The sequence below is a fragment of the Aquabacterium sp. genome (genome assembly GCF_016195855.1).
Taxonomy (GTDB): Bacteria; Pseudomonadota; Gammaproteobacteria; order Burkholderiales; family Burkholderiaceae_C; genus Aquabacterium.
The window spans coordinates 1-115,343 of sequence record NZ_JACPYU010000014.1 but is presented as its reverse complement, the minus strand read 5'-3'; the positions used below and the strand labels follow the sequence as shown (position 1 = coordinate 115,343).

General features: G+C 63.3%; 103 protein-coding genes and 1 tRNA gene. 73 read left to right on the top strand and 31 right to left on the bottom strand.

What is annotated here, in order from left to right; all coding sequences use genetic code 11:
* Positions 1–164 precede the first annotated feature (164 nt).
* Together HY019_RS12220 and HY019_RS12215 are read left to right on the top strand one after the other, a co-directional pair.
* Positions 165–1,139 (top strand): right-handed parallel beta-helix repeat-containing protein, encoded by a 975-nt coding sequence (locus tag HY019_RS12220; protein ID WP_290692436.1) that lies wholly within the window; start codon positions 165–167, stop codon positions 1,137–1,139.
* On the top strand, positions 1,051–1,395 hold the full coding sequence (locus HY019_RS12215) for a hypothetical protein (RefSeq protein WP_290692435.1): 345 nt from the start codon (positions 1,051–1,053) through the stop codon (positions 1,393–1,395). The genes HY019_RS12220 and HY019_RS12215 overlap by 89 nt, the downstream gene beginning before the upstream one ends.
* A 217-nt stretch (positions 1,396–1,612) precedes the next feature.
* Here HY019_RS12215 and HY019_RS12210 read toward each other — a convergent pair whose 3' ends face one another.
* From HY019_RS12210 to HY019_RS12180, 7 genes are all read right to left on the bottom strand, one after another.
* Positions 1,613–3,187 (bottom strand): glycosyltransferase family 39 protein, encoded by a 1,575-nt coding sequence (locus HY019_RS12210; RefSeq protein ID WP_290692434.1) that lies wholly within the window; start codon positions 3,185–3,187, stop codon positions 1,613–1,615.
* Positions 3,184–4,134: a glycosyltransferase gene (locus tag HY019_RS12205; protein WP_290692433.1), complete on the bottom strand. Its 951-nt coding sequence runs from the start codon at positions 4,132–4,134 to the stop codon at positions 3,184–3,186. Before HY019_RS12205 ends, HY019_RS12210 begins: the two co-directional genes overlap by 4 nt.
* Positions 4,135–4,380: 246 nt before the next feature.
* The gene (locus HY019_RS12200) at positions 4,381–5,580 is read right to left on the bottom strand and encodes a glycosyltransferase family 4 protein (protein ID WP_290692432.1); all 1,200 of its coding nucleotides are present in this window, start codon (positions 5,578–5,580) and stop codon (positions 4,381–4,383) included.
* Between the two features lie 35 nt (positions 5,581–5,615).
* Positions 5,616–6,800: a glycosyltransferase family 2 protein gene (locus HY019_RS12195; RefSeq protein WP_290692430.1), complete on the bottom strand. Its 1,185-nt coding sequence runs from the start codon at positions 6,798–6,800 to the stop codon at positions 5,616–5,618.
* On the bottom strand, positions 6,800–7,972 hold the full coding sequence (locus tag HY019_RS12190; RefSeq protein WP_290692428.1) for a hypothetical protein: 1,173 nt from the start codon (positions 7,970–7,972) through the stop codon (positions 6,800–6,802). The genes HY019_RS12195 and HY019_RS12190 overlap by 1 nt, the downstream gene beginning before the upstream one ends.
* 145 nt (positions 7,973–8,117) lie before the next feature.
* Positions 8,118–9,488 carry an O-antigen ligase family protein gene (locus HY019_RS12185; protein ID WP_290692490.1) on the bottom strand — a complete coding sequence of 457 codons (1,371 nt, stop codon included), beginning with the start codon at positions 9,486–9,488 and terminating at the stop codon, positions 8,118–8,120.
* Positions 9,481–10,506 (bottom strand): acyltransferase, encoded by a 1,026-nt coding sequence (locus tag HY019_RS12180; protein WP_290692426.1) that lies wholly within the window; start codon positions 10,504–10,506, stop codon positions 9,481–9,483. Before HY019_RS12180 ends, HY019_RS12185 begins: the two co-directional genes overlap by 8 nt.
* A 102-nt stretch (positions 10,507–10,608) precedes the next feature.
* Between HY019_RS12180 and HY019_RS12175 the strand changes: the two genes are divergently transcribed.
* The 15 genes from HY019_RS12175 (at position 10,609) to HY019_RS12105 (ending at position 29,198) form a co-directional block, all read left to right on the top strand.
* A complete protein-coding gene (locus tag HY019_RS12175) occupies positions 10,609–12,159 on the top strand; it encodes an oligosaccharide flippase family protein (RefSeq protein WP_290692424.1) in 1,551 nt (516 codons plus the stop codon).
* 142 nt (positions 12,160–12,301) lie between these two features.
* Positions 12,302–12,934, top strand: a complete 633-nt coding sequence (locus HY019_RS12170) for an XrtA/PEP-CTERM system exopolysaccharide export protein (RefSeq protein ID WP_290692422.1) — start codon at positions 12,302–12,304, stop codon at positions 12,932–12,934.
* Between the two features lie 17 nt (positions 12,935–12,951).
* On the top strand, positions 12,952–14,502 hold the full coding sequence (locus tag HY019_RS12165; protein WP_290692420.1) for an XrtA system polysaccharide chain length determinant: 1,551 nt from the start codon (positions 12,952–12,954) through the stop codon (positions 14,500–14,502).
* A gap of 11 nt (positions 14,503–14,513) precedes the next feature.
* On the top strand, positions 14,514–15,467 hold the full coding sequence (locus HY019_RS12160; protein WP_290692418.1) for an XrtA-associated tyrosine autokinase: 954 nt from the start codon (positions 14,514–14,516) through the stop codon (positions 15,465–15,467).
* Entirely contained in the window at positions 15,448–16,893 is a 1,446-nt protein-coding gene (locus HY019_RS12155) for a hypothetical protein (protein WP_290692416.1), read from the top strand. The genes HY019_RS12160 and HY019_RS12155 overlap by 20 nt, the downstream gene beginning before the upstream one ends.
* Before the next feature lie 13 nt (positions 16,894–16,906).
* On the top strand, positions 16,907–19,045 hold the full coding sequence (locus HY019_RS12150; protein WP_290692415.1) for an XrtA/PEP-CTERM system-associated ATPase: 2,139 nt from the start codon (positions 16,907–16,909) through the stop codon (positions 19,043–19,045).
* A 77-nt stretch (positions 19,046–19,122) separates the two neighbouring features.
* On the top strand, positions 19,123–20,208 hold the full coding sequence (locus HY019_RS12145; protein ID WP_290692413.1) for a glycosyltransferase family 4 protein: 1,086 nt from the start codon (positions 19,123–19,125) through the stop codon (positions 20,206–20,208).
* Between the two features lie 283 nt (positions 20,209–20,491).
* Positions 20,492–21,901 (top strand): TIGR03013 family XrtA/PEP-CTERM system glycosyltransferase, encoded by a 1,410-nt coding sequence (locus HY019_RS12140; RefSeq protein ID WP_290692411.1) that lies wholly within the window; start codon positions 20,492–20,494, stop codon positions 21,899–21,901.
* 127 nt (positions 21,902–22,028) lie between these two features.
* Positions 22,029–23,063 (top strand): lysylphosphatidylglycerol synthase transmembrane domain-containing protein, encoded by a 1,035-nt coding sequence (locus HY019_RS12135; RefSeq protein WP_290692409.1) that lies wholly within the window; start codon positions 22,029–22,031, stop codon positions 23,061–23,063.
* Positions 23,064–23,097: 34 nt separating this feature from the next.
* Positions 23,098–24,129 carry a glycosyltransferase family 2 protein gene (locus tag HY019_RS12130; RefSeq protein ID WP_290692407.1) on the top strand — a complete coding sequence of 344 codons (1,032 nt, stop codon included), beginning with the start codon at positions 23,098–23,100 and terminating at the stop codon, positions 24,127–24,129.
* Positions 24,130–24,259: 130 nt separating this feature from the next.
* Positions 24,260–25,954 carry a glycosyltransferase family 39 protein gene (locus tag HY019_RS12125; RefSeq protein ID WP_290692405.1) on the top strand — a complete coding sequence of 565 codons (1,695 nt, stop codon included), beginning with the start codon at positions 24,260–24,262 and terminating at the stop codon, positions 25,952–25,954.
* On the top strand, positions 25,944–26,705 hold the full coding sequence (locus HY019_RS12120; RefSeq protein WP_290692403.1) for a phosphatase PAP2 family protein: 762 nt from the start codon (positions 25,944–25,946) through the stop codon (positions 26,703–26,705). The genes HY019_RS12125 and HY019_RS12120 overlap by 11 nt, the downstream gene beginning before the upstream one ends.
* On the top strand, positions 26,702–27,823 hold the full coding sequence (gene nadA, locus HY019_RS12115) for a quinolinate synthase NadA (RefSeq protein ID WP_290692401.1): 1,122 nt from the start codon (positions 26,702–26,704) through the stop codon (positions 27,821–27,823). The genes HY019_RS12120 and nadA overlap by 4 nt, the downstream gene beginning before the upstream one ends.
* Positions 27,824–27,880: 57 nt before the next feature.
* Positions 27,881–28,789, top strand: coding sequence for a carboxylating nicotinate-nucleotide diphosphorylase (gene nadC, locus HY019_RS12110; protein ID WP_290692398.1), 909 nt, complete (start codon positions 27,881–27,883; stop codon positions 28,787–28,789).
* A gap of 124 nt (positions 28,790–28,913) precedes the next feature.
* On the top strand, positions 28,914–29,198 hold the full coding sequence (locus HY019_RS12105) for a late competence development ComFB family protein (RefSeq protein WP_290692396.1): 285 nt from the start codon (positions 28,914–28,916) through the stop codon (positions 29,196–29,198).
* A gap of 99 nt (positions 29,199–29,297) precedes the next feature.
* On the opposite strand, the gene nadB is transcribed toward HY019_RS12105, so the two are convergent.
* Positions 29,298–30,932 (bottom strand): L-aspartate oxidase, encoded by a 1,635-nt coding sequence (gene nadB, locus HY019_RS12100; protein ID WP_290692395.1) that lies wholly within the window; start codon positions 30,930–30,932, stop codon positions 29,298–29,300.
* A 207-nt stretch (positions 30,933–31,139) separates the two neighbouring features.
* On the opposite strand from nadB, the gene HY019_RS12095 reads away from it, so the two are divergent.
* Entirely contained in the window at positions 31,140–33,611 is a 2,472-nt protein-coding gene (locus tag HY019_RS12095; protein WP_290692393.1) for an ATP-binding protein, read from the top strand.
* Here HY019_RS12095 and HY019_RS12090 read toward each other — a convergent pair.
* Entirely contained in the window at positions 33,608–35,113 is a 1,506-nt protein-coding gene (locus HY019_RS12090) for a glycosyltransferase family 39 protein (protein ID WP_290692391.1), read from the bottom strand. The genes HY019_RS12095 and HY019_RS12090 overlap by 4 nt on opposite strands.
* Positions 35,114–35,256: 143 nt before the next feature.
* Here HY019_RS12090 and HY019_RS12085 point away from each other — a divergent pair, with 143 nt between their 5' ends.
* The 4 genes from HY019_RS12085 to HY019_RS12070 are packed head-to-tail and all read left to right on the top strand — an operon-like array spanning position 35,257 to position 38,666.
* The gene (locus tag HY019_RS12085) at positions 35,257–36,141 is read left to right on the top strand and encodes a neutral zinc metallopeptidase (protein WP_290692389.1); all 885 of its coding nucleotides are present in this window, start codon (positions 35,257–35,259) and stop codon (positions 36,139–36,141) included.
* 32 nt (positions 36,142–36,173) lie between these two features.
* The gene (locus HY019_RS12080) at positions 36,174–37,151 is read left to right on the top strand and encodes an NADPH:quinone oxidoreductase family protein (RefSeq protein WP_290692387.1); all 978 of its coding nucleotides are present in this window, start codon (positions 36,174–36,176) and stop codon (positions 37,149–37,151) included.
* 31 nt (positions 37,152–37,182) lie between these two features.
* Positions 37,183–38,037, top strand: coding sequence for a glutathione-dependent disulfide-bond oxidoreductase (gene yghU / locus HY019_RS12075; RefSeq protein ID WP_290692385.1), 855 nt, complete (start codon positions 37,183–37,185; stop codon positions 38,035–38,037).
* Positions 38,034–38,666: a glutathione S-transferase gene (locus tag HY019_RS12070; protein WP_290692382.1), complete on the top strand. Its 633-nt coding sequence runs from the start codon at positions 38,034–38,036 to the stop codon at positions 38,664–38,666. Before yghU ends, HY019_RS12070 begins: the two co-directional genes overlap by 4 nt.
* A gap of 18 nt (positions 38,667–38,684) precedes the next feature.
* Here HY019_RS12070 and HY019_RS12065 read toward each other — a convergent pair whose 3' ends face one another.
* A complete protein-coding gene (locus tag HY019_RS12065; protein WP_290692380.1) occupies positions 38,685–40,430 on the bottom strand; it encodes a hypothetical protein in 1,746 nt (581 codons plus the stop codon).
* Between the two features lie 282 nt (positions 40,431–40,712).
* Between HY019_RS12065 and HY019_RS12060 the strand changes: the two genes are divergently transcribed.
* Positions 40,713–41,090 carry a hypothetical protein gene (locus tag HY019_RS12060; protein ID WP_290692378.1) on the top strand — a complete coding sequence of 126 codons (378 nt, stop codon included), beginning with the start codon at positions 40,713–40,715 and terminating at the stop codon, positions 41,088–41,090.
* Between the two features lie 87 nt (positions 41,091–41,177).
* Here the strand turns inward: HY019_RS12060 and HY019_RS12055 are convergent, their stop codons facing one another.
* The 4 genes from HY019_RS12055 to HY019_RS12040 all read right to left on the bottom strand — a co-directional run bounded on the left by HY019_RS12055 (position 41,178) and on the right by HY019_RS12040 (position 45,331).
* On the bottom strand, positions 41,178–41,438 hold the full coding sequence (locus HY019_RS12055) for a DUF1488 family protein (protein WP_290692376.1): 261 nt from the start codon (positions 41,436–41,438) through the stop codon (positions 41,178–41,180).
* A 99-nt stretch (positions 41,439–41,537) separates the two neighbouring features.
* Positions 41,538–42,602 (bottom strand): XdhC family protein, encoded by a 1,065-nt coding sequence (locus HY019_RS12050; RefSeq protein ID WP_290692374.1) that lies wholly within the window; start codon positions 42,600–42,602, stop codon positions 41,538–41,540.
* A gap of 4 nt (positions 42,603–42,606) precedes the next feature.
* The gene (locus HY019_RS12045; RefSeq protein WP_290692372.1) at positions 42,607–44,847 is read right to left on the bottom strand and encodes a xanthine dehydrogenase family protein molybdopterin-binding subunit; all 2,241 of its coding nucleotides are present in this window, start codon (positions 44,845–44,847) and stop codon (positions 42,607–42,609) included.
* A gap of 10 nt (positions 44,848–44,857) precedes the next feature.
* On the bottom strand, positions 44,858–45,331 hold the full coding sequence (locus tag HY019_RS12040; RefSeq protein ID WP_290692370.1) for a (2Fe-2S)-binding protein: 474 nt from the start codon (positions 45,329–45,331) through the stop codon (positions 44,858–44,860).
* Between the two features lie 221 nt (positions 45,332–45,552).
* Here HY019_RS12040 and HY019_RS12035 point away from each other — a divergent pair, with 221 nt between their 5' ends.
* Positions 45,553–46,449: an AraC family transcriptional regulator gene (locus HY019_RS12035; RefSeq protein WP_290692368.1), complete on the top strand. Its 897-nt coding sequence runs from the start codon at positions 45,553–45,555 to the stop codon at positions 46,447–46,449.
* 24 nt (positions 46,450–46,473) lie between these two features.
* Here the strand turns inward: HY019_RS12035 and HY019_RS12030 are convergent, their stop codons facing one another.
* Positions 46,474–47,355, bottom strand: a complete 882-nt coding sequence (locus HY019_RS12030; RefSeq protein ID WP_290692366.1) for a LysR family transcriptional regulator — start codon at positions 47,353–47,355, stop codon at positions 46,474–46,476.
* A 100-nt stretch (positions 47,356–47,455) separates the two neighbouring features.
* Here HY019_RS12030 and HY019_RS12025 point away from each other — a divergent pair, with 100 nt between their 5' ends.
* The 12 genes from HY019_RS12025 to HY019_RS11970 all read left to right on the top strand — a co-directional run bounded on the left by HY019_RS12025 (position 47,456) and on the right by HY019_RS11970 (position 58,588).
* Positions 47,456–48,661, top strand: coding sequence for an MFS transporter (locus HY019_RS12025; protein WP_290692364.1), 1,206 nt, complete (start codon positions 47,456–47,458; stop codon positions 48,659–48,661).
* Between the two features lie 110 nt (positions 48,662–48,771).
* Entirely contained in the window at positions 48,772–50,109 is a 1,338-nt protein-coding gene (locus HY019_RS12020) for a lytic murein transglycosylase (RefSeq protein ID WP_290692362.1), read from the top strand.
* A gap of 172 nt (positions 50,110–50,281) precedes the next feature.
* Positions 50,282–51,505: a DUF6801 domain-containing protein gene (locus HY019_RS12015; protein WP_290692360.1), complete on the top strand. Its 1,224-nt coding sequence runs from the start codon at positions 50,282–50,284 to the stop codon at positions 51,503–51,505.
* Positions 51,506–51,645: 140 nt separating this feature from the next.
* Positions 51,646–51,969, top strand: coding sequence for a helix-turn-helix domain-containing protein (locus tag HY019_RS12010; protein ID WP_290692487.1), 324 nt, complete (start codon positions 51,646–51,648; stop codon positions 51,967–51,969).
* On the top strand, positions 51,956–52,435 hold the full coding sequence (locus HY019_RS12005) for an SRPBCC family protein (protein ID WP_290692358.1): 480 nt from the start codon (positions 51,956–51,958) through the stop codon (positions 52,433–52,435). The genes HY019_RS12010 and HY019_RS12005 overlap by 14 nt, the downstream gene beginning before the upstream one ends.
* Positions 52,436–52,494: 59 nt before the next feature.
* The gene (locus HY019_RS12000; RefSeq protein ID WP_290692356.1) at positions 52,495–53,391 is read left to right on the top strand and encodes a hypothetical protein; all 897 of its coding nucleotides are present in this window, start codon (positions 52,495–52,497) and stop codon (positions 53,389–53,391) included.
* Between the two features lie 178 nt (positions 53,392–53,569).
* On the top strand, positions 53,570–55,426 hold the full coding sequence (locus tag HY019_RS11995; RefSeq protein ID WP_290692354.1) for a hypothetical protein: 1,857 nt from the start codon (positions 53,570–53,572) through the stop codon (positions 55,424–55,426).
* A 49-nt stretch (positions 55,427–55,475) separates the two neighbouring features.
* Positions 55,476–55,841 (top strand): YciI family protein, encoded by a 366-nt coding sequence (locus HY019_RS11990; RefSeq protein WP_290692352.1) that lies wholly within the window; start codon positions 55,476–55,478, stop codon positions 55,839–55,841.
* A 130-nt stretch (positions 55,842–55,971) separates the two neighbouring features.
* The gene (locus tag HY019_RS11985; protein WP_290692350.1) at positions 55,972–56,397 is read left to right on the top strand and encodes a VOC family protein; all 426 of its coding nucleotides are present in this window, start codon (positions 55,972–55,974) and stop codon (positions 56,395–56,397) included.
* A gap of 12 nt (positions 56,398–56,409) precedes the next feature.
* On the top strand, positions 56,410–56,847 hold the full coding sequence (locus tag HY019_RS11980) for a YciI family protein (RefSeq protein ID WP_290692348.1): 438 nt from the start codon (positions 56,410–56,412) through the stop codon (positions 56,845–56,847).
* A gap of 28 nt (positions 56,848–56,875) precedes the next feature.
* Entirely contained in the window at positions 56,876–57,286 is a 411-nt protein-coding gene (locus HY019_RS11975; RefSeq protein ID WP_290692346.1) for a VOC family protein, read from the top strand.
* Between the two features lie 33 nt (positions 57,287–57,319).
* Positions 57,320–58,588, top strand: a complete 1,269-nt coding sequence (locus HY019_RS11970; RefSeq protein ID WP_290692344.1) for an RNA polymerase sigma factor — start codon at positions 57,320–57,322, stop codon at positions 58,586–58,588.
* A 12-nt stretch (positions 58,589–58,600) separates the two neighbouring features.
* Here HY019_RS11970 and queG read toward each other — a convergent pair whose 3' ends face one another.
* Positions 58,601–59,692 carry a tRNA epoxyqueuosine(34) reductase QueG gene (gene queG, locus HY019_RS11965; protein ID WP_290692342.1) on the bottom strand — a complete coding sequence of 364 codons (1,092 nt, stop codon included), beginning with the start codon at positions 59,690–59,692 and terminating at the stop codon, positions 58,601–58,603.
* 78 nt (positions 59,693–59,770) lie between these two features.
* Here queG and tsaE point away from each other — a divergent pair, with 78 nt between their 5' ends.
* Together tsaE and HY019_RS11955 are read left to right on the top strand one after the other, a co-directional pair.
* Positions 59,771–60,376, top strand: a complete 606-nt coding sequence (gene tsaE, locus HY019_RS11960) for a tRNA (adenosine(37)-N6)-threonylcarbamoyltransferase complex ATPase subunit type 1 TsaE (protein WP_290692340.1) — start codon at positions 59,771–59,773, stop codon at positions 60,374–60,376.
* Entirely contained in the window at positions 60,369–61,934 is a 1,566-nt protein-coding gene (locus HY019_RS11955) for an N-acetylmuramoyl-L-alanine amidase (RefSeq protein ID WP_290692338.1), read from the top strand. The genes tsaE and HY019_RS11955 overlap by 8 nt, the downstream gene beginning before the upstream one ends.
* Positions 61,935–61,987: 53 nt before the next feature.
* Here HY019_RS11955 and HY019_RS11950 read toward each other — a convergent pair whose 3' ends face one another.
* Positions 61,988–62,641, bottom strand: a complete 654-nt coding sequence (locus HY019_RS11950) for a VTT domain-containing protein (protein ID WP_290692336.1) — start codon at positions 62,639–62,641, stop codon at positions 61,988–61,990.
* A 70-nt stretch (positions 62,642–62,711) separates the two neighbouring features.
* Between HY019_RS11950 and mutL the strand changes: the two genes are divergently transcribed.
* The 5 genes from mutL to HY019_RS11925 all read left to right on the top strand — a co-directional run bounded on the left by mutL (position 62,712) and on the right by HY019_RS11925 (position 69,387).
* Positions 62,712–64,808, top strand: a complete 2,097-nt coding sequence (gene mutL / locus HY019_RS11945; RefSeq protein WP_290692334.1) for a DNA mismatch repair endonuclease MutL — start codon at positions 62,712–62,714, stop codon at positions 64,806–64,808.
* Between the two features lie 29 nt (positions 64,809–64,837).
* A complete protein-coding gene (locus tag HY019_RS11940; RefSeq protein WP_290692332.1) occupies positions 64,838–66,229 on the top strand; it encodes a pseudouridine synthase in 1,392 nt (463 codons plus the stop codon).
* Positions 66,216–67,511 (top strand): multidrug effflux MFS transporter, encoded by a 1,296-nt coding sequence (locus tag HY019_RS11935; RefSeq protein ID WP_290692330.1) that lies wholly within the window; start codon positions 66,216–66,218, stop codon positions 67,509–67,511. The genes HY019_RS11940 and HY019_RS11935 overlap by 14 nt, the downstream gene beginning before the upstream one ends.
* Positions 67,508–68,464, top strand: a complete 957-nt coding sequence (gene miaA / locus HY019_RS11930) for a tRNA (adenosine(37)-N6)-dimethylallyltransferase MiaA (protein WP_290692328.1) — start codon at positions 67,508–67,510, stop codon at positions 68,462–68,464. The genes HY019_RS11935 and miaA overlap by 4 nt, the downstream gene beginning before the upstream one ends.
* A gap of 152 nt (positions 68,465–68,616) precedes the next feature.
* A complete protein-coding gene (locus HY019_RS11925) occupies positions 68,617–69,387 on the top strand; it encodes an MBL fold metallo-hydrolase (protein ID WP_290692326.1) in 771 nt (256 codons plus the stop codon).
* Positions 69,388–69,408: 21 nt separating this feature from the next.
* Here the strand turns inward: HY019_RS11925 and HY019_RS11920 are convergent, their stop codons facing one another.
* From HY019_RS11920 to HY019_RS11905, 4 genes are read right to left on the bottom strand one after another with little or no spacing between them, the layout of a single operon-like run.
* Positions 69,409–70,962, bottom strand: a complete 1,554-nt coding sequence (locus HY019_RS11920) for a DHA2 family efflux MFS transporter permease subunit (protein ID WP_290692324.1) — start codon at positions 70,960–70,962, stop codon at positions 69,409–69,411.
* A gap of 1 nt (position 70,963) precedes the next feature.
* Positions 70,964–72,217, bottom strand: a complete 1,254-nt coding sequence (locus HY019_RS11915) for an efflux RND transporter periplasmic adaptor subunit (RefSeq protein WP_290692322.1) — start codon at positions 72,215–72,217, stop codon at positions 70,964–70,966.
* On the bottom strand, positions 72,214–73,707 hold the full coding sequence (locus tag HY019_RS11910) for an efflux transporter outer membrane subunit (RefSeq protein ID WP_290692320.1): 1,494 nt from the start codon (positions 73,705–73,707) through the stop codon (positions 72,214–72,216). Before HY019_RS11910 ends, HY019_RS11915 begins: the two co-directional genes overlap by 4 nt.
* A 32-nt stretch (positions 73,708–73,739) precedes the next feature.
* On the bottom strand, positions 73,740–74,282 hold the full coding sequence (locus HY019_RS11905; RefSeq protein WP_290692318.1) for a MarR family transcriptional regulator: 543 nt from the start codon (positions 74,280–74,282) through the stop codon (positions 73,740–73,742).
* Positions 74,283–74,355: 73 nt separating this feature from the next.
* On the opposite strand from HY019_RS11905, the gene HY019_RS11900 reads away from it, so the two are divergent.
* From HY019_RS11900 to HY019_RS11880, 5 genes are all read left to right on the top strand, one after another.
* Positions 74,356–76,203, top strand: a complete 1,848-nt coding sequence (locus HY019_RS11900) for an ABC transporter transmembrane domain-containing protein (protein WP_290692316.1) — start codon at positions 74,356–74,358, stop codon at positions 76,201–76,203.
* A 117-nt stretch (positions 76,204–76,320) separates the two neighbouring features.
* Positions 76,321–76,959: an OmpA family protein gene (locus tag HY019_RS11895; RefSeq protein WP_290692485.1), complete on the top strand. Its 639-nt coding sequence runs from the start codon at positions 76,321–76,323 to the stop codon at positions 76,957–76,959.
* A 76-nt stretch (positions 76,960–77,035) separates the two neighbouring features.
* Positions 77,036–77,866, top strand: coding sequence for a thymidylate synthase (locus tag HY019_RS11890; RefSeq protein WP_290692314.1), 831 nt, complete (start codon positions 77,036–77,038; stop codon positions 77,864–77,866).
* A gap of 15 nt (positions 77,867–77,881) precedes the next feature.
* The gene (locus tag HY019_RS11885) at positions 77,882–78,364 is read left to right on the top strand and encodes a dihydrofolate reductase (RefSeq protein WP_290692312.1); all 483 of its coding nucleotides are present in this window, start codon (positions 77,882–77,884) and stop codon (positions 78,362–78,364) included.
* Between the two features lie 128 nt (positions 78,365–78,492).
* Positions 78,493–79,254, top strand: coding sequence for a TerC family protein (locus tag HY019_RS11880; RefSeq protein ID WP_290692310.1), 762 nt, complete (start codon positions 78,493–78,495; stop codon positions 79,252–79,254).
* Between the two features lie 24 nt (positions 79,255–79,278).
* On the opposite strand, the gene HY019_RS11875 is transcribed toward HY019_RS11880, so the two are convergent.
* A complete protein-coding gene (locus HY019_RS11875) occupies positions 79,279–80,157 on the bottom strand; it encodes a pirin family protein (protein ID WP_290692308.1) in 879 nt (292 codons plus the stop codon).
* Positions 80,158–80,248: 91 nt separating this feature from the next.
* Positions 80,249–80,866: an NAD(P)H-dependent oxidoreductase gene (locus tag HY019_RS11870; protein WP_290692306.1), complete on the bottom strand. Its 618-nt coding sequence runs from the start codon at positions 80,864–80,866 to the stop codon at positions 80,249–80,251.
* Between the two features lie 128 nt (positions 80,867–80,994).
* On the opposite strand from HY019_RS11870, the gene HY019_RS11865 reads away from it, so the two are divergent.
* The 3 genes from HY019_RS11865 to xth all read left to right on the top strand — a co-directional run bounded on the left by HY019_RS11865 (position 80,995) and on the right by xth (position 83,960).
* Positions 80,995–81,981 carry a LysR family transcriptional regulator gene (locus HY019_RS11865; RefSeq protein WP_290692304.1) on the top strand — a complete coding sequence of 329 codons (987 nt, stop codon included), beginning with the start codon at positions 80,995–80,997 and terminating at the stop codon, positions 81,979–81,981.
* An 89-nt stretch (positions 81,982–82,070) separates the two neighbouring features.
* On the top strand, positions 82,071–83,114 hold the full coding sequence (locus HY019_RS11860; RefSeq protein ID WP_290692302.1) for an acyltransferase: 1,044 nt from the start codon (positions 82,071–82,073) through the stop codon (positions 83,112–83,114).
* A gap of 66 nt (positions 83,115–83,180) precedes the next feature.
* Positions 83,181–83,960, top strand: coding sequence for an exodeoxyribonuclease III (gene xth, locus HY019_RS11855; RefSeq protein WP_290692300.1), 780 nt, complete (start codon positions 83,181–83,183; stop codon positions 83,958–83,960).
* Positions 83,961–83,963: 3 nt separating this feature from the next.
* Here the strand turns inward: xth and mutY are convergent, their stop codons facing one another.
* From mutY to mutM, 3 genes are all read right to left on the bottom strand, one after another.
* The gene (gene mutY / locus HY019_RS11850; protein WP_290692298.1) at positions 83,964–85,061 is read right to left on the bottom strand and encodes an A/G-specific adenine glycosylase; all 1,098 of its coding nucleotides are present in this window, start codon (positions 85,059–85,061) and stop codon (positions 83,964–83,966) included.
* Positions 85,058–87,085, bottom strand: coding sequence for a dynamin family protein (locus HY019_RS11845; protein ID WP_290692296.1), 2,028 nt, complete (start codon positions 87,083–87,085; stop codon positions 85,058–85,060). Before HY019_RS11845 ends, mutY begins: the two co-directional genes overlap by 4 nt.
* A 98-nt stretch (positions 87,086–87,183) precedes the next feature.
* Positions 87,184–88,014 carry a bifunctional DNA-formamidopyrimidine glycosylase/DNA-(apurinic or apyrimidinic site) lyase gene (gene mutM, locus HY019_RS11840; RefSeq protein ID WP_290692294.1) on the bottom strand — a complete coding sequence of 277 codons (831 nt, stop codon included), beginning with the start codon at positions 88,012–88,014 and terminating at the stop codon, positions 87,184–87,186.
* Between the two features lie 90 nt (positions 88,015–88,104).
* Here mutM and HY019_RS11835 point away from each other — a divergent pair, with 90 nt between their 5' ends.
* The 8 genes from HY019_RS11835 (at position 88,105) to HY019_RS11800 (ending at position 94,926) form a co-directional block, all read left to right on the top strand.
* The gene (locus HY019_RS11835) at positions 88,105–89,976 is read left to right on the top strand and encodes a tetratricopeptide repeat protein (RefSeq protein ID WP_290692292.1); all 1,872 of its coding nucleotides are present in this window, start codon (positions 88,105–88,107) and stop codon (positions 89,974–89,976) included.
* On the top strand, positions 89,973–90,662 hold the full coding sequence (locus tag HY019_RS11830; RefSeq protein WP_290692290.1) for a lipoprotein insertase outer membrane protein LolB: 690 nt from the start codon (positions 89,973–89,975) through the stop codon (positions 90,660–90,662). The genes HY019_RS11835 and HY019_RS11830 overlap by 4 nt, the downstream gene beginning before the upstream one ends.
* Positions 90,663–90,680: 18 nt before the next feature.
* Positions 90,681–91,571, top strand: a complete 891-nt coding sequence (gene ispE / locus HY019_RS11825; RefSeq protein WP_290692288.1) for a 4-(cytidine 5'-diphospho)-2-C-methyl-D-erythritol kinase — start codon at positions 90,681–90,683, stop codon at positions 91,569–91,571.
* A gap of 145 nt (positions 91,572–91,716) precedes the next feature.
* Positions 91,717–91,793, top strand: a tRNA-Gln gene (locus HY019_RS11820).
* A gap of 151 nt (positions 91,794–91,944) precedes the next feature.
* Positions 91,945–92,907: a ribose-phosphate pyrophosphokinase gene (locus HY019_RS11815; RefSeq protein ID WP_290692286.1), complete on the top strand. Its 963-nt coding sequence runs from the start codon at positions 91,945–91,947 to the stop codon at positions 92,905–92,907.
* Positions 92,908–92,990: 83 nt separating this feature from the next.
* Entirely contained in the window at positions 92,991–93,614 is a 624-nt protein-coding gene (locus HY019_RS11810; protein WP_290692284.1) for a 50S ribosomal protein L25/general stress protein Ctc, read from the top strand.
* Positions 93,615–93,706: 92 nt separating this feature from the next.
* A complete protein-coding gene (gene pth / locus HY019_RS11805; protein WP_290692282.1) occupies positions 93,707–94,360 on the top strand; it encodes an aminoacyl-tRNA hydrolase in 654 nt (217 codons plus the stop codon).
* A 53-nt stretch (positions 94,361–94,413) separates the two neighbouring features.
* Positions 94,414–94,926 carry a hypothetical protein gene (locus tag HY019_RS11800; RefSeq protein WP_290692280.1) on the top strand — a complete coding sequence of 171 codons (513 nt, stop codon included), beginning with the start codon at positions 94,414–94,416 and terminating at the stop codon, positions 94,924–94,926.
* A gap of 35 nt (positions 94,927–94,961) precedes the next feature.
* On the opposite strand, the gene HY019_RS11795 is transcribed toward HY019_RS11800, so the two are convergent.
* The 3 genes from HY019_RS11795 to rsmD all read right to left on the bottom strand — a co-directional run bounded on the left by HY019_RS11795 (position 94,962) and on the right by rsmD (position 96,496).
* Complete coding sequence (locus tag HY019_RS11795; RefSeq protein ID WP_290692278.1) at positions 94,962–95,216, bottom strand: YfhL family 4Fe-4S dicluster ferredoxin; 255 nt, start codon at positions 95,214–95,216, stop codon at positions 94,962–94,964.
* A 30-nt stretch (positions 95,217–95,246) separates the two neighbouring features.
* Positions 95,247–95,747 carry a pantetheine-phosphate adenylyltransferase gene (coaD, locus tag HY019_RS11790; protein ID WP_290692276.1) on the bottom strand — a complete coding sequence of 167 codons (501 nt, stop codon included), beginning with the start codon at positions 95,745–95,747 and terminating at the stop codon, positions 95,247–95,249.
* An 83-nt stretch (positions 95,748–95,830) separates the two neighbouring features.
* Entirely contained in the window at positions 95,831–96,496 is a 666-nt protein-coding gene (gene rsmD, locus HY019_RS11785) for a 16S rRNA (guanine(966)-N(2))-methyltransferase RsmD (RefSeq protein WP_290692274.1), read from the bottom strand.
* Positions 96,497–96,554: 58 nt separating this feature from the next.
* Between rsmD and ftsY the strand changes: the two genes are divergently transcribed.
* A complete protein-coding gene (ftsY, locus tag HY019_RS11780; RefSeq protein WP_363302769.1) occupies positions 96,555–97,721 on the top strand; it encodes a signal recognition particle-docking protein FtsY in 1,167 nt (388 codons plus the stop codon).
* A 70-nt stretch (positions 97,722–97,791) separates the two neighbouring features.
* Here ftsY and HY019_RS11775 read toward each other — a convergent pair whose 3' ends face one another.
* Both HY019_RS11775 and ffh read right to left on the bottom strand, forming a co-directional pair.
* A complete protein-coding gene (locus HY019_RS11775) occupies positions 97,792–98,655 on the bottom strand; it encodes a DUF2726 domain-containing protein (protein WP_290692272.1) in 864 nt (287 codons plus the stop codon).
* A gap of 189 nt (positions 98,656–98,844) precedes the next feature.
* Entirely contained in the window at positions 98,845–100,224 is a 1,380-nt protein-coding gene (gene ffh / locus HY019_RS11770; RefSeq protein WP_290692270.1) for a signal recognition particle protein, read from the bottom strand.
* 32 nt (positions 100,225–100,256) lie between these two features.
* Here ffh and ccsA point away from each other — a divergent pair, with 32 nt between their 5' ends.
* The 13 genes from ccsA to HY019_RS11705 form a co-directional block, all read left to right on the top strand.
* Positions 100,257–101,117 carry a cytochrome c biogenesis protein CcsA gene (gene ccsA / locus HY019_RS11765; RefSeq protein WP_290692268.1) on the top strand — a complete coding sequence of 287 codons (861 nt, stop codon included), beginning with the start codon at positions 100,257–100,259 and terminating at the stop codon, positions 101,115–101,117.
* 18 nt (positions 101,118–101,135) lie between these two features.
* On the top strand, positions 101,136–101,372 hold the full coding sequence (locus tag HY019_RS11760; RefSeq protein WP_290692265.1) for a PP0621 family protein: 237 nt from the start codon (positions 101,136–101,138) through the stop codon (positions 101,370–101,372).
* 11 nt (positions 101,373–101,383) lie between these two features.
* Positions 101,384–103,249: an ATP-binding protein gene (locus HY019_RS11755; RefSeq protein ID WP_290692263.1), complete on the top strand. Its 1,866-nt coding sequence runs from the start codon at positions 101,384–101,386 to the stop codon at positions 103,247–103,249.
* Positions 103,246–104,763, top strand: a complete 1,518-nt coding sequence (locus HY019_RS11750) for a sigma-54 dependent transcriptional regulator (RefSeq protein WP_290692261.1) — start codon at positions 103,246–103,248, stop codon at positions 104,761–104,763. Before HY019_RS11755 ends, HY019_RS11750 begins: the two co-directional genes overlap by 4 nt.
* A gap of 6 nt (positions 104,764–104,769) precedes the next feature.
* Positions 104,770–105,381, top strand: coding sequence for a 1,6-anhydro-N-acetylmuramyl-L-alanine amidase AmpD (ampD, locus tag HY019_RS11745; RefSeq protein WP_290692259.1), 612 nt, complete (start codon positions 104,770–104,772; stop codon positions 105,379–105,381).
* Between the two features lie 275 nt (positions 105,382–105,656).
* Complete coding sequence (locus HY019_RS11740; protein WP_290692481.1) at positions 105,657–108,536, top strand: ribonucleoside-diphosphate reductase subunit alpha; 2,880 nt, start codon at positions 105,657–105,659, stop codon at positions 108,534–108,536.
* 235 nt (positions 108,537–108,771) lie between these two features.
* On the top strand, positions 108,772–109,986 hold the full coding sequence (locus HY019_RS11735; RefSeq protein ID WP_290692257.1) for a ribonucleotide-diphosphate reductase subunit beta: 1,215 nt from the start codon (positions 108,772–108,774) through the stop codon (positions 109,984–109,986).
* A 171-nt stretch (positions 109,987–110,157) separates the two neighbouring features.
* Positions 110,158–110,622, top strand: coding sequence for a histone H1-like DNA-binding protein (locus HY019_RS11730; RefSeq protein WP_290692255.1), 465 nt, complete (start codon positions 110,158–110,160; stop codon positions 110,620–110,622).
* Positions 110,623–110,716: 94 nt separating this feature from the next.
* The gene (locus tag HY019_RS11725) at positions 110,717–111,064 is read left to right on the top strand and encodes a DUF167 domain-containing protein (RefSeq protein ID WP_290692253.1); all 348 of its coding nucleotides are present in this window, start codon (positions 110,717–110,719) and stop codon (positions 111,062–111,064) included.
* A 146-nt stretch (positions 111,065–111,210) separates the two neighbouring features.
* Entirely contained in the window at positions 111,211–111,402 is a 192-nt protein-coding gene (locus HY019_RS11720) for a hypothetical protein (protein ID WP_290692251.1), read from the top strand.
* Positions 111,403–111,512: 110 nt separating this feature from the next.
* On the top strand, positions 111,513–113,177 hold the full coding sequence (gene ettA / locus HY019_RS11715) for an energy-dependent translational throttle protein EttA (RefSeq protein WP_290692248.1): 1,665 nt from the start codon (positions 111,513–111,515) through the stop codon (positions 113,175–113,177).
* Positions 113,178–113,501: 324 nt separating this feature from the next.
* A complete protein-coding gene (locus HY019_RS11710) occupies positions 113,502–114,527 on the top strand; it encodes a hypothetical protein (protein ID WP_290692246.1) in 1,026 nt (341 codons plus the stop codon).
* Between the two features lie 213 nt (positions 114,528–114,740).
* A partial coding sequence (locus HY019_RS11705) for a putative solute-binding protein (protein ID WP_290692244.1) occupies positions 114,741–115,343 on the top strand: 603 nt, incomplete at its 3' end.

Below are 115,343 nucleotides of genomic sequence, written 5' to 3'. Positions count from 1 at the left end.
CAGCCCCTGCTCCCGCACCGGCCCCTGCTCCTGCACCGGCCCCTGCTCCCGCACCAGCCAGCGTCGTTGGCGCTTGCCAGCCCTCGGGCAAGGGCACCGACTATCAAGTCGGCCCCGGCACCGGGCAACTCGCATCACTTGCGCTCGTCCCGTGGGAGAAGCTGGTGGCCGGTGACACCGTGCGCATCTTCTACAGCGCCACGCCTTACCGCGGCCACATCCTGCTGGCAGCCAATGGCACTGCATCGGCCCCCGTCCGTGTTTGCGGCGTCAAGGGCACCAATGGCGAACGCCCCATCATCGATGGTCAAAACGCCGTGGCTCGCAAGGGCCTGGCCTACACCGGCGCCAGCTCCGGCAACATCCAGGAAACGCGTGCGCTCATCATGGTGGACCGCCTGAACACGCAAAGCTGGTCTGCCGCCTACCCCACCTACATCCAGATCGACGGCCTGGAGTTGCGTAACGCCAAGCCTGGCTACACCTTCACCAACTCGCTGGGTGGCGTTCAAGCCTATGACAGTTTTGGCGCATGCCTCTGGGTAGAGCGCGGCGCGAACATCACGATCGCCGACAACGTGATCCATGATTGCACCAACGGCATTTACACCCGCTCTGTTGACGTCGGCGCCGGCATGTCCACCATCACCCAGGACATCCGCATCGCTGGCAACTACATCTACAGCAACGGTGCCGCCAACGACATGTTCCTGCATAACATCTATGCGGAAAGCCTGCGCATCACCTACGAGTTCAACCGCCTTGGCCCCCTGGTCCCCACCTCTCAAGGTATCGGCATCAAGGACCGCTCGCTGGGCACCGTGATCCGCTACAACCACATCACCGAAGGCGCTCACTCCATGGATCTGGTCGAGCCGGAAGACTGGTCTGCCACCGCAGCCACCTTCTCGCAATACGCCCCGACCTATGTGTACGGCAACGTCATTGTCAAGAACGGCGATACGGGCTCTCCCATCCACTACGGTGGTGACCACATGGGCAGCGAAGCCTCCGATCACCAGCGCCGCCGGCGTGGACATCTGGCTGCGTATGCCCAGCGACGTGGCTCCTGGCTGGACAACGGGTGGCACCATCAACCTGGGCAAGAACTTCATCCGTTCGACCTGGGGCCTGGATGATCCTTACCACCCCGTGCCCGGCATCCTGACCGGCAAGGCCAACGTGGTGACCAGCACCGTCAGCCCTGTGAGCTCATCCACCTTCACCCCGGTGAGCGGCACGTCGATCGTCAACACCGCTCAGGCCAACCTGACTGCCGTGGCAGCCTACCCGGTGCTGTACCAACCTGCCACGACCTTCTCGAAGCCAACCTTCGGCCCGATCGCCCGCCCCGTCAACGGCACGGCAGCAGACATGGGCGCCATCGAGTTCTGATCAGGTTCCAGGCGCGAACAGCGCCACTTGCTCAGCTCAACAAAAAGGCTGAACTCCGAAAGGGGTTCAGCCTTTTTTCTTGCTGACGCCACATCGCAAAGCAGACGACGCGACTTCAGCAGGATGGCCGGAATGCGTTCATCCAGAACCAGAAGCGCAATGCGCGCCACGTTCTGTGGCGCCCCGCCAGGCTTGGTGCGCTGATTGTTTGCAGGACTCAGGGCACCAGGGGATTCGGGATGAGCTTGATCCCTTGTGCATCAGGCGTGGCGCGCAGCACTGCCATCTCAACGCCAAAACGAACCACTTCCTGAACCTTCACTGGCGTTGCCAACTCGACCGTTTCGTCGTAGTTCATGCGATCAATGATCCACACGTTGACGGGTCGCTCGGTGTGCCCGGTCGCGTTCACCCCCGTCACATACCGAACGCCGTTGGAGAGCAGGTAATCAGTCTTGGGCACAAGCCCCAGGCGCTGCGTCCAGACAGGACCAAGCTTTGCCAACAATCTGGCCCATGCCGCATTCGGGTTCAGCGGCATGACCTCCAGCGGAGCCCCCCACTCAGGAGCAACGGCATAGCGAGCCACCCCCCAAAAAACGCTGTAATGGGGGACAACCACCACGTCGCCAGGCTTCGCATGTTGCTTGACGTACAAGGCTGCCGGCTTGTAGTTCTCCTCCAGATGAGGCACCCGGGCGGACCACATCGACCAGCAAGCCATTGCCACGACGATTGCACCGACGCCTAACCTGACAGCCAAAGAAGTGGCACGCGAAACACCTGCGCCCACCCCCATCGCCATGAAGGGCAAGATATTGGCCATGTAGACAGGCGCCTTGAACATGGGTTTGCCCAGCATGCCAAAAGTGATGCAGGCAAGGAGCACGCCAATGCACATGACCGCGGTGGAGATGCGGGAGCGCACGTGAGCGACACCCAAAAGCACCAACACCCAATACGCTGCACCAGCAATGAACGCGAGGGGGCCTGCCAGTTGCCAATCCCACGCCCAGATCAACTGAACTGGGTAGGCCAGCATCCCAGTCAGATCAGGCGCAGCCAAGCGCTCGGTTCCGCGAACCAGAGAGTTCCCCAAAACCGGCAACACGGCCAAGGCAAAAACAAACTGAACGATCAACCAGCGTTGAAAATTTTGACGCGGCGTCGCGCGATAGTCGTCAATGAGTGCCGCCAGGGCAATGAAGGCACAAAAGAAGAAGCCGATGGCGTGCGTGTAGGCATGCGCCAACTGCACGAACAACATGAACGCCGCAGACTTCCACGAACCCTCGCCCAACATGGATCTGTTCGCAACCCAACAAAGCAAGGCTGTGGCAGGCATCAACGCATACATCCGCAAATTGGATGCGGCCCACGGGAAATAGGGCAGCGAGCACAGCACCGCGACGCTCCAAAGCGCGGCCGTCGTCCCGTGATACCTGGCCACCGTCTTGTACAAAACAAAAGTGCTGAACAGCAAGCAGACGATAGAGCTGGCCAAGGCCCACTGATCAGAACCTCTGTTGAACGCAGTCCACCCCTTGAGCAGCAAAAAATACAAGAAGGGATGAATATCGTTGCGAAGCACCTCGATCGGCAAGCTCCAGGCAGGTTGCAGGCCATGCGTGATCGCGATGAGCTCGTCCTCCCACAGGGAGGACCGCAAGGACCAGGCCTCGAACACACCGAAACAGGCCATCGCCAGTAGCACACCAAAACCAGCCAACCAGGCCAGGCCTGGTCGCGAATCAGTCACCCGAGCATCAGGCGCACGCTCCGACGCACTCATTTCAAGGCTCCCGAGCTCAAGTACCACATCCGCTTTTGCTCCAGGCGCCCTCGCGCCACGCTATCCAGAACAAGGCCGCAAACGGTTGAAATACCCGCCAGGATCATCAAACCCGTCGCCAGGATGGCCGTCGGGTATCGGGGAACCAGGCCTGTCTGATAGTAGGTAATCAGCAAAGGCAGGGCCAACAATATCGCCACAAGCGACAAACCAATGGCTGTCACACCGAAAAATCTGGCTGGCCTGATCTCTTTGAACAGAATCAGGAAAGTAAAGAGAATGCGAAACGCATCCCGAAAAGTTCTCAACTTGCTGACAGACCCCTCCTGGCGTGCTCCATATGGGGTCTGGATCTCTGCAATGCGCATGCGCAACTGACAGGCATGGACCGACATTTCGGTTTCAGTTTCGAAGCCACTTGAAATAGCGGGGAAACTCTTGACGAACCGCCTCGAGAAAATTCGGTATCCCGAAAATATATCGGTAAAAAGCGGGCCGAACAAGTTTCTGTACATGCCATTGAACAGGCGATTACCCAAGCCATGCCCGGCACGGTGCGCGTTATCGTAGACACCCATCCGCGTACCGACAACCATGTCCAACTGATCGTCCAGCAAGCGCTGAATCATCTTGGGGGCGGCTGTGTGGTCGTATGTCCCGTCGCCATCTGCCATGACATACACATCGGCATCGACATCCGAGAACATTCGACGCACCACATTACCCTTACCCGGCCACGGCTCCTTGTGCACCTCGGCCCCTGCGGCCAATGCCTCGGACGAGGTATTGTCTGTCGAACAATTGTCAAATACGTAGATTTTAGCCGTTGGCAGCGTCTCGCGAAATTGCGCGACAACCTTGCGAATGGACAAGCCTTCGTTAAAACAAGGCAGCAAAACGGCGATTCGCACTGAACCAAAATCTGTGGTGGTGGCCGTAGGTGTCAAGTCAACTCTCCATGCTCAATTCGAATGCTTGTATATACGCTAGCTTGCGAACCAGGCATTCATATCGTGAATATCGAGCAGGATTTAAATGATTCCCCGCCCGAAAACACCGACAAGTTTGACGCCAAGCTTCACCGCTAAAAGCTTGGCGAATCATAGCAGCGGCCTACCTGATCGAGGGAGACCCCATTTGAGTGACCAACCTCAAAATGTCCCTCAAGCCAAACGACCTGAATCACCGCAGCATCAACGCCCTTGCAGGCCCTTCACGAACTCGACCAGTTGCACCACGTTATGGCGCCACTGCCTCTCCGCCGCGATATACGCGCGTGCCGCCACACCGACGCTTTGGAGCGCGTGCGTGTCCACGCTCTTGGACAGGACCATCTGCACTGCTTCATCCAACCGGCCTGGGGTAAATGTCCAGCCGGTCACCCCCTCCTTCAACACCTCTCGAATAGGCAGGAAACTGGGCGCGACAGGCGCGATGCCACAGGCCATGAACTCAAAGAGCTTCATTGGCGAGGTGTAATCACCTGCGCTGGGCAAAATGGCCATGTCCATCGCTGCAAGCAGGCCGGGCACATCGTCGTGAGCCACACGCCCGGCCAGAACGACCTGCTCTTTCAGCCCTCGCTGACTGACGAACTCTTGCACCTCTGGAAATGTCGAGCCATCGCCAACGAGCAACAAAACCAGATCAGGACGGGACTTGAGCTGGTCTGCAATTTCAAACACAAATTTGTCGATTGCATGCCAGGGCAAAAAAGCCCCCAGATAGCCACACACCACCTTGCCATCAAGCCCCCATTTCGAACGGGCAGCGGCACGCTGCTCCGGCGTGGCGGTGAATTTGTCGATATTGGCAGCATTGGGCGTGACGATTGCCGGCGCGATGGTGCCATGCGCCGCCTGCATGCGGTCGCGAAACACACTCGACACGAAGACCAGGCCCGACGCGTTCCGAAATGTCCACCCCTCGATGGCCTTGGCAATGCGCAAGAAGTAAAGCGGCCTCACACGCTCGACCATGGCCGAATCGTTGACCTCCAGGATCATCGGGATCTTCTTCAACTTCGCCAGCCAGACGACCGCAAACATGAACAGGGAGTAGCGCTCGTAAATGAAATCCACCGTCCCCTTGCTGGACAGATAGCGCCATACCCGCCATGCAGCCACAACGTTGTAGGCCACCTCGGTCAACTCGAAGAGAGGCTCCGGAAAACGGGCCACCAATTTCATCAGCGACGTGGCCTGTTTCGTGGGCGACATGGCCTTGGGTGACGCATAGGGATCAGCCCCAGGCAAGGAGATGATGTCCACCTCCACACCATCTGCCCGCAACGCGTCCGTGATGCCCCGAATGTGCACGCCCTCGACAGCCTTCCCCTGCGTGCGATGGTGATAGAGCACCCTCTTCACCAGCTTGCTCAGTTTTTCGTCCATGCTCAAACACCCAATCAACAATTATTTTTTGACGCTCAGCGACTCGTACGACGCCATGAGCCGCTGTACGAACCCGACACATATCGCCAGGAGGCGATGACGAAGGCGAAGTTCAGCGCAAACAGGAAAGCAAACAAGTTCAGCGCGGAAGGCAATCGCTTCGATCGGCCTTGCAACAGATAGGCCAGCACGGCAACAGCCAGCCCCGCCGACTGCAGCATGACCCACCACCACCAAATGGGCGACAGGCAGGCCAACCAGACAGACGCGGCCAGCGACAGCAGCAGCAAATGCGGCGCCAGCCACCTCAGAACCTTGTGCGACAGATACGACCACCTGGTCCCCCAGGACGTGCGCAACAAGTACTGCGGGCTTCTGAACAAGGCCTGGAAATTGCCGATGCCAATGCGAATCCTGCGCTGATATTCATCGCCAATGGACTCGGGCATCTCTTCTTCCGCACGGGCACCAGGCGCGTACACGATGCGCCCGCCCGACGCTGCGACATTCATGGCGATACAAAAATCATCACAGATCGTGTCAGGTTGCAGCGGCTGCCAGAACGTCCGGCGAATAGCGTAAATCGCGCCATTGGCACCCAAGGCACCACCAATGCGGCTCTCGAAAAACTTCAAAAATTGCTCGACGCGCCAATACAACCCGTCTTGATTGTTGCCGCCTGACGAGAGCAAATGCAGCTCGCCACTGACACAGCCGACGGACTCATCCTTGAAAGGACGCACCAGGTGCATGAGCGCATCCGATGCGAAAAAGGTATTGGCGTCAGAAAAAACGATCACCCCCTCTTGCCCTCGAGACACCAGGTCATTGAGAACATTGGCCTTGCCGCGGTTCTCCTCGAACGCAAACACAGTCAGGCGAGGATCAGCGAACTGCCCAAGAATGGCGGCTGTGTCATCGCGGCTGCCATCGGAACCGATATAGATGCGCAGACGCTCTGGCGGATAGTCCAACTCCAGCAAATTGCGCACGCGCTGCGCGATGTGCTTTTGCTCGTTGTAGGCCGCGATCACCACGGCCACCATGGGCCAGTCAAACTCGCCCACCATGCGACGATCGGACTTGGCCATTGCAAATGCGATGTCCTTCCTGAACTGCACGACCCCGGCGACCATAGCCAGCAGCAAGGGGTAAAGCAGATAGGAGTAAAGGAACAGGGCAACGCCCAGCAACCCCAGGACGGTGAGCAACATCAACATCAGGCGGCGGCCTGCGGCACAAATGTCGGGCGCGGGATCAAGTAGTCACGGTAGTCGTTCGGATTGCCCGACTTGCCAGCCTCCGCAGCCTTGATGATGTTATAGGTCTCACGTGCACTGACGTAATGCAACTGCCACTTCACGCCATCGTTGTACCTGGACTCAAGGTAGCTGAAGGCCTTGTCCATCGAATCCCCCAGCAAGGTATTGATGTCGCGCTCCTGCGTTCCATGGGTGTGAACCTTGACAATGATCCACTCAGGGCGCCCCTCGACATGGATCCCGGTTTCGACCCAGGCATCAATGCGGTCTGGCGTAGCTGGGCTGTTTGAGCGCACATCGGCATTTTCAATGCGGGGCAGGATGCCGAACTTGCGATTCTTCATCATGAAGCCCAACGGGCCCTGGATGATCATCAGGTCGCCCCAGGCTTTGCCACCCACTTTCACGCGTTCACCCGTGTCATGCGACTTCGGCTTGTGGGGATCGTCCTTGGCGTAATAGATCTTGTTGATTGTGCTGGTCTGACAAGGATCAGGCGCCGCGGGAAAGGTGTAGTCCGCGTAGCAGCCTTCTTCGCGCAAAACGATCAACTCATTGTTGACCCCACAGCACACGCCATCGGGATGTGAATTGTCGAGTGCCCAATTGCCATGAATGAACGACCAGAGCGGTTGGCCATTGGCACCAACAGGCAAGGCCCCGTGATCCTTGACCAACAGGCCCGTGAAACGCTGAAGCTTTTCGCGCAGCCCCGCCTCTGTGTCGTTGTGGTGATGCAAATGGATGTCGATTTCACCCAAGCCCATGCGGCACAACTCGACCAGCGCGTTCATGTGCTCGGGACGATATTCTTCTTCCGGGTAGAAGAACGAGTGCACTGGCGGGCGGCCATCTGCGTCGCGGTGGTTGGCGCAGAGTTTGGGATAGTCCTGACGCCAGCGCGCCACACGTTGCACTTCGACTTCATAGCTTGGCTTGGCCCACTGCGGCTCGTAGTGGTCCACAAAGCAGAACATCACATGCCGAGTCCCGACAGCAGCCTGACCTTGAGCCCGCCAATCCTGTTTTAAATAGTTGCCAAGCCAAACCATCAGGTTTTTCTTGCGGATCTCCCATGCGAGCAAGGCAAATGGCGCCAGCACCGCCAGCAATACAAGGCTTAAAAACATATGAAAGCGGGGCGAGCGCGCCTGCTGACAACAGACCCTGCCCGGACATGAAATGATTGCACGAGTCTATCAGGTCCCCCTCAAGCGCGACTATCCCCCGCCTACAGGCCCCTCAAGCACGTGCCCTTCCAACAGGCCATGCACCTCACAGGAAATGAATCAAAATAAACGCACGCACCGCCGCAATGGACACCAGCACCATAAGGCATGTGTTTTTGAAGAATTTCAATGGCGCATGAAGTTCAGAAATTCCTGCGCAAGCTGGGGACCGGCACGCCGCCACCCAGGAAGCCGCACACAAGGCCAGCAGGCAAAACAAGACAGGTTGATAGGTTCTGGACAGAAACCAGGCGCAAGCCATGTAACCGACCAAAGACGATCTCAGAATATGCCCCGCCCTGCTTTCCATTGAACCGGCCGGCGCATAACGAACAACACGATTGACCGCAGTGAACCCCAGAACCAATAACGCCATCCAGAAGAAATAACCAAAGACACCCAGCTCCGCAAACCCAAGAACGAAGGAGTTATGCGCAGTAAGATAGTAACGATCAAGGAAACCGCCGTAACCGACCCCAAAGAGCGGCGACGATTTCAACATATTAAAGCCCTCCACCCAGGCCTCAATACGCTCTTCGGCAGAGCGCTCCTTTGATGACATTTCCCGACCGCCGGTTGCCCCGATCACAGCAAAAACCAGCGCCGCCACCCCAACCAGCACGATGGTCTTGAAGTTTCCAAGTTTGCTTCGTGCGCCAAAGAACAACAAACACCCCACACCAATCAAGGCCCCACGCGAATTGGTCAATATGATGCAATAGCCCATGATCAAGCTGGGCAACCCGACAAGAAAAATATTGCGGAACCAGGCACCTTCGCGAACGAACAACCAGAGCATCGGTATGGTCATGACCAAGGCCTGGCCAAAATCATTGGGGTCATTCAAGAACCCAACCCCACGCACCCGCCACCGAAAAGCCCCCGAATGGTCCTCTGCCGGGATGGGTGGGCGGACCTTGGGCGCGTCGACTGAAAAATCATATGTGCCCTGCTGCATGACCAACTCTTCAGACATGTAGCCAGTGTAATAAGCGTTGATACCTGCGAGAGCCAGAATGAGCAAACATACTGATATCACCAGGCAGGTGATTCTCAACCTCGACATATTGGGCACATTGAAGCTGATCAGCACAAACAACAGCAAGGAGGCGCTGAAATCCGCCATGGCCGACAAGGCATCACCCAGGCGCCCCTGCACAGCCAGAGACAGGAAAACGGCCAGCATCAGGAAAAACAAAACCCAGTAATGCCGCGCGGTGGCGGCAGCGTCCTTGTGCACCAACACATGCGCCAGAGAACCCGCAAAAACAATCAACCAGATGAACAGCATGGGCCGATAGTCAGCCAACCACTGCGCAAACAACTCAACCGGCCGCAAATACAGGAAGACCAGGTAGGTCAGGAAAAGAAAGAACAGGAAGGAGACTCCCTCCCCCCGCTTGCCAGGATCAAGCACCCGCAACCACCCTTCTTATCACAGCGGACAGCGGCCTCTCTACACGCACATGCACGAGATACGCCAAGAAGAGGACAAGCACAAACACCAACCCAGAACACAAGATCGGCGCAATGCCCATGCCGTAAAACTGCTTGATCAGCACATAGCCGATGTACTCGTGAAGCAGATAGACCGGGTAAGTCAGCGCGCCAGCCCACCATAAAACAGAGCCGCCCGCCAATTCAAATTGTTGCCTCGAAATCAACCAGAACAGCAAAGGCACAGCGCTGCCAATGAGCACGGCCACCCACACATCCATACGGTCAAATTCAGACATGTGCGCTGCCTGCGAATATATATAGGCCAGAGACAGCGCGGACGCCATAAAAAACAAGGCATGAACACCCACAGACCTATTGCCACCCCGCATCAGATACGAACAAATACCAAGGCAGAAAAAAGGCGCCCATCTCGCTTCCAGCACAAAATCAACCGGATACATGGGGCGAATCCAGTTGACCAATGAAATAAACAGCCATACGGCCATGACCACAACGATGTGCTGCAAGGCATTGAAGCGCAGCAACAACCAGATCAGAATATAAAAGTGCAACTCAACGGCAAGCGACCAATAAGCCCAGTCAACATAATCTGCACCAAACCAATGGGTCAGCATCGTGAAATTGATCAAGACATCTCGCCAGGGCACCATCAGTGTCGCATCGCCCCCCAGGCGAACAACCAGCGTCGTTAAAATGATGGCCATCCAGAAAGCGGGATACAGGCGAGCCGCTCGCGACGCCACAAATGCCCTCGCGCTGGCTTTCTGAGCGGACAGAAATATGACAAAACCGCTGATCGAAAAAAACAAGGGCACCCCAAGGTAGCCAAACTTCACGACAGACTGCAAGGCAAGAGGCTGATCAAAGGGAATCCAGCCGCCCAAATGCCCTCGATACAGATAGTGAAACGCTACCACCATGACACAGGCCACAGATCTGAGCAAATCGATTTGGTGATAACGGCTCGAAGCCATCCAGTCTCTCCTATACAATGCAAACACGTCGGCAGGGCCGATCCTACAACGAGACACCCTCTTCGCTGCAGCAGAAAACCCGCCACTCAGCGCGCCGCACGCATGCCCCCGACGCCCAAACCGACATCCAACCTCCGAGCAGCCGCACTGATTGCCGCATCGACCTACGTCACGACGGCGCTGGGCTTTGCTGTCAGCATCATCATCGCGCGCAGCCTGGGCCCCCATGACTATGGGCAGTACGCCTATCTCGTATGGCTATCAGGGCTGCTTGTCGTCATTGGCAACCATGGCCTGGGCATTTCAGGCATCAGATTCATCTCGGAGTGCTCCGGCAGAGGTGAACAGGACGAAGCAAGAAACGTTCACTATTGGTTGAGAAAACAGCAATTTGTCAGCGTTGTCGCTGTATTGATTCTGTTTTCAATCTCCACAGTCTTTTTCAAACCGGCAGGCTGGATTGGCAGCACCGGTCTGCTTTTGTTGATCATTGCGGTATGCGTAAGCTGCAAGGCCTTCTATATGTTCAACATATCGATTGCCAAGGGCTACAAGAAATTCTCGGTGGAATCATGGTCAAACATGATCATCACTTTGGTTTACACCATCGGCGCGGGCGTTCTGGCCCTTTTCCACGCGTCGCTCAACAGTTTCGCCATATTTTTCGCACTGATCAGTGTTTCTTATATGCTGCTGGTGAGGTATTTCTTCAAGAAAGAGGACATCACCCCGGGCCTCACGAACTGCCGTGCAGACACCTTGAGCCGTCTCAAACCACATCTGATGTGGACCATCGTCCTGGTGGTGGTGGCAACGCTGAGCAACAAGACCATGGAAACGCTGTTGCTGAGTTCTTTGACTGGCCCGGCTGAGGTGGGCTATTTCTCGATTTCCTCGGCGCTGACCCGTGGGGGCATTGACCTGCTGTCCTCCGCCCTGACCACCATGCTCATGCCCTTGATGAGTCACGCATACGGCGAAGGGGGCGTGCGCGGCGTCAACACCATTCTGGCAAGGGCGCTGAAGTACTTCACGTTCCTGGGCCTGCTGATGGCCGGCCTGGGCACGCTGTGGTCCGAACCCGGCATATTGATGATGTATGGCAGCAAATACAGCCCGGTCGTGGATGTCTTGCGTGTCATGACCCTCATCGGCGGATTGACGCTCGCGGAAGGCGCCTTTGGCGCACTGCTGTCCACAACAGACAACCAGAAACTCTGGGCGCAGATTTCCATCATGTCGATTGTCGTCAGCGTCGTGACGTCCGCATCCCTGGTGCCCTTATATGGCCTGAAAGGCGCCGTTTTGTCTCACGCCATTACCCGCCTGACCATTCTGTTTCTCATGATGTGGCAGATCCGAAGAAGCATGCGCGACATCCATCTACCCGTCAAACCCATGGGCAAGCTCGCCCTGGCCGCGGTGCTGGCCGCCACCTTGATTTCACCCTTGCTGTTTTGGACGCACGCGCCAGCCATGGAATTGGCCTGTGGCGCCCTGTTCGTGGTCGCCTACATTCCTTTGACGTTTTGGCTGGGCGCCTGGTCAGCGGACGACCTGGCAGACCTGCAACCATTGGTCCAAAGATTACCTGCGCCGGCAAAGGCGCTGGTTCAGAGATTGACGAGCGCGCAACACAAGCGAGTCAATTAGAAAACACGCCCGAATGGGGTGTTACTCGGTGCAGCAGTTCTCACCCGAAGTTGCCGAAATAGCCCTATGCTTACGGGCTAGCCAGCCCTCAAGGCGGCAACTTCGCTTCAAACATCAGGCTTGAAATCTGGAAGGGTCAGTCATGCCATCAACCGCCCATTTTCTGCGTGCTGCTCTGCGTCTGGCCGCCTCCGCCGTCCTGACGGTGGGGCTGAGTGCGTGCGGCACGTTTGACCGCTACCCGGCCGCGCCCGTCAAAGCAGCCAGCCCTGATCAACTGTACAAAATTGGCGCCCTCGACCAACTCAACATCGTGGTGTGGCGCAACCCCGACCTGTCTGCAACGGTGACCGTGCGCCCTGATGGCCGCATCTCGCTGCCACTGGTGGAAAACATCGTGGCCGCAGGCCGACAGCCCGCCGACCTGTCTCGTGAAATCGAGGCTGCGCTGGCCAAGTACATCCGTGAGCCCGTGGTCACGGTCATGGTCAACAACTTTCAGGGCGTGAGCACTGAGCAAATCCGCATCGTGGGTGAGGCCGCCAAGCCCCAGTCGGTGCCCTTCCGCCAGAACATGACACTGCTGGACGTCATGATCCAGGTGGGTGGCCTGACCGACTTCGCCGATGGCAATGGTGCGGTGCTGGTTCGCGGCTCCGAGTCGGGCAAGCAATACAGCATTCGCCTCAAGGATCTGCTCAAGCGTGGCGACATCTCCGCCAACATCGACATCAAGCCGGGAGACATCATCATCGTCCCGCAAAGCTGGTTCTGAGTTTACCGACCGACTCTATGGACGACGTATTACGACAAGTTCAAGGCATTCTGACCGCGATGCAACAGCGTCGCTGGCTGGGCATGACCGTCGCTTGGATCGTGGCCTTGCTGGGTGCTGCTGTGGTTGTGGTCATGCGCGATCGCTATGAAGCGTCAGCGCGGGTATTTGTCGACACCCAGACCGTGCTGAAACCGCTGATGACCGGGCTGGCCTTCCAGCCCGATGTCGATCAACAAGTGAACATGCTGGCCAGGACGCTGATCAGCCGCCCCAACATGGAGCGCCTGATCTCATCACCTCGTGTGGGCTTGCAAGGGCTGAGTGACGCAGATCGGGAAAAGGTGATCGACCGCTACACCAAGGAGATCAAGGTGACCTCCAGCGGCAATGCCAATCTGTTTTCCATCACATACCGAGACGTCAACGTCCAGCGCGCCCAACGTGTGGTCGAGGAGCTGGTGTCTTTGTTTGTGACCTCCGGGGTCGTGGACAAGCAGCGCGACTCGGAGCAGGCACGCCAGTTCCTGGACGATCAGATCAAGGTTTACGAGAGCAAGCTCACAGCGGCAGAGAATCGGGTCAAGGACTTCAAACTGCGCAACTTCGGCCTGACTGGCACGGCGGACAAGGACTTCTTTGCCCGCATGTCGAACACGACCGAGGAACTCAACCGCCTGCGCGTTGAATTGCAGGCGGCAGAACAATCTCGCGATGCCCTTCGCAAGGAACTCGCTAACGAGGATCCCACCATTCCCGTTGAGGCGATGGGCCCCGGCATGGGCGTTCAGTCTTCAGAGACAGAGACCCGCCTGGACGCTCAAAAGCGTTTGCTCGATGACCTGATGCGCCGCTACACGGACGAACACCCCGACGTGGTTGCCGTCAAGCGCAACATCGTTCAGCTGGAGCAGCAACGCAAGGTTGAAGCAGATGCCAAGTTGCGCGCCAATGGCGGCAAGATGCGCCCCGCCCCCACCAGCCCGGTGTTCCAGCGTATCCGGGTGGCCCTGGCTGAAGCAGAAGCCAAGGTAGCCTCCTTGCGGGGCCAGGTGTCGGCGCAGCAGTCTCAACTGGCCGAATCCCGCTCACTGGCGTCGCGCATGCCCGAGGTAGAAGCTGAGCTGGCTCAACTCAACCGGGACTACGAAGTCGTTCGCAAGAACTACGAGCAACTGGTCACGCGCCGAGAGTCCGCGTCACTGGGCGAAAAAATTGATCAGACGACCAAAGTGGCAGAGTTCCGCGTGGTTGAACCGCCGCGCGTGTCACCCAAGCCTGCGCAACCCAGTCGCATGGTCATGGCCTTGCTGACCATCCTGGCTGCGATAGCGGCGGGTACCGGCTCGACATTGGCGCTCAGCCAACTGATGGGCACCGTCAATGACACAAGGCAACTCAAGGAGATCAGCGGAAGGCCGGTTCTGGGCAGTGTCTCGATGGTTATCGGCCCCACCATGCGTGTCGTCGTTGACAGAGGCAACAGGCTCTTCATGATCAATGTGGCGGCGTTCTTCCTGGTGAACATCGCCTGGCTGGTGGTTGTCAGCCAGCGTCTTCTTCCTTGAGGGCCCATCAGATGAGCACAATTGAACGCGCCGCCAAGAGACTGGAAGAACTGCGACGCGCTGGCGTGGACATCTCCTCCTTCGAGCCAGATGCTGTCCCCGCCCCCACTCCAGCCCCCGTCACTGCGGTCACTGAAGACATGAGCGACGTGGTGACCATTCGCATCCCACAGCTCGCAACCGACATGCCGCCCATGGCGTCATCCACCATGGCGGAGCCATCGGCCTTGCCGGATCGCCGCAGCCGTGAAGTCGAGCTGGATCTGCGCCGTATGTCGCGCTCGAATCTGCTGGTGCCCGGTGAGCCACGCTCGCAACTCGAAGAAGAGTTCCGCATCATCAAACGGCCGCTGCTGGAAAACGTGCGAGGGCAGACCGCCGTACGCCCTCACCGCGCCAATCTGATCATGGTGACCAGCGCCATCCCCGGTGAGGGCAAGACGCAAACCGCGATCAACCTGGCCGTCAGCATTGCCATGGAGCTGGACCACACCGTCTTGCTCGTGGAAGCCGACGTGCTGAGGCCCTCCGTGCTTGAGCGCATGGGCGTGTCTTCGCAAAAAGGTTTGCTGGATCTGCTGTCCAGCAAAGGCATGGCCCTGTCTGATGTGCTGCTCAAGACGAACATCCCGAAGCTGACGCTGCTGCCAGCTGGCACCGCCAGTTCGCGCTCCACTGAACTGCTGGCCAGCACGGCGATGGATGATCTGCTGGAAGAACTCGCGAGCAAGTACGCCGACCGCGTCATCATTTTTGACACGCCACCACTGCTGTCGACCACAGAGTCGCGCGTACTGGCTGCCCACATGGGTCAAGTGGTGATGGTTGTTGAATCAGGCAAGACGCCTACCAGCTCAGTACAACAGGCATTTGCCACGGTTGAGAGTCATCCGGTGGTGCTGAGCATGCTCAACAAGTACCAGGGCCCCAAGGGCAAGAACACCTATGGCTACTATGCACCGTGACACGGGCGCAAGCCTGGTCCTGACAATAGGCCTGCTGCACTGCTGCCTGCCTGCCTATGCACAGATGCCGCCGCCGGAGCCTGCGCAGCAAGGCGCCGCACCGACAGCCCAGATCCAGCCCATGGTTGACCTGATGGTCACAGCCACCACCAATGCAAACGGCGCAACGACCGGTGGTCAACCCAAAAAAGATGTCATCCTGAGCGCGTCGGCTGGTGTTGCCGTCAATGCCAAGGGCGCCAATACCCACGCAGAAGGCCAATGGCGCTTCACCTCGGTCAAGTACACGCATGGTTCACAGCCCAGCCAGCTTCTGCCTTCTGGCCAGCTTGATCTGCATACTGATCTTTATCGCAAGGAAGCGGGCCTGGATGCGTCAGCCTCTGCAGACCAGGTCGCATCCTCGGTGGGCACGGCACCGGGTGCCAACAACACGGCAGACACGACCACCAACACGCGACTGAGTCTGAGCCCCTTCTACACAAGGCAGTTTGACAACGAGTCATCTTTGCTGGCACGAGCCAGGCGCACCTGGATCCATTCCGTCTCGAACGGCGCCAGCAATGTCGAGAACAACGGCGCAGAGGACAACCACCTGCTGCGCTGGGAACGCCGCCCCGTTCGATTGGGCTATGCACTGGAGGCCAGCTACAGCAAAAGCCCGATCTTTGCCCCGACAGGTGCGAGTTCGCCCAACTCGTCACTGACACGCAAGACGGTATCGGCATCGCTCCTGTATGCGCTGACGCCGGAGTTTGCCCTTGGCCCCATCCTGGGGCGAGAATCCAGTCAATCGCAGGGACAGTCTTTCACCGGCGCCATCCGCGGAGGTCAGCTTCGGTGGCAACCCAACGAACGCACCCAGCTCAAAGCCACACTCAAGCACAGCGTGTTTGGCAAAGAATGGGAGCTTGACGCCATTCGCAAAACGCCATGGACCACGTTCGGCATCTACTCCAGGCGCAGTGCGGAAGCCACGACACCCCAACAGTCTGTGGCGATTCCGTCAAGCACTGCCAACAATTTTGGCACAGTAACGCGTGACACCACTTCTGGTCGAATGATGTTTGCCGGGCGTCGCGACAGCCTCAATGTGAGCGCAGGCCTGACCCGGACCACGCCGCTCGCCCAGAACACCCTCACCCTCACCCCACGCACCAAGGAATACTTCTTTGACACAGAGGTGCTCCACAGACTGACCCCTCAGAGCAACCTGTCGGGCGGCCTGCGCTGGACGCGTGGACTGACCTCCGCGACGGATGCCGTGACGCTGTCACGCGACTTCACCGCACGGATCGGCCTGAGCACCAAGCTCATGACGGACACAACCGCCACGATGGGCATCAAGCGACAACTCACACACAACCCGTCGATCAACACCAGCAGCGAATCCGCCGTGTTTGTTGGCTTGGGGCACCGCTTCTAGGAAATGACCCAGGATGTATGAGTCCTACTTTGGCCTGACGGGCGCGCCGTTTCTGCTCAACCCGGACCCCAGCTTCTTCTTTGACAGCCGGGGGCACAGCAGCGCCCTGTCCTACCTGAAGTTCGGCCTGTATCAGGCTGAAGGCTTCATCGTGGTCACTGGTGACATCGGCGCTGGCAAGACCACGCTGGTGCGAACGCTGCTGGACGGCATCGACAACGACAAGGTTGTGGCAGCCCAACTGGTGAGCACCCAGCTCGAAGCCGGGGACTTGCTGCGCTCGGCCATCACGGCATTCGGCATCCCTCCCAAGGGCCAGAGCAAGGCGGAACTCATCGCCACGCTGGAGGCCTACCTCACCCTGCTGGCCACGCAGAACAAGCGCGCGGTGCTGATCGTCGACGAGGCGCAGAACCTGAGCCGCGACGCCATCGAAGAGTTGCGCATGCTGTCGAACTTCCAGTTCGGCAACCAGGCGCTGCTGCAGAGCTTTTTGATCGGCCAGCCTGAATTGCGCGACATGCTGCTGTCGCGCAGCCTGGAGCAATTGCGCCAGCGCGTGATCGCGTCCTACCACCTCGGCCCGATGGACCGGGATGAGACACGCCGCTACATCGAGCACCGGCTCAAGAAGGTCGGCTGGCATGACCACCCTCATTTCGATGACGACGCGTTCGACGAGATCTACCAATGGACCTCGGGCATCCCACGCCGCATCAACCTGCTGTGCAATCGCCTGTTGCTGGCCACCTTCCTGGCCGAGGGCAACACCATCACGGCAACGGATGTGGCTCGCATTGCCATGGAGATCCGCGCCGAGATCGGTGAGCCCACCACCTCGCGCACCAGTGACCCCACCCCGAGCGCAGCAGCCCCCGTGCAGGAGCCATTGCGGCCCGTGATGGTGCCCACGCTCACCGACAGCGTGAGCCAGCAGCCCGATGCACCCCGCTTTACCAACGAGTTGCTGCAACCGCGGCCCAGCAGGGGCCCCAAGACGCATGCGTTCCTGCTCGTTGTGGGTTCGCGCACTGGCTGCGTCCGTGCAGCCGCCTTGCAAAAGGCCTTCGCCACGCGCAGCGATCTGCCCACTTTGAAAATGCTGCTGCTGAGTGCACCCGGTCAGTTTGAGCTGAGCGCGGACTGGCAGGAGCACCTGGGCATCCGTGAACCCGACTACACCTTGCGCATGCCGCCTGGCTCCAACGTGGGTCAGTTTGCAGACGCCTTGCGGCAACTCGACAACCTGCTGGCCGAAGTGAACCCTGCTGCGGTGATCGTGCAAGGTGGCGACGACGCAGCACTGGCCGCCTCGCTGGCCGCTCACCGCCAGGGCCTGCCCATCATTCACCTGGAAGCGGGGCTGCGCAGTTTTGATCGCACACGCACTCAGGAGATCAACGCCATGATGTGCGACCACATGGCCGACCTGCTGCTGACGTCCGAGTGGGTGGCGCATGACAACCTGGCCCGAGAAGGCATCCCCGCGGACCGCGTGCAGTTCGTGGGCAACCTGGTGATGGACAGCATCCGCGCCATGCTGCCGCAAGCCTCTCCGCCCAAGTACACGCTCAGGCAGTTTGGCCAGTCGCCGGACATCCTCAAGCACAAGCATGGCTACGCCCTGGTCAACCTGACCGCCAACGGGATTGGCAGCCAGCTGCTGCCGCTGACCGACCTTGTGGCCATCCTCAAATCGATCTGCCGCGATCTGCCCTTGATCTGGGTGACCAGCGAGACCACACGCCAGTTGATCACCCAGAACAACTTGCTGGCCGGTGTCGATTCAAGCAACCTTGCCCTGCTGCCGGTTGTGCCTTACTACAAGATGATTGGCCTGGTGGGCACGGCAGCCTGCATCCTCACGGACTCCTCCACCGTTCAGGAAGAGGCCACCATCATGGGCGTGCCTTGCCTGACGCTGCACAACTACACCGAGCGGCGCATCACGGTGGAACAAGGCACCAACATCGCCGTGGGCTGCAACAGCAGCCTGATCCACCGCGCGATTGCCGAGATCCTGCGCGGTGGTGGCAAGAAGGGTCGCCTGCCCAAGTTCTGGGACGGCATGACGGCCAACCGCGTTGCCGAGCACATGGCGGCATGGTGGAAGCTGCGCGCGCCCAGAGAGTCGCTGGCCACCAGCGCCTGAGACTTCTCAGCCTGCTTCCGTCAAGACGCGCGCCAGGACACGCACGCCCTTCCCTTGCCCCACACACCCGTAGCTTCATGACCGCCACACGACTGCGCATCATCCACACTGTCAGCAGCCTGCAGGGTGGCGGCATGGAGCAATTCGTTCTGAGGCTGGCTGAGTCACAGATCAAGGCGGGGCATGCCGCGTCCATCGTGTCACTCAACGATGGCCCTCTGCTGGAGGTCGCCGCGCAGAAGAACCTGCCAGTCACCCTGATCAACCACGGCCCCATGCTGGCACGCATTGCGCATTGCGCATTGCACTTTGCATGGCAGGCACCAGACATCGTCCATTGTCACAACCCGACCTCGCTGCGCTACGCCACCATCGGCAAACTCACGTCTGGCGGCCGCCTGCTGTTTACCGATCACGCACAGACCAAAGGCATTATCCGAAAGGGCAGCCCTTTCGAATGGAAGCAGGTGGATGCTTATGTAGCGGTGTCAGGAGAAACAGCGACGCACGCAGGTGACATCGGCTACCAAGGCCCCACTGAAGTCATCCACAACGGTGTCGAATTCGCGGCAGCTCACAAATCGCGCGAAGCGGTGCGTGCAGAACTGGGGCTGGACAACCGAGTCGTGGTGGTCAACGTAGCCAGTTTCTACCCAGTCAAAGCGCAGGACGTGTTGGTCAAGGCCGCCGCAGAGTTGAAGAAAACGGGCTTGCCCGTGACCACGATATTCCTTGGGGACGGCGCGGAGCGTGCCAGGGTCGAGCAATTGGCCAGCGATTCAGGACTCGGGCCTCAGGAGGTGCGGTTCCTGGGTTTCAGAAACGATGTTCCGGATATTCTTGCGGCCTCTGATATTTTCGTGCTGCCCTCGCGCGCCGAAGGCCTGCCCATGTCGATCCTGGAGGCCATGTCGCACCGCCTGCCGGTGGTTTGTACGCCGGTGGGAGGCAACCCGGAATTGGTCCTGGACGGCGAACACGGCAAATTGGCGCCCGTGGACGACACCGAAGCCTTGGCCCAGGCCATCGCCCAGCTCGTGTCGGACCCAATTTTGAGGCAACGCCAGGGCGAAGCTGGCTACAAACGGGTCACCCAGGATTTCTCTTTTGAGAGAACCAGCCGCCTGTATGAATCGATTTACCGGCGCATTCTGAAAGACTGACCACGCTGATGACGGGACATTGCGCCAAGCTGCAAGTTCACAAAGTCACATCCGTTACAAATCAGTGCGAAAGATGTATCTGGAATCACCCAAAAGGGTGAATGAAACGTGCGGCAAATTCACGGAATTCGGGTTTGCCCCCCCAGTTCTAGGGTGCCCCCCCTTGAACGCAGGGTTATGCCCAAGCCGCGCTTTGATGACAATCATCCCATTACAAAAACTTACTACTTTGGGTTGGGTTGTCGCACATGTTGCCGCGGCCTGGTCTCCAAGAGAGGCGATCATGTTCCGGGTTTTTCAGCATCACATCTCGATTGCGACATTGGCTGAACTGCTGGCAGACAGCCTGACCAGTTTCCTGGCCATTGTGTTGGGTTCCCTCACCATTGCTCACCTCTACGGCGACGCCAATCTGTCAGTTGGCGTTTCCAGCGCATTGCGCTCGGGTTTGGGCTTTGCGCTTCTGATCCCGCTGCATTGCGGCCTGGTCGGCGTGTACCGCGAGGGCTCCGAGCGCAAAACCGCCCGCGCCAAGCTGGGCCGCGCCGTGCTGGGTTGCCTGCTGGGCGCTCCGATTGCCTACCAACTGGCCGTCAAAACGGTGGTGGACGGCAGCCAGGCCCAGCAGTTGATGGGTTTTGCTGTTGCCTACCTGATGATCGGCCTGCTGATCGTGCGCGGCCTGCTGATGTCCGCCTGGCGCGGCTCGCTGGTGCAGCAACGCGTGCTGATCATCGGCACCGGCCAGGAAGCCCATGCCGTGGCCGCCGACCTGAAATCCCGCCGCCTGCGCAGCCACTCCGTGATCGGCTTCTACCCAGCTGGCGAATCCGTCCTGCCTGCGGAAGACAAGCGCTTCAACATCTTCGCCCGCTCGACCTCGATCGATGACATCGTGCACAAGCACGACATCAACCAGATCATCGTGGCCGTCAAGGAGCAACGTGGCGGCAACGTGCCCATGGACCAACTGCTCACCGCACGCATCCATGGCATCCCCGTGATGGACCTGGCCGCTTTCTACGAGCAGACCACGGGTGAAGTGCCTGTGGACAGCCTCAAGGCCAGCTTCCTGGTCTATGGCCGCGGCTTTGCACAGGATCGCACCCGCATCATCGTCAAGCGCGCCTTCGACGTGGTGACTTCGTCGATCCTGTTGCTGCTGGCCTCGCCCATCATGCTGTTGACCATGTTGGCCATCAAGCTGGAAAGCAATGGCCCGATCATCTACCGTCAGGAACGTGTGGGCCTGGCCGGCAAGAGCTTCATGTGCCTGAAGTTCCGCAGCATGCGCACCGATGCCGAGAAGGATGGCGTGGCGGTCTGGGCCACCAAGAACGATTCGCGCATCACCCGCGTGGGCGCCTTCATCCGCAAGACCCGTATCGACGAGTTGCCTCAGTTGTTCAGCGTGCTGTCGGGTGAGATGAGCATGGTGGGCCCACGCCCCGAGCGCCCCTCCTTCGTGGCGCAACTGAAAGAACAGATCCCGTTCTATGACATCCGTCACAGCGTCAAGCCTGGCGTGACGGGCTGGGCCCAGGTTCGTTATGCCTACGGCGCTTCGGTCGAAGACGCGCTGCACAAGCATCAATACGACCTGTACTACGTGAAGAACAATTCGCTGTTCCTGGACTTGCTGGTGATCTTTGAGACAGTGAGCGTCGTGCTCTTCCGCGAGGGCGCTCACTGAGGCCACAATGCGGCGGCCCTCCCTCGGTGGCGCACCTCTGGTGCGCCACCGTCATTTCAGGGGGTGGTGTTTCAGACCTGCGTCAAGTTGCAGGACAATGTCAGGTTGCCCGCACTAGCACCGCCCCGTGACCGATCAGCCCAGCGCACGCACCACAAACGCCAGCACAGCCCCCGGCAGCTCCTTGATGAAAAAGGCGCTGGCCTGGGGTTTGGGCCTGGGTTTGCTGGCCTGGCTGCTGTCGCGCACCCCTTTTGACCAGGTTGCGCAAGCCTTTCAGCGGCCAGACTGGGCCACCTGGCTGCTCACCCTGGGCGGTTTGCTGATCAGCTACGTGCTTCGGGCGGCACGCCTGCAAGTGGTCTTGAACCTGGAAGGGCATCACAAGGCACCCCACCGCTGGCTGGGCGTGCGCACTGATGCCTTGCGGGTGATCCTGATGCACAACGCGGCCATCAACCTGCTGCCCATGCGCGCGGGCGAGCTCAGCTTCCCCTGGCTGGCTTCGCGCGAGTTGGGCATGCCGGTGGCGCGCGCGGTGGCCTGCCTGCTGTGGATGCGTGTGCAGGACGTGATCGTCCTCGCGTTCCTGGGTCTCTTGTTGTGGCCAGGCCTGCCGCTTTGGGTGCGCATCGCGGGCTTCGCGGGCATGGCCGCTGGCTGGCTGGCCTTGGGGCAGCTGTCGCGCCGCTGGTTCGAGCGCCATGCGGGCGAAACACAAGCCTCCAGCAAGCTGGCCGGCTTGATGCTCAAGCTGCGGCAGGCCCTGCTGGAGCCCGAACACCACCACCCATTGGCCTGGCTGGCCACGCTGGCCAACTGGAGCCTGAAACTCGCCGCTGGCGCTTTCCTGTTGTCTGCCGTCAGCACCGCGCCCTGGCTGACCTCATGGGCTGGCGCTTTGGGTGGAGAATTGGCGGCCATCGTCCCCTTGCAGGGCCCTGCGGGTTTCGGCACGTACGAAGCCGGCGTCTGGGCCGGCATGGCTGCCCATCTTCCCCCACAATCGACGGCCCTGGCCCATGCCGTGAGTGCGGCACTGGCCCTGCACGTCTGTTTCTTGCTGTGCGCTGTCCTGGCGGGCGCACTGGCATCTGTCTTGACCTGGGCCAACAAGCCTCGTCTGCGTCAGGGTACGCCCTCTGCTCGTCTGCCTGATTGAGCGCGGGCGGGTTTGTTTGCTAGAAAGTGAAGTCATGAATGTTGCCGCGACGGCCCAGCCCGTCTCTACCGATGCCGTGCCCAACCACCGTCTGTCCGTGGTGGTGCCGATGTACAACGAGGTCGACAACGTCGAGCCCTTTGTCACGGCCATGCACGAAGCGCTGGGCGACTACCCCTTCGACTGGGAACTCATCATCGTCAATGACGGTAGCCGCGATGGCACCCAGAAGGCGCTGGATGAGCAGGCTCGTTTGCGCGGGCCCCATGTTCGCCCCATCCACTTGTGGCGCAACTTCCGTCAGACGGCGGCCATGCAAGCCGGCATCGATGCCGCACGTGGTGATGTCATCGTGACGCTGGATGGCGACCTGCAGAACGACCCCAAGGACATCCCCAAGCTGGTGGCGCGCCTGCTGCGCGAAGACCTGGACCTGGTGGCGGGCTGGCGTCAGAACCGCCAGGATGGCCTGTGGCTGCGCAAGGTGCCCTCGCGCATTGCCAACCGCCTGATCCGCAAGATCACGCAACTGGAGTTTCAGGATCTGGGTTGCAGCCTGAAGGCCTACCGCGCCAGCGTGCTCAAGCGCGTGAGCCTGTATGGCGAGATGCACCGATTCATCCCCGCGTGGATGGCCACGGTGACATCGCCTGCGCGCATGGCCGAAGAACCGGTGAGCCACCATGCCCGTACACGAGGCGAATCCAAGTACGGCATTTCGCGCACGCTGCGTGTGGTGCTGGACTTGCTGGCGGTGAATTTCTTCTTGCGTTTCTCCGGGCGTCCGGGCCACTTCTTTGGTGGCGTGGGCTTAGGCGTAGGGCTGGTGGGTGGCCTGATCCTGAGTTACCTGGCCGTGCTGAAAATGCTCGGCCAGAACATCGGCGGGCGACCGCTGCTCTGGCTGGGTTTCTTTTGCGTGCTGGGTGGGTTGCAGTTCCTCACCACAGGCGTGCTGGCCGAGTTGCTGATCCGCATTTACTACGACCGTGGCGAAGTGGCGCCGTATCACACCAGTGAAGCGCCCCAGCTGCATGCCGACACCGCATGGCATCAGTCGCATTGACGTTGTTTGTTGTTGTCATTGACCACACACCATGAACCAACCCACAAATGCATTAGTTGTATCCACTGGCGCTGCACCAGTGGCCAAACGCCCATCAGGACAACGCTGGCCCAAGATCTGGGGCCCACGCATGTGGAAGCTGCTGGCACTGGTCGCAGTGCTCTTTGTGTACCGGCTGTGGGTGGTCAAGCACTCGGGCATCTCGCTGTTCTTTGACGAGGCCCAGTATTGGGACTGGTCCAAGCACCTGGCCTGGGGTTATTTCTCCAAGCCACCCTTGATCGCCGGGCTGATCTGGTTGAGCACGGCGCTGTTCGGTTCAGGCGTGCTGGGTGTCAAGGCCATCGTGATGCTGCTCTACCCTGCCACGGCCTTGAGCATGGTCGGGCTGGCGCGCGCGCTGTGGCCAACCAGCAGCGGCGTGCGCACCGGCATGGTGGCCGGCGCCTTGTTCATGACCATCCCCATGGTGGGCCTGATGGGCATGTTCGCCTCGACGGACGCGCCCTTGATCTTGTGCTGGACACTGGCCTCGTGGGCCTTGTGGCGCGCGCAGGTCACCAACCGCATGAGCCACTGGGTGCTGCTGGGCCTGGTGTGTGGCGTGGGCCTGATGGGCAAGTACACCATGGCGGCGTTTGCCTTGACCGCGGTCTGGACCTTGTGGGCCGTGCATGGCCCCGAGCGTGGTGTGTTCCGGCTCGGCCCCTGGGTGGCCGCCGTCATCGCGCTGGCCCTGCTGTCGCCCAACCTGATCTGGAATGCGCAGAACGGCTTCCCGACCATGCAGCACACGGTCGAGCTGACTGCGCAATCCGACCGTTCGGGTGGCATCCTGCCGACGCTGGTGTTCCTGGCCGGACAAGTCCTGATGCTGGGCCCCCTGGCCGTGATCGCAGGCCTTTGGTTGTTCAAGCGCACACCGGCCCCCAACAACCCCAATACCGCCCCGACCAGCCAGTGGGCATCGTCCAGCCAGATGATGCCGCCCAGCCAGTGGAAGAACTCCACCCAGGCCCAGCCATCCAGCCAACCGGGCACCACGGCAGATGGCACGCCCGCCAAACGCCCGGTGGTGCGCAACTCGGCCTACTACCTGGCATCGGTGTCGAGCTACCGCTTCCTGTGGGCCATGAGCCTGCCGCTGCAGATCGTCGCCATCGTGCAGGCGCTGTATGCCGATGCCCACGTGAACTGGGCTGCGCCATCGATGGTGGGCTTCACGCTGCTGATCGCCTCGCGTCTGAGTCAACCGCTGGTGCCCCTGGCCTCGCGTCGCCCGACAGGCTGGCTGGTGGCCGTGCTGGCCACCAACCTGGTGCTGACGTCCATCACCCTGCACCTGCGCGACATCGTCGGGCCGACACTGACCTCCAAGCTGGATGTGCTGGTGCGCATGCGTGGCTGGCAGGAGGCGTTTGCCGATCTGGCCCCCGAGCTGGAAGACCCCATCGTCACCGGCCTGCCGGTGCTGACCGACTCGCGCCTGCTCATCACCGAAGCGGCCTACCACTGGCGCCGCTACAACGTGAAGACGCTGGCATGGAACCCCAAGGGCCTGCGTCAGGACCACTACGAGATGACGCGCAGCCTGCCCAACAAGGTGGGTGCCGATGTGCTGCTGCTGACCAGCAACCCCAAGCCGGACGAGATCACCAAGCGCTTTGCCATCATCCGCCCGCTGAAATCGACCAAGATCGCGGTGGGGCCTGATCGCAACGTTGAAATGCACCTGTTCTTCCTGCGCGGCTTCCTGGGCTATGACCAGAAGAGCTACCTGGAACAAAGTGGTGCGGACAAACCTTATTCGACTGATGGACAGTGAGTTCCGGCGTCGTTCAAGGCGCCATCACGAAGCAGACAACCCGGATGAGCTGGACACCCGGCTGATCTGGGCTGGCCTGTTTTTTTCGCTGGCGATCTTTGCCCAGTTCCCGGGGCTGGACTTGCTGGTGTCCGTGAACTACTACAGCGCCGAGCGCGGCTTCTTTCACCGCGATGACGCCCTGGTGCGTGCGCTGTATGACTGGACGCCCTGGCTGGGCCGCGGCCTGATCGTCGCCCTGGCGCTGTTTGCCTTGCTGGCCCCCTGGATTGCACGCCTGTTCCAGAAGCTGGGCCGCACAGAGCTGGCAAGCCGCAGCACGGGTGCCTGGCGCCACCTGGCCACCGTATCCGTCTGCGCGGCGCTGCTGGGCAATGGACTGGTAGTGGAAGGGCTTTGCAAGGGCCTGATGGGGCGCCCTCGCCCTGTCCAGGTTGAGCAGTTCGGCGGGCAGGAGGTCTACCACGGCCCCTTCAACCCCGGCGATGACACCACCCACCACCGCAGCTTTGTCAGCAGCCACGCGGCAGCCGGTTTCGCCTTGATGAGCCTGGGGCTGACCTGCGGCCCGGTCTGGCGCCGCCGCTGGCTCTTGATCGGCACCGTTGCTGGTGGCATTGTGGGCATGGGCCGCATGATGCAGGGGGGGCACTTCCTCAGCGACATCATCTTTGCCTTCTACGCCATATGGTTATCGTGTGAACTGGTAGCCTGGGCCGACCGACGACGTCTTTCCCGTTCGACATCATGAGTTCCGCCAACACTGTTTCGTACGACTACGACCTGCAGGACGCCACCGGCGCCACCTGCACCGCTCACGCCTGGGCCAAGGTGCCCGCACCCCTGAGCGCCGATGCCAAAGCCGAGATCAAGACGCGCATCAAGACCCTGCTGAAAGAGCGCAACGCCGTGCTGGTGGCCCACTACTACGTGGACGGCGACCTGCAGGACCTGGCGCAGGAAACCGGTGGCTGCGTGTCGGACTCGCTGGAGATGGCGCGCTTTGGCCGTGACCACAGCGCCCAGACCCTGATCGTGGCGGGGGTGAAGTTCATGGGCGAATCGTCCAAGATCCTCAGCCCTGGCAAGCGCGTGCTGATGCCCGACCTGGACGCCACCTGCTCGCTGGACCTGGGCTGCCCTGCCGAAGACTTCATCAAGTTCTGCGACGCGCACCCGGATCGCAAGGTCGTGGTCTATGCCAACACCAGCGCGGCGGTCAAGGCCCGCGCCGACTGGATGGTGACGAGTTCGTGTGCCCTGTCCATCGTCAAGCACCTCAAGGACCAGGGCGAGAAGATCCTGTGGGCGCCAGATCGCCACCTGGGCCGCTACATCCAGAAGGAAACCGGCGCCGACATGCTGATGTGGAACGGCGCCTGCATCGTGCACGACGAGTTCAAGGGCCTGGAGCTGGACCTGCTCAAGAAGGACCACCCCAAAGCCCTGGTGCTGGTGCACCCCGAGTCGCCCGAGAGCGTGGTGGCCCAGGCCGATGTGGTCGGCTCGACCTCGCAGCTGCTCAAGGCCGTGGTCGAGTCCGACGCGCCCGAGTTCATCGTGGCCACCGACAACGGCATCCTGCACCGCATGCGCCAGATGGCACCCAGCAAGGTGCTGATCGAGGCACCGACCGCCGGCAACAGCGCCACCTGCAAGAGCTGCGCACACTGCCCCTGGATGGCCATGAACGGCCTGCAGGGCGTGCTGGACTGCCTGGAAAAAGGCACGGGCGAGATCGCCGTGGATGAAGCCATCCGTGTGAAAGCCCACGGTTGCATCGACCGCATGCTGGACTTCGTCGCGAAGAACCCCGCAGCCATCAGCAAGCCCGCGCAAGGTTTCGTGCCCCATATCGGCGCGGCCTGATCCCCTGATTGCGGCTTGACCGCCCTCCGTTCGACTTCTCCCCGATATCGCTCCACCATGTTCGACCACAACGAGACCCTGCAAGAAGCCCGTGAGCGCAATGTGCGCGATGCCCTGTTCGAGGACGTGGGCGTGTGCGACTGGACGGCGCAACTGGTGCCCGCAGGCCAGCGCGTGAAGTCCCGCCTGATCGTGCGCGAAGAGGCCGTGTTGTGTGGCCGCGAGTGGTTCGAGGCCTGCCTCTTCAAGCTCGACCCGAAAGCCACCATCACCTGGGCCTATGCCGAAGGCGCGCTGATGGCGCCCGACACCGAGGTCTGCCGGATCGAATGCGATGCGCGCGCCATGCTCACGGCCGAGCGCCCCGGCATCAACTTCCTGCAGACCCTGTCGGCGGTGGCCACCCTCACCCACCGCCACATGAAGGCCATTGAAGGTGCTTCGCCCAACCCGCGTGGCTGCGTGGTGCTGGACACCCGCAAGACCCTGCCTGGCCTGCGTCTGGCCCAGAAATACGCGGTGCGCGTCGGTGGTGGCGCCAACCAGCGCCTGGCCCTGTACGACGGCATCCTGATCAAGGAGAACCACATCGCCGCCGCTGGCAGCGTGACAGCTGCCGTGAAGAACGCGCAGGCCCTGGTGGCGGCCCAGCCCTCGCCCCAGCGCGAGCAGATCACCATTCAGGTCGAAGTGGAAAACCTCGCCGAGCTGCGCGAAGCCCTGGCCGCGGGCGCCGTCAGCGTCCTGCTGGACAACTTCGACTACGACATGATGCGTGCGGCCGTGGCCATCAACCAGGAAATGGCCAAGGGCGAGGCGCTGCTGGAAGTGTCTGGCGGTGTCACCCTGGACCAGTTGCGCGACATCGCCGTCACCGGTGTGGACCGCATCTCGATCGGCAAGCTCACCAAGGATGTCAAGGCCGTGGATTTTTCGCTGCGCGTACTGGAGCGCATCGGCGCTTGACCCCTCAGCCAGGCGCCCGGGCGGCGCCAGTCAACAAAGGGGCCAACATGGCCCCTTTTTCACGACACAGGACGCCGCGGCTGGGTGACACTGTCCGGTGTAATCCATCGAGATGGACACTGTCATGCCCACCGATTTCACGACGCTGCACAACTACTACGAAAAGCAGGTGGTCGACCTGGTTCTGGACCAGGCCGCCAAGTACCCCTTGCTCGACAAGGACCACCTGCCCGACGTGGCCTGCGTGGCACTCAACCGCTTGCCGCCACGCTACATCCGCCACCAGGTGGACCTGGCCTTTCACATGACCGAGAAAGAGCGTCAGGACAGCGAGCAGCTGATCCAGGATGCGGTCAAGTTTGCCTATGAGTTCGTGCAGGCCCGCTACGCGATGCGCGCTCGAAGGTAAGCCCACCCCCTACGCGCTTCGCGCGCCCCCTCAAGGGGGCGCCGCTGGTGGACCGGCAAAGCCGGATCCACGGCGGTCGCTGGGTTGGCAGGCGGCCAATCAAGGCAGCCAGGCGTCCTTCTTCTTCGGTTTTTTGCACAGGATGGTCGGGAAGCTGACCGGCAAGGTGCGCGGGTAGTCGCGGCTGAAGTGCAGGCCGCGGCTTTCCTGGCGCGACAGGGCCGAGCGCACGATGAGTTCGGCGCAGTCCACCAGGTTGCGCAACTCCAGCAAGTCGCGGCTCACACGGAAGGCGGCGTAGTAATCGTCGATCTCGCTGCGCAGCAGCTTGATGCGGTGCAAGGCACGCTCCAGGCGGCGCGTGGTGCGCACGATGCCCACGTAGTTCCACATCACCAGGCGCAGCTCGTCCCAGTTGTGGGCGATGACCACTTCCTCGTCGGCATCCGTCACCTGGCTTTCGTCCCAGTCGGGCACCTTGGGCGCCGTCGCGGGGATCTGGCCTTGCACGTCTTCTGCACAGGTGCGGCCCAGCACCACGCACTCCAGCAGCGAGTTGCTGGCCAGGCGGTTGGCGCCATGCAGGCCGGTGTAGGTGGTCTCCCCCACGGCATACAAGCCGGGCAAGTCGGTGCGGCCATGCAGGTCGGTCACCACGCCACCGCAGGTGTAATGCGCTGCGGGCACCACCGGGATCGGTTGCTTGGCGATGTCGATGCCCAAAGACAGGCAACGCGCGTGGATGGTCGGAAAGTGCTCTTTGAGGAAGGCTTCGCCCAGGTGCGTGGCGTCCAGCCAAACGTGGTCGACGCCGTGCTTTTTCATCTCGAAGTCGATGGCGCGGGCCACGATGTCGCGCGGGGCCAGTTCACCCCGTTCGTCGTGGTCTTGCATGAAGCGCGTGCCATCGGGCAGGCGCAGGATACCGCCCTCGCCGCGCAGGGCTTCGGTGATCAGGAAGCTGCGCTCTTGCGGGTGGTACAGGCAGGTGGGGTGGAACTGGATGAACTCCATGTTGCCAACCCGGCAGCCCGCGCGCCAGGCCATGGCGATGCCGTCGCCCGTCGATGTCTCGGGGTTCGTGGTGTAGCGGTAGACCTTGCCGGCACCACCTGTGGCCAGCACGACAGCAGAGGCCGCCAAGGTCTCGACCCGGTGGGTTTCGATGTCCAGGGCGTAGACGCCATGGCAGCGCTGCGAGGCCTGCTGCTCCTGGGTGGACTTCTTGAGGTGGCGGTTGGTGATCAGGTCGATCGCCATCCATTTCTCGCGCAGCTGGATATTGGGGTGGCGCTTGACCTCGGCCAGCAGCACGTCGTGGATGGCCTTGCCGGTGGCGTCCGCCGCGTGCGCAATGCGGCGCACGGCATGGCCGCCCTCGCGGGTCAGGTGCAGGCCCAGGGGGCCATCGGGGTCCGGTGAAAACGGCACGCCACGGCTCACCAGCCATTCAACGGCCTGGGCGCTGTGGCGGGCAATGAATTCGGCGGTGTGCTCGTCCACCAGCCCGGCGCCAGCCTCCTGCGTGTCGCGCACATGCGAGGCAATGCTGTCGTCACTGCCCAGCACGCCGACGATGCCGCCTTGTGCCCAGGCCGTGGCCGCCTCTTCAAGCTGGCGCTTGGCCAGCACGATGACCGGCTGGGTTTCCGCCAGGTGCAACGCCACCGTCAGGCCAGCCAGACCGGCTCCGATGATGACAACAGGCAAGGACGAATCCGACGCAGCAGACATAGATACTCGCGGCCGTGAGGCAAAGGGTAGACGCCGATTCTATCGCCGCGGCTTCCCGCACCTGGATAGTCAAAAACGCCCCCGCGCAAGGCTGGGTATTCCTGATCCATCATTTATTGCAAGCACAGGAAGAAATGGGTTAGCCTGCCTATCGGACCAATTGACCAGCTTGAAACACTCGCCCTAGCCGCTGACATGACGAGCGCAATGCAAGCATCCAGGCAGAACCTCTTTCGGTTCTCGCTGTATGTCTGGCTGACGATAGCCATGTTTGCGGTGGTGGTCGTGAGCTTCGTGGTCTATGTTCGAGCCGAAAAGCGGATTGACCGTGCCAATGAAGTGCGCGTTCAATCGCTGGCCCTGTCCGACGAATTGCGCAGGTCCTCCGATGACCTGACGCGCATGGTGCGCATCTATGTGGCAACAGGCAAGCCCATCTTCAAGCAGCACTATCAGGAAATTCTGGACATCCGAGATGGCAAGGCACCTCGCCCGGTCGACTACCAGAATGTCTACTGGGAGTTGGTCACGCCAGACAACCAACGCCCACGGCCCATGGGGCCGGCCATACCCTTTCTGAAGTTGCTGCAAGAGGCAGGGTGCACCGAAGAAGAATTCGCCAAACTGGCGCAGGCCAAGGCCAATTCAGATGCCCTGGCCCGGACCGAGTTTGCAGCGATGGCCCTGCTTGAATCGAGCCATCCGCCCACAGCGGCGCATCAGGCCAAAGCCCAGGAGATGGTGACCAATGAGGCCTACCAGCAGGCCAAGGCCGAGATCATGCTGCCGATCAGCGAGTTCAACAGCCTGGTGGCCGCACGGACACTGAGGGCTGTCCGGGATGCAGAAGGCCATGCCACCGTCATGCGGGTGGTGTTCATCGTTCTGACCACCATTCCCATGTTGCTGCTGTGGCAGATACGCCAGAGTCTGCAGGCGATTCTGGGGGGGAGCGTGACCGACGTGTTCAAGAGCATCGAGCGCCTGGGGCGTGGCGACTTCTCCAGCGTCATCCCCGTTGCCAAAGGCATGGAGAACAGCGTGCTGGGTTGGCTGTTCACGATGCGGCTGAATCTGGCGCAGCTTTATGCGCAGCGCAAGGACGCCGAGGACGCCGTGCGGCAGTCAGAACAACGCTTCCATCAGGCACTGGATGACATGATGGAAGGCTGCATGCTCATTGGCTTTGACTGGACGATCCTGTATGTCAATGAAGCTGGCGCGCAGTACGCCCAGCGCCAGCGTGCCGAGCTCATGGGGCACAAGCTGATGGCCGTCTTCCCGGGTATCGAGCAGTCGGATGTCTTTGCGCTGTACCGCCAGGTCATGGATGAGCGGACCCCGCTGCGCCAGGAGGTGAGCTTTCAGTTCCCCGATGGCAGCGTCAGGTGGTTCGAGCTGTGCGTGACGCCGACCCAGGAAGGCATCAGCTCCTTGGGGCTGGATATTTCCGAGCGGCGCCAGCTGGCCCAGCGCCAGGAGATCGCGACCGCGCAACTGGAGCGGCAGGTGGCCGAACGCACGGCCGATCTGCAAGCGGCGCTCGATGCGGTGCGCCAGTCCAGCGCGGCCAAGTCGACGTTTCTCTCTGGCATGAGCCATGAGCTTCGCACGCCGATGAACGCGATCCTGGGCTTCTCGCAATTGCTGCAGATGCAGGCCATGCCGGACAGACAGAAGGGCATGGTCACCGAGATCTACCGGGCCGGCCAGCATCTCCTGGCCCTGATCGACGACCTGCTGGACCTGACGCGCGTCGAATCAGGCAAAGTACCCTTGTCGATCACGCCCGTAGCCCTGGCCGATGTGGTCAAGGAAGCCCTGAGCATGGCGCAAGCTCACATCGAGCGCATGGGCATCGAGCTGGTGAACCATTGCGCGCCGCAAGCCTGCGTGCTGGCTGATGCGGTTCGCCTCAGGCAGGTCATCGTGAACCTGTTGACCAACGCCGCGAAGTACAACCGCGAGCATGGGCGGATCACCATCGACACGGCAGTGACCGACAAGCATGGCTTGCGCTTGTCCATCAGCGATACAGGCCAGGGCATCGCGCCAGAACAAATGCCCTTCCTGTTTCGCACCTTCGAACGATTGGGCGCAGAGCGATCGGGCATACAGGGCAGCGGCATCGGGCTGGCGCTGTCCAGGCAGTTGACCGAGTTGATGGGGGGCACGATCGGGGTGTCATCCAAGGTGGGCGAAGGCAGCACCTTCTGGATTGAGTTGCCTCAGGCCCGACCCGGTGCCACCACGGATGGGGCAACTGTGCCGCACCTTGAGGACGCGCACTCAAAAGGACCGCTGGAGGTCCTCTACATCGAGGACAACCCGGCCAACCTCAAGGTCGTCGAGCACATGTTCACCTTGCGTCCTCACTGGCAGCTGTCCACAGCCGAGACCGGTCCTGCCGGGCTGGCACAAGCCCGAAGCAGGCCACCGGATGTCATCTTGCTGGACATCCACCTGCCGGGCATGGATGGCTACGAGGTCCTGCAGGCCTTGCGCTCAGACAGCCGAACCCGGTCCATACCGGTCATCGCCTTGTCGGCCGATGCCATGCCCGAACAGGTGGAGCGTGGGCTGCAAGCGGGTTTTCAGGCCTATCTGGCCAAACCGCTGGATCTGCAGCAACTGCTGGCCACATTGGATGTGCAGGCGGGGCAGACCGTCTACCCTTAGTTGCAGCGGTCCTTGCCACACAGGTGCTGGCAAAACGCACAACCCTTGACCGGCAACCAGGCCGGGAAGTTGTAGTAACGCCGGTTGACCTCGGCCATCACCACGTCCCTGTAGATCCCGTAGTGGAAGTTGACGCCCTCGACCGCGTAGAAGGCGGCGCCATCTTGCTGGAAGGTGAGCAAACGGACCTGATCAAAGTAGGGCCGGTAGTCTTCGACGGACGGTTCGCGCGTGGCCATGACGCGGATGGTCTTGCCCTCGAGTTGGCTGTAGTCCACGATCAGGTCGTCCTGGCGGGCGTGCACGCTGCCCATGCCCAGCACAGGCACATGGACTTTGGCCGCATAGCCAAAGATGGCCGCAGACGAATAGCCATTGGACGCGAGCACCACGCCAGGCGCCCTCACCTGCTGCACCATCTGCTCGCTGCGCGCGGCCTCGACCAGGCGGTGGTAATACCTGAAATGCTGCCATTGGTGCAGGCCCAGCACCGCCAGCGCTACAGAGGCCACCAGGTGCAGGGCCAGGATCACGGCCAGGCCCTTGGCCGTGCGGATCATGGCCTTCTCGTCAGGCAGGGCCAGGGCGATCAGCACGAAGATGAAAGGGTAAAAACCCATCACCCAATGCAGGCCAATGACCTTCTTGGCCGACATCAGCCCGAACAGCAGCAAGGGCACCACGGCCATGCAGGCCAGCAGAGCGTGGCGACGGCTGACCTGCCCCAATGCCTGGCGATGCCGCCAGCCCACCCACAGCAGCACGGGGCTGATCAGGTAGACCATCATGCCCACATAGCTGAGCACCGTGTCCCACGAGGCCACCGCGTCTTCATTGCGGTTGAAGACGTTGAACATGATGTTGGTCCAGCAGTGGTTCAGGTTCCAGGCCACGTTGACCGTCGCCCCCGGCAAGGCGAACAGCACCATGACGAACAAGCCACGCCAGTGAGACCGCGCAAACAGAAGGAAGTAGGCCACGTAGGCCAGGCCCAGCAGCACGGCAAAGTACTTGGACAGGAAGGCAGCGCCCATGAACAGGCCACTGAGCGCATACAGCTTGTGCAGCGCCCAACCCGAGCGGCCTTGTTCGGCAGCCTGCTCGGCGCGCACCATGGCAGCGGCTGACCACGCGGCCCACAAAATCAAGGGTGAATCGGTGGTGATCAGGGCATTGAGCCAATTCACCGGCGCCAGCCAGTACAAGAGCACGGCCCAGGCCGCACGCTCGCGGCTGACGGGCGACCAGGCCCACCACATGGCCCAGCCCACACCCAATGGCAGCAAGGTGGCGGGCAAGCGAACGGCCCAGGCCACATCCCCAAACAGCGGGCGCATGGCGGCAATCCACCAGGCCACCATGGGCGGGTGGTCGTAATAGCCGTAGTCCAGGAAGCGCGCCCACCAGTAGAACAGGGCCTCGTCGCCGGTCAGGGGCAAGGCGGCTGATACCCACAAGCGCCAACCCAGCGAGGCCAAGGCGACCAGCCACAGCCATTTCATAGGCGAGCGCAGTAGCAAAGAAGGGGATTCCGGCGAGGGGGAAGCGGACAGGGCAGACGTCATAAGCCCCGCGATTCTAGGTTCTTGGCGCGCGGCCTAGAATCTGTGCGCGACAAGACACCGGACACCAACGAGGAACCACCATGCGCTGGCAAGGCAACCGAGAAAGCGACAACGTTGAAGACGTGCGTGATGACGCTGGCGGTGGCGGCGGGCCCGGCATGTCCTTCGGGGGGCGCGGCATCGGGCTGGGCTCGGTGGCCATTGCCCTGGTGGCCAGCTACTTCCTGGGCGTGAACCCGATGACGGTGCTCAATTTGCTGGGCGGCGGATCGGGTGGCGTGCCTGCCAGCAACCCGGCCGCTCGCCCACACGCCCCCGCCAACGACGAACAGACCAAGTTCGTGCGCACCGTTCTGGCCGACACCGAAGATGTATGGCATCAGCTATTCAAGGAAGCCGGCGGCGAGTACCGTGACCCCAAGCTGGTGTTGTTCCGTAGCGCCGTGCCGACTGCCTGCGGACGCGGTGAGGCGGCGACCGGCCCCTTCTACTGCCCCGGCGACCAGAAGGTCTACATCGACCTGGACTTCTACGACGTGATGCGCGACCGCCTGGGTGCGCCGGGTGACTTTGCCCAGGCGTATGTCATCGCACATGAAATCGGCCACCATGTGCAGAACCTGGTGGGCACATCGGCCAAGGTCGATGCCATGCGCCAGCGCGTCAGCAAGGTGCAGTACAACGCCCTGAGTGTGCGCCTGGAGTTGCAGGCCGACTGTTATGCCGGTGTGTGGGCCAACCATGCGCAAAAGGCCCGCCAGATCATTGAAGCCGGTGATGTGGAGGAAGCCTTGAACGCGGCCTCGCAAATTGGCGACGACACCTTGCAACGCCATGCCACCGGCCATATCTCCCCCGAGAGCTTCACCCATGGCAGCAGCCAGCAGCGCGTGACTTGGTTCAAACGCGGGATGGACTCGGGTGACATGAACCAGTGCAACACCTTTGCCAAAGACGCCGTCTGATCGGCCACACCAACCATAACGGAGACAACCCCATGCAAGCCTGGACCTGTAGCGAACTGAGCGGCCCCGATGCCCTGACCTGGCAGGAAAGCCCGACACCCGAGCCCGGCAAGGGCGAGGTGCGCATTGCCATCAAGGCAGCCAGCCTGAACTTCCCTGACCTGCTGATCGTGCAGGGCAAGTACCAGATGCGCCCACCCCTGCCCTTTGTGCCCGGCGCCGAATTCGCCGGTGTGGTTGAAGCGGTGGGCGAAGGCGTCAAACACCTGGCCGTGGGCACGCATGTGGCGGGCTTTGCCGGCACGGGTGGTTTCGGCACTCACACGGTGGCGCCGGCTGCCATGCTGATGCCCCTGCCCCCGGCGTTCTCGTTTGAAGATGCCGCGGCCTTCCTGTGCACCTATGGCACCACCTATCACGGTCTGATGGACCGCGCGGCCTTGAAGGCGGGGGAAACCGTGCTGGTGCTGGGTGCCGCAGGTGGCGTGGGCACCGCTGCCATCCAGATTGCCAAGGCTGCTGGTGCCAAGGTGATCGCTGCCGCCTCCACCGACGAGAAGTGCGCGCTGTGCCGCGAACTGGGTGCCGACGCCAGCATCAACTACACCACGCAGAACCTGCGTGACGAGCTCAAGACCCTGACCGAAGGCAAGGGCCCCGATGTGGTCTATGACCCCGTGGGCGGCGACTTGACCGAGCAGGCCTTCCGCTCCATTGCCTGGCGCGGCCGCCACCTGATCATCGGCTTTGCCAATGGCCCCATCCCCGCCCTGCCCCTGAACCTGCCGCTGCTCAAGGGCGCGTCGGTCATGGGCGTGTTCTGGGGAGAGTTCGCCAAACGCGAGCCGCAGAACAACGCTGCCTGCCTGATGCAACTGGCCGCCTGGTACATGGAGGGCAAGATCAAGCCCGTCATCGAGCACAAGCTACCCATGTCGCAACTCAAGGAGGCGTTTGCGCTGATGGGCTCGCGCCAGGTGCGCGGCAAGGTCGTGCTGGTCAACGGCTGATCAACAACAGTTCAAGCACAGGGAGCCGCGCATGAGCGACACATCCAACTACACACCGCCTGCCGTCTGGACCTGGAACAAGGCCAACGGTGGGCAGTTTGCGAGCATCAACCGACCGATCGCGGGCCCAACCCACGACAAGGAACTGCCGGTGGGCAAGCACCCGCTGCAGCTGTACTCGCTGGCCACACCCAATGGCGTCAAGGTCACCGTGATGCTGGAGGAGTTGCTCGCGCTGGGCCACAGCGGCGCGGAGTACGACGCCTGGCTGATCTCGATCAACGAGGGCCAGCAGTTCGGTAGCGGCTTCGTGGCCGTCAACCCCAACTCCAAGATCCCCGCACTGATGGACCACAGTGGTGCCACGCCGGTGCGGGTGTTCGAGTCCGGCGCGATCTTGCTGTACCTGGCAGAAAAGTTCGGCGCCTTTTTGCCCACCACCATGCCCCAGCGGGCCGAGTGCCTGTCCTGGTTGTTCTGGCAGATGGGCAGCGCGCCTTTCCTGGGTGGGGGCTTTGGCCACTTCTATGCCTACGCGCCCATCAAGATCGAGTACGCCATCGACCGCTATGCGATGGAGGTCAAGCGCCAATTGGATGTGCTCAATCGCCGTCTGGCCGAGAGCCCTTACCTGGCGGGTGATGAGTACACGATTGCCGACATCGCTGTCTGGCCGTGGTATGGCGCACTCGTCAAAGGCCAGATCTACGGTGCCGGCGAGTTCCTGCAGGTTCAGGACTACACCCATGTCGTGCGCTGGGCCGACCAGATCGCCCAACGCCCTGCTGCGCAACGCGGCCGCAAGGTCAACCGGACCTGGGGCGAGCCCTCCAGCCAGTTGCCCGAACGCCATGACGCCAGCGACTTCGACAAGCTGCCCACATGATCACGCTCTACGACTGCGCCACGGCGCCCAGCCCGCGTCGCGCCCGCATCCTGCTGGCTGAAAAGGGCATCGTGCACAAGACGGTGCAGGTGGACCTGCGCGCGGGCGAGCAACTTAGCGAGTCCTTCCGCAAGGTGAACCCGCAATGCACAGTGCCTGCCTTGCGCACCGAAGAAGGCCTGATCCTGACGGACAACGCGGCGATCACGGCCTACCTGGAAGCGCGTTACCCGAACCCGCCGCTGCTGGGCGAGACCCCGGCCGAAAAGGCCGAGGTCGCGAGCTGGAACTGGCATGTGGAGTTTGAAGGCCTGCTGGCGATTGCCGAGGCCTTTCGCAACAGCACGCCGGCCATGGCCAACCGCGCACTGCCCGGGCCCGTGAACTACCCGCAGATCCCGGAGCTGGCGCAGCGCGGGCTGGCGCGCGTGCAGCAGTTCTTCGTGGAACTCAACGCGCGCCTGGCTGAGCACGAATTCATCGCCACGGAGCGCTTCAGCGTGGCCGACATCACCGCCGTGGTGGCCGTCGACTTTGCGCGCATCGTCAAGGTCAAGCCCGATGAGCAGCACCCTCACCTGCTGCGCTGGCGGGCATCGATGGCGCAAAGGCCATCGATGTCGCTCTGACCAAGGGCGCACACGCCATCAAGGCAAGGGCTTGAGCTCACGGTACACGTGGCTGACGCTCACCTTGTTGGTGGTGTGGCAGGAGAAGCAGTTGGCACTGGGGTCCGAGGGCGTTGCGCCTTGCGCGAAAGTCTCCATCGTGGCGTTGGCCAGGTGATTGGTGCCCACTTCGTTGCCACCGTTCGGTGCGGCGCCCCCGATGGTCCAGGTCGTGCCCAGCTGGAAGTAGTTGCGCCGCACATCCGCTGGATCCAGCTGTGAAATCACGCTGGCATTGGCAGAGATCACCTGTGTGTTCAGCCCAGCCGCATTGGCTGGGTTGCCACCATCGTTGGAGCCCCATGGCTTGGCCCTCAAGACCGCAGCAGCACTGACCGGCGAGCCGGTGATGGCGCTGCCCGTCCAGCTGTTGCTGGTGGTATTGAACGGCCCGGCCGACCCATTGGGCGTGAACAGCCAGCTACCTGACGTGTTCTGCGCGATGGTCTTCAGCCCCGACGTCGAGTTATAGGCATAAGTGGCATTGGGCGCGTTACCCAGGTGCTCGAAGGTGCCCCAGACCATTTCGCCGTGCCCGTTGGTCGAGCCCACCACATGCAGGCCCAGCATGACCAGCTTCAGCGTGGCCTGCCCATTGGGCACCCAGCTGTTGGGGTTGCTCTTGTCAAAGGTCGGCACCACGGCACTGACTTGAACATAGTCGGCCGGGTTGGCCACCGCACTGGCGTCCATCCAGCTCGACTTGGTCTCGATGGCCAAGGCCGTAGGGTCCTTGATCGCGTGCCCCTTGCCTGCCGCAAATGCCACCACGGGGGCGACATCCGCTGCGGTCATGGGGAAGGCCAGGCCTGTGTTGAAGGGGATCACGCCTGCGCCCTGCATCGAGCGGTGATACGCAAACACGTCATTCACGGCGGTGATGTAGTAGATCAAGGCGCCGTTTTGCGACAGCAGCACGCCGCTGTCAGCCTGACCTGGCTCCACATCAATCACATTGCCGGCAGGGTCAATGAAGATGGGGATCTTGCTGATGATCACCTTGCGCGCCTGGATGGCCTCCTTGAACGCCTTCATGGGCACCACCATGGCCGAATGCTCGGGCGTCAACATGGCCCTCGGGCGGATGGCCGGCGTCAGCTTGAGCAGCTTGGGCTTGATCTGCGCGCCCTTCACATCGAAGAGGGCCAAGGTGCCCTGCTCCGTTTTGCGCGCGACAGCGATCTTGGATGCCAGCAGTGTCTTGCCATTGGCCAACTTGATCACGGGCGGCTTCAGCCCGCGTCGCTCGTGCTGGACCTCCACCACTTGCCCGGTGCGCGACATCACGATCGGCAAACCATGCGGTCCCAGTTCCATGGCACGCAGGAACATGTTGATCGGCAACCTGGGCGAATTCTGGATGAAGGTGCGGCGGCCGCTGCTATCCTCAGGGCTGACCGTGAAAAACTGCGGCGAGAACATGATGTGGCTCCCCCCGCCGTAGCTCGCAGGTGCTGGCGACGTCAACCACAAGTACATCTGCTCGGTCCATTGAAAGAAGCCGCAGTTCGGCGCCAGGATCAAGGTGCTGTCGGCGGGTTTGACCACGCCGTTGAGTGACACAGCACCGCTCTCGAAGAAACTCGCGACGGTCGCAGGCGCAATGGGGCAGCCCCCTGACGCGTCGGTTGGTACCGCCTGGGCACGCGCCATCTGGCTGTACCCCAATGTGGCGGCCAAGGCGCCGCAACAAAGACCACACTGAACTTTAGACATCCACGACATGGTTCTCTCCTGAAGGTTGGATCCAATGCCTGCAACAGTCCGGGCTTGCTTGATGAGGCCGTTTGCCTATTGAAGGCTTGCCGCGCCGGTCATGTGGCCAGCGTGGCCGGACTATAGGCCGGGCCAGAAATTTGCGCCCCCCAATGGTTAGGGAGTAGCCGAACATCGCCCCCCTACTGATCGATGAAACAGATGACCAAGGACACCTAGGCTGGATCGGCGCACAGGCGCTAACCTGCGCAACTCCACATCACCTTTTTGTTCGACAAGGAGGGTGCGACCATGGGCTACTGTGACGAGTTCTACAAGAAGGACAACATCCTCGGCTACACCGGCGACTTGATGGACAAGCCCACCGTGTATTTCGCCGACGCGGGTGCCTTGAACCCCAGAACCGTTGAGGTCAATGGGCAGCAGCAGGTGCTGGTGAAATTTGGCCGCATCACGCAAGACCACCCTCACAAGGACAATATTGGCCGAGGCAAGGTGCACGAGTGCTATTCGTACTCCATCTCGAACATCCTGCAAAAGGATGGGCAAGAGCAGGCCCAGGAATGCGTCTATGGCCGGCGCGAACTGAAGACCATCGGCATGAGGGAGAAAGGCGGCGAGGGTGAACACCTTTCATTCCATCGAAGCCGCCACGTTTCGAGTCAGTGACCTCGGGCAACATCGACATTCTGGCGCTGGCCATCACGGCTTTCCCCAACGCGAAGGACAAGGTCCACGAGGACTGATCAGGGCCCGTCAGGAGGCCACGATGCCCAGATCGTGGCGCTTGAGGATCACCGGTTCGCGGGCGCCTTCGGCCACGCGCCGCATCACCGCGGCATGGATCTGATCGCGGTGTGCCGCGTAGATCTTCAAGGGATCGCCTTCATCGGTTCGGCCACGGAAGCAATACGAGAGGATTTCCCGGCCGATGATGGCGCCGATGCCCTCCTCGCCTGTGGGCACCCAGAAGCGGACACTTCCCGATGCCTCATGGAAATAAGGGTCGAAAGACATGTCGCGCTCCAGCAAGGTTGAGTGCGGGAGCATGGCACGAGCGGGGCCAAATGTCTGTGTGCTGCCTCAACTAATCTTCTGTGTGCACACGATCAAGGCTCAAACGGCACAGCCCGCCATGGTGGCTTCATCAAGGCCCGGCGTTTCGGGCATGTCGGGTGCCTCGTGCTGCGACTTGCCCACCGCCACATGGGCTGGCGCCGGCAACTGCACCCCGTTTTTCACGGCCACCACCTCGGCCAGGATGGACAAGGCGATCTCGGCGGGGGTCTTGCTACCGATGTACAGGCCTGCCGGCCCATGCAGCGATTGCAGCGCGGCCTCCGGCACATCGAAGTGCGTGCGCAGGCGCTCCCTGCGGTGCAGGCTGTTGCGGCGCGAGCCAATGGCGCCCACGTAGAACGCATCAGACTGCAAGGCATCGATCAAGGCCAGGTCGTCCAGCTTGGGGTCGTGCGTCAGGGCCACCACCGCGGTGCGGGCATCGGGGCGCAGCCGCTGGACCAGGTCGTCGGGCATCTCGTCGCTGACCGTCACACCAGGCAGGCTCCAGCTCGCGCGCTGCTCTTCACGCGGGTCGCAGACGATGACCTCGAAGCCCACGCTCAAGGCCATCTCGCAGAGGTAACGTGACAGGTCACCCGCGCCGATCACGATCAGGCGCGCTTGCGGCCCCAGGTAGGTGACCAGTTGCCGCTCGTCCATATGGGGCACGCCGTCGCGCCGGCCCGCGCGTAACTCGACCTGGCCGCTGCGCAGATCCAGCACGCGCTCGGTGCTGCGCCGCTGCTGGCAGGCCAACAGCAAGTCGTCGAGCCGGCTGTGCGGTGATACCGGCTCCAGTACCAGCTCGACCGTGCCGCCACACGGCAGACCAAAGCGGTGTGCCTCATCCGCCGAGATGCCATAACGCAGCACGGCGGGTGTGGATGTGGCGCACGCGGCCTGCACGCCGCCTTCGCGGATACGGTGGATGAGGTCGTCCTCGATGCAGCCGCCTGACACCGAGCCCACGGTCTCACCCCGGCCGTTGATGGCCATGAGCGAGCCCGGTGGCCGGGGTGATGAGCCCCAGGTCCGCGCGACAGTGACCAGCACCACGGGCAAACCGGCCGCCTGCCAGCTCACGGCGTTGCGCAAGACCAGGGTGTCGAGGTCTTCCATGGGCTCAGGCCAGCTTGAAAGGCAGGTTGCGCACAGGCTTGCCCGTCAGCTTGGCGATGGCATTGGCAAAGGCGGGCGCCAGGGGCGGCAAGCCCGGCTCCCCCATGCCGGTAGGCGCATCGGCGCTGGGCACGATGTGCACGGCGATCTCAGGCATGTCGGTGATGCGCGGCACCACGAAGTCACCAAAGTTGCGCTGCTGCACCTCACCATCCTTGAGCGTGATGGCCGCACCAGGCAGGCACATGGACAAGCCCATCAGCGCAGCACCCTGCACCTGCGCTTCGATGGTGCGAGGGTTCACGGCCAGGTTGCAGTGCACGCCGCCGGTCACCTTGTGGAGCACAGGCCGACCTTGTTTCACCGAGGCTTCCACCACATAGGCCACCACGGTCTCGAAGGACTCGTGCACGGCCACGCCCCAGGCGCGCCCGGCAGGCAGGCGCTTCTTGCCATAGCCGCTCTGGTCCACCGCCAGCTGCAAGGCGGCACGGTGGCGCGGGTGCTTGTCGCCGAACATCTGCATGCGGTAGGCCACCGGGTCCTGCTTCGTGCTGCGCGCGATCTCGTCGATCAGGGTCTCCATCACGAAGGCGGTATGGGTAGAGCCCACGCTGCGCCACCACAGCACCGGCACGTTGACCTTGGGATGGTGCACGGTCAGGCGCATGGGGATGGGGTACGGCTCGCGCATGCCTTCGGGCGCGGTGGCGTCGATACCGTTCTTCACCATGCCGCCTTCAAACAGCGTCCCCGTGGTGATGGACTGGCCAACCAGCACATGCTCCCAAGCCAGCACCTTGCCCTGCTCGTCAAAGCCGACGCGCGCCTGGTGCAGGTGCATGGGGCGGTAGTAGCCACCACGGATATCGTCTTCACGGCTCCAGACCATGCGCACCGGTACGTTCAAGCCTGCTGCCCGTGCGGCCTTGGCGATCTCGCAGGCCTCGACCACATAGTCACTGGTGCCCACGGCGCGTCGGCCAAAGCCGCCACCGGCCATCTGCACATGCATCGTCACCTGCTCGGGCTTGAGGCCCAGCACGCGTGCGGCCGCATTGCCGTCCACGCCCGGGAACTGCGTGCCCACCCACAGGTCGGCTTTGCCATCCGATATCTGCACCGTGCAGTTCAAGGGCTCCATGGGCGCATGCGCCAGATAGGGGAACACGAACTCGGCGTCGATGTGCCGTGGCGCCTTGTCCATGGGTGCCATGTCGGCATCGAACTGGCGCGGGCCGGTCTGTTTGGCCAGCTCGCGGTACTGGGCCAGTTGCTTGTCGCTGTCGACCTTCTCGACCGAGGCGGTGTCCCACTCCAGCTTGAGGGCATCGCGCCCCTGCTTGGCGGGCCAGTAGCCATCGGCCACCACGGCCACGCCTTCGGCGCCACGGTCCAGTGGCACGCGCAACACGGCCTTCACACCCTTGATGGCGCGGGCGGCGCTGTCGTCCACGGACTTCAGGCGCGCGCCGAACACCGGTGGGTGGGCGACCACGGCGGTCAGTTGGCCGGGCAGATGAACGTCGATGCCGAAGTCCTGGCGACCACTGCTCTTGGCCTTGGCATCCAGGCGGTTGGTGGGCTTGCCGATGAGGCGGAAGTCCTTGGGGTCCTTGAGGGCAATCTTCTGGGGCACAGGCTGGGCCATGGCGGCCTCGGCCAGCTCACCATAAGTCAGCTTCAAGCCGCCTGGGCCAAGCACGGTGCCGGCCTGTGTGCGCAGTGTGGCCACGTCCACCTTCCAGCGCGCGGCGGCGGCGTTCAACAGCATGACGCGGGCACGCGCACCCAGCTCGCGGTATTGCGTGAAGCTGTGCTTGATCGAGTTGGAGCCGCCCGTGAGGTGGATGCCCCAAAGCGGGTCGGCATAGGCCGGGTCACTCGAACCGTGTCGCGCGCGCACCAGGCTCCAGTCGGCATCGAGTTCTTCAGCCAGGATCATGGGCAAGGCGGTCTGCACACCCTGGCCGAACTCCAGCCGGTTGACGACGACGGTGACCTCGCCATTGGGCGCGATCTGCACGAAGGCCGATGGCTGCTGCGTGGGCTTGAGTGCGCCGTCGGCCGGGGTGCTGCCCTGGGCCGCACTGGTCAAGGGGAAGGCACCCAGCGCCAGGCCGCCGATGCCGGCAAGCTTCAGAAAGCTGCGGCGTGGCAGGGTGGTGGCGTCGTCAGGTTGGCTGCGGGCAAGCAGGTGTTGCAGGGCGCGCGGCATCTCGCGTTGGTCGATGTGGCTCAACATGGCAGCTCCTTCAAGCAAGGGCGCGGGCAGCATCGGCCACGGCAGCGCGGATACGGGCATAGGTGCCACAGCGGCAGATGTTGCCGGCCATGGCCGAATCGATCTCGGCAGCACTGGGCTGCTTGCCACGTGGCAGCGATTTGAGGAAGGCCGTCGCGCTCATGATCTGGCCGCTCTGGCAGTAGCCACACTGGGCCACGTCGTGCTTGACCCAGGCCGCGTGCACGGCGGCACCAACACGGTCGTGCCCATCGGTCACCGCCTCGATGGTGGTGATCTTCTTGCCCTCGGCCGCCGCAATGGGCGTGACGCAGGAGCGGATGGCCTGGCCGTCCAGGTGCACGGTGCAGGCGCCGCACAGCGCCGCACCGCAACCGAACTTGGTGCCAGTCATGCCCAGCGTGTCACGCAAGGCCCACAGGATGGGTGTGCCGGGGTCGGTATCGACCGTGTGCTCCCGGCCGTTGACGTTGAGCTTGCTCATGGTGGGTGTCTCTCCGGTTAAGTGGGCGCAGGCAGGGGCGCAAGTAGGCCAATGCGTTGCATGCTAATGAGTTTGGAGTGTGCCCGCCAGTCCCATGATGGGCTTGCCGTTTTTGCGGCTTGTCTTGCCTTTTTCAACGAGTCTTCAGCAGGATGAGGCCCACTCGAAACCGGCACAGGTAAAGTCGCAGACGAGAAACCACGTTCACTGAAAGGCTGGCCATGCCCGTCGACACCTTGGCCCACGCGCTGGGCCAGATTGCCCGAAATGATGGCCGCCATCAAACGGGCATCCCCGAACTGTCCGTCTACCGAAGCAGTGTCAAGACGGAGCCCACCGCTTGCTTTTACACCCTGGGGCTGGCCATTGCGGCACAAGGCGACAAGCAGGTCACCCTCGGGGATCAGGTGATCACCTACGGGCCCGGGCAATCCTTGTTGACCACGGTTGATCTGCCCGTGGTTGCCCATGTCACGCGGGCCAGCCTGGCCCAACCTTATCTGGGCATGCTGCTGACCCTGGACACACGCGCCCTGGTTCAACTGGCCACCGAGATGGACATGCCACCGCTGCCACGTGAGCAGGCGCCACGGGCCATCTCGCTGTGTGCCCTGGAGGCGCCGTTGGTGGATGCCGCCATTCGCCTGGTCCAGTTGCTGGCGCAACCCCAACTCATGGCCCACCTCGCCCCCTTGATCCAGCAAGAGATCATGGTGCGGCTGCTGACAGGCCCTCATGGGCCCTACCTGCGGCAACTGCTGGCCGCGGGCTCACCCAGCCATCAGATCGCCCGCGCCATGGCCTGGCTCAAGCAGCACTTCCGCAACGATGTGCTGATGGATGAACTGGCCGCCACCGCACACATGAGCCCATCCACATTCCGACAACATTTTCGCCAGCTCACGGGCATGAGCCCCGTGCAATACCAGAAGCAATTGCGCCTGCAAGAGGCCAGGCAATTGATGCTCAACCAGGATCTGGATGCCAGCAGCACGGCTGCCCGCGTGGGCTATGAGAGCGCCTCACAGTTCAGCCGTGACTACAGCCGCCTGTTTGGGGCCCCCCCGCAACGCGACATCAAACGCATGCGGGATGCCCAAACCGAGCCGCAGGCTTGAGCCCACCTAAGCCCCCTAAGCCCCCTAAGCCATCTTGCACGCCTGCACGAAGTTCCTCACGGCAGGTGAGGTGTTCTGATGGTGAACGGCCAGCCCCAGCGTGGCAACGGGCGCAGGCCCACTGATGTCGACATAGCTGACACCCACGACATGGATCTGGGACAGCGAGGCCGGCACGATGGACACGCCCATCTCTGCCGCAACCAGGTTGATCACCGACGCCAGCTGGGGCGCTTCCTGCCCCAGGCGTGGCTCGAACCCCGCGGCCGTGCAGGCCTGGATCACCGCGTCATACAGGCTCAAGCCCACCGAGCGGGGAAACAGCACGAAAGGCTCATGAGCCAGGCGGCTCAGCTCGATGCGCTTGCGCCCCGCCAAGGGGTGCGATGAAGGCAGCGCCACCTTCATGGGCTCGTCCTTGAAGCGCAGCACATCCATCTCGGTCAAGCCAGATGAAGCCGGCCGCAGGAAGGCAGCGTCCACGGCGCCATGGAGCAGGCGCTCTGTGAGCTTGGTGGTGTTGTTCTCCTCCAGGATGAGCTGCACATCTGGCCATTGGCGCCTGAAGTCACGGATGGTGCGGGCCACCACCGGATGGAAGGAGGCGGACCCGGTGAACCCCACGCGCACCGTGCCCGTTTGCCCCATGGACGCCCGCACGGCGGCGTGGCGCGCCTGCTCGGCCGCCTGCAAGGTGTGCTGGGCCTCCTTCTGAAAGGCCTCGCCCGCAGCCGTCAGCGACACACCCTGAGACGTGCGGTGAAACAGCTCGACACCCAGCCAGCGCTCCAGCTCTTTCAACTGCTGGCTCAAGGGTGGCTGGCTGATGCCCAGCCTGGCGGCGGCCCGGGTCACGTTGGACTCCGCTGCCACCGCCAGGAAATAGCGAAGGTGTCTCAGCTCCATGGCCATATGCAATACATATGATGATGTCATCGATAATATATTGGACATATTGCCAGCACAACCAGACAATTTGCACTCACGCCATTGCCAGGTTGGAACCATGCCCTCCGCCTCATCGCTCAGACAAGGCCCCCTCGCCCTGTTCCTGATCGGCTTCGTCACGTTCGCGCTGCTGTATGCGGTGCAGCCCCTCTTGCCGGCGTTTGCGCGCGAGTTCCACCTCAGCGCAGCAGACAGTGCCCTGGCCTTGTCCATGTCCACAGGGCTTCTGGCGCTGTCCATCCTGTGCAGCGCCATGGTGGCCCGGCGAATGGACCGCCGCCAGTTGATGCTGGGTGCCATCCTGATGGCCACCTTGCTCAATGGCTTGTCTGCCGTTTGTACCGACTGGTGGCAGGTGCTGATCTGCCGAGCGTTCATGGGCGCCTTCCTGGGCGCCGTGCCGGCCACGGCCATGGCTTATCTGGGCGACACGGTCGAGGTATCGCGGCTGGCCAGGAGCATGGGCCTGTATGTCGCGGGCACGGCCATGGGCGGCATGAGCGGCCGCGTGGGCATCGCCGTCATCGCCGACCTCTTCGGTTGGCGTGCAGGGCTTCTCAGCATGTCGGCGTTGTGCCTGCTGGCGGCGGCGGGCATTGCGCTCATGATCCTGAACAAGCGCCCGCTGCCTGCAAGCGCGCCGCCATCCAGCACGGCACCGCTGTTCCCCTGGCGTGACCTGCTGACCCACCCCACCCTGCCCAAGCTGTTCCTGTGTGGCGGGATCGCGTCGGGCATTTTCGTCACGGCCTACAACTACGCGGGCTTCCACCTGCTGTCAGCGCCCTTCCAGTTACGCCCGGCCCAGGTGGGCCTGATCTTCAGCTGTTATCTCTTTGGCGTGGCCTCGTCCAGCCTCAGTGGCCGATGGGTGGAGGCCATGGGCAGCACGCGGGTATTGAAATGGTCCTGCGCCACCACAGCCCTTGGCATCGTGACCACCCAGGCAAGCCATCTGGCCGCCTTCATCCTGGGGCTGTGCCTGATGACCGGCGGCTTCTTCGCCATGCACGCGGTGTGTTCAGGGCTGGTGGGCAAAGTGGCGGGGCCGTGCAAGGCACAAGCCACGTCGCTCTACCTGCTGGCCTACTACATTGGCTCCAGCGCCCTGGGTTATGCCGGTGGGTGGTTGTGGGATCACGGTGGATGGCCCGCACTGAGCGTGGGCTTGATGGCGGAGCTGGGCGTGTTCATGCTGTTGATCCGCGCCATGGAGCGGCAGCCCGCAGCGCCCTTCTCTACCCCTGCTCGGGCAACGGTCTGATCCCGCCGCCTGACCGAGGCTATGGCATGCTCGGCAAAGGCCGCATCGGCCACACCATTTCGCCAGAAGGACGCCGCCTGTGCGGCCAGCCCTCTGCTTTCGGAGCATGCATGCCATCCAGGCTTTCTCACATCCACATCCAGGCCAGCACACTGGTGACCGCACTGGCACTGGCTGCCCTCTCGGGCTGCGCGTCAAGCCCTGCGCCCAAGGTCGCGCCCACGGCCACGACACCCGCCAACGCTACACCACCCGCCGCGCCCGCTTCCGCCATTGAAGGCCAGGCCACCACCCAGCCCCTCGCCAACAACGACGCCACCGTGAACGAGCGCTTCGCGCAGTGGGTGGCGAACTTCCGCGAAACCGCCCGTGCAGCCGGCATCGACGAGGCCACGCTGCATGCGGCACTGGACGGTGTGCGCCTGCGCCCACGCGCGGTCGAGCTAGACCGCGCCCAACCGGAGTTCACGCGCACCTTGTGGGACTACCTGGACGCCATCATCTCGCCGCAACGCATCGCAGCGGGCCAGCAAAAACTCGCGCAGCTTCAGCCCGAAGCCGATGCAGCCAGCACCCGCTACGGCGTACCCGGCCCCATCCTCATGGCGGTATGGGGCCTGGAGAGCAACTACGGCAGCAACTACGGCGATGTGCCTGTTTTCGATGCCCTGGCCACCCTGGGCTTCGAGGGCCGGCGCGAGGCCTGGGCCCGCAGCGAATTGCTGGCGGCGCTCAAGATCGTGCAGCGCCGTGAGATCGAGAAAGACCGCATGGTGGGCTCGTGGGCAGGCGCCATGGGGCAGACTCAGTTCATGCCCTCGTCCTACCTGGCCTACGCCGTAGACGCCGATGGCGACGGGCGACGCGACATCTGGGGCAGCATGGCCGATGTACTGGCCTCCACGGCCAATTTCCTGGCGCGCTCGGGATGGCGGGCCGAGGAGCCCTGGGGTACCGAAGTCCAACTGCCCGCAGGCTTCGACCCCGCCCGCGCCGACTCCGGGTTACGCCAGACCTCGGCTCAATGGGCCGCAGAGGGTGTGCGCACCATGGACGACACCCCCTTGCCTGCGCTGGCTGATGCATCGGTCCTCCAGCCCGCTGGCGCGCGTGGCCCGGCCTTTCTGGTAGGCCGCAACTACCGCACCGTCCTGCGCTACAACAACTCGACGAGCTATGCGCTCACCGTGTGCCTGCTGGCCCAGCGCATCGCGGGGGGCGCCACGGTACAGGCATCGTGGCCACGGGATCTGCGCGCACTGAGCCGCAGCGAGGTCCTGGCCTTGCAAACCGCCCTGAACCGCAAGGGTTTCGAAAGCGGCAAGCCCGATGGCCAGGTCGGCCCGGCCACGCGCAGCGCCTTGCAACAGTACCAGCGCAGCATCGGGCTGCCCGCCGATGGGTTCCCCACGGCGGACTTGCTCACACGCCTGCAGCAGGAGCCTTGATGGCAACAGGCCCGCAGCAGGAGCCAAGTAAGGGGCGGTAAAGCGTCAGCCCCGGCCGTTGCCGGGTGCATCTCGCTATTCTTTGCGGAACGCGCACCGTTAAATTGCACTCATTCCCACAAGAGGTGTGCGTGGCTCTGCCCGAAAACCGCATCACTAGGAGAAGCACCCCATGAATCCCTTGTCCCTCCTGCGCCGCATGCGTGGGTCGTTCGCGCTGCTGGCCCTTGCCGCCGCACTGGCCCCGTCCACATCGAGCGCGCTCGACCCCCAACTGGTGCCGTCGATTGGCGCCGACACCGGCCGTTTCACCCTGCCCATCTCCTGCCAGATCAGCGTGGGCACCCTCAAGCTCATCAAGATCGGCGGCACCGTTGACATCCAGGGCATCGCGCCCGTTCAACTCGGCCCAGGCCAGGTCTTTTACCTGTCGCAAGGCAGCGGCGCGCTGACACTGCCGGCCTGGCTCACCACGCTGGGCGGGATCGTCACCATCAACAAGGCCGACGCCGTCATCTCCAGCCTGCGGATCGGCGCCACGCGCTCGACCCCGGCCACGGTCGACCTGGCCAAACTCTATGACCTGAGCGTGGCGGACGTCCCCGTTCAGGGCGGCAAGCCCCTCACCGTTGGCCTGCCCAAGACGGGCGACTTCCGTGTTGGCCCCTATGTGGCACCCGCCGATGGCCGGGTCCAGTTCCGCTTCGAGGGCGCCACAGCCGACGTGACGCTCAAGAGCTCGATTGGCCTGAAGATCAAGGTCCATGCCGAGTGCCTGGCCTCGCAAGGCAACGCGCTGCTGTCGGTCGCCGTGGGCAGCCAGGTCGATGCGAGCAAGCCGGCTCTCTATGAAGGCGAGCCGCTGTCCTACCCGACGGTTGCGGCAGGCAACCTCATCGGCATCGTGAACGCGCCCTACAAGTGCGACATCGGTGGCCAGCAATATGACGTCGGCGTGGCCGTCGGTGGGGTCATCCCGCTCGCGGTCAAGCGCGCCGGCAGCCTGTCGATCACCCAGGCCTCGGGCGCGATCACCCTGCCTGCCACCACCGTGAACCGGCTGATGGATGCAGGCGTGACCACGGTGCAAGGCAAGGTTGACGAACTCAAACTGATCGTTGACAACGGCACGCCGGCGAACCCGAACGTGCTGCCTGGCGGCACGGCGATCCCGGCCACCACGCTCCAGCGCAACACGGCGGTGGTTGTCTCGCTGCCAACCACAGGCACCGTCACGGCCGGGCCGTTCCAGCCAGGCACAAGCGCCGCGTCGATGGTCATCGGCATGGGCAGCGCAGCCGCATCGCTCCAGTTCAACGGCAGCAGCCAGGTCGTCCCCGTGAGTTGCCCCAAGCCTGAGCCAGATGCCCTCCTGGTTGATGCGCCGATCATTTGATGTCGGTCTGATACCCGCGTGAACTGAAGAGCGCCGGTGCCTGCCTCGTGTGGGTGCCGGCGTTTTCCTCCTTGACATGCAAGCAATTACTTGCATATTATTCATCCCAACGCACCCAGACTCATCCGCCCATTTTGGATATCGACAAAGTTTTCAAGGCCCTGGCAGACCCCACGCGCAGGCAGTTGCTGGACCTGCTTCACAGCGACAACGGCCAGACGCTCAGCGCCTTGTGCGAGCACATGGCCATGACACGCCAGGCCGTGACCCAGCACCTGCAACTGCTGGAGCAAGCCCAGCTTGTGGCCGTGATCTGGCAAGGGCGGGAAAAGCTGCATTACCTCAACCCGGTGCCGCTGCACGAGATCTACGAGCGCTGGATCTGCAAGTTCGAACGCAGCCGCCTGAGCGCGCTGCATGCCCTCAAACAGAAACTGGAAGGTGATCAAGATGACGAAACCTAGCTTCGTGTATGTGACCTACATCGCCACGACACCAGAGAAGGTGTGGCGGGCCTTGGTCGACACCGACGTGACGCGTCAGTATTGGGCGGACCCGATCGGGAGCTGCGCGCCGCACTTCAACGTATCGGACTGGAAACCCGGCTCGACCTGGGCCCATCAACGCGCCGACGATACCGCTGCCATCGACATGGTGGGCAAGGTGCTGGAGAGCCAGCCGCCACAACGCCTGGTGATCACCTGGGCCAGGCCGGCCGATGCCGAGGATGAACGCAAACACTCGCGCGTCACCTTCGACATCGCACCGCACGGCGACAAGCTGGTGTGCCTGACAGTCACGCATGAAGACCTGGAGCGTGATCCGCAAATGTTGGCCGGCATTTCGGGCGGCTGGCCCAAGGTGCTGTCGAACCTCAAGTCCCTGCTGGAGACAGGCCATGCGTTGCCAAGGGTCTCGTCAGCTGGCTGAGCCTGTCGGCTATCCTTGGTGTCAAGAAGCCCCATCCGCAATGGGCTCAAGGGAGACACATGATCAAGCAAGCTCGCGCCTGGCTGTTCAGACGCGCACACGCGGCGCTGTCGATCGCCATCGCTGGCGCCGCCACACTGGTACTCGTGTGCCCGATCCAGGCCAACGCACAGACAACCAGCAAACTGAGCCCGCCTTTGGCGCCGCCAGAATTTGATGCGGTGATCCATGAGATCCAGCAAATGGTGGGCACCAAAGAAAACGACGTGAAGGACTTCGTGGTACGCGAGGCCACGCCCGAACGCATTCAACGGCTTTACGCCATGCCGGAGCTGCTCAAGCAACGCAAGGTGGTTCGAGAGAACGGGCTCATCTTCGCCGGGCAAGGCACCCTGCTGAGCTTTGACAAGCCGTCCGACGTGATCAACAAGGTGGCCGGCTGGTTCCCCGAAGAGGTGGCGGCAGCCCGCCAGGCACCTGATCAGCGATTTTTCACACACCTGCACCTGTATGGCCCCTATGCCTCATGGCAGGACGAGCCCGCGGCCTTCATGGCCATGTGGAACTGCATGCCCCAGCTTGCCTGGATCACACCGGATGCGGACCCATTCCGCCGTCGACTGAAAATCAGCTCGTTGAGCATGTGGGGCATTGCAGCCACCAGCTCGGACAGCCTGGAAGGCGACTTTGGCTTTTGTGTTCGCGAACGCAGCGGTCACAGGGCTGGCTGGACACCAGAGGCTCGCCAGGCCAACCAGCAGGAAGTTCGCGGCATCGGCGCGCGGGTAGCAGCCTTCCTGCCCGGCAAGTTCTCGCGCTTCCTGGCCAGAGAAGGCTGCAGCGGTACCGGGCCCGATGACTGCGTCATGGTGCTTCGCCTGTGGGCCAGCCTCACCCCCCGCCGATCCGGAGTTGGCATCGGCCCTTGCACGGCTGGAATCGCTGGTGCAGCTTGATGCCCCCTTGCCACCGCTTCACAAGCCGTCCGATCAATACGGAGCAGGTGGCCAGGAGGGGGAGCCCCGCTTCGACGCATTGCTTCGGCGAGGCGCGTTCTTGCGCGCCAAGCTTGCGTCGGTTGTCAGGCAGCCTTCTGCCTGGCCCGCCAATGCGCTGGCCAACACCTTGCACCAAATGACGGTCCTCCAACGCACGATGACACAGGCCATCGACCACCGCTGGTACTACTACGAACTGGGTTACTACAACGCCCTTGTCAACCCATGGGGCCCACTGGGCACCTACATGGCCGAATCCCCTGCCATACGCAATGCGGTGATGGCCGAGATCAATGCCATTGGCGGAGATGACCAGAACTGCAGCCTTCACCAAGCATGGCTGAACACCCACCCTGACCTGCTCAACCTCTTCGTGTCGCAGCACCTCCAGGACGCCCCGTTCACCCCATGTGCCAAGCCGGATTGGTCGCGGATCAAGGCCGGCACCACAGCGCAGGCGGTCGAATTGCGCGGGCAGTATCTGAAGCTGCTTCAGCGCACCCCGTCCGATGCGACGCGCGACGAGATCCTCAGCCAGCTCACCAGCAATGGGAGCGACTGTTTCAGTGCGCAAGGCAAGCCCGCATTGAACTGGCAGGCCGACCTGTGTCGAACATGGGTCCATGAACCACAGGTCACCCCGCTGGCCCTCCAGCACAGCAAGCTCACGCTGGACAAGCGCCACCAGTTTCTCAAGCTGGTCAATGAGGCGCCCAGGACGGGTGAGAACGGCGTCATCGAGCCCGATCAACGGGCGTGGCTGGGCACCCTGACCCAGGGCATGCATGCCGATGCCATTGCCAGCATGCAAGCCTACGCCGGATCCCTGTGGCAACAGCACCGCGTGGTCCGCATGGCCACCCATTGGCGCCACCCTGGGCACAGCCGCTCGCTCATCGAACTTGAACTGGCAGACAACGACAGCACCCGTGTCGACCTGATCCTGACGCCGCATGGTTTGCAGGAGTTGACCGTGCCTGCACGCTTGTATTGGCCGCAAGACCGGCCGGACATCGTGCGTGTATCGGATCTGGATGCCGATGGCCATCTTGAGCTCTGGTGGTCCAAGCCATTTGATGACTGCCAAGGTGACAGCAGCGATCTGGAGCGCAATCTGGACTGTTCGGCCACCGGCGCCATGAGCGCGACCATGGGCGAAGCGAACCGCAATGGCGTCACCTACTTCGTGGACGATCGCCACGCCAACCCCACCGCCCCCGCTGACGAGGACTGGCGCTCCCTCCCTAACAGGATCACGGCCAACCGCTCCGATCAAAACCCCGGGGAGCGCCCGACATGCAACCGCGTCCTGCTGGGGTCATTCCTGTCAGACGACCTTGAGGTCTCATTTGCCGGGCCACAAGATGAATCGCCCGACTACCCCCGCATGATCGACTTGACCTGCCAGCCCCACCCTTTGAACCCGAACCTGACACTGCTTGCTCTGTTTCATGAACTCCGTGAGACACCCAACACAGATGGCAACTCATACAGGGGCTTCGTGATGGCTGTGGTCGATGTCAAACGTCGTCTGTTGATCAGGGTGTACCGCGACCGGATCCTGGAGGACGCCGGCACCCGCATCAGCGAGTACAGCCTGCGCCTGGACACAGCCCCCTACAACATCGCGCCCAAGCTGCGCGCATTCGGTGTGCGCATGAACATTGGCTACAGCCCACGCTATGCAGACGGCGGCGAGAGCGATTACCTCACGCTGTTCATCGAGCGCGGCAAGACCTTGCGGCCCATCATCCAGAACATGCCCATGAGCTCATGGCAGATGGTGGGAGACACGGCACACTGCTTCGACGATGCCGAAACAGGTTGCGCCATTGAAAACAAGGCCGTGCGCCTCGCCCTGGCATCCACCTCCACCAATGGCTGGCGCGACCTGGACGTGATCACCACCACCAGCATCGGCGATGGGGCTAGTGCCAAAACACACGCTCACATGACGGGCAAATTGCGCGCGAAGGGCGGTGTTTACCGCTAGCTATGTAGCATGCGGGCATTGCACGAACTGAGCCGCCGGCCTTGCCTCTATGTCCTACATGCTGCTGATCATCGAACCCGTTGGCCAACGCGCCACGCGCACACAGGCTGAGGGCCGCGAGGCTTACGCCCAGATGCAACGCTTTGCCGAAGGGCTGGCCGCACAGGGCAAGCTCAAAGCCGTGGAGTCGCTGTCGTCCCAGGCGGATGCGGTGCGGGTCAGCCATGCGCATGGCCGGCCACAGACGCTGGATGGTCCCTTTGCCGAGGCCAAGGAGATGATCGGCGGCTTCTTCCTGCTGCAGAACGTCAGCCGCGAAGAGGCCATTGACCTGGCGCACGCGTGCCCGGCGGCGCAGTGGTGCACCGTGGAAGTGCGTGCACTCGCGCCTTGTTTCGACGAGAGCCACGCGTGATCCGGGTTTTCACCTAAGCCGAAGCTGTCGATTGTCGACAGCCTGCTTCGTCGTACCCATGACGACGCAATTGAAGCACCGGGCATCAGGCACCGGCCAGGGCGTCGTCGCTCAAGTGGAGAGACTCACCATGACGAACCCGACCGTTCCCATGTGCCCCGTGGTGCACTTCGAGATGCCGTACCGCGACCGCGATCGCGCCGCCCGCTTCTATGCCGAGGCCTTCGGCTGGCAATGCCAGAAGCTGGGCCCCGAGATGGGCGACTACCTGCTGGTCACCACTGCCGCCCCGGGCACACGACCTGGCCTGCCACCGCATGCGTCCATGGGCGCCATCAACGGTGGCCTGTTCCCCTTCAAGCCTGACTGGCCCATGCAGCACCCCTCGGTGGTCATGGGTGTGGACGACATCCGCGCGGCCATGAAACGCGTCAACGCGGCGGGCGGCGAAGTGATGGGCGAGCCCATGACCATCCCCGGCGTGGGCGAATACGTCTCCTTCATGGACACCGAAGGCAACCGCAACAGCATCATCCAACCCTTGATGCCGGCCTGAAAGGAGCAGCCCATGCGATTCATGATCATCGTGAAGTCCTGCCCCGAGTTCGAAGCCGAGGTGCAGCCCGACCCGGACCCCGCCGTGATGGCCGCCATGGCTACCTACCACGAAGAGCTGGCCAAGGCCGGTGTGCTGCTGGATGGCACGGGCCTCAAGCCCAGCCGCACGGGCTGGCGCATCCACTACGGCCAGGAAGGCGGCAAGGAAAGCCGCCGCGTCGTGGACGGCCCGTTTGCCGAAGCCAAGGAGCTGATCGCGGGCTACACACTCATCCAGGTGCGCTCGCGTGAAGAAGCCCTGGAGTGGAGCCGGCGCTTTCCCAACCCCGTGCGCGCAGGCGCCGAGGCCATTGTCGAGGTGCGTGAACTGTTCGAGCTGGATGACTTCACGCCCAGCGAGGCCCTCGACAAATTCAAGGCCATGGACGCCATGAACAAACCCAACTGACCAACACATCTGACACAGGAAGCCCATCATGATCAGACAAATCTTCGTCAACCTGCCCGTCAAGGACCTGCCCCGCTCGAAGGCCTTCTTCGAAGCCCTGGGCCTGAAGTTCAACCCGCGCTTCACCAACGAGCATGGCGCAAGCCTCGAGATCGCCGAGAACATCTACGCCATGCTGCTGGTCGAGCCCTTCTTCCAGGGTTTCACCAAGCTGCCCATCTGCGATGCCAAGAAGGCCACCGAGGTGCTGATCGCCCTGTCCTGCGACAGCCGCGAAGAAGTCCAGGCCATGGTGAGCAAGGCTGTGGCCGCCGGAGGCACCACGCCCAACGAGCCCAAGGACCACGGTTTCATGTACCAGCATGGTTTTGCCGACCTGGACGGGCACCAGTGGGAGGTGTTCTACATGGATATGAGCGCCGCGCCTCAGCAGATGTAGAAAGAGATGTAGGAATCGATGTAAAAAAGGCGCATGCACTCCCAGGTTCACGACACCATCGCCGCTGTCTGGCGCATCGAGTCGGCGCGCATCGTGGCCACGGTGGCGCGGCGCGTGCGCGACCTGGGCGTGGCTGAAGAGCTGGCGCAGGACGCGCTGGTGGCCGCCTTGGAGCGTTGGCCACTTGACGGGCCGCCCGACAACCCTGCGGCCTGGTTGATGACCACCGCCCGCAACCGCGCGCTGGATTACCTGCGCCACCGCCAGATGGCCGAGGCCCGGCATGAAGACCTGGCGCGTGACCTGGAAGCGCTGGAGGCCTTGACCGTGCCTGACTTCGTGGATGCGCTGGACGCCGCGCGGCAGGATGACATCGGCGACGACCTGCTGCGCCTGATCTTCACGGCCTGCCACCCGATCCTGTCCACCGAAGCCCGGGTGGCTTTGACACTCAAGCTGCTGGGCGGTCTGACCACGCACGAGATCGCCCGTGCCTACCTCGTGCCCGAGCCCACCGTGGCACAACGCATCGTGCGCGCCAAGCGCAGCCTGAGCCAGGCCAAGGTGCCGTTCGAGGTGCCGCGTGGGCCGGCCCTGCCCGAGCGCCTGCCCTCCGTGCTGGAGGTGGTCTACCTCATCTTCAACGAGGGCTACACCGCCACCAGCGGCGGCGACTGGATGCGCCCGGCGCTGTGCGACGAGGCCCTGCGACTGGGCCGCACGCTGGCCGAGCTGGCACCGAATCTGGCCGAGGTACATGGCCTGGTCGCCCTGATGGAGATCCAGGCCTCACGCCTGGCCGCCCGTGTGGATGCGCAAGGTCAGGCCATCTTGCTGGCCGACCAGAACCGCGCGCGCTGGGATCACCTGCTCATCCGCCGGGGCCTGGCTGCCCTCGAACGCTCCCAGGCCCTGCACCAGCCTGTGGGCAACTATCGATTGCAGGCCGAGATCGCCGCCTGCCACGCGCGCGCACCCAGCGCCCAGGCCACCGACTGGGCGCGCATTGCGGCGCTGTATGCCGAGCTGATGCGGGTGGCGCCCTCGCCGGTGGTCGAGCTCAACCGTGCGGTGGCTGTCGGCATGGCGCAGGGGCCCGCCGCGGGCCTGGCCGTGCTCGACGCCTTGCTGGATGACAAGGCGCTGCGGCACTACCACTGGCTGCCCGCCGTGCAAGGCGACTTGCTGCACAAGCTGGGCCGAATGGATGAGGCACGTGAAGCCTTCTTGCGCGCGGCAGAGTTGGCCGGCAATGAGCGCGAGCGGGCGGTGCTGCTGGCGCGTGCGCAGGCGCAGCCCTGAGGCGGCGCGTGATCAGGCCGCAGCCGCTTGCGCCAGCGCCCACTGAACGTGCTCGCCCACCAGTGCCACGTCCGTCCCCACTGGCGGCTGGCGCAACCACTGCGACAGCGCGTCCCGCATCGCCAGGCGCGTGGCCTCATCCAGATCACCGCGCAAGGCATTGCCCAAGGCCACCGCGATGTTGCGCTGCCAACTCGCAAAGCCGATGCGCCTGATCGGGCTGCCTTCGGTCAAGCGCAGGAAGGTGGCCTCATCCCAGGACCACAGTTGCAGCAGATCGGGGTTGGCCAGCGCCGGCCGCACATCGAAGTCCGGCAGCACCGCGCGGCGGGCAAACTTGTTCCAGGGGCAGATCAGCTGGCAATCGTCACAACCGTAGATGCGGTTGCCCATCAAAGGCCGCAGCGCCAACGGGATGGGGCCGCCCTGCTCGATCGTGAGGTAAGAGATGCAACGGCGCGCATCCACCAGGCGTTCGCCCACGATGGCCTGCGTCGGGCAGACGTCGATGCAGGCGCTGCAGGAGCCGCAGTGCGCCGTTTCCGCTTCCGTCAGCGGCAAGGGAATGTCGACAAAAATCTCGCCCAGGAAGAAGGCCGAGCCCGCATCACGAGTGAGCAGCAGCGTGTGTTTACCGCGCCATCCCAGGCCGCTGCGGCTGGCCAGTTCCACCTCCAGCACCGGCGCAGAATCCGTGAACACGCGGTGCCCGAAAGGCCCGATCAACTCGGCCAGTTTGTCTGCCAGCTTCTGCAAGCGGGCGCGCAGCACCTTGTGATAGTCCCGCCCCCGGGCGTACATGGACACCGCCGCGGCGGCAGGCCGGCTCAGGCGATCCCATTCGATGCGCTGCCATTCACCAGGCTGCGCAGGCAGGCTCGCGGGCAGATAATCCATGCGCGCCGTGATGACCCGAACCGTGCCCGGCACCAGCTCGGCAGGCCTGGCCCGCTTGAGTCCATGGCTGGCCATGTAGTGCATGTCCCCGTGGAAACCGCGCGCCAGCCAGTCCATCAAAGGGGCCTCGGCACTTGACAAATCCACATCAGCTACGCCAATCTGAGAAAATCCCAGTTCTGTCGCCCATTGGCGCAAGAGGGCCATGACCTGCGCGAGGTCGGCCGCCCGGCCCGATTCCCCCGGATGAGCGCCCGGAAGGGGTGACTGAAGTACATGACGCATGTGACGATCGTAGCAAGCCCGGATGCCATGCCGGCCAACCTGGCCAAACCGCCTGTCGCGGTGGGCGACTTCATCTGGACCGATGAAGCCGCGTGCGCAGCCATGGCCGCTGAGCTGGCCCAGGCCATGCAACCCGGCCTGCTGGCGGGTGAATCAGCCTATATCGAGCTGCACGGCACGCTGGGCGCAGGCAAGACCACCTTTACCCGCCACCTGTTGCGTGCGCTGGGTGTGCAAGGGCGCATCAAGAGCCCCAGTTATGCCGTGGTCGAACCGCATGACGCACCTGGCATGGCCATTCACCATTTTGATTTCTACCGCTTCAATGACCCGCAAGAGTGGGAAGACGCCGGCTTTCGCGACCTGTTTGCCGCGCCCGGCCTGAAGCTGGCTGAATGGCCCGAGAAGGCAGCGGGCCTGCTGCCACGTGCCGACTTGCAAATCCACATCCAGCCACCACCTCAGACCGATCAGGGCGAACAGCGCACGGTGCGTGTCGAGGCGTTCAGCCCTGCCGGACAGCAGGCCTTGATGGCCCTGCAGGCGCCGGGGGCCTTGAGTGCCCCGCCCGCCGCGGCACCAGCAGGAGCGCAGGCTCATGGATAAACCACATCAAGCGCATCGTCGGCGCCTGCTCAAGCAGGCACTGGGCGGCACCCTGATCATGGTGCTGGGCCCCCAGGAGCTCGCCTTTGGCGCGCAGCTGCTGGCCGTGCGCGTCTGGCCGGCGGCCGACTACACCCGCGTCACGCTGGAATCGGACATCCCGCTCAACGCCACCTTCTTCTCGGTGGCCAACCCCACCCGCCTGGTCATCGACATCGAAGGGCTGGAGATCAGCCCGCAGCTGCGCGAGATCGTCAGCAAGGTGCGGGCAGACGACCCCTACATCGCCGGTGTGCGCGTGGGCCAGAACCGCCCCAAGGTGGCCCGCCTGGTGCTGGACCTCAAGCAGGGCATCAAGCCGCAGGTGTTTGGCCTGCCACCGGTGGCGGCCTACCAGCATCGGCTGGTTTTTGACCTGTACCCAACCCAGGCGGCCGACCCCAAGCTGGCGCTGCAGCAAGCCCCGTCTACCGCGCCGGCACCATCGGCCGCAGCCAGTGGCGCCAGCGCCGCGGCCAGCAATGTGCCGGCCAATGGCAATGGCGCGCCCCCAGCCGGCAGCAGCCCTGGCGCCTACATGTCGGCGCCGGGCACCTCCGGCAACGCCGCGCGCCCCGCCCTGCCCGGCGCCCAGTCCGATCAGGCCGCCGATGCCATGAACGATGCGCTGGGTGACTTCATTGGCGGGCTCAAGCGGGCCCCGCAAGCCGGCGACAAGGCCGTGGCCAAGGCCACACCGGCCCGCCCCGGTGACAAGGGCGCGGCTGACAAGCTGGCTGACAAGGGCCCTGACAAACCCGCCGATGAGCGCGACAACGCCCCGGTTGGCAACGCCAAAGCCGGTGCACAGCGCCTGGTGATCGTGGCCCTGGATGCCGGCCATGGCGGTGAAGACCCCGGCGCGGTCGGCCCCAGCGGCTTGTATGAAAAAGACGTGGTGCTGAAGGTGGCGCACAAGCTGCGCGCCCTGATCAATGCCCAGCCGGGCATGCGGGCCATGCTCACACGCGAGTCAGACTACTTCGTGCCCCTGCACGAGCGGGTGGTCAAGGCGCGCCGCGTGCAAGCCGACCTGTTCGTGTCCATTCACGCCGATGCCTTCATGAACCCGCTGGCGCGGGGCGCGTCGGTGTTTGCCTTGTCCGAGACGGGCGCATCCAGTGCAGCCGCACGCTGGATGGCCAAGAAGGAAAACGCATCGGATCAGGTTGGTGGTGTCAACATCAAGAACAAGGACGCCACCGTGATGCGCGCCCTGCTCGACATGTCCACCACCGCCCAGATCAAGGACAGCCTCAAGCTGGGCAACGCCGTGCTGGGCCACCTGGGCAAGATCGGCAAGCTGCACCGGGGCAAGGTCGAGCAGGCCGGGTTTGCCGTGCTCAAGGCGCCGGACATCCCCTCCATCCTGGTGGAGACGGGCTTCATCTCGAACCCCGAAGAAGAGTCCAAGCTCCAGGACGACGATTACCAGAGCGACCTGGCCGATGCCCTGCTACAAGGCATCCAGCGCTACTTCGCCAAGAACCCGCCGCTCGCGCGCAACCGCGCTTTGTGAGCTGGATGGCCCCCGGCAAGGCGGCCATCACCGTCAGGTAGACAGCAATATGCTCAGGCCGCAGTGGCAGCCGCCTTGCGGCCAGCGCGCCAGGCGCCAAAGATGGCCACCAGCCCAGGGATCAGGATCATCGCCCAGATGATCTTGTCCAGGTGCGTCTTGACGAAGGGGATGTTGCCGAAGAAGTAGCCTGCCAGCGTGACGCCAGCCACCCACAAGGTGCCACCAGTCACGTCATAGAAGGTGAACTTGCCACGGCTCATGGCCGACACACCGGCCACAAAGGGCGCGAAGGTGCGCAGGAAAGGCATGAAGCGCGCGATCACGATGGTGATGCCGCCATATTGCTCATAGAAAGCGTGAGCCTGCTCGAACGCCTTCTTGTTGAAAAAGCGTGACTGCTCCCACTGGAAGACCTTGGGCCCCAGCTTGCGCCCGATCGCGTAATTGCTCTGGTTGCCCGCGATCGCTGCCACGGTCAGCAAGCCGATGGACAAGGGCAGGCTCATCATGCCCAGGCCGCACAGTGTGCCCACCACGAACAGCAGCGAGTCACCCGGCAGGAAGGGCATGACCACCACGCCGGTTTCGACAAAGATGATCAGGAACAGCAGGGCATAGACCCAGGGCCCAAAATCCTGAACGAAGACCATCAGGTGCTTGTCGACGTGCAGGATGAAATCAATCAGAAAGTGTGCGATGTCCATGGCGGCGCATTATGGCCGGGATTGATGACGCGCTCCTCCCCCCGGGGCGAGGGCCTCCTACAATAGCGGGATGACGCCTGAGCCCGCTCGAGACCCTGCTTTTTCGGACAACGCAACCGCCCCCGGCCAAGCCGCGCCCCGCCGCAGCATCCTGGAGCTGCCCGATGAGCTGATCAGCCAGATCGCAGCCGGCGAAGTGGTGGAGCGCCCCGCTTCGGTGGTGCGCGAACTGGTCGACAACGCGCTGGACTCCGGCGCCAGCCAGATCACGGTCAAGCTGCTGGCCGGCGGCGTGCGCCAGATCCTGGTGGAAGACGATGGCTGCGGCATCCCCGTGGCCGAGCTGCCCTTGGCGCTGCGCCGGCACGCCACCAGCAAGATCCGCTCGCTCGACGACCTGGAACACGTGGCCACCATGGGTTTCCGGGGCGAGGCACTGGCCGCCATCTCCTCGGTGTCAGACACCTCCTTGTCCAGCCGCACGCCTGACGCGGCCCATGCCCATCGGCTGGATGCACGCTCTGGCGAGTTGAGCCCGGCCGCCCGCGCCGTGGGCACCAGCGTGGAAGTGCGCGAGCTGTTCTTCAGCACGCCTGCCCGCCGCAAGTTCCTCAAGAGCGACGCCACCGAGCTGGCGCATTGCCTGGAGGCCGTGCGTCGCCATGCCCTGGCGCGGCCCGATGTGGGCTTCAGCGTCTGGCACGAAGGCAAGCTGGTGGAACAACTGCGCCCCGGCACACCCGCCCAACGCCTGGCCGACGTGCTGGGCGACGAATTCGTGCGCACCAGCCGCGAGGTGGACCTGAGCATCGGCCCCATGCGCATCCATGGCCGCGCCGGCCTGCCCGACGCCGCGCGCTCGCGTGCCGACTGGCAATACTGCTACGTCAACGGCCGTTATGTGCGTGACAAGCTGCTGGCCCACGGCGTGCGCTCGGCCTATGAAGACGTGCTGCACGGCTCTCGCCAACCCACCTACGCCCTGTTCATCGAGATCGCGCCGGAGCTGGTGGACGTGAACGTGCACCCGACCAAGATCGAAGTGCGCTTCCGTGATTCGCGCCAGGTGCACCAGGCCGCGCGCCGTGCGGTCGAGGCCTCGCTGGCCCTGTCGCGTGCGGCACAGCCACAGCCGGGCACAAACGACAGGGCAGCAGACGGCAGCGCCACGCCGACAGCGCCCGATGCGCCTTCAGCTGACGCAGCCACCCCAGCGCTCACCAGCCCGACCCAGCAAACCGCCCTGCCCTGGGCCCGCGTGCAAGACAGTGCACCCGAGCGCCGCTGGGCAGGCTGGCCAGGTCAGCAGGCCGCGCCCTCGGGCCCCACGGTCTTGTCGACCTCGTCAGCCGCATCGGCCCCAGCCCCCTTTGCCGACCTGAGCCTGCCGCGCGTCGTGGCCGCCACGCAGGACGATGGTGAACTCGCCATCGCGCCACGCAACGCAGAGGCCGCCAACACGCCGAGCTTGTCGTCGCAACTCAGCGATGCGAGCTGGGCCAACTCGATGGTACCGACGCAACGGCCATCCACGGCACAGCTTGCCCAAGCTGCCCAGATGGACCAGATGGACGACACCCACGAGTGGCCCCTGGGCCGTGCGGTGGCCCAGATCGGTGGCATCTACGTGCTGGCAGAAAACGCCAAGGGCCTGATCATCGTGGACATGCACGCCGCGCACGAACGCGTGGTGTACGAGCGCCTCAAGGCCCAGCTCGCCCATGAACGCCTGGAGAGCCAGCCCCTGCTGATCCCGCTGACCTTTGCCGCGAACCCGCAAGAAATTGCCACGGCCGAGACCCAGCGTGATGCCTTGTTGTCCCTGGGCCTGGACGTCGACGCCATTGGCCCGGGCAAGCTGGCCGTGCGCTCGCTACCCATGGCCCTGACGCAAGCCGACGGCGTGGAGCTCACGCGCTCGGTGCTGGCCGAGCTGGCCCAGATCGATGCCAGCGACGTGATCAAGCGCGCCCAGCATGAGCTGCTGGCCACCATGGCCTGCCATGGCGCGGTGCGTGCCAACCGCCGCCTGACCCTGACCGAGATGAATGCCCTGCTGCGCGACATGGAAGCCACCGAGCGCGCAGATCAGTGCAATCATGGCCGCCCGACCTGGCGCCAGCTCACGTTGAAAGAACTCGACGCCCTCTTCCTGCGTGGTCGCTGACACACGCTGCCGCTCTGCCGGACCCTTTTATGACCGAACGCAAGAAACTGAGCCTGACCAAACCGGATCAGGCCCCCACCGACGCCACGGGCGGCCCCTACCGCAAGCCACCCGTGCGCGGCGCAGGCAGTGCCCCCCGCAAGCGCATGAGCGCCGCGGAGGCCGCGCAAGCGCGTGAGGAAGCCGCCAAACGCGAGCAACAGGCACCGCGCCGCGAGGACGTGGCCCCCCGTGAGGCTTACCGCGATGAGCGTGGCGGCCCCCGAGGCGATCGCGCAGATCGGGGCGAGCCACGCGGTGACACACGTGGCGCCCCACGCGGGGAGCCACGTCGCGATCCACGCCAGGACCCGCGACATGAGCCTCGCCAGGACGCTCGCCGTGCCCCGCAAGGCGACAGGCGCGCCGCACCCGACCGCCCCCAACGCAACGACCCTCGCGGGGAGCCCCGTGGCGACCAGCGCGGTGATCCGCGTGGTGACCCGCGTGGTGACCCGCGCCAGAGCTACCGTGGCCCCTACGACGACACCCGCCCCGTAGACCAGCCTCCCCCACGCCGGGACCACCGCCGCGCCGACGGCCGCGATGCGTCTCGCCCCCCCCGCGAAGCCAGCAGCGCCTACCAGGCCCAGCCCCCCGCCGCCCCTCGCGAGGACGACGGCCGCCTGCGCCTGTCTAAGCTGATGAGCGAAAAAGGCCTGGCCTCGCGCCGTGAAGCCGACGAATGGATCGAGCAAGGCTGGGTCCGCGTCGATGGCGAAATCGTGGACGAGCTGGGCACACGCGTCTTCCCAGATCAGGTCATCACCATCGACCCGCTGGCCCGCACGCAGCAGGCCCAGCGCGTCACCATCCTGATCCACAAGCCCATTGGTTACGTGAGCGGCCAGGCCGAAGACGGCTACGAGCCTGCTGTCGCCTTGATCAGGCCCGAGAACCGCTGGAGCGACGACAAGCTCCCCATCCAGCTGACGCGTGGCCACCTGCGCAACCTCGCGCCCGCCGGCCGCCTGGACATCGACTCCACCGGCCTGCTCGTGCTGACGCAGGATGGCCGTGTCGCCAAGCAACTGATCGGCGAAGACTCCGGCGTCGAAAAGGAATACCTGGTGCGCGTGGTCAGCATGGAACAAGAGGATGCCGAGAACGTGTCCGCCGTCGTCCCGCCCGAAGCCATTGAGCAGTTGCGCTTTGGCCTGGAGCTCGATGGCCGCCAGCTCAAGCCGGCACAGGTGTCATGGCAGAACGAGCAGCAGTTGCGCTTTGTGCTGCGCGAAGGCCGCAAGCGCCAGATCCGCCGCATGTGCGAGCAGGTCGGCCTCAAGGTGGTGGGCCTCAAGCGCGTGCGCATGGGCCGCATCACCCTGGGCAAGCTGCCGCAAGGGCAATGGCGCTTCCTGAGGCCTGATGAGCGCTTCTGAGGCCCAGGCCGCGCAGGCCACCCACAGCGCCGCACCCGCACAGCATGTGGCGGGCCTGCCCGACTGGGTCATCGTGGTCGCACTGGGCATGCTGACCGGCCTGCAGCCAGTGACCACCGACCTCTACCTGCCCGCCCTGCCGCAAATGCAGCAGGCGTTGGGGCTGAGTACGGCGGCGGCGCAGTGGACGCTGTCGGTGCTGATCCTGTCCTTCGGCATCGGCCAACTGGTGTGGGGCCCCATCTCCGACCGCTTCGGGCGGCGCCCCGTGCTGCGCTGGGGTCTGGGCTTGTATGTGGTGGCCAGCCTTGCGGCCACGCTGGCCAATGACCTGCCCGTGATGCTGCTGGCGCGCGTCGTCCAGGGCGTGGGCCTGTCTGCGTCCGTGATGTGTGGCCGCGCCATGATCCGCGACCTGTATGTGCCCGAACAAGGCGCCCGCATGATGGCCCGAGGCATGTCCGGCCTGGGTGTGATCGCGCTGCTGGGCCCCATCCTGGGCGGGCTGACCGCCACCTACCTGGGCTGGCGCGCCACCATGAGCGTGCTGGCCATCTTCGCCACGGTGATCCTCGCCTTCGTGTGGGTGAAGCTGCCCGAGACCTTGCCCCTGGCACGCAGGCAGGCGCACCTGCATTGGGGCGCCATGGCACGCAACTGGTGGGACATCGCCCAGCACCCGACCTTCCGCGCCCACACCCTGCTGACCTCGTCAACGTATGGCGGGCTGTATGCCTACCTGGCCCTGTCCTCGTTCGTCTTCATCAACGTGCTGGGCACCAGCCGTGCGCTCTTTGGTGTGTCCATGGCCAGCATCTCACTGGCCTACCTGGGTGGCACCATCCTGTGTCGCCACTGGTTGCCCACGCATGGCCTGACGGGCACGGTGCGGTTGGCGGGCTGGTGTTCGCTCACCGGCGGCCTCATGCTGGTGGCCATCTCAGCCTGGCAATGGCTCATGGGCCACAACCTGCCTGCGTGGACCCTCTTGCCCGGCATGTGGGTCTACGCCTTTGCGCACGCCACACACCAGTCCTGCGGGCAGACGGGCGTGGTCTCGGCCTTCCCGACGCGGGCCGGCGCGGCGTCCGCCCTGTCGGGCTTCCTGCTGTCGGCCACGGCCTTTGTCATCGGCACCTTGTTGTCGCTGTGGACGGCCCTGCCCGGCTGGGCGGCCTCCATCCACCCCATGACATTGAGCATGGGCCTGGGCGGCGCCATCACCGCCTGGATCGCCCTGGGCCGCGTGCAGCGCGACGGCGTCGCCGGAGCCGAGGCATGACGCAAGCCAAAGCCCCCACCTGGATACTCGCCGGCCCCACCGCCTGCGGCAAGACCGCCGCCGCCCTGGCGCTGGCCCACGATGTCGACATCGAGATCGTCAGCGTGGATTCGGCCCTGATCTACCAAGGCATGGACATCGGCACCGCCAAGCCCAGCCTTGAAGAAATGGCGGCGGTGCCCCACCACCTGATCGACATCCTCGACCCCACCGAAAGCTACAGCGCCGCGCGCTTCGTGCAAGACTGCACCCGCCTCATCGACGAAATCCGTGCACGCGGCCGCACGCCCTTGCTGGTGGGCGGCACCATGCTCTACATCAAGGCCCTGCTCGAGGGCCTGGACGACATGCCCGCCGCCAACCCGGCGATCCGCGCCATGCTGGATGCGCAGATGGCCGAACGAGGCAGCCCCGTCTTGCACGCCGAGCTGGCCCAGGTGGACCCTATCACCGCCGCGCGCCTGGCACCCGGCGACACCCAGCGCATCCAGCGTGCACTGGAGGTGTGGCACAGCACGGGCCAGCCCTTGTCGAGCTTCCACAAGCGCTCGGAACAAGCCGGGGCACAACCCGCCCACGCCGCCATCCTGGTCTCGCTGGAGCCAACCGACCGCGCCTGGCTGCACCAGCGCATCGCCCAACGCTTCGAGCTGATGATGCAGGCGGGCTTCATCGACGAGGTCCTGCGCTTGCGGCAAAGGCCCGATCTGCACGTGGGCCTGCCCTCGATCCGCTGCGTGGGCTATCGGCAAGTGTGGGAAGCGCTGGATGCGGGCCTCGACCTGAGCCAGCCCGCCGTGCTCAAGGACGTGATGGACAAAGGCATCGCGGCCACGCGCCAGTTGGCCAAGCGCCAGGTGACCTGGCTGCGCAGCATGCCGCAGCGCATCGTGGTGCCGGCCGACCAGCCCGATGCGATCGACGCAGTGCGGCGCGCTTTTTTGGGCGAGTGAATCGGGCCAGTGCATCGGGCCAGCGAAGCTCAGCTTTTCGCCAGGAAGCCACACGCATCCCTCACAAGGCTGCGCCAACCCCGCCAAACTTGATGTGGGTTAACGCTACACATGGTTCGGGTGCTTAAGCTGGCAGCTCACCGAGAACCACCATGCCGTACGAACTGTTTCGCCACAAGGGCCACGCCTGCCTCATGTTTTCCGATCTGAGCGACGAGGGAGGCGGTGCGGTTCAGGCCAACCAGTTCCTCATCGTCAACGATGACACCGGCGCCATCATCGACCCCGGTGGCAACCTGGCCTACAGCGAGCTGTACCTGGCCATGACCCGCCACTTCTCGCCCAGCCGCCTTTCGGCCATCCTGGCCTCGCATGCCGACCCCGACATCATCGCCTCGCTGGACCGCTGGATGACAGCCACGCCCGATGCCAAGCTGTATGTCTCGACCTTGTGGGAGCGCTTCGTGCCGCACTTCTGCAAGCCGGGCAAGACCAGCGGCCGCGTCGTCGGCATCCCCGATCAGGGTATGCGCATTGCGATAGGCAACAGCGAGCTGATCGCCCTGCCCGCGCACTTCATGCACGCCGAGGGCAACTTCCAGTTCTACGACCCCCTCAGCCGCATCCTGTTTTCGGGGGATCTGGGCGTGTCGTTCACCACCGGCCGGCAGGCGCAGCAGGCCATCACCTCCTTGACGCCCATGCCGAACGGCATGGAGGCCTTCCACCGCCGCTACATGGTGTCCAACAAGGTCCTGCGCTTTTGGGCGCGCATGGTGCGCCAGTTGCCCATCGACATGATCGTGCCGCAGCACGGCGCACCGCTGCAAGGCGCGGCCATCACGCAGTTCATCGAGTGGGTCGAAGGGCTGTCGTGTGGCGTCGACTTGATGACCGACGCCAGCTACGCCATCCCGCGCTGATCAGCAGCGCATCAAGTCGGGTCAGTGCGCGCCGCCGGCGTCCACCGCCACGGCCGACTTCCTGGGTTTGGCCAACCACACGATGGGGATCAGGCACAGGAACAGCACCGATGAAATCAGGTAGACGTCATCGGCCGCCCGCGTGAAGGCTTGCTGGTCGATCAGGCGCGAGATCTGCGCCGCGGCCTGCTCGAAGCTCATGCCCGAGCTCATCAAGGCATTGATGCCATCCATCGCACCCGGGTCGGTGCGTGAGACCTTCTCGGCCATGTGCACGTGGTGCATGGTGGCGCGGTCATCCCAGACCGTGGCCACCATGGAGGTGCCCATGGCGCCCGCCGTGATCCGCACGAAGTTGCTCAAACCCGAAGCCGAGGGGATACGATCCGGCGTCAGCCCATTGAGCGTGATGGCGCTCAGCGGGATGAAGAAGAAGGCAATCGCACCGCCTTGCAGGATCGTGGGCACCAGGATGGTGTTGAAGTCCACCAGGGTGTTGAAGTGCGAACGCATCCACATCACCAAGGCAAAGCCCAGGAAGGCCACCGTGGCCAGCCAGCGCGGGTCCACCCGGGTCACGTTCTTGCCCACGATGGGTGACAGCAGAATGGCCAGCAGCCCCACCGGTGCCACCGCCATGCCCGCCACCGATGCGGTGTAGCCCATGTACTGCTGCAGCCACATGGGCAGCAGCACCACGTTGCCAAAGAACAGGCCGTAGGCCACCGACAAGGCAATCACCCCGAACAGGAAGTTGCGGCTGGCAAACAGGCGCAGGTCCACCACGGGGTGCTCTTGCGTGAGCTCCCACACCACGAAGACAGCAAAACCAATCAGCGCCACCAGGCCCAGGATCACGATCTGGCTGCTCTCGAACCAGTCCAGCTCCTTGCCCTTGTCCAGCATGATCTGCAAGGCGCCCACCCACAGCACGAGCAAGGTCAGCCCCACCGTGTCGATGGGCAGCTTCTTGGTGGGCGTCTCACGTTTGGCATAGATGCGCCAGGTCACCAGGGCTGCGCCCAGGCCCACCGGGATGTTGATATAGAAGATCCAGGGCCACGACATGTTGTCCGTGATCCAGCCCCCCAATAGCGGCCCGGTGACCGGCGCCACCAGCGTCGTCATGGCCCACATGGCCAGGGCCATGCCCGCCTTGGCTGGCGGGTAGCTGCTGAGCAACAAGGTCTGCGACAGCGGGATCATGGGCCCGGCGACCAGGCCCTGCAGCACCCGAAACGCGATCAGCATTTCGAGCGACGAGGCCAGGCCGCACATCCACGAGGCCAGCACGAACAAGAGCACGCTGGCGGTGAACAGGCGCACCGCGCCGAAGCGCTGGGTGAGCCAGCCCGTCAAGGGCACGGAGATGGCGTTGGACACGCCAAAGCTGGTGATGACCCAGGTGCCCTGTGTGGGGCTCACGCCCAGGTTGCCTGCAATGGCCGGCAGCGACACGTTGGCGATGGACGAATCCAGCACGTTCATGAAGGTGGCCAAGGACAGGGCCACGGTGCCCAGAATCAGGTCACCGCCATGCAGCGGCTTGGGTGCGTGCGATGGCGCGGCGCTCAAATCAGGCTCCCGAACTCACAGCCCGTGTCGTCGCGGCATGCACCGAGCGGCCCAGATTGGCAGAGATGATGCGGTCCACCAACTGGTCGGCATCCTTTTGCAGGTTGTCGAACACGGCGGTCTGCGCCACGGCCTGGGTGCGCGGGGCTTGTGCCAGCACCTGGCCATCCTGCTTGCCCACATCCACTTCCACCTCCATGGACAGGCCCACGCGCAGCGGGTGCGCCTTGACCTCATCGGCTTGCAGCGTCACGCGAACCGGCACGCGCTGCACGATCTTGATCCAGTTACCCGTGGCGTTCTGCGCCGGCAGCAGCGAGAACGCCGCGCCCGTGCCGGCGCCCAGGCCGCTCACGGTGCCGTGGTAGACCACCTTCTGGCCGTACACGTCGGCCGTCAAGGTGGCGGGCTGGCCAATGCGCACGCGCTGCAACTGGCTTTCCTTGAAGTTGGCGTCCACCCAGGGGTGGTCCAGCGCCACCACCGTCATCAGGGGCGAGCCGGCCTGCACACGCTGGCCCACCTGCACGCTGCGCTTGGCCACATAGCCATCCACCGGCGCCAGCAGGGTCACGCGCTTGACGGCCAGATAGGCCTCACGCACGCGAGATGCCGCGCGCTGCACATTGGGGTGCTGCACGACCGAGGTCCCGTCCGTCAGCGACTGGTTGGAGGCCAGTTGCTCACGCGCCGTGATCAAGGCCGATTCGGCCGCGGCCAGCGCACTGCGTGCCGCCGTCAGTTGCGACTGGGCATGGTTGAACTCTTCCTTGCCCACCGCGCCACTGGCCAACAAAGGCGCACGGCGGTTGACGTCATCCTGCGCACGCGCCACTTCGTTTTGCGCCTTGCTCACATCGGCCTGGCGCACCTGGATCTGCGACAGCAGGCTGCCGTTGTTGGCAAACAGGGTGCGCACCTCGCGCACGGTCTGCGCCAGCTGGGCTTGCGCCTGATCCAGCGCCACCTGGGCATCGACAGCATCGAGCTTGATCAACAACTGGCCCGCCTTGACCACATCGGTGTCATCGGCGTGGATGGCCAGCACCGTGCCGGACACCTGCGGGGTGATCTGCACCACGTTCGCCTGCACATAGGCGTTGTCGGTGTGCTCGTAGTGGTTGGCGACCAGGGCGTAGTACGCACCATAGGCGCCACCGCCCAGCAGCACGGCCAGGGCGATCGCGGTCAGGGCCTTCTTGCGCGCAGGCTGGGCGTTGTTGGTAACGGTCACTTGGTTGTCAGCGGTGCTCATGAGCGGTCTCCGGCCTGCGGGGCGGCTTTCGTGTTGTCGGACGATGCGGTGGGGGCGCTGGGCGCAGCGGGCTGCAAATGCCCGCCCAGTGCGCGGATCAGGTTGAGTTGCGTGTCCAGGGCCTGTGTCAGCAGGTCAATGGCCTTGTGCCTTTGCGTCAGCACGGCAGACTCCACGCTCAGGACCGTCAGGTAGTTGCCCAGGCCCGCCTTGTAGCGGGCAAGGGCCAGCTCGTAAGCAGCCTCGACGCTCTTTTGCGCCAGCCTTTGGTCCTGCCGCTGGCGCGCCACGGACTGCGTGGTGCTGATGTGGTCAGCCACCTCCTGCACGGCTTGCAGGATGGTCTGGTTGTAGTTGGCCAGCGCCACATCCTGCTCGGCGAGCTTGCCTTGCAGATTGGCCACGCGCTGCTCACCATCGAACAAAGGCAGGTGGATCGCGGGCATCAGGCCCCATTGCCAGCTGGCCGGCTTGATGAGCTGCTCCAGGCCGATGGCGTTGTAGCCGGCATAACTGACCAGGTCCACGTTCGGGTAGAACAAGGCGCGTGCCGAGTCCACCTGGTGGCCCGCGGCTTGTGCACGCCACAAGGCGGCCATCACATCGGGGCGACGGGCCAGCACATCCACCGGAATGTGCTCGGGCGAAGGCAGTGGCTCCACCACGTCCTTGACCAGCAAGTTGGCCAGTGCATCGGGTGCCTGCCCGGTCAGCATGGCCAGGGCATGGCGCATGCGGGTGAGCTCGTCATCCCAGGCTTCAATCTGGGTGCGGGCGTCCGGCAAGGCGCCCTCGCCTTGTTTCAGCTCGACGTTCGTGTCCAGCCCGGCCTGCACACGCTGGCGGATCAGGCCCAGCATCTCTTCGCGCTGCGCCAGCGTGCGTTCACTGACCTCGCGCTGGAACTGCGCACGGCCCAGCTCCAGGTAGGCGCGCGCCACGTTCCAGGACAGCACCATGCGGGCGGCCTGCACATCGGCTTGTGCCGCGCGCTTCTGGCCCACCAGTGCCTCGATCTCGGCGCGCTGGCGCCCGAACAGGTCCAGCTCCCACTTGCCTTGCAGCTGCAAGGTGCCCGATGTGACCGAGGCACCAGCCAGTGGTGGCGGGTAAAAGCCATGCTTGGAAAAATGCTGGCGATCAACTTCGGCCGATGCCTGGATCTGCGGCTTGTCTGCACCACGCGAGGCGGCCTCCATGGCCTCCACACGGCGCAGCCGGGCTTGTGCCACCTGCACCGTCGGGTTGCCCGACAAGGCCTGCTGCATCAGCGCGTTGAGCTGCGGGTCGCCATAGCCTTCCCACCAGGCCGGCAACGCGTCGCTGAACTCTTTGGCTTGCACGCCCTGCACGCCCAGCTTGCCGGCATCCAGCGCCTGCACGTCGGCCTGCAACTCGGGGTGGGTGGAACAGGCCGTCAAGGCGGCCAGCGCCAGCACGGAAAACGAAGCGGTGCACGCCCGGCGAAGGCGTGAGATGCGATCTGACATGGGGAAACTCCAGCGGGATCTTGTGGTTCTGTTCAGCCGTGCCGCTCGGCGTCGGACTCATCGCGCATGGCCTCGGCATTGGCCAGCATGCGCCGCAAGAAGACCATCAAGGTTTGCCACTCTTCACGGGTAAAACCATCAAGCAAACGGTTGGAGACCTCGCACAACACGCCCGGCACGGGCGCAATGGCAGCCTCGCCTTCGGGCGTCAAGCCCAGGTGCACCACGCGGCGGTCTTCGGTCGAGCGCTCCCGCTTGCAAAGGCCCTTGGCCTCCAGGCGGTCCAGCGTGCGCGTCAAGGCCCCGGCGTCGAGTTGCAGTTCACGTGACAAGGCGGCCAGCGTGTTGCACTCGCCCTTGCTGATCATGAACATCGGCGTCCACTGCGCCTGGGTCAGCCCATGGGTGTCCAGGCGCTTGTCCGCCTGGCTCACCATGATCTGCACCACGCGGCGCATGAGGTAGCCAAAGCTGTTGTCCCGGGCCCAGTTGCCCTTGCTGTAAATCGGCGCGGCGGGTGCCGAGCCTGCCTCTGCATCAGAGGTGTCGGCTGGAGAAGTTGACGAATCAGTCATGGCGTTAATTTATTTGCCTACGCAAATATTGTCAAGGCATGATAATGGGACAAGTTTCACGACTAAGCCCCTCATGTCCCGCTCCGCCTCCGCCCAACCGCCTGCCGGCAAGTCCGCTCGGTCGCTCAACGACCTCAGGCCCTTCCTGCAGCCCTACAAGACCCGCATCGCCCTGGCGCTGGTCTTCTTGCTGATGGCCGCCCTGACCACGCTGGTGCTGCCCATTGCCCTGCGCACCTTGATCGACCAGGGGATGGTGGCGGCCGACCCCGGCCAGCGCGTGATGGCCATGCGCGAGCACTTCCTGGCCCTGTTTGGCGTGGGTGTCGCCATGGGCTTGTTCTCGGCCTCGCGCTACTACTCCGTGACCTGGCTGGGCGAGCGCATCACCGCTGACATCAAAAGCGCGGTGTATGGCCACGTGCTCAAGCAAAGCCCGGAGTTCTTCGAGACCACCCAAAGCGGCGAGGTCCTGTCACGCCTGACGGCCGACACCACCCTGATCCAGACCGTGGTGGGCACCAGCGTGTCCATGGGCTTGCGCAACGCCATCATGGCGGTGGGCGCCCTGACCATGCTGATCGTCACCAACCCTTATGTGATGGCGCAGGTGCTGGGTGGCCTGGTGCTGGTGGTCATGCCGGCCATCATTTACGGGCGCCGCGTGCGCCGCCTCTCGCGCGCCAGCCAGGACCGCGTGGCCGACTCCAGCGCCATCGCCGCCGAGGTGCTCAATGCGGTGCCCGTGGTGCAAGGCTACACCGCCGAAACGCGCGAAGCCAAACGCTTCATCACGGCCACCGAAAGCGCCTTCAAGACTGGCGAGCGCCGCATCCGCGCGCGTGCCGTGCTGGTGGCCTTCATCATCAGCGCCACCACCGGCGCCCTGCTGTGGGGGATGTACCAGGGCACCCAGGCGGTCATGGACGGCAAGATCAGCGCCGGCCACATGGGGCAGACCGTGGTCTACGTGATCCTGCTGCTGAGCTCCGTGGCGGCGCTGTCCGAGGTCTATGGCGACATCCTGCGCGCTGCAGGCGCCACCGAGCGTTTGATGGAATTGCTGGCCGCACGCTCGCCGATCCAGCCCCCCGCCCAGCCCAAGGCGCTGCCCGCGCCCCAGGGCGGCTCGCGCGTGACGCTGTCGGATGTGCGCTTTCATTACCCGTCCCGCCCCAACCAGACCGCGCTTGATCACTTCAACCTGGTCGTCAACCCCGGCGAAACCGTGGCCCTCGTCGGCCCCAGCGGCGCAGGCAAGAGCACCGTCTTCCAGTTGCTGCTGCGTTTTTACGATCCGCAATCGGGCCGCATCGAGCTCGATGGCGAATCGGTGACGCAACTGAGCCTGGAAGACCTGCGCCAGCGCATCGGCATCGTCCCGCAAGACAGCACCATCTTCTCGACCACGGCCCTGGAAAACATCCGATATGGCTGCCCAGGTGCCTCCGACGATCAGGTCCATGCCGCAGCGCGTGCTGCCCATGCGCACGACTTCATCGCCGCCCTGCCCGAGGGTTACGACACCTTCCTGGGCGAGCGCGGCGTGCGCCTGTCTGGCGGGCAACGTCAGCGCATCAGCATCGCGCGAGCCATCCTGAAAAACGCCCCGCTGCTCCTGCTGGATGAAGCCACCAGCGCACTCGACACCGAGAGCGAGCGCGCCGTGCAGGCCGCGCTGGAAGAGGCCATGAAGGACCGCACCACCCTGGTCATCGCCCACCGCCTGAGTACCGTGGTGAACGCCGACCGCATCGTGGTGCTGGAGGGTGGCCAGATCGTCGACGTGGGCTCTCATGCGGAACTCATGGCACGCAACGGGCTCTATGCCAAACTGGCCGCCATGCAGTTCGATCAGGTTCACCTGGCTGCCGATGAAGACGAAGGCGATGACACGACCCCGCAAGCCTTGTCAGCCTGACAACGGGCGGCTGCGTTAAGTGCTCATGCCGCCACCCAATCTGTGCGCAGCACGATCCACCTGTTCAAGACAACCTCCTACACGACCATGCCCACTTTCCAGCCAGTTCGCACCCTGATGATCTCCGCCCTCAGCTCGGCCGTCCTGCTCGGCGGCTGCGCCAACATGGATGAAACCCAGCGCGGCACGGCCCAAGGTGCGGCCATCGGTGCCGTGGCAGGTGCCGTGATCGGCCAGGTCGCCGGCAAGAACGCCGCAGCCGGTGCGGCCATTGGCGGCATCGCTGGCGCCGTGGCGGGCAACGTGTGGTCCAAGCGCATGCAGGCCCAGCGTGAAGCCATGGAGCAAGCCACCCGTGGCACCGATGTCGAGGTGACCCGCACCGCCGACAACCAGCTCAAGGTCAACATCCCCAACGACATCTCCTTTGCCACCGGCAGTGCCGCCATCAAGCCCGAACTGCGCTCGGTGCTGGAAACCTTTGCCAATGGCCTGAGCAAGGACAGCGCCGGCATGCACGTGCGCATCGTCGGCCACACCGACAGCACCGGCTCGGACGCCGTCAACAACCCGCTCTCGCGTGAGCGCGCCGAAAGCGTCAAGGACTTCCTCGTTGACCGCGGTGTGCCCGCCGGCCGCGTGGAAACCGCCGGCCGCGGCGAGCGCGAGCCCGTTGCCAGCAATGAAACAGCAGAAGGCCGCGCCCGCAACCGCCGCGTAGAAATCTTCCTGCGCGAGCCAGAGCAGAAGTCCTGATCCCCTCACGACCGAGTCAAACCAGGCAGCCGGGAAGAGATAATCCCGGCTGTTGTCATTTTGAAGGACGCCCCAGGTGAGCCGCCCCATTCGCAGTCAATTTGAAGACTTCATGCGCCACGTCCACACCACGGGCGTGCTCAAGACCGACCGCACCGGCACGGGCACGCGCAGCGTGTTCGGCCACCAGATGCGTTTCGACCTCAGCGAAGGCTTCCCGCTGGTCACCACCAAGAAGGTGCACCTGAAGTCCATCATCGTCGAGCTGCTGTGGTTCCTGCGCGGCGACAACAACGTCAAATGGCTGCAAGAACGCGGTGTCACCATCTGGGACGAATGGGCCCGTGAGGACGGCTCGCTGGGCCCCGTGTACGGCGTGCAATGGCGCAGCTGGCCCAAGCCCGATGGCGGCCACGTCGACCAGATCAGCGAAGTGGTCAAGCAACTCAAAACCACCCCGGATTCGCGCCGCATCATCGTCAGTGCCTGGAACCCCGGCCAGATCGACCAGATGGCGCTGCCGCCCTGCCACGCCTTCTTCCAGTTCTATGTGGCCCCGCCGCAAGCCGAAGGCGAGCGCCCGAAGCTCAGTTGCCAGCTCTACCAGCGCAGCGCCGACATCTTCCTGGGCGTGCCCTTCAACATCGCCAGCTACGCCCTGTTGACCCACATGCTCGCGCAGCAATGCGACATGGACGTGGGCGACTTCATCTGGACCGGCGGCGACTGCCACGTCTACAGCAACCACACCGAACAGGTCGAGCTGCAATTGAGCCGCACGCCCTTCCCCTACCCGGTGCTCCACATCAAGCGCAAACCCGCTTCGATCTTCGACTACGAATATGAAGACTTCGAGGTGCTGGAGTATCAGCACCACGCGGCCATCAAGGCGCCTGTGGCCGTCTGACCCGGTGCCATCGTCATGCAACTGATCCTGATCGCCGCCGTGGCCCGCAATGGCGCCATTGGCAAGGACAACGCCCTGCTGTGGCGTCTGCCCGAAGACCTCAAGTTCTTCAAGCGCACCACCATGGGCTGCCCGGTCGTCATGGGCCGCAAGACTTTCGAGTCCATTGGCCGCCCCCTGCCTGGCCGCCGCAACATCGTCATCACCCGCAATACCGGCTGGCAGCATGAAGGCGTGGAAGTCGCACACGCACTCGATGAGGCCGTGGCGGCACTCGCCAGCGAGGCACGCGTGTTCGTGATTGGCGGCGGCGAGCTCTACACCCAGGCACTGCCCCGGGCAGACGAGCTCATCCTCACCGAAGTCGATGCCGATTTCGAGGGCGACACCTTCTTCCCGCCATGGGACCGCAACGCCTTTGCCGAACAAAGCCGCGAGACCCACCAGGCCGAGGCAGGCTGGCCCTACCACTTCGTGGTCTATCGGCGCAAAACCTGAGGCTGGCCACCTAAACTTCGGTTTTCCCGAAGTATGCCCTCAAGGATTTCTGATTTACCGATGTATCGGGCTTGGGTATCGTCACGGCTTTGCTGCCCTTGACGCGATCACGCCTGCGCATTCACACCATGGAATTCCTTTTCGACCCCAACCTCTGGATCGCTTTTGCGATGCTCACCGCCCTGGAAATCGTGCTGGGCGTAGACAACATCATCTTCATCTCGATTCTGGTGGGCCGCCTGCCCCCTGAACTGCGCGACAAGGCGCGCCGCATGGGCCTGGGCTTTGCCATGCTCTCGCGCCTGATGCTGCTGTTCTCGCTGAGCTGGGTCATGGGCCTGAAGGCCGACCTTTTCGAGGTTCTGGGGCAAGGCATCAGCGGCCGTGATCTGGTGCTGCTGGGCGGTGGCCTGTTCCTGCTCTACAAGGCCTCGCACGAGATCTTCGTGGAGGTCGAAGCCCGCGAACAAGACCATGCACCTGACACCGATCCGGCCGTCGTCAAGGCCGCAGGTGCCCGCCTGTTCTGGGGCATCATCGGCCAGATCGCGGTCATCGACATCGTGTTCTCGCTGGACTCGGTCATCACGGCCGTGGGCATGGTGGACCATCTGGGCGTGATGATCGCCGCCGTGATCGCCTCGGTGGGTGTCATGCTGTTTGCAGCCAAACCCATTGGCGAGTTCGTGGATCGCCACCCCTCCGTCAAGGTGCTGGCACTGGCCTTCCTCGTGATGGTGGGCATGGCCCTGACCGCCGAAGCACTGGATGTGCACGTGCCCAAGGGCTACATCTACGCGGCCATGGCCTTCTCGTTGGCGGTTGAAGCGCTCAATATCCGCTCGCGTGCCAAGCGCATGGCCCTCAAGGCGCAGGCACAGCAGGCCTGACCCCACTGCGCCCGCTGGCACCGCTCAGGCAAAGCGCCCGGCCTTGAAATCCTCGACCGCCTGGAAGATCTCTTCCTGGCGGTTCATCACGAAGGGCCCGTACTGCGCGATGGGTTCGTTCAAGGGCTGGCCCGCGATCAGCAAGGCCTTGGTGGCGCCATGCGCACGCAGCGTCACCCCATCGTGGTCAACCTGGTTCTTCAAGATGGCCATGCGCTGAGCCGGCACCACCGTCTCACCCACCGCCAACTCACCCCGGTAGACATACACAAAGGCATTGTGCTGGGGCGGCAGCACCTGATCAAAGCGCGCGCCATCAGGCAGGTGCAGATCCAGGTACAAGGGCTGCGAGGCCTCCCGCTGCACCGCCCCATCCACACCATGGCTGGCGCCCGCGATGACCCGCACGGTCACGCCCTCATCGGTGCGGAACTCGGGGATGTCCGCGCTCTGGATATCGCGGTACCAGGGCGCCGTCATCTTGTCGCGGGCGGGCAGGTTCAGCCACAGCTGGAAGCCCTCCATGCGCCCCTCTTCCTGCTCGGGCAACTCGGAGTGGATCACCCCGCGCCCGGCCGTCATCCACTGCACCCCACCGTTTTGCAGCAGGCCTTCGTGGCCGGCGCTGTCGCGATGGCGCATGCGGCCCGCGATCATGTAGGTCACGGTCTCGAAGCCACGGTGCGGGTGATCGGGAAAGCCACCGATGTAGTCATCGGGGTTGTCGGTGCCAAAGGCGTCCAGCATCAGGAAGGGGTCCAGCCTGCGCTGCAGCGGCTGCGTCAGCACCCGCGTGAGCTTGACGCCCGCACCATCCGAGGTGGCCTGGCCTGCGATCAAGCGCTCGACCTCACGCGGCCGTGTGACGGTGATCGACGGGGTGACAGTTTGGGTGGTATCCATGCGGGGCTCCTGATGCGCATCGACACGCGCCATGTGCCATGCGCCATGTGCGCCGTCGATGCAGACAAACCATTTTCGACCATGCCCGGCATCAAGCCAGGGCTGGCTCTCCGATGCCCAGTTCATCGATCTGGGCATACGCCGACGCCAGCGCGTCCTGCTCGGCCTGCGGGCCCATGGCCAGGCCTTCGGCGTACACGAACTGCACGTCCGTCATGCCCAGGAAGGCCAGCACCGTCTTCAGATACGGCACCTGCGTGTCGGCGGGCGTGTTGCGGTACTGGCCACCGCGGGTCAGGGCCACATACACCTTCTTGCCCGTCAGCAGGCCCACAGGCCCCTTGTCGGTGTAGGTGAAGGTGACACGAGCACGGGCGACCGCATCGATCCAGTTCTTGAGCTGGGCCGGCACGCCGAAGTTGTACATGGGCACGCCCAACACCAGCACATCGGCCGCTTGAATCTCGGCAATCAGTGCGTCGTCGATGGCCACGCGGGCCGCTTGCTCGGCGGTGCGCTGCTCGGCCGGTGTGAACAGCGCTTGTAGGGCAGGCTTATCCAGCTCGCTCAAGGGCTGGCGGCCCAGATCACGCACGGTCAGTTTGGTCGAGACGTGTGCGGCAGCCACGCGCTCGGCGATGGCACCGGCCAGACGGCTGGAGTGCGAAGCATCAGGGCGGGAGCTGGAGTTGATTTGCAGGATGTTCATGGCGGGTCCTTCGGTTGGAAGTGAATGTCGATGGACTCACTTTAATTATCCCAACCAATATACGGAAGCCATCAAAATGGATAACATTGTTCCACCAGAAGAACAATAACCCTGATCGACTGGACACCATGAACATCGAACCCAATGACCTGCTGCTCTTTGCCCGTGTGGTCGAGGCCCACAGCTTCAGCCGCGCCGCCGAGCAACTGGGCCTGCCCAAATCCACCGTCTCACGCCGGGTGGCCGGGCTGGAAACCCAACTGGGCGAGCGCCTGCTGCTGCGTACCACCCGCAAGCTCACGCTCACGGACTTCGGCCGCACCGTGCTGGAGCACGCCCAGCAAATCGTTGCCGAGGTCGATGCCGCATCCAACCTGGCTCAGCACCGTCAGGCGCAACCCAGCGGCCGCCTGCGCGTGACCATGCCGGCCGACCTGGCCAACCTGATGCTGGTGCCGATGATGGCCGACTTCGTCGCGCAATACCCCGACATCTCCCTGGAGCTGGACCTGACGCCCCGCCGTGTCGACCTGATCGGCGAGAACATGGACCTGGCCATCCGCATGGGCGATCTGCCTGATGACGCCTCGCTGGCGGCCCGGCGCCTGGCCGTGTTCACCTCCGGCCTGTATGCCGCCCCGGGCTATCTGGCCAGACACGGCCACCCTTCGGAGCCAGAAGCCTTGATGGAGCACGATGCCTTGCACCTGTTGAGCCGCAATGGCGATGCCGCGCCCTGGGTGCTGATGCGCCTGCATGACAATGCCCGTTGGGAGGGCATTCCGCCGGGCCGCACCACGGCCAATTCACCCGATCTGCTCATGCGCATGGCCTTGGCAGGTGCCGGTATCGCACTGGTCCATGACCACTTCGCCGAGCCCCATGTGCGCGAAGGCAGGCTGACCCCCGTCTTGCCCGACTGGCGCCCGCCATCCACGCCCGCATGGGGCGTGTTCCCTGGCCGCCGCCTGATGCCCGCGCGCACCCGCGTCTTTCTGGATGCCTTGCAAGCCAAGCTGACCGGCGAGCAATGCCGCGAACACGAGGCCCGCGTCGAGCAGACCCTGCGCAGGGCGAGCAGCCGCCTGGCGCCCCATGTGAAAACCCGGCCCTGACACAGGGGGGCTTGCGCACCATCACCCTGCAGTGGCGCTGTCTAATGCACAACGCCGCCTTTCAAGCGCTTTCAAGAACCAGGGATGTCATGGACGGTCAGAATCTCGCCCCACAAACAGGCAACAACTTCAACCTGCTGCGCTTTGTCTTCGCCTCCATGGTGATCTTGTCGCATTGCCCAGAGCTTCAACACGGCAACCGAAGCCGGGAATTCCTGAGCAATGTGTTTGGCACCATCTCGTTTGGGCAACTGGCTGTGAGCAGTTTTTTTCTGCTCAGCGGCTACCTGATCGTCAAAAGCTGGGACCACAACCCGCGCATCGTTTCTTACCTGAGAAACAGGGTGCTGCGCATCTACCCGGCCTTCATCGTGACCACCCTCGTCTGCGCCTTCGTTGTCGGGCCCATGGCAAGCGAGCCTCACTACTTCAGGCACTTTTATTGGGACGACTTCCTCACGGACATGACCCTGCTGCAAAGCCCCGCCATTCCACCCGTCTTCCAGGAAACGTTCTACCCGCTCGTCAATGGCGCGATGTGGTCCATCGAGTACGAATTCAAGTGCTACCTGCTGGTGGCCTTGTTCGGGCTGGCGATCGGGTTCCAGAACCGCGTTTACTGGCTGGTGTGCTTCCTGGCTTTCACCACCATGTTCCTGATCGATCCCTATGTGGGACACGGCACCTTCCATGACCCGATCGTGCGCCTGGGCATGATGTTCACGGCCGGTGGCTGCTACTTTCTGTACGGCCGCCCCTTTCTGGACAAGCAGCGCTGGATGGTCGTCGCCCTCATGCTGTGGGCACTGCTGATGTTCAACCGCACCCTCGCACAACCGGCCGTGGCCATCTTCTGGGGCTATGCCATCCTGTCCTTCGCCAACCGGCCGGCACGCCTTTTCGCCTGGTTCAACAAGCTGCCCGACATCTCCTACGGCGTCTATCTGTACGCCTGGCCCATCACCAAGCTCCTGATCGAATGGCAGCCGGAGGTCGGGCGACTGTCCTTGATCGTTCAGACCTGGTTGTGGAGCATCCTGGCCGGCACCCTCAGTTGGTACCTGATCGAAAAGCGCTTCATCACCATGAAGGCTCATGCTGCACCCCGTCCCTTGGTCAATCAACCCGCTTGAGCCCGAGCCCACCAAACAGCGGCACAATTCCGTCGCGCTCTTGATCCCAAACTCTTGCCCAAGCCCATGAAACTCGCCACCTGGAACGTCAACTCACTGTCTGTGCGCTTGCCACAATTGCTGGACTGGCTCGCCGCCAACCCCGTTGATGCACTGGTGCTGCAAGAGACCAAGCTCACCGACGACAAGTTCCCGCATGCCGACCTGGAGGCCGCGGGTTACCAGTCCCAGTGGTTCGGCCAGAAGACCTATAACGGCGTGGCCCTGCTGACCCGCACCGGCAGCACCGACATCATCAAGAACATCCCCGGTTTCGCCGATGAACAAGCCCGCGTGATCGCCGGCACAGTCCAGGATGCGCAGCTTGGCAGCGTGCGCGTGGTCGGCTGCTACTTCCCTAATGGCCAGGCACCTGACAGCGACAAGTTCGTCTACAAGATGAACTGGCTGCAAGCCCTGGAGGCATGGGTCAAGCAGGAGCTGCAAACCCATCCGCACGTTGTGTTGATGGGGGACTTCAACATCGCCCCCACCGATGCCGACGTGTACGACCCGGTCGCCTGGAAAGACCAGATCCATTGCACACCGCAAGAGCGTGCGCACTTTCAGCAACTGCTGGGCCTGGGCCTGTGCGACGCCTTCCGGCTGTTCGAGCAACCGCCCAAACCCTGGACCTGGTGGGACTACCGCAACCTGGCTTTCCGCAAGAACCAGGGCCTGCGCATCGACCACATCCTGATCAGCGACGCGCTCAAGCCGCAGGTCACGGCCTGCGTGATCGACAAGGCGCCGCGCAAGAACGAACGCCCCAGCGACCACGCACCGGTGATCGTCACGCTCGGCTGAGCGTCAGCCCTGCAGCAAGCGCCGCAGCGGCGCTGGCAGCCCCCAGTTGGCCAGATCGGCCACAGGCACCCAGCGGCCGCTTGAGGCCAGCTCGATCAAGCCGGGCTGCAGGCGCTGCGCAGATGCTGCATCATCCAGCACCAGGCGGCGCGGATTCAGGTACCAGTCCAGGTGCGTCAGCACATGCTTCGTGCGTGGTTGCGCCTCGATCGAGGCACTCAATTTATCGCCGAGCAAGGCCAGCAAAGCCGACTCGTCATCAAGCAAAGGCAAGGTCCACAACCCTGCCCACACCCCTTTGTCCGGCATCTGCTGCAGCCAGACCTGGTCCTGCCATTGCAGCCACAGCAACCAGCTTTCGCGCTCGCTGCGCTTGAGCTTGCGCGTCTTGACGGGGTAGCGCTCGGGGTCGCCCTTCACACGCGCCTGGCAGATGTCCGACCATGGGCAAGTCAGGCAGGCGGGCTTGCGTTGCGTGCACAAGGTGGCCCCCAGGTCCATCAAGCCCTGTGTGTACGAGGGCATGTCGCCTGCACGCGCCGGCAAGACGGCCTGGGCCGCCTCCCACAAGGCACGCTCATGCGCCTTGACGGACAGATCCTGATCCCAGCCCAGCACGCGGCTGAGCACCCGCTTGACGTTGCCATCCATGATGGAGATGCGCTCGTCAAAGCAGAAGGCCGCAATGGCGGCCGACGTGGAGGGCCCGATGCCCGGCAAGGTCTGCAAGGCCTCGCTGCTGCGCGGAAACTGCCCACCATGCAGGTTCACCACGTCCTGCGCACAACGATGCAGATTGCGTGCGCGGCTGTAATAGCCCAGCCCGCTCCACAAGGTCAGCACGTCGTCCAGCGGCGCGGCGGCCAGCGCCTGCACATCAGGGAAGCGCTGAAGAAAACGATCGAAGTAACCCAGCACCGTGGTGACTTGCGTCTGCTGCAGCATGATCTCTGACAGCCACACGCGGTAGGGGTCACGCACACGCTGCCAGGGCAGATGGTGGCGCCCTTCCTGGCGCTGCCAGGCCACCAGGCGTTCGGGCAAAACCGGTGTCACCTGCTGCGCATGACGCAGCAGGCTGGCAAGTGTCGGGGCGCTCATGCGCCTTGCGGAGAAGGCGAGCTGATTTGTGCAGGCGATGGCTGAGACGCCAGAGACAAGTCCAGTGTCACATGCTGGACATCGCCCCCGTTGGCAGCCGCCAAGGTGTCGGTCTGCGCCTGCTTGACCAGGTCTTCCACCAGCGAGCCCAGGCGGGTCTGCAACTGCAGCACGCGCTCGTCCAGCGCCTGGACTTCCTGCAGACGGTTGTCCAGCTCGTTCGATGCCGACTGGATGCGGTCCAGCGACTCATAACGGCGCTTGAAGTTGCGACGGCGTTCGCGCAACTGGCTGTCCACCTGCGCCGATGCCGTCTTGTTCCACAACTCGATGTCGTTGCTCACGGTCTCGAACACAACACGCAGACGCGAGATCAGCATGCGGCGGAACTGCTCCTGAAAGCCCGGCTGCGCCAACCTGAAGGCCTGGCTCAGGCCCAGGTACTGCACGTAGTTGCGCTCGATGAGGTTGAGGTCCTCGGCGTACTTGCGCACATCCAGCGGCACATCGGCCACCAGGCTGAAGCCGAACTCGGCATTGAGCTTGGCGTACGAAGCCACCAGCATCGCGTGGATTTCGTCGTTGCGCTGCTGGGCCTGCTCGATCAGATCGCGCAGGCGGCCACACAAGTCGATGAACGATTTCTTGGCCCCCAGCGGCAGCCACGAACCACCCAGCACCTGCTGCAGCACATCCACTTCCTGGCGCAGGCGGTCCGCGGACAGGTCGTGCAAGGCATTGCGCAACATGCGGGCGTGCACACTGCGCATGGCTTGCAAGCGCGCCGTACATTGCTCGAACTCGGAGGCTTCAGCCTGCACGCGCTGCAGCATCAACTGCACCTTGCCGCTGCTCTTGCCACGCAGGCCGCGCAGTTCATGCAACTGGTCGGCGTACAGGCGGCGCATCTCGCCAAAGCGGCGCGTGAGTTGCTGCTGGAACTGCTGCGCACCCTGCACGGCAGCCTGCCCCAGCGTCTCGCGACGGCGCGGCAAAAGCCCTTCGGACAAGGCGTTCTCGAAGGTCTCCAGGCGGCTCTCGCCCAAGCCTTCGCGGTTGCCGCTCAAGCGAGCAGCCAGGGCCTGGCGCGCCGAAATCGGGAACACGTGCGCGACCGGCACTTCCAGCGTTTGCGCCACGCTCTCGCACTGGCGAACAATGGTTTGCTCGATCTGCTCGGGCGTGCTCAAAGGGTCGACCAGCGAGTCGATCTTGTTGAGCGCCACGAAACGGGCCAGCGCCGGGCCACACAGGTGGTCGCGCCAGATGGACAAATCGGACTTGGTCACGCCGGTGTCGGCACCCAGGATGAACACCGTGGCATGCGCCTGAGGCAGCAGGCCCAGTGTCAGTTCAGGTTCGGTACCGATGGCATTGAGGCCAGGCGTGTCCAACACCACCAGGCCGCGCTTGAGCAGCGGGTGCGGCAGGTTGATGCGCGCGTGACGCCACACCGGCACCTCGACAGAACCGTCGGCCTGCAAAGGCGGGTTCTCATCAGGCCGTTCGGGGTCCCAGAAGCCCAGGCGGGCAGCTTCGTGTGGCGACACCATGCGGGTGCGCATCACCTCGCTGAGCGCCTTGGCCATGCCTTCGGGGTTGGACAGATCCAGCTCGATCCAGGTCCACTCCTTGGGCAGCCGGCGGTATTCGGCCAGCGACGCGGCCTCGAGGCGCGTGTCAATGGGCAACAGCGACAAGCCAACGGGATCGTGCGCGTCATAACCCAGCTCGACCGGGCACATCGTCGTGCGCCCAGCCGAGGCCGGCATCATGCGACGGCCCTTGTCCGAGAAAAAGATGGCGTTGATCAACTCCGATTTGCCGCGCGAAAACTCGGCGACAAACGCCACCATCAGCTTCTCGCCTGACAGGCGATGACGCATGGCCTCGAACCATTCTGCCGACGCGTCGTCAAGCAGGTCATGTTCACGGGCGAAACGGGCCAGGGTCGCCAATTTGGCGTCCGTGTCGGCACGCCACTGCCCAAGGGCATCCAGGTGGCTGGCAAAAGTCGGCATCATGGAATTAATCGTATCTCAAGCCGGTGAACCGTAAATATGGATATTCGCCCGAGTTGGGACAAAAAGTACAGGCTTATTCGCAAAGCAATCCACAGCCGTCACCTTTTCTGACAAATTGGGCAATAAAACGTAGAGCGCTGCCCTTGCACCACACGCCGGATCGGTGTGCCGCAAACCCTGCAGGGCTGGCCTTCGCGTCCGTAAACCTGGGTCGCCAATTGAAAATGCCCTTGGGCGCCATGTGCATCCTTGAAATCTTTCAGGCTGGAGCCGCCCAGGGCAATGGCTTGCTGTAAAACAGATTGAACCTCACGCACCAATTTTTCACAGCGTGGTTTACTCAAACGCCTGGCCTGCAATCTGGGGTCGATACCTGACCTGAAAAGCGCCTCGCACGCATAAATATTGCCAGCGCCGACCACGATGTCGCCAGCCAGCAAGGCCTGCTTGACGGCCACCGAACGCCCCTGGAGCCGCGCATGCAGATAGGCCCCGTTCAAGGCTTCATCAAATGGCTCCAGCCCCAGGCCATCCAGCAATTTGCCCGGCACGCCTTCGTGCATGGAGGGGCCCCACACCACCGCACCAAAACGACGGGGGTCGGTCAGCCGCAAGGTGCCTTTGTCGGTCACCATTTCAAAATGGTCGTGCACGCCGGCAGGCGGCAGCCGATGCGAAAACGACAAAGAACCCGACATGCCCAGATGGACCAGCAGGCCGCCTTGCTCGCCATCTGACCGGGTCAAAGGCAGCCAGAGGTATTTGCCTCGGCGCAACACCTTGCCCACCCGCCAGCCATGCAAGGCATCCACGTCATACCCGACCGGCCAGCGCAAAGGCTTGCCCATGTGCACAGCGCGCACGCTGGCGCCTTCAATGCGGTCGGCAAAACTCTGTCGCGTGACTTCAACTTCGGGCAATTCGGGCATGAAGGGAATTATCCCGTGCCAATCGAATCCATCGGAGCCACGGCGAGTGGCCGCCACATCAATAGAATGGCCACATCAGTTGGAGACCCCATGTCCCTCTCTTTTGCCAATTTGTTTACTCTGGCTTCCAGAACCGCCGCTGCATCAGCCACGCACAGGCTGTCGCGCTCTTCGATCGCCGCAACGCTGGGCGCCGGCACATTGGCCCTGTGCGGCCTGGGCACGGCATTCGCCCAGGACAATGCTGCAGCCCCTGCTCCCGCAGCGGCCTCTGCGCCCACCGCATCGGTTGTGGCCAAGCCTCCCGTCCAGAACTCCCTGATGGACGGCGCCCTGTTCTATCAAATCCTGGTCGCCGAGGTGCAGTCCAACGCTGGCGACGCCGGCTCTGCCTACCAGCTCTACCTGGAGTCCGCCCGCCGGCACCAGATCAGCCAGCTATATCAACGCGCGGTCGAAATCGCCCTGCGCGGGCGTGCCGGCGAGCAGGCCCTGACGGCCGCCAAGGCCTGGCGCCAGGCCATGCCGCAGTCCAAGGAGGCCTCCGAGTACACCGCCCAGATCCTGCTGGCCCTGGGCCGCACCAGCGACCTGGCTGCGCCACTGCGCACCCTGATCCAGCTGACCCCGACCCCCCAGCAGCCCCAGGTGCTCGCGTCCCTGCCGCGCACTGTCGCCAGGCTGAACGACAAGCGCGCTGCGGCACAGGTGATCGACGAGGCCACCCAACCCTGGCGCCAACAGCCGCTGGAGCTGGCCGAGGGCTGGTCCGCCAGCGCCGAAGGCTGGATGCAAGCCAAGGAGTACGACAAGTCCATGGCTGCGCTTGAAAAGGCAGCCGCACTCAAGCCCTCCTTGCCCAACCCGGGCCTGATCGCCATCGACCTGATGAGCCTTGACCCGCGCGCCGAGCAGTTCGTCAAGCAGCAACTGGCCCGCCCCGATGCCCCGTCGCTGGTGCGGCTGGCTTACGGCCGCAAGCTGGCCGGCACACAGCGCTACGCCGAGTCAGCCGAGCAACTGGAACAACTGCTGGCGACACAACCCGACCAGATGGGCACATGGGTCACGCTGGCTGCCGTGCGGCTGGAGCTCAAGCAACTCGACAAGGCGGAAGCGGCCCTGCAACCCGTGCTCAAGTACACCCCCGGCAGCAACCAGGCGGCCACCACCAATGCGCCAGCACCCGATGCCAACGACATCGAACAGGCCTACCTGCTGATGTCGCAGATTGCGGAGCAACGCAACCAGCTGGCGCAATCGAGCACCTGGCTGGACCGCGCCGACCCCAAACACGAGCGGATCAACATCCAGGCCCAGCGTGCCCGGCTTCTGGTCAAGCAAGGCAAGATCGCCGACGCCCGCAAGCTGATCCGTGAACTGCCCGAAGCCGAACCGCGCGACGCCGTGATGAAGATCCAGGCCGAAGCCCAGTTGCTGCGCGATGCACGCCAATGGGAAGAGGCCTACAAGGTCCTCGACGAAGCCACCAAGCGCTTCCCCGAAGACAGCGACCTGCTGTATGACCAGGCCATGCTGGGCGAACGCCTGAACAAGTTCACCGAGATGGAAGCCCAGTTGCGCAAGGTCATGGAGATGACCCCTGACAACCCCAATGCCTTCAATGCCCTGGGCTACAGCCTGGCCGACCGCGGCGTCCGGCTGGATGAAGCGCGCACGCTCATCAAGAAGGCACTGGAGTTGCGCCCCGGCGACGCCTTCATCACCGACAGCCTGGGCTGGCTTGAGTTCCGTGCTGGTAATGGCGCCGAGGCGCTGCGCATCCTCAACGAGGCCTACCAGTCCCGCCCTGACCCTGAAATCGCAGCGCACCTCGGTGAAGTGCTCTGGAGCCAGGGCAAGCAGGACCAGGCACGCCAACTCTGGCTGGACTCGGCCAAGCGTGAACCCGACAACGACACGCTCAAAGAGACCCTGACGCGCTTCAAGATCAAACCGTGAGACTGCCGCGCGCCTTTACCCGGGGCATCACTCGCGCCTTGTGCGTGCTGTGCCCCCTGATGCTGCTGGCTTGTGCCAGCGTGTCCGAGGGCGACCCCATCGTGGCCCAGATGCGATCGGGTGGCGCCTGCGCACCGGCCGACGCGCCTTCCGCCCCCATCATCCCGCTGACGCCCGCAGCGCCAGGCACTCAAAGCCCAAGCAACGCGCAGCCGCCCGCACGCACCCTGCCCCGCGTCGACCTGCAAGGGCAGATGAGCATCAAGCTGAGCGCCTTCGCCGATCAGCCTGCCAAAGGCCTGAGCCTGGGTTTTTTCTTCTCGGGCAACACCGACACAGGCCAGCTTGACCTGATGACCTTGATGGGCAGCCAGATGGCGCAGGTCAACTGGCAACCGAGCCAGGCCTGGCTGGTCAATGACAGAGGGCGGCAGCGCTACGACAACCTCGACAGCCTGAGTGAAGCCGCACTGGGTGAGCCACTGCCTTTGCGGCAACTGGTGCACTGGATGCAGGGGCACCCTGATCCCGAGCTGCCCAGCGCGCCCGGCCCTCAAGCCGACACCTTCATCCAGCAAGGCTGGTTGATCGACGCACACGAGCTGCCCTACAAGAAGCTGAACGCCCAGCGCGAAGCCACCCCCCTCCAACGCGGCGTCCAACTCAAGGTCTACCTGGACCGCTGAAGCGCCTGCCCTTGCGCCATGCCCAGCCTGCACAACCTGCCCGCTCCCGCCAAGATCAACCTGTTCCTGCACGTGACGGGCCGGCGCAGCGACGGCTACCACCTGCTGCAGTCCGTCTTCATGCTGATCGACTGGCAAGACACCCTGCACATCGATACTCGCAGCGATGGTCAGTTACGTCGCCACGACCTCAATGTGCGACTGCCTGACGACGACCTGTGCCTCAAGGCCGCCAGGCTGCTGCAGACTGAGAGCCGCACCTCGCAAGGCTGCGACATCCGCATCCACAAAGAGGTGCCTTGGGGCGCAGGCCTGGGTGGCGGTAGCTCCGATGCGGCCACGGTGCTGCTGGCGCTCAATCAGCTGTGGGGCCTGAACTGGTCACGCACACGCCTGGAGGCACTGGCGGTGAAGCTGGGCGCCGACGTGCCCTTCTTTGTGCGTGGCCGCAACGCCTGGGTCGAAGGCATTGGCGAATCCATCACCCCGATCAAGTTGCCCGCCGGCGTGCTGAACACCCCTTTGGCCCTGCTCAAACCGCCTGTTGCGATCCCCACCGTGGCGATTTTCGGCAACGAATCCCTCAAGCGCGACACAAAGCATGCTATAGTCGAAGACTTTCTTGCAGCGCCCCGGTGCTTTGGCAGAAACGACTTGCAGGCTCCCGCAGAGTCTTACAGCAGTCAGATCAGTCAAGCGCTGGCGATCATGCAGAACCGCTTCGGCAACAGCCGGATGACGGGCTCAGGCAGCACGGTGTTTTCGTGGATCACCACAGACACCAGCCGCCAGACACCCAGCCTCCAGCCAGCCGATCTGGGCCTGGATGATCCCGCATGGGTCGGTCGCGTCAGTCGCGGTCTGATTCAGCATCCACTGCTTGATTTGCTTGATTCGATCCCTGATTGATCTGCAAATTAAACAGTGAAGATTCTGAGCAACAGACTTGAATGACACGAAAAACCGGCTATAATGCGAGGCTCTGAACAAGAGTGCAGCTTACAAGGTTGCAGCACAATGAAGTAGCAATACATCAATGCGCTGTGTCCTGTGTAGGGGAATCGCCAAGTTGGTTAAGGCATCGGATTTTGATTCCGACATACGAGGGTTCGAATCCTTCTTCCCCTGCCAAATAATTCGTTCGATCCACTGATCGAACATCACCTGCCCTACACCTTCCGCGAAGGCTGTTATTCCTGACCGCAGTCAGGAACTCCTCAGGGCAAGGTGCTGGGCAGATGCTATTTTCGCCATCAGTCCCACGTTCTACGATCGGCCCGCCATGCTCTCCGATACCGTTCTGTTCACCGGCAACGCCAACCCGGCGCTCGCCCAGGAAATCGCCACCAACCTCGGCATCTCGCTGGGCAAGGCCTCGGTGGGCCGCTTCTCGGATGGTGAAACCACGGTCGAGATCCAGCAGAACGTCCGCGGTCGCGAAGTGTTCGTGGTGCAGTCCACCTGCGCCCCCACCAACGACAACCTGATGGAACTGCTGATCATGGCAGACGCCCTCAAGCGCGCGTCTGCCCAACGCATCACGGCCGTCATCCCCTACTTCGGCTACGCCCGCCAGGACCGTCGCCCGCGCTCGACCCGCGTGCCCATCTCGGCCCGCGTCGTGGCCAACATGCTCGAAGCCGTCGGCGTCAACCGCGTCCTGACCATGGACCTGCACGCAGACCAGATCCAGGGCTTCTTCAACATCCCCGTCGACAACATCTACGCTTCGCCCGTGCTGCTGTCCGACCTGCAGGCCAAGAAGTACGAAGACCTCGTGGTCGTGTCGCCCGACGTCGGTGGCGTGGTGCGCGCCCGTGCGCTGGCCAAGCAACTGGGTTGCGACCTGGCCATCATCGACAAGCGCCGCCCCAAGGCCAATGTGTCCGAAGTGATGCACGTCATCGGTGAAATCGACGGCCGCAACTGCGTGATCATGGACGACATGATCGACACCGCCGGCACCCTGGTGAAGGCTGCCGAAGTGCTCAAGGAGCGCGGCGCCAAGAGCGTGTACGCCTACTGTACGCACGCCGTGTTCTCCGGCCCCGCCATCGAGCGCATCAAGAATTCGCATCTCGACGAAGTCGTGATCACCAACACCATTCCGCTCAACGACAGCGCCAAGGGCACCGGCAAGATCCGCCAGCTCACCACCGCTTTCCTGTTTGCGGAAACCATCCGCCGCATCACCGATGGTGAGTCGGTGACGTCGCTTTTCTCGGAACAGAACAACAACTTCTGATCCGTTTTCGTTGACCGGGCCGTCGCAGGTTCGGTCTTTTTACAGCGCCTGGTCGCGGGCGCTATACCAACTTGGAGTACTCCATGAAATTCACCGCCTTCGAGCGTAGCCTGCAGGGGACCGGAGCGAGCCGCCGCCTGCGCATTTCCGGCAAGACACCTGGCATCGTTTACGGTGCTGGCGCCGAACCCAAGAACATCGAGCTGGACCACAACGCGCTGTACCACGCCATGCGCAAGGAAGCCTTCCACTCGTCCGTCCTCGAGATGGACCTGAATGGCAAGGTTGAAAAGGTCCTGCTGCGTGACTACCAGGCTCACCCCTACAAGCCTCTGGTCCTGCACGTTGACTTCCAGCGCATCGACGCCACCACGCGCATCCACAAGAAGGTGCCCGTGCACTTCGTGGGCGAGGCCGAGTCGCCTGCCGTCAAGGTTGACAAGTGCATCATCAACCACGTCACCACCGAGCTGGAAATCGAGTGCCTGGCTGAACAGCTGCCTGAATTCCTGACCTGCGACCTGAGCAAGGCCGTCAAGGGCCAGACCTTCGGCGTGGACGACCTGGGCCTGGCTGCCCACATCAAGGTGCTGACGCACGGCCGCAAGGCCCCGACGCTGGCCACCGTGGTCGAGCCCGTGGAAGAAGTCATTGCCGCCCCCGTGGCCGCTGCCGAACCCGCCAAGGGCAAGAAGGGCAAGAAGTAATTCTTGTACCTCTGCCATTGCGCAGTCAGTCAAGCCCCGCTTTGGCGGGGCTTTTCTTTTTGTGGATGCCACTCAGATAATCCGCACCCATCATGATTCGACTGTTTGTAGGTCTGGGCAACCCCGGCCCGGAATACGAAGACACCCGCCACAACGCCGGCTTCTGGTTCATTGACGACCTGGCCCGCCGCCTGGGTGTCACCCTGCTGCCCGACCGCGCCTACCATGGCCTGGTGGCCCGCGCGAACACGCCGCAAGGGCCTGTGTGGCTGCTGCAGCCCCAGACCTACATGAACCTGTCTGGCAAATCGGTGGCCGCACTGGCCCGCTTTTTCAAGATCACCCCGGAAGAAGTGCTGGTCGTGCACGACGAACTCGATCTGCTGCCCGGGCAGGTCAAGCTGAAAAAGGGCGGCGGCCATGGCGGCCACAACGGCCTGCGTGACATCCACGCCCAGCTGGGCACCCCCGATTACTGGCGTCTGCGTCTGGGCATTGGCCACCCCGGCGTCAAACACGAGGTGGCCAACTTCGTGCTGCGCAAGCCGCCGCAGTCAGAGCGTGAAGCCATCTTCAAATGCATCAGCCAGTCGCTGGATGCCGTCGACGCCATGCTGGCGGGCGACATGAACAAGGCCGTCACGGTGGTGCATGCCCAACCGCCACGCCCCAAGCCACCCCGCAAGGAGCCGGCAGACAAGCCCATTGAATCAGGCAAGACGCCCCCCGAGGCGCCACCAGGCTGAGCACCACGCCAGCCGGATTGCCTGGACCACATACAAAACAAGGAGGAAGGTTCATGACATCCCGGACACGCATCATCATCAAGACGCCAGGCCAGCGCAGGGTCGCCATGGTGGCAGCCGCCCTGCTGCTGGGCATCGGCGCCATGGCGCACGCCCAAACCACCCACAGCACCCAGCCCGCCAAGGCCAACCAGACCTGGCGTTGCACCAGCCCGGCCGGCGTGGTCTCTTACAGCCAGCAAGCCTGCGAAGGGCAAGCCGAGCTCAAGCAGATGGCGGACGACCGAAGCGCCAGCCAGTTGCGCCAGGCACGCAACAACAACCTGCGCGACACCAAACTGGCCAGGCAGATGCAACGCGAGCGCCGCCATGAGGAGCGCATGGCCAGCCTGGAACGGCCCGTGTCACTGTCGAAGAACAAGCCGCACGTCATCAAGGCCACAGCCAACGACCACAGGCCCAAACCCATCAGCGACCAGACGCGCGCGGTCAAACTCAGGTCAGAGAAAAAGCAGACCGGCCGAGCTGGCACCCTGGACAGCCAGGGCTCGCCCATTCGGCCCTGAAGCAGTTGTGGGCAAAAACGAGAGAGCCCGGTCGCTCAGGCTGCCTGCTCCTGCAAGCGCCGGAACTTGGCCCACAGCTGATCTTTGGACTCGATGTGCTCCGGGTTCACCGGGATGCACTCCACCGGGCAGACCTGGATGCACTGGGGCTCGTCAAAGTGCCCCACGCACTCCGTGCACTTGGCCGGGTCGATCACATAGATGGTCTCGCCCATCGAGATGGCCTGGTTGGGGCACTCGGGCTCGCACACATCACAGTTGATGCATTCGGAGGTGATGGTCAGGGCCATGTACTTCTACCTTGCTTGCTCGGCGACGACTCACTCGGCCTTGCGGTTCACGCGTTCGTGCAGGCGCGCCAGCACGCTGGGCGCCACGAACTTGGACACATCGCCACCGAGCATGGCGATTTCGCGCACAAAGGTGCCCGACACAAACTGGTATTGATCCGAGGGCGTCAGGAACACTGTCTCGACATCCGGCATCAACTGGCGGTTCATGCCCGCCATCTGGAATTCGTACTCGAAGTCGCTGACGGCACGCAGGCCACGCACCACCACCTTGCCGCCATGCCCGACCACGAAATCGCGCAGCAGCCCTGAGAAAGCAATGACCTCGACATTGGGATAGTCACGCGCGAGCTCCTTGGCCATGGCCAGACGCTCGTCAACAGAGAACATCGTGCGCTTGTGATGGCCGGCTGCCACAGCCAGGATCAGGCGACCAAACAGGTGGCTGGCGCGACGCATCAGGTCGGCGTGCCCCAGGGTCATGGGGTCGAAAGTACCAGGGTAGACGGCGGTCAGCTTGGATGAGGTCAATCGGGGCTCCGATGGTGAAGGCGCCTGAGCAGCCGGATCTGGCGCGACAGGTCGCAGTGTAAGGTGCAGTTTGTGAGGCGTGCTCAAGCCGGCTGAGCAGCCACGCGTCGAAAAAGGTGAAAGTGCACTGCGCCCGCCTGCCCCTGTCGGTGCGGCGCCAGTTGGGCTATCAGCTGGGCATGTTGATCAGCTTCGGGCAACTGCGGCAGCAAGGCAGGCGACTCCAGGTAGATCCAGCCACCATCCGGCACACAGTTGAGTGCCCCCTCAAGGGCAGCCCAGAACAGCCCCTCATCAAAAGGCGGGTCCAGAAAGACCAGATCAAAGAGCCCTGCCTGACGCGCCTGACGCATCCAGCTGATGGCATCGGCTTGCATCACCCGAACCTGGGTCGCCTTGAGTTTGGCCTGCGTTGCTTGCAGGCTGCGCACCAGGCCGGGCTCACGCTCCAGCAACAGCACGTCCTCGGCCCCACGCGATGCGGCCTCAAAACCCAATGCGCCACTGCCAGCGAAGGCGTCCAGCACACGCCAACCCGACAGATCCTGCCCCAGCCAGTTGAACAAGGTTTCACGCACGCGGCTGGGCGTGGGGCGCAGGCCCGCTGACACCGGCACCGGCAAGACAGAGCGCTTCCACTGCCCACCGATGATGCGCACTTCCTGCGCGGCGGTCCGGGCCACGGCTTGAACCGCTTTGGTCTGCGGCCCTTTGATCGGGCTGGGTTTGGGGGGGCGTGTTGCGCTCATGTTGTTCAGTCGTGTGTTGGCACGTATTGTAAAAACCCATGCCTCTTACAATGTGCCCATGTTCAGTTTCATCAAGAAAAAGCTGGGATGGGGTTCCGCTCAGCCTGAGTCCACACCCGCTCAGCCCTCCGGCGATGCCGACAAGGTGGGTGGTGTGCCTGCGGCTCCCGCGCAGCCTGCGACCGCGCCCGCGGTGGTGGCCAGGGCAGCCCCCCCTTCGCCTGCTGAGCAGCGCCCTGTTCATGCGCCGGCTGCGCAAGCCGCGCCCGTCGAGCCTGCGATGGCTCCGTCAGCGCCTGCGCCAGTACCAGAGCGCCGCTCCTGGCTGGACAAGCTGCGCGCCGGCCTGCGCAAGACGGGCTCCAGCATCGCCCAGGTTTTCACCGGCACACAGATTGACGACGCGCTTTATGAAGAGCTGGAGTCCGCCCTGCTGATGGCCGATGCGGGGGTGGCGGCCACCGAGCACCTGCTGGCCGACCTCAAGCACCGCGTCAAGGAGACCAAGGCCACCGATCCCTCGCAGGTCAAGGGTCTGCTGATCGATGCCATCACCGAGTTGCTACAACCGCTGGAGAAGTCGCTGGTCGTGGGCCTGCACACGCCCACCGTCATCATGGTGGCCGGGGTCAACGGGGCTGGCAAGACCACGTCGATCGGCAAGCTCACGCGCCATCTGTCTGACGCCGGGCAGAAGGTGCTGCTGGCTGCGGCCGACACCTTCCGCGCTGCTGCGCGCGAACAGTTGCTGGTGTGGGCTGATCGCAATCATGTGGAAATCGTCAGCCAGGAAGGCGGCGACCCCGCTGCCGTGACCTTCGATGCCGTCCAGGCCGGCCGCTCACGCGGCTGCGATGTGGTGATTGCCGACACGGCCGGTCGCCTGGCCACGCAATTGCACCTGATGGAAGAGTTGCGCAAGGTCAAGCGCGTGATTGGCAAGGCCATGGAGAGCGCCCCGCACGAGGTGCTGCTGGTGGTCGATGGCAACACGGGCCAGAACGCGCTGTCACAGGTCAAGGCCTTTGATGAGGCGCTGGGCCTGACCGGCCTGATCGTCACCAAGCTGGACGGTACGGCCAAGGGTGGCGTGCTGGCGGCGATCGCGCTGTGGTCGCGCCAACGTCACAGTGCCGTGCCGGTGTACTTCATTGGCGTGGGCGAAAAGCTGGAAGACCTCCAGACCTTCAGTGCCCGCGAATTTGCCCAGGCGCTGCTGGCCTGAGTATCAAGGCCCTGCGACGACGAGCGTCGCCGTCAGCAGGGCCGATCAGTTGGACCGATCAGTTGATCAGTCAGTGGCGACGCGCCACAGGCGGCGCATCGAGCGGCATCGCGTCCGAATCCAGATCATCGAACCAGGTGGAGGGCGGCGGCTCCTTGCGCTCGTTCTCGGGCGTGTCGTCGGCATAGGCCCATTCATCCAGTGCCACATCCACCGTCTCGTTGACGCTCATGCCGTTCATGGCGCCAGTCGGGCTCTGCATGGAAGCCACCACGGCAGCGGCTTCGGCATCACGCCGCGCCACGGTCACGTCCTGGTAGCCAGAGCGACCCGATGTGTTGATGGCCGCGCCCAGAATCGCTTCGCGGGCCACGGCGGCCCCGGGCAGTGCCCCTTCAAGCCAGACATGAACAGGAATGCGCGCCGCTTGCAGCACACGGTCCATGCGGGCATGGCGACGCTGGCTGCGCTCTTTCTCGCGTGACATGGGCTGGCGGATCTCCACCACCGCGATGACCTGCGAGGCCATGTCGCAGACCACCAGGTCAGCGCACAGGGAGCCGACTCGGCGCAACCATTCGCTGTAGGAATTCTTGGTGGGCACCTTGATGAAACGTGCCACCGGCACCTGCGCCAGGATGACGTGATCGGGCATGGCCTTGCGTAGAACGTGATAAGCATCACGCTCGCTCACGGTCAACACGCGGGTGGCCATCGGCTCCCAGTCCATCAGGGTGTCCAGGTTGTCCTGCATGCTGGGCCCGCTCTTGCGGCCAAAACGTGCCTTGCCTTCCTGCCTGGACTTCGAGCGCGGTGCATCACCACGCCCTGCCCGCCCGGAGGCAGCCTGGTGATTCTTGCTGTACCACCACGCACCCGCAATGCCTGCAGATCCCAGAATGCTGGCGACCAAAACCGGCCAAGTCGATACCATGTCCATCATTTTTCAGGCCTTCCTGCCCAAGCTCACCACGGGCAACCAACACCCGGACTCATCAGGCTCTTCGGCTACCAAACGGATCGACTGAAGGCCTCGGTTGCACACGCAACACAAGTCACACACGCTAACAGGCACCCCAAAGAGGGTCAATCGGGTTTACAGACAGGGTCGTGACAAGCCGTATCAGCGGCCCATGCCCGGCATGCCCTTCATGCCACCCATGCGTTTCATCATCTTGAAAAGGCCGCCGCCTTTCATCTTCTTCATCATGGTCTGCATCTGCTCGAACTGGTTGAGCAGGCGGTTGACATCCTGAATCTGAACGCCCGCACCTTGTGCAATGCGGCGCTTGCGGCTGGCCTTGGACTTGCCATCCATCAGCAAAGCAGGTTGGCGGCGCTCCTTGGCCGACATCGAGTTGATGATGCCTTCCATGCGGCGCATGTCGCGCTCGGCCTTGCCCATGTCGGCCTGCCCGGCCTTGGCGGCCAGCTCGGTGGGCAGCTTGTCGATCAGGCCGGACAGCCCGCCCATCTTCTTCATCTGGCTGATCTGGGCCAGGAAGTCATCGAAGTCGAAATCGGCACCGGCCTTGACCTTGTCGGCCAGCTTTTGCGCCGCAGCGATGTCGACACCCTTTGTCACTTCTTCGACCAGGGCCACGATGTCGCCCATGCCCAGCACGCGGCCGGCATGGCGGTCGGCGTCGAACACTTCCAGGCCGTCGATCTTTTCAGAGACACCGGCAAACTTGATGGGCACGCCCGTGATCTGGCGCACGGACAGTGCGGCACCACCACGCGAGTCACCGTCCAGCTTGGTCAGCACCACGCCGGTCAGCGGCAGGGCGTCCTTGAAAGCCTTGGCGGTGTTGACCGCGTCCTGGCCCTGCATGGCGTCCACCACGAACAGGGTTTCGACCGGATTGAGCAAGGCGTGCAGGTCCTTGATCTCGGTCATCAGCACTTCGTCGATGGCCAGACGGCCGGCCGTGTCGAACAGCAGCACATCAAAGTAATGGCGCTTGGCGTAGTCGATCGCGGCCAGCGCAATGTCATGCGGCTTCTGGCTGGGGTCGGACGGGAACCACTCGGCACCAGCTTGCGCCGTCACGGTCTTGAGCTGCTCGATGGCGGCAGGTCGATAAACGTCTGCCGAGACCGTCAGCACCTTTTTCTTGCGCTTTTCAATCAGGTGCTTGGCCAGCTTGGCGGTGGTCGTGGTCTTGCCCGCGCCCTGCAGGCCCGCCATCAGGATGATCGCCGGCGGCTGGGTGGCCAGGTTGATGTCGGACACGCCCTCGCCCATCGTGGCGGCCATCTCCTTCTGGACGATGCTGACCAGCACCTGCCCCGGGGTCAGCGACGATACGACCTCCTGGCCCAGGGCCTTCTCCTTGACTCGGGCGATGAAATCCTTGACGACCGGCAAGGCCACGTCGGCCTCCAGCAGCGCCATGCGGACCTCGCGCAACATGTCCTGCACGTTGGCTTCGGTGATGCGGGACTGGCCGCGCATGGTTTTAACCAGGCGACTCAGTCGTTCAGTGAGGTTGGATGCCATGAAATAGCTGCTTGTGCTCTTAAACTCGTCACATGATTTTATCGCTCGCCTCGTTCACGTCGTTCACGTCATGGCCCAGTGGCCTGGCGGTGCTGGCTTATGTGGTGGCCAGTGCATGGCCTCAACGTACCTCCAGCGAGGACAAAAACCAGGATCGGCCCGTCTGGGCTGCCTTGTGCCTGGGCTGGCTGGCTCAGGCCCTGGCCATCCTGCTGGACACGGTTGCGTTTGACGGCCCCACCCTGCATGCGCGCTTCGGCTTTGCGCCAGCCCTGTCTGTGACCACATGGCTGGTGCTCGCAGTCTATGCCATCGAGAACCGCCGGCTGGGATTACCCAGCGTGCGGCGCGCTCTGGCGCTGCTGGCCGCCATCGCCGTGGCGCTGGCCTGGCTCTTTCCCGGGCAAACCCATCCGCAAAACGTGCCCCCCCTGGCCCCACTCCACTGGCTGACCGGTTTTGCGTCCTACGGCCTGATCGGCGCTGCGCTGCTGCATGCGGCCCTGCTGCGTCATGCCGAAAAACAACTGCGCGCCAAGCCGGTGTCAGGCCAGATCCCCAGGCCCAGTCCATCCGGGCAGGCCCTGGGCATGCCGCTTTTGCGGCTGGAGTCCCTGACCCTGCGTTTTGTCGGTGCGGGTTTCGTGATGCTCAGCCTCACGTTGCTGCTGGGGGCCTTGTTTGCCACGCCGTGGCGCTGGGACCACAAGACCATCTTCTCCGTGCTGTCGTGGCTGGTGTTTGCCGTGCTGCTGATCGGCAGGGCGCGCTTTGGCTGGCGGGGCCGCCAGGCGGTGCGCTGGCTGGTTGCGGGCTCGGCGCTGCTGCTGCTGGCTTATGTCGGCTCCCGCTTCGTGCTGGAAGTGGTGCTGCACCGCTCCACGGCGGTCTGATCGCGCTGCGGGGCAAGCATGCTCAAGTACCTCCTGATCGCCCTGCTTGTCATCTGGCTGTTTTACTCGCCAGCGCTGCGCGGCAAACGCACAGGCGCCAAGCCGGCAGCCAAACCCGAACCGCCTCGCGCTGAAAACATGGTGCAATGCGCCCATTGCGGCGTCCACCTCCCCGAGGGCGACAGCACCAAGGACGAACAAGGCCGAACCTATTGCAGCCAGGCACACCGGCAAGCCGGCCCCAGGCAGGTTTGAGCCACGCACCCATGTCATCGTCCCGAGACTCTCACGCATCCTGGTTTGGCGAGCCCCCCGCAGCCGGCACCACCGTCTGGGCGGACCCAGGCTCAACCGAAGCCGCGTTCGCAGACAGCACGCAGCTCAACCCTCATCCGCCAGCCACCGGCAAGCCAGGCGCAACCGCTGCCGACACCACGGCATCCGATGCCAACCGGCCATCCTTTCATCGCATCTACCGGGCTTTTCTGACAGCCCGCTTTGCACTGGCGGTGGTGCTGCTTGGCCTCGTCGTGGGCTACTGGGCTTTGGGCAACCGCCCCCCTTTGTGGATGCTGATGTCCACCCTGGGCTACGCCATCGTCACCTCGGCGCTGCTGATCTGGCCCAACCACGCACGGGCCACCCGCCCTGACCTGCAATCGCTCAGGCCACGCGAGGCCCTCGTGAGCGTGGGCATTGACCTGGGCTTTTTCGCCGCCATGCACTACCTCAGCGGCAGCACCCTGAACTCGCAGGCGCTGCTGGTCCTGCCTGTGCTCATGGCCGCTGTGCTGATGCCCCGCGTGCTGGCGCTGGGGGTGGCAGCGGCAGCCACCCTCAACCTGCTGGGCGCCGCCCTGCTGCAAGGCCAGGACAGCGGCAACCTCACATCCTTGCTGGCCCAGGCGGGCTTGACCGGCTTTGGCCTGTTTGCGATTGCCGCACTGGCCAGCGAGCTGTCTGCTCGCCTGGCCAAGGAAGAGCGCAGCGCCCGGGGCAGCCTGGAGCTCGCCCGGCAGCAAGCCCAGCTCAATCGCCTGGTGATCGAGGAAATGAGCGAAGGCGTGATGGTGGTCGACCGCCAAGGGCGTGTGCGCACGGCCAACCCGGCTGCCAGGCGCTTGCTGGCCGCGCAAGGCCTGCTTCCCCCCGCCCCCTTTCAGTTGCGCGGGGTCCCGTCATGGCAAGGCCTGATCGCGGCCGTCGAGAAAGCGCTGGGCAACCCCCAACGCGCCGAAGACGGGCAGGAAGTCAAGCTCCAGTTCGACGACCAGACCCAGCGCGAACTGCGCCTGCGCGTGCGCTTCACCAAAGGCAAGGGCGGGCGCACAACAGAAGACATGTGCGTGATGCTGCTGGAGGACCTGCGTGCCGTCCGTGCACGCCAGCGCCAGGACAAACTCGCAGCCATGGGCCGCATGTCGGCCGGCATCGCGCACGAGATCCGCAACCCGCTGGCCGCCATCTCGCAGGCCAATGCCCTGCTCGCCGAAGACGCCGCCACACCAACCCAGAAAAAGCTGACACAACTGGTGACCGACAACGTTGCCCGCCTCAAACACATCATCGATGACATCCTGGCAGTTGCCCCAGGCGTGCGCCCACCCGCCCCGGCCATCGACCCCATCGAAACCATCGTGGCGATCTGCAACGACTGGCGCAGCACGCAAGGCCTGGCCATGGGCGAAGACAGCCTGTTGGACATCGACACCTCCGGGTGCCAGCGTGCCCCCACCTACCCGCACCTCAAGATCCGCTTCGAACCAGAGCACCTCCAGCGCGTGCTGGTCAACCTGCTGGACAACGCCCTGCGCTACAACACCGGCGAGCCCGGCGCCATCAGCGTCTGCCTGCGCTGGATGCCTTCGGCTGACCCAGCCGGGCTGCTGATGCTGTCGGTGTCCAATGACGGCGAACCGGTCTCGGCAGACACCGAGCGCTCCCTGTTCGAGCCCTTCTTTTCCACACGCAGCCGAGGCACGGGGCTGGGCCTGTATATTTGCCGTGAACTGTGCGAGCGGCATGGCGCCAACATCGACTACCGCCTGCACCCTCCGCCCGTTCGCCACCGCAATGAATTCTTCGTGACGGTGCCTGTTGAACCCAACGGCCAGATCCACCAGACAGCATGAGCTCCTCCAACCACCATCGCCTGCTTGTCGTGGATGACGAACCCGATCTGCGCACGCTGTACGAGCTGACCTTGCTGCGCGAAGGCTACGACATCGAAACGGCCGGGAGTGTTGAAGACGCCAGGCTGCTGCTGGCCGAGCATCGCTTCAGCGCGGTGATCACCGACATGCGCCTGCCCGATGGCACAGGCCTGGACATCCTCAGGCAGATCGAAGCAGAAGGCCGCCCGGAAAAAGCCATCGTCATCACGGCGTATGGATCGGCGGAAAACGCCGTCAGTGCACTCAAGGCCGGCGCCTACGACTACCTGACCAAACCCGTCGACCTCAAACAGTTCCGCGCGGTCATCGCTTCGGCCCTGAACGACGAAGCGCCGCCACAGGCGCAAGAGCTCGCTCCCGGCGCCCCCACCCCCTCCGCCGGCCACGTCGCCGTGCCAAGCGAGAAGAGCCGCTCGGCCCTGTCTCGACTGGCTGGCGGCAGCCCCTGCATGCAGCAAGTGCGGGTGCTGATCGACAAGGTCTCGCGCAGCATGGCCCCCGTGCTGCTGTGGGGCGAATCAGGCACAGGCAAGGAACTGGTCGCGCGCGCCATCCACGATGTCAGCAACCGCGCATCGCAACCCTTCATCGCCGTCAACTGCGGCGCCATTCCTGAACAATTGCTGGAAGCGGAGTTCTTCGGCTTCCGCAAAGGGGCCTTCACCGGCGCCAGCGAAGAGCGTGAAGGCTTCTTCCAGGCGGCCAACGGCGGCACCTTGTTCCTGGACGAAATCGGCGACCTGCCCCTGGCGATGCAGTCCAAGTTGCTGCGCGCGATCCAGGAGCGGGCCGTGCGGGCCGTCGGGGCCACACAGGAAGTCCATGTGGACGTGCGCATCATCAGCGCCTCCCACAAGGATCTGCAGGCCGAGGTCCATGCCGGGCGCTTCAGGCAAGACTTGTTCTACCGCCTCAACGTCATCCAGATCACCTTGCCGGCCTTGAGAGAAAGGCTGGAAGACCTGCCGATGCTGAGCCAGCGCATCCTGGAGCGCATCGCGCACGAGTCCGGCATGACCGGCGTGCCGCAACTGAGCCTGGCAGCGCAATCGGCCCTGCTCAGCCACCGTTTCCCGGGCAATGTGCGCGAACTCGAAAACCTGCTGCACCGCGCGGTGGCCTTGAGCACCCAGCACATCCTCGAGCCCGAGGACCTGGGGCTGGCCACGCCCGCACCGTCGCTGGAAACGATCGAGGTTGAAGTAGCAGCGCCAATCCACTTGTCAGGTACGCCCCAGACCCATGCGCCCCTTCCAAGCGATCTGGTCGCCCACCTGGACCAGATCGAGCGCGACATCCTGGTGCAGGCGCTTGAAAAACACCGCCTCAACCGCACGGCGGCCGGCGCGAGCCTGGGCTTGTCGCTGCGCCAGATGCGCTACCGCATGGCGCGCCTTGGCGTGCAGGTCAACGACCAGGGCATCGTGCTGGGCGAGCGCTTTGACCCGGACGCCGACACAGAGCAAGGTTGAACGCCCATGCCTGATGACACCGGCAACCCCGGCCATCCCCTCTGGCGAAACGGTTGGTACGAGCCAGCACGCCAGGTGCCCTCCCCCAACTTCGGGCCACGCCCTGCGCAAGCCCGCATCACGCTGGCCGTGGTCCATTCGATCAGCCTGCCACCGGGGCAGTACGGTGGTGACGAGATCGAACAGCTGTTCACCAACCAGCTGGACTGGAACGCCCACCCCTATTTCGAACAGATCCGCGGGGCCGAGGTCTCAGCCCATTTCGTGATCCGCCGCACCGGCGAGATCTTGCAGTTCGTGTCGGTTGACGACCGCGCGTGGCACGCTGGCCGTTCTTGCTGGCAAGGTCAGGACAACTGCAACGACTACAGCGTCGGCATCGAGCTGGAAGGGCTGGAAGACACCCCATTTGAGCCGGCCCAATACACGGCCCTGGCCACACTGCTTGATGCGCTCAAACAACGCTGGCCCATCCACCAGATCGCGGGCCATGAACACATTGCACCAGGCCGCAAACGCGACCCGGGCAAGGCCTTCGACTGGGTCCATTTACAGGCCATCACAGACTGGCCGACAGCCCAGCTAGCAGGGTTGAACACCCCGATTCGCAACGCCTAACCGCCTTGCGCTCGGCTGTCATGCCGACTTCCCCCATTGGCGATTTCCCTTGTTTTTCCCCCTGTTCGCGGGGTGGGCAGAAAAAGGCGTTATAGTCACGGCCAGACACTACAGGTAGTGCTTCACGGCACCCCAAACACCAGATATAGTGTCCTCCGCAGTTGGCAGTTGTGACCACAACTGCCTGATTTCAACAGGCCAGACACCGCACCCATGCGCGTGATCGGCCTGGCGATCCTGAAGGGAATTACATGCAAACGTCCACGCCCAGCACCATGCCTACCCCTGCCTCTGTTCTGCCCGGCGCCGCCGCCGTGGCGGTCGAGCCGCGTCAGTCCGCGTACTCCGCTTACCAGATCATCCGACGCAATGGTGCGGTCGTCTCGTTCGAACCCAGCAAGATCGCCGTGGCCCTGATGAAGGCCTTCCTGGCCGTCCATGGCACGCAAGGTGCCGCATCGGCTTCCGTGCGCGAAACCGTCGACGGCCTGACCGAAGCCGTGGTGCGCGGCCTGCTGCGCTCGCGTCCAAGCGGCGGCACCTTCCACATCGAAGACATCCAGGACCAGGTCGAGCTGTCGCTGATGCGCGGTGGCCACCACGAAATCGCCCGCGCCTACGTGCTGTACCGCGAGCGCCGTTCGCAAGAGCGCGCCAAGCAAGCTGATGCACAGCAAGCCGCCGCCCTGCCCACGCTGACCGTGATCGACCGCGGCCAACGCGTCCCCCTGGACCTGGCTCGCCTGCAAGGCCTCATCGTGGAAGCCTGCTCAGGCCTGGGCGACGACGTCAAGCCCGGCCCCATCCTGGCCGAGACCCAGCGCAATCTGTATGACGGCGTCTCCATCGACGAGGTCTACAAGGCCGCCATCCTGGCCGCCCGCACCCGCATCGAGCACGACCCGGCCTACACCCGCGCCACCGCCCGCCTGCTGCAACACACCATCCGCCGCGAAATCCTTGGCGACGAGGTGACGCACGCTGAAATGGCCACGCGTTATGCCGACTACTTCCCCGGCTATATCAAGAGGGGCGTGGAAGCCGAGCTGCTCGACGAACGCATGCAGCAGTTCGACCTGGCCCGCCTGGGTGCTGCGCTTAAATATGAGCGCGACCTGAACTTCGACTACCTCGGCCTGCAGACCCTGTACGACCGTTACTTCCTGCACCACAACGGTCAGCGCATCGAAATGCCCCAGGCATTCTTCATGCGCGTCGCCATGGGCCTGTCGCTCAACGAAATCGACCGCGAAGCCCGCGCCATCGAGTTCTATGAACTGCTGTCCTCGTTCGACTTCATGTCGTCCACCCCGACGCTGTTCAACTCCGGCACCCGCCGCTCGCAGCTGTCCTCCTGCTACCTGACCACCGTCCCTGACGACCTCGACGGCATCTACGAAGCCATCAAGGAAAACGCCCTGCTGTCCAAGTTCGCTGGCGGCCTGGGCAACGACTGGACGCCGGTGCGCGCCCTGGGCTCGCACATCAAGGGCACCAACGGCAAATCGCAAGGCGTCGTCCCCTTCCTGAAGGTGGTCAACGACACGGCCGTGGCCGTGAACCAGGGCGGCAAGCGCAAAGGTGCCGTCTGCGCCTACCTGGAATCGTGGCACCTGGATGTCGAAGAATTCCTGGAGCTGCGCAAGAACACCGGTGACGATCGCCGTCGTACCCACGACATGAACACGGCCAACTGGATCCCCGACCTGTTCATGCGCCGCGTGATGGAAGGCGGCGACTGGACCCTGTTCTCGCCCGCCACCTGCCCCGACCTGCACGACAAGTTCGGCAAGGCATTCGAAGAGGCTTACACCAACTACGAAGCCAAGGCCGATCGCGGCGAGATCAAGCTCTTCAAGCGCGTGAAGGCCACCGACATGTGGCGCCGCATGCTGTCGATGCTGTTCGAAACCGGCCACCCCTGGATCACCTTCAAGGACGCCTGCAACGTTCGCTCCCCTCAACAGCACGTGGGCGTCGTGCACTCGTCGAACCTGTGCACCGAGATCACCCTGAACACCAACGGTGGCGAAATCGCCGTGTGCAACCTGGGTTCCGTGAATCTGGCACAGCACATCAAGGATGGCGCCATCGACCAGGAGAAGGTCAAGAAGACGGTGAAGACGGCGATGCGCATGCTCGACAACGTCATCGACATCAACTACTACGCCGTCAAGAAGGCACGTGACTCCAACCTGCGTCACCGCCCCGTCGGCCTGGGCATCATGGGCTTCCAGGACGCGCTCTATCAATTGCGCACGCCTTACGCCAGCCAGGAAGCGATTGAATTTGCCGATCGCTCGATGGAAGCCGTCTGCTATCACGCCTACTGGGCTTCGACCGAACTGGCCGAAGAGCGTGGCCGCTACTCCAGCTACCGTGGCTCGCTGTGGGACCGCGGCATCCTGCCGATCGACTCGCTCAAGCTGCTGGCCGAGCAACGTGGCGGCTACGTTGAAGTCGACACCTCGACCTCGATGGACTGGGACGCCCTGCGCGCCCGCATCGCCATGTTCGGCATGCGCAACTCCAACTGCGTGGCCATCGCCCCGACGGCTACCATCTCCAACATCATTGGTGTGGATGCGTCGATCGAGCCCTGCTTCGGCAACCTGTCTGTGAAGTCCAACCTGTCGGGCGAGTTCACCGTGGTCAACGAGTACCTGGTGCGCGATCTCAAGAAGCTGGGCCTGTGGGACGACGTCATGGTCATGGACCTCAAGCACTTCGACGGTTCGCTGCGCCGCATCGACCGCGTGCCTGAAGACCTCAAGAACCTGTACGCCACCGCCTTCGAAGTTGAACCGGTGTGGCTGGTTGAAGCCGCATCGCGTCGCCAGAAGTGGATCGACCAGGCTCAGTCGCTCAATATCTACATGGCTGGCGCGTCGGGCAAGAAGCTCGACGAGACCTACAAGCTGGCATGGCTGCGTGGCCTCAAGACCACCTACTACCTGCGCACCGTGGGCGCCACGCATGCAGAGAAGTCGACGGTCTCTCGCGGTCAGCTCAATGCCGTGTCCAACATGGTGGGTGGCGGCATGAACGCTGCACCGCAGCAAGACGCGGCACCTGTTGAAGCCGCATCAGCAGAGCCCGCAACCGACATCAAGTTCTGCTCGATCGACAACCCTGATTGCGAAGCTTGTCAGTGATCGAAGCCCATCAGTAAGTTCATCAACCAGCATCAACGACAAGGCCTCGACATCTCATCAAAGATGCGAGGCCTTGTTCAACTGATGGTTTGAACTGAGCTTCAAAACGTACTCAATCGATGCCTTCTTGAAGTTTTCGATGCAAGCCCGCAACAACCACGGGGCTTTCATGTCAAGAAGTGCTTGGTGTTTTTAACAACACCCTTTCATAATCCGACTCCATAGGATGTTAACCATGCTGGTCTGGGAAGACGACTCCTCCAAATCATCTTCAACGCCAATCGGTTCTGTGCCCTCTTCGCTCGGCGATGCACGGAACACGGCTTCGTCACCTCTCGCGACAGGCCTGACCAACGTTGCATCCGGCACCTCCAGTGCAAGCACCATGGCCACCCACACACCCACGCCTTCAACCACCACCGGTGGTTCGACACGTCGCGTGAACGTGGCCGACAAGCGCATCATCAATGGTCAGACCGACGTCAACCAACTGGTGCCCTTCAAGTACAAGTGGGCCTGGGAAAAGTACCTGGCCACCTGCGCCAACCACTGGATGCCACAAGAAGTGAACATGTCTCGCGACATCGCCTTGTGGAAAGACCCCAATGGCCTGAGCGAAGACGAGCGCCGCATCATCAAGCGCAACCTCGGCTTCTTCGTGACAGCGGACTCGCTGGCCGCCAACAACATCGTGCTGGGCACCTACCGCCACATCACCGCGCCCGAGTGCCGCCAGTTCCTGCTGCGCCAGGCTTTTGAAGAAGCCATCCACACCCACGCCTACCAATACATCGTGGAGTCGCTGGGCCTGGATGAGTCCGAGATCTTCAACGCGTACCACGAAGTTCAATCGATCCGCGACAAGGACGAGTTCCTGCTTCCCTTCATCGAAGCGATCATGGACCCGAACTTCAACACCGGCACGATGGAGACCGATCAGACCTTGCTGAAGTCGCTGATCGTGTTCGCCTGCCTGATGGAAGGTCTGTTCTTCTACGTGGGCTTCACCCAGATCCTGGCGCTGGGCCGCCAGAACAAGATGACCGGTGCAGCCGAGCAGTATCAATACATCCTGCGCGATGAATCGATGCACTGCAATTTCGGTATCGACCTCATCAACCAGCTCAAATTGGAAAACCCGCACTTGTGGACTGCGCAATTCAAGGCAGAAATCAAGGCACTTTTCATTAAAGCTGTGGAACTGGAATACCGATACGCTGAAGACACGATGCCACGTGGTGTGTTGGGCTTGAACGCGTCCATGTTCAAGGGTTACCTGCGCTACATCGCCAACCGTCGTGCCACGCAAATTGGCCTGGAAGAGTTGTTCCCCAATGAAGAGAACCCCTTCCCCTGGATGAGTGAAATGATTGATTTGAAGAAGGAACGCAACTTCTTCGAGACCCGAGTTATTGAATACCAGTCGGGCGGTGCCCTGTCCTGGGATTGATTCCTAAGTGCCGCAAAGAGTGCACAAGAGCAAAAGGATCAACCCGGATATGTCCACCTGACTTACCCCATTCATCACACCGCGCTCAGATCCTAGGGGGCGATGGGTGATGGATCCCTGTACTGCAATCCGCAGTGCAGTGCTCTTTGCAACTTGATCAAGGAGATCCGTATGGCAACTGCAAAAAAAGTGGCACCCAAGAAGGCTGCCCCGGCTAAGAAGGCCGCTGTGAAGAAGGCTGCGCCCGCCAAGAAGGCCGCCGTGAAGAAGGCCGCTCCGGCCAAGAAGGCTGCTGTCAAGAAAGCTGCACCCGCCAAGAAGGCCGCAGTGAAGAAGGCTGCACCCGCCAAGAAGGCAGCGGTCAAGAAGGCTGCAGTGAAGAAGGCCGCTCCGGCCAAGAAAGCTGCTGTCAAGAAGGCTGCGCCCAAAAAGGCCGCGGTGAAGAAGGCTGCAGTCAAGAAGGCTGCACCGGCTAAAAAGGCTGCTGCCAAGAAGGCGCCCGCCAAAAAGGCCGCTGCCAAGAAGCCTGCCCCCGCCAAGCCTGCCCCTGCCCCTAAAAAGGCAGCCGCTCCGGCCGCAAAGACCACGCTGAGCCCTCAAGCCGCATGGCCTTTCCCGACGGGCAACAAGCCCTGATTCATTCAACATGAATCAGCATCAGTGATGAACTGATGTTTCCCAACCCGGCTTCGGCCGGGTTTTTCTTTTGTCGAAGCACACGCGGCCCGACATGAGCACCACCACACCCACGCCACCCTCTTCATGGCCCTGCCTTCGCATCGACGGCAAGGGCAAGGCCCAGCGCGCCGTGCTGGACATCAGCGTCTCACCCAACGCCAAAAAGACCGAGCTGGTGGGCTGGCACGATGGGGCCCTGCGCGTGCGGCTGGCCGCCCCACCGGTAGATGGCGCCGCCAACGACGCACTGCGCAAATGGCTGGCCAAGGAAATGGGCATCCCTCAAAGCCAGGTTGAACTGCTGCGAGGCGCATCCGGACGACGAAAGCAATGGGCACTGGACACCGAGCCAGAAAAAGTCATGGCCTGGCTGGCCAGCCAACCCACATTGCAAAACTGAGCCCCGCATCCCGGCAGTCCCCTTTCATCACCCCTTAATCAAGCGCTACCCGATCCCCAGGCGCAGGGCTACAGTGCCTGCATGCCCGTAGCGCCTCGCCCCTCGCTCGGCAAAGACAGTACTGATGGGGGCAGGAGATCCAGGCCATGTCGCACCACAACGCCCCCGAACCCAGCCAGACTCAGCTGCAAGAGGTTCAAGCCGCCCTGTTCAGCCTGCGAGACGGCCTGATGAACCTGAAGATGTCACTGCAGGAGCTGGCCTTCATGACCGACGAAAACGCCCAGCGCGAGGCCATGACCGAGGCAGAAAACCTGATCATGCGCCTGCGCGGATGAATCACCGCGGATAAAGGCCGCGGATAAACGCCCCGAAAAAACGCAAAGGGCCGCTGCTTGCCTTAAGCTACGCGGTTTGATCCAAGTTACTCGCTTCGAGCGAGCGCGCCATGGCCCAGTACGTTTTTACAATGAACCGCGTCGGGAAGATCGTCCCCCCGAAGCGTCAGATCCTCAAAGACATCACCCTGAGTTTTTTCCCGGGCGCCAAGATCGGCGTGCTGGGGGTGAACGGCTCCGGCAAGTCCACCTTCCTGAAGATCATGGCAGGCGTGGACAAGGACATCGAGGGCGAAGCCGTCCCGATGCCTGGCATCAAGATCGGCTACCTGCCTCAGGAACCCGTGATGAACCCGGAGCAGACCGTCCGCGAAGCCGTTGAAGAAGGCATCGGCGGCGTATTGGCCGCCAAGAAGCGCCTGGACGAGGTCTACGCCGCGTACGCCGAAGAGAACGCCGACTTCGATGCCCTCGCCGCCGAACAAGGTGAGCTGGAGGCCATCATCGCCGCTGGCGGCTCCGAGAACACCGACCTGCAGCTTGAACTGGCCGCCGACGCCCTGCGCCTGCCCGCCTGGGACGCCGTCATCGGCAACCTGTCCGGTGGCGAAAAGCGCCGCGTGGCCCTGTGCCGCCTGCTGCTGTCCAAGCCCGACATGCTGCTGCTTGACGAACCCACCAACCACTTGGACGCCGAGTCCGTGGACTGGCTGGAGCAGTTCCTCAGCCGCTTCTCCGGCACTGTGGTGGCCATCACCCACGATCGCTACTTCCTGGACAACGCTGCAGAGTGGATCCTCGAGTTGGACCGTGGCGCCGGCCACCCCTACAAGGGCAACTACTCCGACTGGCTGGAGGCCAAGGAAAAGCGCCTGGAGGCCGAACAGAAGACCGAAGACGCACGCGCCAAGGCCCTGAAGCAGGAACTGGAATGGGTTCGCAAGAACACCAAGGGCCGCCAGGCCAAGAGCAAGGCCCGTCTGGCCCGCTTCGAAGAGCTGAGCGACGTCGAATACCAGAAGCGCAACGAGACGAACGAAATCTTCATCCCCGTGGCCGAACGCCTGGGCAATGAGGTCATCGAGTTCAAGAACGTCACCAAGTCCTTTGGCGACCGCTGCCTGATCGACAACCTGAGCTTCAAGGTGCCCGCTGGCGCCATCGTCGGCATCATCGGCCCCAACGGCGCGGGCAAGTCCACGCTGTTCCGCATGATCCAGGGCGTCGAGACACCGGACAGCGGTGAAGTCGTGATCGGCAAGACCGCCCAACTGGCCTTCGTGGACCAGAGCCGTGAAGGCCTGGCTGCCGACAACACCGTGTGGCAGGACGTTTCGGGCGGCCTGGACAACATCGTCGTGGGCAAGTTCGTGATGCCCTCGCGCGCCTATCTGGGCCGCTTCAACTTCAAGGGCAACGATCAACAGAAGCTGGTGGGCAACCTGTCCGGTGGTGAACGTGGTCGCCTGCACCTGGCCAAGACACTGGCTCAGGGCGGCAACGTGCTGATGCTTGACGAGCCCTCCAACGACCTGGACGTCGAAACCCTGCGCGCACTGGAAGACGCCCTGCTGGAGTTCGCCGGCAGCGCCATGATCATCTCCCACGATCGCTGGTTCCTCGATCGCATCTGTACGCACATCCTCGCGTGCGAAGGCGACTCGCAATGGTTCTTCTTCGATGGCAACTATCAGGAATACGAAGCAGACAAGAAGAAGCGCCTTGGCGAAGAAGGCGCACGCCCCAAGCGTGTGCGCTTCAAGCCCATTCGTTGAACCACATTGCACACTGCGCTCGAAGCCCGTCACTGACGGGCTTTTTTTATTCACTTTCGCTTGCCATTCAGGGGCTATCCCTAGGGTTTCCAACAGAGGGGGCACCCCCTGCGGGGGCTAGAATTTCGTGGAATTTTTGGCATTGGCAGATGCGCCCAAAGTGCCTGGTAAAAGCCAGGTACACGATGGATTCAGGGACCCGGGACGAGGTTTGCCACGTGACAAATGGACCTTGCCCCACGCCCTTGAAGGACGTCGGCCACAACACACCGGCTCTGGCCCCGAAGCTGGTGAACACTGATGATTCTTGTTGGAGACTTCTTGATGACCTCTCGGATTAACCGCCTGCTCACGTCGACCGTGCTGGCCATTTCGGCGATGACCATGGGTGGCTGCGCCCTGATCGAATCCAACGTGAGCGGCACGACCCTCAGCATCCTGGAGGACGGCTTCACCCCACCCACGCTGCAAACACGCGACGTGGAAATGGCCTGCAGCTTTGCCACCGTCAACGGCCCGCTGGTTGGCGCTGCACGCAACTTCTACGGCGACCCATCCCTGATGGAAACCGTGCTGATGTCTTCCGCTGGTGTGTGCTCTGAGAACCAGGCCATCGCCGAAGAAATGCGCTACATGCGTGCTGCTCGCGAGAAGCGTGCTGACGAGGCGCAGGATGCCCGCATCGCCCAGAAGCGCCTGCTGGCTGTCGCTGCCGAGCGCCAGTACACGGCCTTCTACCGCATGCGGACCAAGATGGAGCAGAAGTACTTCATCAAGTACGGCACCGACTGCCCTCGCTTCAAGCGTGACTTCGATGAACTGGTCTATCTGCTGGGCTCCGTGTCCGGCCTGCAAGCCATGCAGAACGACATCGCGGCTCAACAGACCGTTGGCGTGCCCACCGACACCGCACCGCTGGTCGAGAAGGCTTTGAAATGCCTGGACAACACCAAGTGGTGGGGCGCACCCAATGCGGCTCGCGCTGCCGTGTGGAGCATCATCCCCGGTGGTGGTGAAGGCAAGGACATCAAGGGCACCTTCGAAACCTCGATGAAGCTGGGCGAAGCAGCTGGCGTTCGCCTGTCGCACGTGATGGCTGCTGTGGCCGCCCAATCGGTGGACGACAAGGCCGTCGTGCGTGAGACCATCAAGCGCTTCACGGCCAACAAGGACTTCAAGGCCAACCCCGACTACCGCCTGATCGATGCGATTTCTCAATCGCAAATGGTCAACGTCTCGGACCGCATGTGGACACAGGCCACGGGTACGCGCACACCGATGGGCAGCCTGGGCAAGTTCTGGGATGAGAAGGCCGGCGGCGACGTCGATGCCGACAGCTTCCTCAAGTGATCCGCACCGATAAACGATAGGTAAAACCCCAAGGGAATTCCCTTCCCCCGTGTGTGTGGGTGGGGGTTTACCTCAAGAAACCTTCAACCAGATATAGTTACAAAGCTAACGATCCAGACCACCACAGGTGGTCACTTTCAAGTGCCGAAAATCGGCAAAGCTCAGGGGTCCCGTCAATGGGCCCCTGACTTTTTTTGGTATCGAGGAGACATCATGAAGTTGGTCAAGAAAATGAGCCAAACCAGCCTGGCCGTGCTGGTAGCCATGGGGGCAGCGACATCCGCCCAGGCAGCTCAGAAAGTTTGCGTTTACGACTTGCTGGGCACTGCTGGCGACCTCTTCAACATGGCCAAGGACTACGCGGTGGCCATGCAGAAGTTTGGTGGCAACATCGAGCTCAAGGGTTACACCGATGAGCGCGTGGCCTCCGAAGATTTCCGCACCGGCCAATGTGATGGCGTCATTGCCACCGCCTTCCGCACCCGTCAGTTCAACCCCGTGGCCGGCTCAATCGACACACTGGGTGCCACCACCATCGTCAAGGACGGCAAGATCGACATCGCCGCCAGCTACGACGTGGTCCGCAAGATCATCCAGACCTACGCTTCGCCTGCTGCAGCCAAGCTGATGGTCGACGGCAACTATGAAATCGGTGGCATCACGCCGCTGGGCGCTGCCTACCCCGTGCTGAACGACCGCAAGGTCAACACCGTGGAAGCCCTGGCCGGCAAGCGCATTGCCTCGTTCGACTACGACAAGGCGCAGGCCGTGATGATCCAGCGCATCGGTGCGCAGCCGATCTCCGCCGACATCACC

What these genes read in the sequence shown, in the direction of transcription:
- HY019_RS12070 (WP_290692382.1), top strand. Translation starts at nt 38,034, where the DNA reads ATGATCACGCTCTACGACTGCGCCACGGCGCCCAGCCCGCGTCGCGCC.
- HY019_RS11845 (WP_290692296.1), bottom strand. Translation starts at nt 87,085, where the DNA reads ATGATGCCGACTTTTGCCAGCCACCTGGATGCCCTTGGGCAGTGGCGT.
- HY019_RS12055 (WP_290692376.1), bottom strand. Translation starts at nt 41,438, where the DNA reads ATGTCTTTCGACCCTTATTTCCATGAGGCATCGGGAAGTGTCCGCTTC.
- HY019_RS12080 (WP_290692387.1), top strand. Translation starts at nt 36,174, where the DNA reads ATGCAAGCCTGGACCTGTAGCGAACTGAGCGGCCCCGATGCCCTGACC.
- ccsA (WP_290692268.1), top strand. Translation starts at nt 100,257, where the DNA reads ATGATTTTATCGCTCGCCTCGTTCACGTCGTTCACGTCATGGCCCAGT.
- HY019_RS11735 (WP_290692257.1), top strand. Translation starts at nt 108,772, where the DNA reads ATGCTGGTCTGGGAAGACGACTCCTCCAAATCATCTTCAACGCCAATC.
- HY019_RS11990 (WP_290692352.1), top strand. Translation starts at nt 55,476, where the DNA reads ATGTCCTACATGCTGCTGATCATCGAACCCGTTGGCCAACGCGCCACG.
- HY019_RS11725 (WP_290692253.1), top strand. Translation starts at nt 110,717, where the DNA reads ATGAGCACCACCACACCCACGCCACCCTCTTCATGGCCCTGCCTTCGC.
- HY019_RS11880 (WP_290692310.1), top strand. Translation starts at nt 78,493, where the DNA reads ATGGAATTCCTTTTCGACCCCAACCTCTGGATCGCTTTTGCGATGCTC.
- yghU (WP_290692385.1), top strand. Translation starts at nt 37,183, where the DNA reads ATGAGCGACACATCCAACTACACACCGCCTGCCGTCTGGACCTGGAAC.
- queG (WP_290692342.1), bottom strand. Translation starts at nt 59,692, where the DNA reads ATGGCCCTCTTGCGCCAATGGGCGACAGAACTGGGATTTTCTCAGATT.
- HY019_RS11885 (WP_290692312.1), top strand. Translation starts at nt 77,882, where the DNA reads ATGCAACTGATCCTGATCGCCGCCGTGGCCCGCAATGGCGCCATTGGC.
- HY019_RS11755 (WP_290692263.1), top strand. Translation starts at nt 101,384, where the DNA reads ATGTCATCGTCCCGAGACTCTCACGCATCCTGGTTTGGCGAGCCCCCC.
- HY019_RS12160 (WP_290692418.1), top strand. Translation starts at nt 14,514, where the DNA reads ATGAGCACAATTGAACGCGCCGCCAAGAGACTGGAAGAACTGCGACGC.
- HY019_RS12015 (WP_290692360.1), top strand. Translation starts at nt 50,282, where the DNA reads ATGAATCCCTTGTCCCTCCTGCGCCGCATGCGTGGGTCGTTCGCGCTG.
- xth (WP_290692300.1), top strand. Translation starts at nt 83,181, where the DNA reads ATGAAACTCGCCACCTGGAACGTCAACTCACTGTCTGTGCGCTTGCCA.
- HY019_RS12150 (WP_290692415.1), top strand. Translation starts at nt 16,907, where the DNA reads ATGTATGAGTCCTACTTTGGCCTGACGGGCGCGCCGTTTCTGCTCAAC.
- HY019_RS12200 (WP_290692432.1), bottom strand. Translation starts at nt 5,580, where the DNA reads ATGGACGAAAAACTGAGCAAGCTGGTGAAGAGGGTGCTCTATCACCAT.
- HY019_RS12060 (WP_290692378.1), top strand. Translation starts at nt 40,713, where the DNA reads ATGGGCTACTGTGACGAGTTCTACAAGAAGGACAACATCCTCGGCTAC.
- HY019_RS12145 (WP_290692413.1), top strand. Translation starts at nt 19,123, where the DNA reads ATGACCGCCACACGACTGCGCATCATCCACACTGTCAGCAGCCTGCAG.
- HY019_RS11980 (WP_290692348.1), top strand. Translation starts at nt 56,410, where the DNA reads ATGCGATTCATGATCATCGTGAAGTCCTGCCCCGAGTTCGAAGCCGAG.
- nadC (WP_290692398.1), top strand. Translation starts at nt 27,881, where the DNA reads ATGTTCGACCACAACGAGACCCTGCAAGAAGCCCGTGAGCGCAATGTG.
- ettA (WP_290692248.1), top strand. Translation starts at nt 111,513, where the DNA reads ATGGCCCAGTACGTTTTTACAATGAACCGCGTCGGGAAGATCGTCCCC.
- HY019_RS11950 (WP_290692336.1), bottom strand. Translation starts at nt 62,641, where the DNA reads ATGGACATCGCACACTTTCTGATTGATTTCATCCTGCACGTCGACAAG.
- HY019_RS11875 (WP_290692308.1), bottom strand. Translation starts at nt 80,157, where the DNA reads ATGGATACCACCCAAACTGTCACCCCGTCGATCACCGTCACACGGCCG.
- HY019_RS11975 (WP_290692346.1), top strand. Translation starts at nt 56,876, where the DNA reads ATGATCAGACAAATCTTCGTCAACCTGCCCGTCAAGGACCTGCCCCGC.
- HY019_RS11915 (WP_290692322.1), bottom strand. Translation starts at nt 72,217, where the DNA reads ATGAGCACCGCTGACAACCAAGTGACCGTTACCAACAACGCCCAGCCT.
- nadA (WP_290692401.1), top strand. Translation starts at nt 26,702, where the DNA reads ATGAGTTCCGCCAACACTGTTTCGTACGACTACGACCTGCAGGACGCC.
- HY019_RS11760 (WP_290692265.1), top strand. Translation starts at nt 101,136, where the DNA reads ATGCTCAAGTACCTCCTGATCGCCCTGCTTGTCATCTGGCTGTTTTAC.
- HY019_RS12030 (WP_290692366.1), bottom strand. Translation starts at nt 47,355, where the DNA reads ATGGAGCTGAGACACCTTCGCTATTTCCTGGCGGTGGCAGCGGAGTCC.
- HY019_RS12195 (WP_290692430.1), bottom strand. Translation starts at nt 6,800, where the DNA reads ATGTTGATGTTGCTCACCGTCCTGGGGTTGCTGGGCGTTGCCCTGTTC.
- HY019_RS12020 (WP_290692362.1), top strand. Translation starts at nt 48,772, where the DNA reads ATGCCATCCAGGCTTTCTCACATCCACATCCAGGCCAGCACACTGGTG.
- HY019_RS11870 (WP_290692306.1), bottom strand. Translation starts at nt 80,866, where the DNA reads ATGAACATCCTGCAAATCAACTCCAGCTCCCGCCCTGATGCTTCGCAC.
- HY019_RS11810 (WP_290692284.1), top strand. Translation starts at nt 92,991, where the DNA reads ATGAAATTCACCGCCTTCGAGCGTAGCCTGCAGGGGACCGGAGCGAGC.
- HY019_RS11800 (WP_290692280.1), top strand. Translation starts at nt 94,414, where the DNA reads ATGACATCCCGGACACGCATCATCATCAAGACGCCAGGCCAGCGCAGG.
- HY019_RS11910 (WP_290692320.1), bottom strand. Translation starts at nt 73,707, where the DNA reads ATGTCAGATCGCATCTCACGCCTTCGCCGGGCGTGCACCGCTTCGTTT.
- HY019_RS12155 (WP_290692416.1), top strand. Translation starts at nt 15,448, where the DNA reads ATGGCTACTATGCACCGTGACACGGGCGCAAGCCTGGTCCTGACAATA.
- HY019_RS12210 (WP_290692434.1), bottom strand. Translation starts at nt 3,187, where the DNA reads ATGAGTGCGTCGGAGCGTGCGCCTGATGCTCGGGTGACTGATTCGCGA.
- HY019_RS11710 (WP_290692246.1), top strand. Translation starts at nt 113,502, where the DNA reads ATGACCTCTCGGATTAACCGCCTGCTCACGTCGACCGTGCTGGCCATT.
- HY019_RS11720 (WP_290692251.1), top strand. Translation starts at nt 111,211, where the DNA reads ATGTCGCACCACAACGCCCCCGAACCCAGCCAGACTCAGCTGCAAGAG.
- HY019_RS12050 (WP_290692374.1), bottom strand. Translation starts at nt 42,602, where the DNA reads ATGGAAGACCTCGACACCCTGGTCTTGCGCAACGCCGTGAGCTGGCAG.
- HY019_RS11925 (WP_290692326.1), top strand. Translation starts at nt 68,617, where the DNA reads ATGCCGTACGAACTGTTTCGCCACAAGGGCCACGCCTGCCTCATGTTT.
- HY019_RS11860 (WP_290692302.1), top strand. Translation starts at nt 82,071, where the DNA reads ATGGACGGTCAGAATCTCGCCCCACAAACAGGCAACAACTTCAACCTG.
- HY019_RS12165 (WP_290692420.1), top strand. Translation starts at nt 12,952, where the DNA reads ATGGACGACGTATTACGACAAGTTCAAGGCATTCTGACCGCGATGCAA.
- HY019_RS12095 (WP_290692393.1), top strand. Translation starts at nt 31,140, where the DNA reads ATGCAAGCATCCAGGCAGAACCTCTTTCGGTTCTCGCTGTATGTCTGG.
- HY019_RS12215 (WP_290692435.1), top strand. Translation starts at nt 1,051, where the DNA reads ATGCCCAGCGACGTGGCTCCTGGCTGGACAACGGGTGGCACCATCAAC.
- HY019_RS11995 (WP_290692354.1), top strand. Translation starts at nt 53,570, where the DNA reads ATGACGGTCCTCCAACGCACGATGACACAGGCCATCGACCACCGCTGG.
- HY019_RS11795 (WP_290692278.1), bottom strand. Translation starts at nt 95,216, where the DNA reads ATGGCCCTGACCATCACCTCCGAATGCATCAACTGTGATGTGTGCGAG.
- mutL (WP_290692334.1), top strand. Translation starts at nt 62,712, where the DNA reads ATGACGCCTGAGCCCGCTCGAGACCCTGCTTTTTCGGACAACGCAACC.
- HY019_RS12120 (WP_290692403.1), top strand. Translation starts at nt 25,944, where the DNA reads ATGGACAGTGAGTTCCGGCGTCGTTCAAGGCGCCATCACGAAGCAGAC.
- HY019_RS11740 (WP_290692481.1), top strand. Translation starts at nt 105,657, where the DNA reads ATGCCTACCCCTGCCTCTGTTCTGCCCGGCGCCGCCGCCGTGGCGGTC.
- HY019_RS12025 (WP_290692364.1), top strand. Translation starts at nt 47,456, where the DNA reads ATGCCCTCCGCCTCATCGCTCAGACAAGGCCCCCTCGCCCTGTTCCTG.
- HY019_RS11935 (WP_290692330.1), top strand. Translation starts at nt 66,216, where the DNA reads ATGAGCGCTTCTGAGGCCCAGGCCGCGCAGGCCACCCACAGCGCCGCA.
- HY019_RS12105 (WP_290692396.1), top strand. Translation starts at nt 28,914, where the DNA reads ATGCCCACCGATTTCACGACGCTGCACAACTACTACGAAAAGCAGGTG.
- miaA (WP_290692328.1), top strand. Translation starts at nt 67,508, where the DNA reads ATGACGCAAGCCAAAGCCCCCACCTGGATACTCGCCGGCCCCACCGCC.
- HY019_RS12065 (WP_290692380.1), bottom strand. Translation starts at nt 40,430, where the DNA reads ATGTCGTGGATGTCTAAAGTTCAGTGTGGTCTTTGTTGCGGCGCCTTG.
- HY019_RS12035 (WP_290692368.1), top strand. Translation starts at nt 45,553, where the DNA reads ATGCCCGTCGACACCTTGGCCCACGCGCTGGGCCAGATTGCCCGAAAT.
- ampD (WP_290692259.1), top strand. Translation starts at nt 104,770, where the DNA reads ATGCCTGATGACACCGGCAACCCCGGCCATCCCCTCTGGCGAAACGGT.
- mutM (WP_290692294.1), bottom strand. Translation starts at nt 88,014, where the DNA reads ATGCCCGAATTGCCCGAAGTTGAAGTCACGCGACAGAGTTTTGCCGAC.
- HY019_RS12130 (WP_290692407.1), top strand. Translation starts at nt 23,098, where the DNA reads ATGAATGTTGCCGCGACGGCCCAGCCCGTCTCTACCGATGCCGTGCCC.
- ftsY (WP_363302769.1), top strand. Translation starts at nt 96,555, where the DNA reads ATGTTCAGTTTCATCAAGAAAAAGCTGGGATGGGGTTCCGCTCAGCCT.
- HY019_RS11835 (WP_290692292.1), top strand. Translation starts at nt 88,105, where the DNA reads ATGTCCCTCTCTTTTGCCAATTTGTTTACTCTGGCTTCCAGAACCGCC.
- HY019_RS11730 (WP_290692255.1), top strand. Translation starts at nt 110,158, where the DNA reads ATGGCAACTGCAAAAAAAGTGGCACCCAAGAAGGCTGCCCCGGCTAAG.
- HY019_RS12180 (WP_290692426.1), bottom strand. Translation starts at nt 10,506, where the DNA reads ATGGCTTCGAGCCGTTATCACCAAATCGATTTGCTCAGATCTGTGGCC.
- ffh (WP_290692270.1), bottom strand. Translation starts at nt 100,224, where the DNA reads ATGGCATCCAACCTCACTGAACGACTGAGTCGCCTGGTTAAAACCATG.
- HY019_RS11905 (WP_290692318.1), bottom strand. Translation starts at nt 74,282, where the DNA reads ATGACTGATTCGTCAACTTCTCCAGCCGACACCTCTGATGCAGAGGCA.
- HY019_RS11940 (WP_290692332.1), top strand. Translation starts at nt 64,838, where the DNA reads ATGACCGAACGCAAGAAACTGAGCCTGACCAAACCGGATCAGGCCCCC.
- pth (WP_290692282.1), top strand. Translation starts at nt 93,707, where the DNA reads ATGATTCGACTGTTTGTAGGTCTGGGCAACCCCGGCCCGGAATACGAA.
- HY019_RS12000 (WP_290692356.1), top strand. Translation starts at nt 52,495, where the DNA reads ATGATCAAGCAAGCTCGCGCCTGGCTGTTCAGACGCGCACACGCGGCG.
- HY019_RS12190 (WP_290692428.1), bottom strand. Translation starts at nt 7,972, where the DNA reads ATGTTTTTAAGCCTTGTATTGCTGGCGGTGCTGGCGCCATTTGCCTTG.
- HY019_RS12005 (WP_290692358.1), top strand. Translation starts at nt 51,956, where the DNA reads ATGACGAAACCTAGCTTCGTGTATGTGACCTACATCGCCACGACACCA.
- HY019_RS11775 (WP_290692272.1), bottom strand. Translation starts at nt 98,655, where the DNA reads ATGGTATCGACTTGGCCGGTTTTGGTCGCCAGCATTCTGGGATCTGCA.
- HY019_RS11750 (WP_290692261.1), top strand. Translation starts at nt 103,246, where the DNA reads ATGAGCTCCTCCAACCACCATCGCCTGCTTGTCGTGGATGACGAACCC.
- HY019_RS12090 (WP_290692391.1), bottom strand. Translation starts at nt 35,113, where the DNA reads ATGAAATGGCTGTGGCTGGTCGCCTTGGCCTCGCTGGGTTGGCGCTTG.
- HY019_RS12040 (WP_290692370.1), bottom strand. Translation starts at nt 45,331, where the DNA reads ATGAGCAAGCTCAACGTCAACGGCCGGGAGCACACGGTCGATACCGAC.
- HY019_RS11955 (WP_290692338.1), top strand. Translation starts at nt 60,369, where the DNA reads ATGGATAAACCACATCAAGCGCATCGTCGGCGCCTGCTCAAGCAGGCA.
- HY019_RS11815 (WP_290692286.1), top strand. Translation starts at nt 91,945, where the DNA reads ATGCTCTCCGATACCGTTCTGTTCACCGGCAACGCCAACCCGGCGCTC.
- ispE (WP_290692288.1), top strand. Translation starts at nt 90,681, where the DNA reads ATGCCCAGCCTGCACAACCTGCCCGCTCCCGCCAAGATCAACCTGTTC.
- HY019_RS12085 (WP_290692389.1), top strand. Translation starts at nt 35,257, where the DNA reads ATGCGCTGGCAAGGCAACCGAGAAAGCGACAACGTTGAAGACGTGCGT.
- HY019_RS11970 (WP_290692344.1), top strand. Translation starts at nt 57,320, where the DNA reads ATGCACTCCCAGGTTCACGACACCATCGCCGCTGTCTGGCGCATCGAG.
- HY019_RS11985 (WP_290692350.1), top strand. Translation starts at nt 55,972, where the DNA reads ATGACGAACCCGACCGTTCCCATGTGCCCCGTGGTGCACTTCGAGATG.
- HY019_RS11895 (WP_290692485.1), top strand. Translation starts at nt 76,321, where the DNA reads ATGATCTCCGCCCTCAGCTCGGCCGTCCTGCTCGGCGGCTGCGCCAAC.
- HY019_RS12045 (WP_290692372.1), bottom strand. Translation starts at nt 44,847, where the DNA reads ATGTTGAGCCACATCGACCAACGCGAGATGCCGCGCGCCCTGCAACAC.
- HY019_RS12170 (WP_290692422.1), top strand. Translation starts at nt 12,302, where the DNA reads ATGCCATCAACCGCCCATTTTCTGCGTGCTGCTCTGCGTCTGGCCGCC.
- HY019_RS12125 (WP_290692405.1), top strand. Translation starts at nt 24,260, where the DNA reads ATGTGGAAGCTGCTGGCACTGGTCGCAGTGCTCTTTGTGTACCGGCTG.
- HY019_RS11900 (WP_290692316.1), top strand. Translation starts at nt 74,356, where the DNA reads ATGTCCCGCTCCGCCTCCGCCCAACCGCCTGCCGGCAAGTCCGCTCGG.
- HY019_RS12175 (WP_290692424.1), top strand. Translation starts at nt 10,609, where the DNA reads ATGCCCCCGACGCCCAAACCGACATCCAACCTCCGAGCAGCCGCACTG.
- rsmD (WP_290692274.1), bottom strand. Translation starts at nt 96,496, where the DNA reads ATGAGCGCAACACGCCCCCCCAAACCCAGCCCGATCAAAGGGCCGCAG.
- HY019_RS12140 (WP_290692411.1), top strand. Translation starts at nt 20,492, where the DNA reads ATGTTCCGGGTTTTTCAGCATCACATCTCGATTGCGACATTGGCTGAA.
- mutY (WP_290692298.1), bottom strand. Translation starts at nt 85,061, where the DNA reads ATGAGCGCCCCGACACTTGCCAGCCTGCTGCGTCATGCGCAGCAGGTG.
- HY019_RS11865 (WP_290692304.1), top strand. Translation starts at nt 80,995, where the DNA reads ATGAACATCGAACCCAATGACCTGCTGCTCTTTGCCCGTGTGGTCGAG.
- nadB (WP_290692395.1), bottom strand. Translation starts at nt 30,932, where the DNA reads ATGTCTGCTGCGTCGGATTCGTCCTTGCCTGTTGTCATCATCGGAGCC.